This is a genomic window from Rhodococcus sp. WB9, assembly GCF_007558985.1.
Lineage (GTDB): Bacteria > Actinomycetota > Actinomycetes > Mycobacteriales > Mycobacteriaceae > Rhodococcus_F > Rhodococcus_F opacus.
Window position 1 is genome coordinate 3,867,375 of sequence record NZ_CP041769.1, and the last position, 115,343, is coordinate 3,982,717.

Sequence of the window (115,343 nt, forward strand, 5' to 3'; positions counted from 1 at the left end):
GAGGTCGACCACAACGACGGGTGGCTGCTCGGAGCCGACGGTTCCGAGTCCGCGCTCGAGCACGGATCGAAGGCGTTGATGGCGAGCCGGGTGCTCGACGCCGTCGACCAGCTGTTCCGGACGCTCTGACGGAACATCCGGCAGAGTTTCGGTGATTCGAAAGGTGTCACTCCCGCCGGGGTGGCGCTAGGGTCGTTCGCGGTATTACGCAGCTAAGCTGTTTTCAAGTGCTGTTCAGGACAACTGTCGAGAGGGAATTCTGTGAGCCAGTCCGGTAGTCGGCTATTCACCAGTGAGTCTGTGACCGAGGGGCACCCGGACAAGATTTGTGATGCGATCAGCGACTCCATCCTCGACGCGCTCCTCACCGACGACCCGCGCGCCCGCGTCGCCGTCGAGACACTCGTGACCACCGGACAGGTCCACGTCGCCGGCGAGGTCACGACCACCGCCTACGCCGACATCCCCAAGATCGTGCGCGACACCGTGCTCGAGATCGGGTACGACTCCTCGGCCAAGGGCTTCGACGGCAACTCCTGCGGCGTCAACGTCGCGATCGGCGCACAGTCCCCGGAGATCGCCCAGGGCGTCGACCACTCGCACGAGGTCCGCACCGGCGAACTGAGCGACGACGAAATCGACCGTCAGGGCGCAGGCGACCAGGGGCTGATGTTCGGGTTCGCCACCACCGACACCCCGGAACTGATGCCGCTGCCGATCGCGCTGGCGCACCGCCTGTCGCGTCGTCTCACCGAGGTCCGCAAGTCCGGTGTCCTGCCGTACCTGCGCCCGGACGGCAAGACCCAGGTCACCATCGAATACGACGGCGACAAGGCTGTTCGCCTCGACACCGTGGTCATCTCGACGCAGCACGCCGCGGACATCGACCTCGACAACCTGCTGACCCCGGATCTGCGGGAAAAGGTTCTCGGATCGGTTCTCGCCGAAATCGACATGCCGGAACTCGACGTCTCGGACATCCGCCTGCTCGTCAACCCGACGGGCAAGTTCGTGCTCGGCGGCCCGATGGGTGACGCCGGCCTGACCGGTCGCAAGATCATCGTCGACACCTACGGCGGCATGGCCCGCCACGGCGGCGGCGCGTTCTCCGGCAAGGACCCCTCGAAGGTCGACCGGTCGGCGGCCTACGCCATGCGCTGGGTGGCCAAGAACGCGGTCGCGGCAGGCCTCGCGGACCGGATCGAGGTCCAGGTGGCGTACGCGATCGGCAAGGCGGCGCCGGTGGGTCTGTTCGTCGAGACGTTCGGTACCGAGAAGACGGATCCGGCGCGGATCCAGCAGGCCATCACCGAAACGTTCGACCTGCGACCCGGCGCCATCATCCGCGATCTCGACCTGCTGCGTCCGATCTACGCGCAGACCGCGGCCTACGGTCACTTCGGTCGCACCGACATCGACCTCCCGTGGGAGAGCATCGACCGGGCGGAGAAGCTGCGGGCAGCCGCAGGCCTCTGATCGGTAGTCACGGCGCGGCGGGCGCCGCTGCGGTAGGGGCCGCGGAGTGAGCGCGGAAAAGGTTGCGGCAGAAGTAGATCCGGTTGCCCGGGTGCTGCCGCTGCTTCCGCTTGCCCACCTCGACCGCGAATTCGACTATCTCGTTCCGAAGGACCTCGACGAGCAGGCGCAGCCCGGGGTCCGGGTGCGCATCCGGTTCGCCGGACGTCTCGTCGACGGGTTCGTCGTCTCCCGGAACGCGACCAGCGACCATCAGGGCCGTTTCGGCTGGCTCGAACGGGTGATCTCGCCCGAGCGGGTCCTGACCGAGGAGATCACCCGGGTGGTCGACCTCGTCGCCGGCCGATACGCGGGGACCCGCGCGGACGTCCTGCGACTCGCGATCCCGCCGAGACACGCCCGCGCGGAGTCCGAGGCCGCGTCCGAACCCTCCGAGGTGCCGGACATCGCGATCGACACCGGCGCGTGGGACCGGTACGTCCACGGCGGCGCTTTCCTGACCGCACTGTCGGCGGAGCGTGCCCCGCGCGCGGTCTGGCAGGCACTCCCCGGCGAGGACTGGCCGGCGCGTCTCGCGGAACTGTCGGGGCTCGTGGCCGCCACCGGGGCGAGCACCGTCGTCGTCGTGCCCGATCAGCGCGATCTCGACCGCGTGGTCGCGGCGGTGGAGAAGCTGCTGGGCAAGGACGCGGTCGTCGGACTCGCCGCCGGTCTCGGTCCGGCCCTGCGCTACCGGCGCTGGCTGGCGGCGCTGCGCGGAACGGCAAAGGTCGTCGTCGGGACCCGGAGTTCGGTGTTCGCGCCGACGCCGCGCACCGGGCTGATCGTGGTCTGGGACGACGGGGACGACAACCATTCCGAGCCGCGCGCACCGTATCCGCACGCCCGCGAGGTGGCGCTGCTCCGCGCGTACGCCAGTGGCTGCGCGGTGGTACTGGCCGGACACGCGCGCACCGCGGAGGCGCAGGCGCTGGTCGACTCCGGGTGGGCGCACGACCTCGTGGCCTCCCGCGACTCGGTGCGGGCGGCCGCCCCGAAGATCACCGCACTCGCGGACAGCGACCACGCCCTGGCCCGCGATCCCGGCGCACGCGCCGCCCGGCTGCCCGCGATCGCGTTCGCGGCTGCCCGGGAGGCGCTCGGCGCCGGCCGCGGAGTGCTGGTCCAGGTGCCCCGGCGCGGCTACGTGCCCAGCCTCGCGTGCGGCAAGTGCCGGGCGCCCGCGCGATGCCGACGATGCAACGGACCTCTCGCGCTGCCGTCCGCGACCGGCCCGGACGGGGCGGGGACCCCCGCGTGCCGGTGGTGTGGCGTCGCCGACGCCGCACACCGCTGCCACGCGTGCGGAGCGAAGGCGCTGCGGGCCGTCGTGGTCGGTGCCGGACGGACCGCCGAGGAACTGGGTCGCGCGTTTCCCGGGGTCGCCGTCCGGATGTCGGGGGGCACGGACGTCGTCGACGAGGTGAAGGCGGGTCCCACCCTCGTGGTGTCGACGGTCGGGGCCGAACCGGTGATGCCGGGCGGCTACGGCGCGGCGTTGCTGCTCGACGGCTGGGCGCTGCTGGGCCGTCCCGACCTGCGCGCCGCCGAGGAGACGCTGCGGCGGTGGATGACGGCGTCGTCACTCGTACGCCCGTTCGCCGAGGGCGGTCAGGTGGTCGTGGTCGCCGATTCGGGGATTCCGACCGTGCAGGCGTTGGTTCGCTGGGATCCGGTCGGTCACGCCCGTGCGCAGTACGAGGAGCGGGCGGAGGTCGGATTTCCGCCCGCCATCCACCTCGCGGCGATCGACGGCAGCGCGAAGGCGATCGCCGACCTCCTGGAGCTCGCCGATCTGCCGGCGAATGCGGAATTGCTGGGCCCGGTCGAGTTGCCGGCGGGGGAGCGGCTGCCGTTCACCGGCGACGCGCCGGAGCCGGCGGACGTGGAGCGGATGCTGATCCGGGTGCCCCGTGGCGAGGGAAAGCCGCTGGCCAAAGCGCTGGGAGAGGCGCAGTCGGTGCGCAGCGCGCGTAAGGACTCGCAGCCTGCCCGGGTCCAGATCGACCCCATTCGGATCGGCTAGTTCCGCCCCCCGGGGGGACACAAACGGAATGGCAAGGAGGTAATCCACTCCCTGCCACTTTCACCATATAACGCACCGGGGGCCTTGCGGCAAGACCCCGGTCGTGCCGCAGAATCTCCCACCGAAGCCAGAACCTGCGGAAATCAGTTCGCGGCGTATGTGGGGGTCTTCATGATTGACGTGATCGTTGCCGGCGGCGGACCGACCGGCCTGATGCTGGCCTGCGAGTTGCGGCTGCACGGCGTGCAGGTGCTCGTGCTGGAGAAGGAGGCCGAGCCGACCAGGCATGTCCGGTCGCTGGGCCTGCACGTGCGCAGCGTCGAGGTGATGGACCAGCGCGGTCTGCTGGAGCGATTCCTCGCGCTCGGCAAGCAGTACCCCGTCGGCGGCTTCTTCGCCGGTATCAGCAAGCCGCGGCCCGACCGGCTGGACACCGCACATCCGTACATCCTCGGCATCCCGCAGCCCGTCACCGAGCGCCTGCTGAGCGAGCACGCCACCGAACTCGGCGTCGAGATCCGGCGTGGCTGCGAACTGGTCGGGCTGAGCCAGAACGAGGACGGGGTGACCGCCCTGCCGACCGACGGCACACAGCTGCGCGCGCGCTACCTCGTCGGCTGCGACGGCGGCCGCAGCACGGTGCGCAAGCTGCTGGGCGTCGGCTTCCCCGGCGAGCCCACCCGGGTCGAGTCGCTCCTGGGCGAGATGGAGGTGGCCGCGCCGCCGAAGACGCTGGCCGCCGTGGTGGCCGAGGTCCGCAAAACCCACAAGGGGTTCGGCGCCGGGCCCTCCGGGGACGGGGTGTACCGCGTCGTCGTGCCCGCCGAGGGGGTGGCCGAGGACCGGTCGGTCCCGCCGACCCTCGAGGAGTTCAAGCAACAGCTGCGGGTGTTCGCCGGCACCGACTTCGGCGTGCACTCACCGCGGTGGCTGTCCCGCTTCGGCGACGCCACCCGGCTGGCCGAGCGTTACCGGGTCGGCCGGGTGTTGCTGGCCGGCGACGCGGCCCACGTCCACCCACCGCTGGGCGGGCAGGGCCTCAACCTCGGCGTCCAGGACGCGTTCAATCTGGGCTGGAAACTGGCCGCCGAGGTCGACGGCTGGGCACCGGAGGGGCTGCTGGACAGCTACCACACCGAACGGCACCCGGTAGCCGCCGACGTGCTGAACAACACCCGCGTGCAGTCCGAGCTGCTGTCCACCGAGCCGGGTCCCCAGGCGGTGCGCCGGCTGCTGTCGGAACTGATGGACGTCGAGGAGGTGAACCGGTACCTGACCGAGAAAGTCACCGCGATCGGTGTCCGCTACGACTTCGGTGAGGGGCACGAACTGCTCGGCCGACGGCTGCGCGACATCGGGCTGAAGCGGGGGCGCCTCTACGAGCTGATGCATGGTGGCCGCGGATTGCTGCTCGACCAGACCGGCCGGCTTTCGGTGGCGGGCTGGGCAGACCGGGTCGACCACGTCGTCGACGTCAGCGAGGAACTGGACGTCCCCGCGGTGCTGCTGCGGCCGGACGGCTACGTGGCATGGGTCGGGGGAGACCAGCAGGATCTGGTCGGCCAACTGCCCAGGTGGTTCGGCGCGGCCGCCGGCTGAGCGCGAACGCCTCCGGCCACAGCGCCCTTTCGGGTACGGGGCCGACTTGACGACCGTCACAGGAGGGGGCCTTGTCGAGTGCTAATCGACGATATATCGTTGATGCATCAGCGATACAGAAGGAGGCTGATGATGGAAGACTTCCATTTCGAACACAGGGGTCCCCGACGGGCCCGATTCACACGCGAACGGACGGGACGGCCCGAGGGCCCCCACCGTCACGGACACCGGCGAGGCCGCTTCGGCCCCGAGGGCGATCCCGGCCTCGGTCCGGGAATTCACTTCGGGCGCGGACGCGGACGGGGTGGCAGGGGACGGCGCGGCGATGTCCGCTCCGCGATCCTGCTGCTGCTCACCGAGGAGCCGATGCACGGCTACGAGCTGATTCAGCAGATCGTCGAACGCAGCGACGGGGTGTGGAAGCCCAGTCCCGGTTCGATCTACCCCGCGCTGTCACAGCTCGAGGACGAGGGTCTGGTGCTCATCGAAAAGGTGGCGGGCCGCAAGACCGCACGCCTGACGGACGAGGGCAAGGCCTTCGTCGAAGCGAACAAGACCGAACTCGGCACCCCGTGGGACGACGTGCGGGAGAGTGTCGGCCGGCCCGCCGAGGACCTGCGGGGTCTGATCGGGTTGCTGATGGGTGCCGCGGGTCAGGTCGCCGCGGTCGGTGACGACGACCAGGTCCGGCGTGCCGGCGAGATCCTCACCGACGCGCGGCGCGCGATGTATCGCCTTCTCGCCGAAGACGATCAGAGCGAAGCCGGCAAGGATGACACCGACTCGTAGGGCGCCACGGCTCACCGCGGGCCCGCCGACTCGACGCGACAGCGCGTGCACATTCTGGGAAGGTTCACAGAAATGTCACGGCGAAGTCGGGAGAGATCATGAGGTTTCGGGGTGCCGGTGCGGTCGTCACGTGTGTCGTCCTGCTGATGTCCGGCGCAGTGTCCACCGCCCACGCGGACGACGCCTCACCGCCCCAGCCCGTCGTGCCCACCATGGCCGGGCTTCCTCAGAACGGCCGTAGTGCCGCCGCCGCGTATGCGCACGAGCACCCGGACAGCGCACCCGCGGGATCGAACGACTTCTCCTGCACACCCTCCCCGGACCACCCGGAGCCGGTGGTGCTCGCGCACGGCACCGACGCCAGCGCCTACGCGGACTGGGCCGCCCTGTCGCCCATGCTCGCCGCGGACGGCTACTGCGTGTTCGCGCTCAACTACGGCGGAGCGCCGGGTGCCGATTCCTACGGCACCGAGGACATCGTCGCGAGCGCGGAGGAGTTCGGCCGGTTCGTCGACCGGGTCCGCGACGCGACCGGCGCCGACAAGGTCGACACCGTCGGATACTCGCAGGGTGCCAACGTCACGCGGTACTACGTCAACAAGCTCGGCGGCGCCCCGTTCGTCGACGACTGGGTCGGACTGGCGTCGCCCAGCTACGGGGGAGTGATGTACGGCCTCGTTCCGATCGTGCAGGCACTTCCCGGCGGACCTGACTTCGCCCGCACGGTGACGTCGGTGGCCGTCAGCCAGCAGATGCAGGGCTCGCCGTTCATGAATGCCCTCAACGCGGGCGGTGACACCGTGCCCGGCGTCGCGTACACGACCATCGGGTCCCGGTACGACGAAATGATCCAGCCGTACACGAACATGGCGCTCCGCGGCGCCGGGGCCGACAACATCCTGATTCAGGATCGATGCCCCCAGGATGGCACCGGACATTTCCAGGCGCCCTACGATCCGTTCGCGCTCGACCTCGTCCGTGCGGCGCTCGACCCGGACGCGACTCCGCTGGCTCACTGCGAGTTCGTCCCGGTCGGCGCGGGTATTCCGCAGGTAATTCTCGACAGCAACAGGTAGACCCACAACGAAGCGGGGAGCCGTGCGCTGCACGGCTCCCCGCTTCTGTGTGTGTGCTACTCCGCCAGTGTCGCGACGGCCTGCGCCCAGAGGAAGTACTTGTTGGTGCCGAGGTTCTTCACGGTCTTGATGTCGAGTGCGGCCGCGAGGTGTTCGGCGTCGGAATCGCTCACGCCCTGCAGGGCGGCGACGACAGTTCGCCGAGTGTTACGGCCCGGGTCCGACTCCCTAGACTGGTCGGCACATCGTCGATCAAAGGGGAGCTTTCTTCGTGAGTATCGTTTCGGCCCGCGCAGCGGTCCACCGTCCGTTGTGTGGGTCGCCGACGTGCGCATAGTCTTCGCCGGAACCCCCGAGCCCGCCGTTCCCTCGCTCGAACGCTTGATCCGTTCGCCGCGCCACGACGTCGTGGCGGTGATCACCCGCCCGGACGCAGTCGCAGGCCGCGGACGGAAGGTGGTCCGTTCACCGATCGGTGAACTCGCCGACTCGAACGGTATCGAGGTGCTGACTCCCGAGCGGCCCTCGGAACCGGAATTCCTCGCACGTCTCGCCGACCTCGCCCCCGACTGCGCGCCCGTCGTCGCCTACGGGGCGCTGCTGCCGCAAAAGGTCCTCGACATCCCGGCGCACGGCTGGGTGAACCTGCATTTCTCGCTGTTGCCTGCGTGGCGCGGGGCCGCTCCGGTGCAGGCCGCGATCGGTGCGGGTGACGACATGACCGGTGCGAGCGCCTTCCGGCTCGAGGCGGGGATGGACACCGGGCCGGTCTACGGGGTGGTCACCGAGAGGATCCGCGACACCGACACCGCCGGGGACCTCCTGGGGCGCCTCGCCGACAGCGGTGCGGTCCTCCTGGAGTCGGTTCTCGACGGGATCGAGGACGGCGCGATCAGCGCGGTCCCGCAGTCGGCCGACGGGGTGTCGCACGCGCCCAAGGTGACCGTCGAGGCGGCCCGGATCCGTTGGGACAGAACAGCTGCCGTGGTGGACCGGCACGTCCGGTCGGTGACCCCCGCGCCCGGCGCCTGGACCACGATCGGCGATCTGCGCGTCAAGGTCGGCCCCGTCACTCCGACGGAGGAGCGACTGGAGCCGGGGGAGATCTCCGTGACCAGATCCGGATTCCTGATCGGCACGTCCACGGTGGCGGTGCGGCTCGACCGCATCCAGCCGCAGGGCAAGAAACAGATGGCCGCCCTGGACTGGGCGCGAGGCGCACGACTCGACGCGGAGGTACGGGCACAGTGAGCGAATCGAGAAGGCCCGCACGTCGCGGCCAGTCCGGCTCGGGGGCCCGCAACAACCGTCCCCGCCAGGCGCGCCGCCCCGACGCATCGCAGTCCGGTCTCGATCAGCCGCGGCTGGCCGCGAGGGACGTGCTGCGTGCCGTCCGGGAGCGCGACGCCTACGCCAACCTGGTGTTGCCCGGACTGCTGCGTGAGCGGCGCCTGGACGGACGTGACGCCGCCCTCGCCACGGAACTGGCGTACGGCGCCGCCCGCGCCCGTGGGCTCCTCGACGCCGTGATCGCCGACTGCGCCGGCAGGCCGATCGCCGAGATCGACGGACCGCTCCTCGACGTCCTCCAGCTGGGCGCCTACCAGCTACTCCGTACCCGCGTCGCCCCGCACGCCGCCGTCGCCACCTCCGTCGATCTCGTGCGCGCGGAGGCCGGTCCAGGGAAGGCGGGCTTCGTCAACGCCGTGCTACGCCGGGTGTCGGAGCGGTCCGAGACGGAATGGGTGGAGCGCCTCGCCCCGGCCGATCCGGTGGGGCGGCTGGCGTTCGCGCACGCGCATCCCGCGTGGATCGCCCAGGTGTTCGCCGACGCGCTCGGTGCCGACGCCGGGGAACTCGAGGATGTCCTCGTGGCCGACGACGCCCGGCCGGCGGTGCATCTCGTCGCCCGCCCCGGGGAGATCTCGTCGGAGGAACTCGCGCTCGCCACCGGCGGCGAGGTGGGGCGGTACTCGCCGTACGCGGTCTATCTGGACGGCGGCGACCCGGGGCTGCTCGACGCCGTCCGCGAGGGGCTCGCCGGAGTACAGGACGAGGGCAGTCAGCTCGTCGCCCGGGCGCTGTCGCTGGCGCCGCTGGACGGCCCGGACGCGGGCCGGTGGCTCGACCTCTGCGCGGGCCCGGGCGGCAAGGCTGCCCTGCTCGGCGCCCTCGCCGGAATCGAGGGCGGACGCCTCGACGCCGTGGAGCCGGTGGCGCACCGTGCGGACCTGATCCGCAAGACGACGAAGGAACTGCCGGTCGACGTGCACGTCGCCGACGGGCGGGATCCCGGGTTGGAGGGCGGGTACGACCGGATCCTGGTCGACGCGCCGTGCACCGGACTGGGTGCGCTGCGCCGACGTCCGGAGGCCCGGTGGCGCCGCCAGCCGTCGGATGTGGCGGGTCTGGCGAAGCTGCAGCGGGAACTCCTGGCGTCGGCCGCTCGGCTGGTTCGTCCGGGTGGCGTGATCCTCTACGCGACGTGTTCGCCACATCTGTCCGAGACGGTGGCCGTGGTCGCGGACGCGGTGCGCCGCTACGGGCTCACGGCGCTGGACACGCGTGAACTCGTACCCGGTGTGCCGGAGCTGGGTGACGGCCCGGGCGTCCAGCTCTGGCCGCACCGGCACGGCACGGACGCGATGTTCATGGCCGCGTTGCGCAAGCCGTAGGGCGGTCGCTCCCCGCTACCTGGACATCTGCCCGACTTTCGGTAGAACCTGTTTCATTTTTGTGTGAAACGTGTTCTAATTCTTCTCGCGACAGAGACGTACGTCACGAAGCGAGTGGAGGACTTCAGATGAATCGGGTAGCGGGGAAGGTCGTTCTGATCACGGGAGCGGCGCGGGGTCAGGGTCGTAGTCATGCAGTGCATCTCGCCGACGAGGGCGCCGACATCATCGCCTTCGACCTCTGCGAGGACATCGCATCGAACGAGTACCCGCTGGCGACCGAGGCCGACCTCGAGGAGACGGGACGGCTCGTCGAGAAGGCGGGGCGCCGGGTCGTCACCGCCAAGGTGGACGTGCGTGACCGCGCGGCACTGCAACGCGAACTCGACGCCGCGGTCGCGACGCTGGGACGGCTTGACGTCGTGGTCGCCAATGCGGGGATCGCGCCCCTCGGGCACGACGTGCCCGTCGAGGGATTCGTCGATGCGTTCGACGTCGACTTCGTCGGAGTGATCAACACGATTCACTCGGCCCTCCCGCACCTGGACGCCGGTGCGTCGATCATCGCGACGGGATCGGTGGCCGGGCTGGTCCCGCAGACGGGCCTGAACGGTCAACAGGCCCTGCAGGGGCCGGGCGGTGACGGCTACGGTCTCGCCAAGAAGATGCTGTGGACGTACACCAACTCGCTCGCGCTCACCCTGGGCCCGAAGTCAATCCGCGTCAACGCGATCCACCCCACGAACTGCAACACGGACATGCTGCAGAGCCCTCCGATGTTCCGCACGTTCCGCCCCGACCTCGAGAACCCGACCGCCGAGGACGCGAAGGTCACGTTCCCGTTCATGCAGGCGATGCCCACCCCGTGGGTCGAGCCCGAGGACATCTCGCACGCGGTGGTGTTCCTCTCGTCCGACGAGTCCCGGTTCGTCACCGGTCAGCAGCTCCGCGTCGATGCGGGGGCGGGCCTCAAGCTCGGCGTCTGACGCCGATCCGATGAGGGTCCGGGCCGGTGTGCGGGCGCCGCCCGGGCCCTCGCCTTTCTCGTCAGGTCTGGTCGAACCGCTTGCGCAGCTTCGCCGGTGCCTTGATCCGCCAGGCGTCCTGCAGCAGCTCGGTCAGCTGCGTGACGTCGACATTCTCGAGGTCGACGAGGATCGAACCGTGACCGTCGTAGTGCCGAGTGGTGTAGAACGGCGCGCCCTGGGCCAGCAGCGCCGCCTTCGCGTCGAGGTCGCACATCACCACCAGGCCCCCGTCCGACTCGGCCCGCAACCGGGCGAGCAACGTGCCCGCCACCTTCAGCGCCGGAGTGCGATATGACGTGCTCTCCTGTACCTCCGGCAGGGACGCACCGATCGCCACGACGTCCGTCCAGGTCGGCATGAGCCCAGTATGGACCGCGGGCCCCGGCCCCGGCACGCGTACGACTAAACTGCGGCGCGTGGCAACCCCGATGATCGCACCGTCCATTCTGTCTGCCGATTTCGCGCGTCTCGCCGAGGAGGCGGATGCCGTCGCCGGGGCCGACTGGCTGCACGTCGACGTGATGGACGCACATTTCGTGCCGAATCTGACGCTCGGCCTTCCCGTCGTGCAGAGCCTGCTCGCGGCGACGGACATCCCGCTCGACTGCCATCTCATGATCGACGACCCCCGTCGCTGGGCGCCGCCCTACGCGGAGGCGGGCGCGCACAACGTCACGTTCCACGCCGAGGCGACCGACGACCCCCGGTCCGTGGCCCGGGACATCCGCGCCGCCGGCGCCAAGGCCGGTCTCAGCGTCAAGCCCGGCACGCCGATCGAGCCGTACCTCGAGATCCTGAAGGATTTCGACACGCTTCTCGTCATGAGCGTCGAGCCCGGCTTCGGCGGTCAGTCGTTCATCCCCGAGGTGCTGTCGAAGGCGAAGGCCGTCCGCCGGCTCGTCGACTCGGGTGAGCTGAGGCTGGTCGTGGAGATCGACGGCGGCATCAACGCCGACACCGTCGAGGCCGCTGCCGAGGCGGGCGTCGACTGCTTCGTCGCCGGGTCCGCCGTCTACGGCACGAGCGATCCCGCGGAGGCCGTCCGCGCCCTGCGCGCCAGCGCCGCCAAGGCGTCACCGCACCTGAGTCTGTCGCGGTAACGGCGCTCCGGCACATCGTGAACTCCCACGTGCGGCATGAGAATTCGGCTGCGGATCTCGACGCCGCGATGCAGATCGCCATCGGTGCCGCGGAGTCGGCGCGCGGATTCACCAGCCCCAATCCGGCGGTCGGCGCGGTGGTCCTCGACTCCGCGGGGCGCATCGCCGGTGTCGGGATGACGCAGCCTCCCGGCGGTCCGCACGCGGAGGTCGTCGCACTGCGGGAGGCGGGTGACGCCGCCCGCGGCGGCACCGCCGTCGTCACGCTGGAACCGTGCAACCACCACGGCCGGACCGGGCCGTGTTCGCAAGCGCTCCTCGATGCCGGTGTGGTCGCGGTGCACTATGCGGTGGGCGATCCGAACCCCGAGGCCGCGGGCGGCGCGGAAACTCTCGTCTCGGCGGGGGTCGAGGTCACGTCCGGGCTGCGAGCCCAGGACGTCGAACGCGGGCCGCTCCGGGCCTGGCTGCACCGGCAGCGCACCGGACGGCCACACGTCACCTGGAAGTACGCGGCCACCCTGGACGGGCGCAGCGCCGCCGCCGACGGCACCAGCCAGTGGATCACCGGACCCGAGGCCAGGGAACACGTCCACGCCGACCGGGCGAAACTCGACGCGATCGTGGTCGGCACCGGGACGGTGCTGGCCGACGACCCCCGGCTGACCGCCCGGATGCCCGACGGATCGCTCGCCGCTCACCAGCCGGTGCGCGTCGTCGTCGGACTCGGCGACATCCCGGCGGACGCCCGGGTCCTCGATGACTCCGCGCCCACCCTGCTGCTGCGCACGCGCGACGTGGACGAAGTCCTCGCCGCACTCGCGGAGTACACCGATGTGCTGCTCGAGGGCGGGCCCCGGCTGGCCGGCGCGTTTCTCGCCGCGGGCCGCGTCGACCGCATCCAGGCGTACCTCGCCCCGCTGGTCCTCGGCGCCGGCACGCCCGCGGTCGCGGAGGCGGGTGTGCACACGATCGACGGCGCGCTGCGGTTCCGTCACGAGTCGGTCGAAACAATCGGCCCCGATTTGTTGTTGAGTCTGGTTCCAGCAGTGTCCGAAAACCCTGACAGCCCCCAAACGTAGGAGAAGCCACAGTGTTCACCGGGATCGTCGAAGAGTTGGGTGAGGTCGTCGCCAAGGAGGAACTGGCCGACGCCGCACGGTTCACCGTGCGTGGTCCGGTCGTGACTTCCGACGCGTCACACGGTGATTCGATCGCGGTGAACGGGGTGTGCCTGACCGTCGTCGAGGTGCTGGCCGACGGCTCCTTCACCGCCGACGTCATGCAGGAGACGTTGAACCGATCGAGCTTGCAGAAGATCGACGTGGGCAGCCGCGTCAACCTCGAGCGGGCCGCAGCCCTGAACAGCCGCCTCGGCGGCCACCTCGTCCAGGGCCACGTGGACGGCACCGGGCACATCATCAGCCGCAGCCCGTCCGAGAACTGGGAGGTCGTCCGCATCGCGCTGCCCGACGCCATCTCCCGGTACGTCGTGGAGAAGGGCTCGATCACGGTCGACGGTGTGTCGCTGACGGTCTCGGCGCTCGGCGGCGAACGCGGCGAGGAATACTTCGAGATCTCGCTCATCCCGACCACGCTGCAACTGACCACCCTCGGGGCGGCGTCCGTCGGGACGCCCGTCAACCTCGAGGTCGACGTGATCGCGAAGTATGTGGAGCGGCTGCAAGCGGCCGGTCGCTGAGTCGTACTGTTGAGGAGCATCCACGGATGCATCCGTTTGTATTCGAAGATGCCTAAGTCAAGACTTTGGAGACCGAGCACGTGACCAGGTTCGACAGTATCGAGCGCGCCGTTGCGGACATCGCCGCAGGCAAGGCAGTCGTCGTCGTCGACGACGAAGACCGCGAGAACGAGGGAGACCTCATCTTCGCCGCGGAGAAAGCCACCCCCGAGTTGGTTGCCTTCATGGTTCGATACACGTCCGGCTATCTCTGTGTGCCGCTCGACGGCGCCGACTGCGACCGCCTCGGCCTGCCCCCGATGTACGCCACCAACCAGGACAAGCACGGCACCGCGTACACCGTGACCGTCGACGCCCGGGAGGGCATCGGCACCGGCATCTCGGCGTCCGACCGCGCCGCCACCATGCGGTTGCTGGCCGACCCGTCCAGCGGCGCCCAGGACTTCACCCGGCCCGGCCACGTCGTGCCGCTGCGCGCCAAGGAGGGCGGCGTGCTGCGCCGTCCCGGTCACACCGAGGCGGCCGTCGACCTGGCCCGGATGGCGGACCTGCGGCCGGCGGGTGTGATCTGCGAGATCGTCAGCCAGAAGGACGAGGGCCACATGGCCCAGACCGACGAGCTGCGGGTCTTCGCCGATGACCACAACCTCGCGCTGATCTCGATCGCCGACCTGATCGCGTGGCGCCGCAAGCACGAGAAGCACGTGGAGCGGGTCGCGTCCGCGCGGATCCCGACCCGGCACGGCGAGTTCACGGCCGTCGGCTACCGGAGCATCTACGACGACGTCGAGCACGTCGCCCTGGTTCGCGGCGACCTGCCCGGCCCGGACGGCGACGGCAGCGACGTGCTCGTGCGCGTGCACTCCGAATGCCTCACCGGCGACGTGTTCGGTTCGCTGCGCTGCGACTGCGGGCCCCAGCTCGACGCCGCCCTGGACATGGTCGCGCAGGAGGGTCGCGGGGTGGTCCTGTACATGCGCGGACACGAGGGCCGGGGCATCGGCCTCATGCACAAGCTGCAGGCCTACCAGCTGCAGGATGCGGGTTCGGACACCGTCGACGCGAACCTCGAGCTCGGCCTGCCCGCCGACGCCCGCGACTACGGCATCGGTGCGCAGATCCTGGTGGATCTGGGTATTTCCTCGATGCGGCTGCTGACCAACAACCCGGCCAAGCGGGTCGGGCTCGACGGCTACGGACTGCAGATCACCGAGCGGGTGTCGATGCCGCTGCGGGCGAACGCCGAGAACCTGACGTACCTGCGCACGAAGCGCGACCGCATGGGCCACGACCTGATCGGGCTCGACGACTTCGAAGCGGGAGAAATGCTGTGAGTGGTGAGGGACTGCCGGAGCTGCAACTCGGTGAGGCTGGCGACCTCCGGCTCGCCATCGTCGCCGGCAGCTGGCACGCCGAGATCTCCGAGGCGCTGATCGCCGGCGCGCAGCGGGTGGCGGCCGAGGCGAACGTGAAGAACGTCACACTGGTCCGGGTCGCCGGTGCCATCGAGCTTCCGGTGGTGGCGCAGGCCCTGGCCCGCACGCACGACGCCGTCGTCGCGCTCGGTGTCGTGATCCGCGGCGGGACCCCGCACTTCGAATACGTCTGCGACGCCGTGACGGCCGGTCTGACCCGGGTCTCGCTGGACGAGAGCACCCCGGTCGGGAACGGTGTGCTCACCACGGACACCGAGCAGCAGGCCGTCGACCGCAGTGGCCTGCCCGGCTCCGTCGAGGACAAGGGCGGTCAAGCCTGCGCGGCCGCGCTCGACACCGCTGTCACCTTGGTGCGACTGCGCCGCGCCGAGGAGTCCTTCGTATGATCCGGATCCATCCATGACCACTCCCGAATCCGAGTGGACACTCGTCGCGACGCCGCGCAAGTCGCGTCGGTACGCGATCGGTGTGGCGATCCTTCTGGTCGTCGTGCATGTGACGTTCGCAATCCTGCTGCGCGGCGATTCGACGGGCGTGTACTTCCGGCTCGCCGACCAGCTGGCGTTCGCGGGCATCGGCTGCCTCCTCGCGGCAGCGGTCCTGCTGCTGACCCGGCCCAGGTTGCGGGTCGGGCCGCGCGGCATCGCCGTCCGCAACGTCCTCGGGGAGCGCATCGTCGACTGGGATCTGTACGAGGGGTTGTCCTTCCCGGACGGCGCGGCGTGGGCCCGGATCGAGCTGCCCGACGACGAATACCTGGCCGTGATGGCCATCCAATCCAACGATCGCGAATACGCCGTGGACGCTGTCGACCGCTTCCGCGCACTCGCGTCGGAGTACGCACCGTCCTGAACCCGGGGTCGCCCCTCCGCCACGTCGCGGATGCGGGGTTGGTCGGTGGCGCCGACTAACGTGGAGGGGTGCCCGATCCTTCGACATATCGCCCCGCGACCGGAACGATTCCGGTCGACCCGGGGGTGTACAAGTTCCGCGATCCGCACGGCCGGGTCATCTATGTCGGGAAGGCGAAGAGTCTTCGATCACGGCTGAATTCCTATTTCGCCGACGTCTCGACGCTGCACCCGCGCACCCGCCAGATGGTGACCACGGCCGGCAGCGTCGAGTGGACCGTCGTGAGCACCGAGGTCGAGGCCCTCCAGCTCGAGTACAACTGGATCAAGGAATTCGATCCCCGGTTCAACGTCCGCTACCGCGACGACAAGACGTACCCGGTTCTCGCGGTCACCCTGAACGAGGAATACCCCCGGCTGTTCGTCTACCGCGGTCCCCGGCGCAAGGGTGTCCGCTACTTCGGGCCCTACTCGCACGCGTGGGCCATCCGCGAAACCCTCGACCTGCTGCTGCGGGTGTTCCCTGCCCGCACCTGCTCGGCCGGGGTGTTCAAGCGTCACAACCAGATCGGCCGGCCCTGCCTGCTCGGCTACATCGACAAGTGCTCCGCGCCGTGCGTCGGACGCGTGTCCGCGGCCGAACACCGCAAGATCGTCGAGGACTTCTGCGACTTCCTGTCGGGACGCACCGACAAGCTGGTCCGGCAACTCGAGGCCCGGATGCAGGAGGCGTCGGAAGAACTCGACTTCGAAACGGCGGCGCGGTTGCGCGACGACGTGGGCGCGTTGCGGCGCGCGCTCGAGAAGCAGGCCGTCGTGCTCGGGGACGGCACCGACGCCGACGTCGCCGCGTTCGCGACCGACGAGCTCGAGGCCGCGGTGCAGGTGTTCCACGTCCGCGGTGGCCGCGTGCGCGGTCAGCGCGGTTGGGTGGTCGAGAAGGCGGGTGACGTCATCGACTGGGCCAGCGTCGATTCCGAGGCGGGATCGGACCTGCCGCTGCTCGTCGAGCAGTTCCTCACCCAGTTCTACGGTGAGCAGGCGGCGCTGTCGGGCGCGACCGACCAGGAGGCCGGCACCAGCGGCGTGCCGCGGGAGGTCCTGGTGCCCGTGCTGCCGCCCGACGCCGAGCAGGTGCAGGAGTGGCTCAGCGGTCTCCGCGGATCCGCGGTCCGCCTCCGCGTGCCGCAGCGCGGCGACAAGAAGGCTCTCGCCGAGACCGTGCAGCGCAACGCGATGGAGGCACTGCAACAGCACAAGCTGCGCCGCGCCGGCGACTTCACGTCGCGGTCGGCGGCCCTGCAGGGCATCCAGGAGGCCCTCGACCTGGATTCGGCGCCCCTGCGCATCGAATGCGTCGACATCAGCCACGTGCAGGGCACCGACGTGGTGGCCTCCCTGGTCGTCTTCGAGGACGGCCTGCCCCGCAAGTCCGACTACCGGCACTACGCGATCAAGGAGGCCGCGGGTGACGGTCGCTCCGACGACGTCGCCAGCATCGCGGAGGTCACCCGGCGGCGGTTCCTCCGGCACAACCGCGACGTCGGGGTGCTGCGCGCCGAAGCGGCCGGGGCGGACGCCGACCAGGTGTCGGACGGGGACGGCGGCGACCTCGCCCCGGAGGCGGCGATCGATCCGCAGACCGGCAGGCCGCGGCGGTTCGCGTACCCACCGAACCTGTTCGTCGTGGACGGCGGAGCCCCGCAGGTGGCCGCGGCGTCGGCGGTGCTCGACGAACTGGGCATCACCGACGTCGCCGTGATCGGGCTGGCCAAGCGGCTCGAGGAGGTGTGGGTGCCGGGGGAGGAGGACCCGGTCATCCTCCCGCGCACGAGCGAGTCGCTGTACCTGCTGCAGCGGGTGCGCGACGAGGCACACCGTTTCGCGATCACGTTCCACCGCAGCAAGCGGTCCCGCCGGATGACGGCGTCCGCGCTCGACTCGGTCCGCGGGCTCGGCGAGACCCGGCGCAAGGCCCTGGTGACGCATTTCGGATCCGTCGCCCGCCTCAAGCAGGCCTCCGTCGAGGAGATCACCGCGGTCCCCGGCATCGGAACGGCCACGGCGAAAGCGGTACTCACCGCTCTCGGGGCGGAGGAACCGTCTGCGGACGTCGCGGGAGTGGGGGATGATGAACCAGATCGGAACGGGCAGGGCACGACAGAACAGAACGGCGCGGACGTTCCCCGCGAACCGGTAGCACAGCACGGCCCGGCAGCACAGAGCGCATCGCAACGGACAGGTGTCGAGTGAACGAGCAGCACGCGCAGAGCGACCGTCCACCCACGGTCCGGCCGATGGACTTCCTTCTCGTCACCGGGCTCTCCGGGGCGGGTCTGCAGACGGCGGCGAAGGTCCTCGAGGACCTCGGGTGGTACGTCGCGGACAACCTTCCTCCGGAATTGATTTCCCGGATGGTGGATCTGAGCCTGGAATCCGATTCGCGGCTCGAGCGGCTCGCCGTCGTCATCGACGTGCGCAGCCGGTTGTTCACCGGCGACCTCGGCTGGGTCCTGACCGAACTGGAGAGCAAACCCGTGCACACGCGGGTGCTGTACCTCGACGCGTCGGACGAGGTCCTGGTGCGCCGTTTCGAGCAGGTGCGCCGCAGTCACCCGCTGTCGGGGGGAGGCGCCGAGGGCACCCTGTCGGAGGGCATCGCCGCCGAGCGCGATCAGCTCGCGAAGGTGAAGGCCGCCGCGGACCTGGTGATCGACACGTCGTCCCTCGCCGCCCACCAGTTGCGGCAGAAGATCGAGGACGCGTTCGGCGACGCCGAGGACCGGACCATGCAAGTAACAGTCCAGTCGTTCGGTTTCAAGTACGGTCTTCCGATGGACGCCGATCTCGTCTGCGACGTCCGCTTCCTGCCCAACCCGCACTGGATTCCCGAGTTGCGTCCGCACACCGGGCAGAGTGCGGACGTGCGGGACTATGTGTTGTCGCAGGACGGTGCCGAGGACTATCTCGCCACATATCACCACCTGCTGGATCTGACGATCGCGGGATATCGTCGGGAGGGGAAGCGCTACATGACCATCGCGGTGGGATGCACCGGAGGGAAACACCGAAGTGTCGCGATGTCGGAGGCCTTGGCCAGCCGCCTCGGACAGGACTCCGGGCTGAACGTGCGTGTCGTCCATCGTGATCTGGGGCGCGAATGAGGCCGGTGCACCAGCCGCCTGCGATCGTCGCGCTCGGCGGGGGCCACGGGCTGTTCGCCACCCTCAGCGCCGCGCGCCGGCTCAGCCGTGACGTCACGGCCGTCGTCACCGTCGCGGACGACGGCGGATCCTCGGGACGGCTGCGCGCCGAACTCGGCGTCATCCCGCCGGGGGATCTGCGGATGGCGCTCGCCGCACTCGCCGCGGACGACCCCGAGGTGCAGGACTGGACGGACACCATCCAGCACCGATTCGGCGGAATCGGCGCCCTCGCCGGCCACTCGGTGGGCAATCTCATCCTGGCCGGCCTCACCGAAGTGCTCGGCGACCCCGTCGCCGCGCTGGACGAACTCGCGCGGCTGCTGCGGATCAACGGGCGCGTGCTGCCGATGTCGCCGATCGCCCTGGACATCGAAGCCGACGTGCAGGGCCTCGAGGCGGACCCGCGGGTCAGCCGCTGCATCCGCGGTCAGGTCGCGGTCGCGACCACGCCCGGCAAGGTGCGCCGCGTGCGGCTGCTGCCGGCGAATCCGCCCGCATGCCCGGACGCGGTCCGGGCTATCGACGTCGCCGACATGGTCGTCCTCGGCCCGGGGTCGTGGTTCTCCAGCGTCATCCCGCACGTCCTCGTGCCGGAACTCCTTGACACGCTGATCTCCACCGCCGCGCGGAAGGTGCTGGTGCTCAACCTGGCTCCGGAGCCGGGCGAGACGGCAGGATTCTCCACCGAGCGTCATCTGCACGTACTGTCCCAACACGCACCCGAACTCACCGTCGACTTCGTCGTGGTCGATTCGGGTTCGGTGCCACCGGGGCGCGAGCGCGAGCACCTCGCCCGCGCCGCCGGACAGTTCCAGGCACGCGTCGTGTACGCCGACGTGTCGGAGCACGGCACCCACACGCACCATGCAGGAAAACTTGCGTCCGTTCTCGAACAGCTCTGGAGCGACCCCGATGCGGGGTCTCGGGGGAGCGAAGTGGCCGGGACACCAGAGGAAAGGGAGAGCGCTTCGTGGCAATGACAGCAGAGGTCAAAGACGAACTCAGTCGTCTCGTCGTCACTCATGTGAGTTGCCGGAAGGCCGAGGTCTCGTCGCTGCTGCGGTTCGCCGGGGGATTGCACATCGTCGGTGGCCGGGTCGTGGTCGAGGCAGAAGTGGATCTGGGGTCCACGGCCCGCCGGTTGCGCCGCGAGATCTTCGACCTGTTCACGTACAGCGCCGACGTCCACGTTCTCAGCGCGGGCGGGCTGCGCAAGTCGTCCCGCTACATCGTGCGGGTCGCGAAGGAGGGCGAGGCACTCGCCCGCCAGACCGGTCTCCTGGACCTGCGGGGGCGCCCGGTGCGCGGGCTTCCCGCGCAGGTCGTCGGTGGCAGCGTTGCCGACGCGGAAGCCGCGTGGCGCGGCGCGTTCCTGGCGCACGGTTCGCTGACCGAGCCGGGTCGGTCGTCGGCGCTCGAGGTCAGCTGCCCCGGCCCGGAGGCGGCGCTCGCGCTCGTCGGGGCGGCACGCCGGCTGGGCATCTCGGCGAAGGCCCGCGAGGTCCGTGGCACCGACCGGGTGGTGATCCGCGACGGCGAGGCCATCGGCGCACTGCTCACCCGGATGGGCGCCCAGGACACCCGCCTCGTGTGGGAGGAACGTCGCATGCGCCGGGAGGTCCGTGCCACCGCCAACCGGCTCGCCAACTTCGACGACGCCAACCTGCGCCGGTCCGCGCGGGCGGCCGTCGCGGCCGCTGCCCGCGTCGAGCGGGCCCTCGACATCCTGGGTGACGAGGTTCCCGACCATCTGGCGGCGGCCGGTCACCTCCGGGTGGAGCACCGGCAGGCGTCCCTCGAGGAACTCGGCCAGCTCGCCGATCCGCCGATGACGAAGGACGCCGTCGCCGGCCGCATCCGGCGGTTGCTGTCGATGGCGGACCGCAAGGCCAAGGAAACCGGCATCCCCGACACCGAGTCGGCCGTCACCGCAGACCTTCTCGACGATGCCTGACCGTCGTCGGCGGTCCCTCGCACCACCCCCACTCCCGGACGAACGGGACGCTCGTTGCGTCAGATCGCACGAGCGTCCCGTTCGTTCGGGTCGGGGCGGCCCGGAAACGGGTGCCGGAGGTGACTGCGCGCGCGCGTGCCCCGCGCACTAGGGTTAGAGCCACATCGACCGATGAACCCTCGCGCCGACCACCCGTCGGTGGTGTCGTAGCGGCGCGGGAGCAGAGCTGCACAACCAGAATCATGCGCAAAGGAGCAGATTGTGACTGTCCGGGTAGGCGTAAACGGTTTCGGCCGTATCGGACGTAACTTCTTCAGGGCGGTGGACGCGCAGAAGGCGCTCGGAACCACCGACATCGAGATTGTGGCGGTCAACGACCTCACGGACAACGCTACGCTGGCGCATCTCCTGAAGTACGACTCCATCCTGGGTCGTCTCCCGCACGACGTCTCGCTCGAGGGTGAAGACACCATCGTCGTCGGAAACCAGAAGATCAAGGCCCTCGCCATCAAGGAAGGGCCCGCGGCGCTTCCGTGGGGCGACCTGGGCGTCGACGTCGTCGTCGAGTCCACCGGCATCTTCACCGACGCAGCCAAGGCGAAGGGCCACCTCGAGGCCGGCGCCAAGAAGGTCATCATCTCCGCCCCGGCCAAGGGCGAGGACATCACCATCGTGATGGGTGTCAACGACGACAAGTACGACGGCAGCCAGAACATCATCTCCAACGCCTCGTGCACCACCAACTGCCTCGGCCCCATCGCCAAGGTGCTCGACGACGAGTTCGGTATCGTCAAGGGCCTCATGACCACGGTCCACGCCTACACCCAGGACCAGAACCTGCAGGACGGCCCGCACAGCGACCTGCGTCGCGCCCGCGCCGCCGCACTGAACGTGGTCCCCACGGGCACCGGTGCCGCCAAGGCCATCGGCCTGGTCCTCCCGCAGCTGCTCGGCAAGCTGGACGGCTACGCGCTGCGCGTCCCGATCCCCACGGGCTCGGTCACCGACCTCACCGCGAACCTGAAGAAGTCGGCCAGCGTCGAGGACATCAACGCCGCGATGAAGGCTGCCGCCGAGGGACCGCTCAAGGGCATCCTGAAGTACACGGACGCTCCGATCGTGTCGTCCGATATCGTCACCGACCCGCACAGCTCGATCTTCGACTCCGGCCTCACCAAGGTCATCGACGATCAGGCCAAGATCGTGTCCTGGTACGACAACGAGTGGGGTTACTCCAACCGTCTGGCCGACCTCATCGGTCTCGTCGCCAAGTCTCTCTGAGCGAAGGTCCGGTAACAGTGGCAGTTCAGACTCTCGACGACCTGCTGAACGCTGGGGTCGAGGGGCGCGCCGTGCTGGTGCGCTCCGACCTCAACGTTCCGCTCGACGGTGACCGGATCACCGATCCCGGGCGCATCATCGCTTCCGCGCCGACGCTGAAGGCGTTGGCGGAGGCGGGCGCCAAGGTCATCGTCACCGCACATCTGGGTCGCCCCAAGGGTGAGCCCGACCCGCAGTACTCCCTCGCACCGGTCGCGGTGAAGCTCGCCGAGGCGCTGGGACGCAACGTCCAGCTCGCCGGCGACGTCGTCGGGCAGGACGCTCTGGCACGTGCCGAGGGGCTCACGGACGGCGACGTTCTCCTGCTGGAGAACATCCGCTTCGATCCGCGGGAGACCAGCAAGGACGAGGCCGAGCGGACGAAGCTCGCCAAGGCCCTGGTCGAGCTCGTCGGCGACGACGGCGCGTTCGTGTCCGACGGGTTCGGTGTCGTGCACCGCGCGCAGGCGTCGGTGTACGAGGTGGCCAAGCTGCTCCCGCATTACGCGGGCAGGCTCGTCGAAGCCGAGATCAAGGTGCTCGGCAAGCTCACCGAGGAGCCCGAGCGGCCGTACGCGGTCGTGCTGGGTGGGTCCAAGGTGTCGGACAAGCTCGCGGTGATCGAGGCGCTGGCCCCCAAGGTCGACACCCTCGTCATCGGTGGCGGCATGTACTACACGTTCCTGGCGGCGCAGGGCGTGTCGGTCGGCAACTCGCTGTGCGAGGAGTCGATGATCGACACGTGCAAGGCGCTGCTCGAGCAGTACGCCGACGTGATCCACATTCCGCAGGACGTGGTCATCGCCGATTCGTTCTCGGCCGACGCCGAGTCGAAGATCGTTTCCGTGCTCGAGATCCCGGACGGCTGGATGGGTCTCGACATCGGACCGCAGTCGGTTCGCCGGTTCGCGGCGATCCTGACCAGCGCGAAGACCGTGTTCTGGAACGGCCCGATGGGTGTGTTCGAGTTCGCGAAGTTCGCCGCGGGCACCAAGGGTGTCGCCGAGGCGATCATCGAGGCCACCGGGAAGGGCGCGTACAGCGTCGTCGGTGGCGGTGACTCCGCCGCGGCGGTGCGCCAGCTCGGTCTGCCCGAGGACGGGTTCTCGCACATCTCCACCGGTGGCGGCGCCTCCCTCGAGTACCTCGAGGGCAAGGAACTCCCCGGCATCGCAGTTCTGGAGGCCTGAGGCATGGCACGGAAGCCGCTGATCGCCGGCAACTGGAAGATGAATCTGAACCATCTCGAGGCCATCGCGCTGGTTCAGAAGATCGCCTTCTCGCTCCCGGCGAAGTACTTCGACAAGGTCGACGTGACGGTGATCCCGCCGTTCACCGACATCCGCAGCGTGCAGACCCTCGTCGAGGGCGACAAGCTCCTGCTCACCTACGGTGCGCAGGACGTGTCGGCCCACGATTCGGGTGCGTACACCGGCGAGATCAGCGGCTCCATGCTGGCCAAGCTGGGCTGCACGTTCGTCGTCGTCGGGCACTCGGAGCGCCGGACCCTGCACTGCGAGGACAACGACACCGTGCTGGCCAAGACCAAGGCCGCGCTGAAGAACGGGATCACCCCGATCGTCTGCATCGGTGAGGGTCTCGACGTCCGTGAGGCCGGCGAGCACGTGTCCTACAACGTCGAGCAGTTGCGGGGCTCGCTCGCCGGACTGTCCGCCGAGGACGTCGCCAAGGTCGTCATCGCGTACGAGCCGGTGTGGGCCATCGGAACCGGCCGCGTGGCCAGTGCCGCGGATGCGCAGGAAGTGTGCGCCGCGATCCGCGCCACGCTCGGTGAGCTCGCCTCGCCGGACGTCGCGTCCAGTGTCCGCGTTCTGTACGGCGGCAGCGTCAACGCCAAGAACGTCGGCGAGATCGTCGGTCAGACGGATGTGGACGGCGCCCTGGTAGGCGGCGCCTCGCTGAAGGCCGACGAGTTCGCCACGCTGTCGGCGATCGCCGCGGGCGGACCTCTGCCGTAAGGCGCCTTCGGCGCCCGTGCGCCTTTCCGGTAGCTGTAGGTACCGGAAAGGCGCACGGGCGCGGAGCGCCTGTAGGGTGTACGAGGTCGTTGTTGTTCCTACTGGATGGGTGGACGTAGACAGACATGGAACTGTTCCTGGATATCTTGCTGGTGGTCACCAGCTTGCTGCTGATTCTGCTGGTGCTGCTGCACCGCGGTAAGGGCGGCGGTCTGTCCAGCCTGTTCGGCGGCGGTGTCCAGTCGAGCCTGTCCGGTTCCACCGTGGTCGAGAAAAACCTCGACCGGCTCACCGTCTTCACCGGCCTGATCTGGTTGATCGCCATCATCGGCATCGGCCTGGAGATCAAGTTCGGCTGATCTGCTTCACCATGCAGACGGGCCGTCACCGGTCGATACTGGATGCATGATCGAAACCCCACGTGAGGCCACTGAACCACTCCGCGAAGACATTCGGCTTCTGGGCGGCATCCTCGGTCAGATAGTGCGGGAACAGGCCGGGGACGGCGTCTTCGACCTCGTCGAGAAGGCCAGGGTCGAATCGTTCCGGGTTCGTCGTTCCGAGATCGACCGCGCGGATCTGGCGGACATGTTCACCCAGGTCTCCACGAGCGACACCATTCCCGTCATCCGGGCCTTCAGCCACTTCGCCCTGCTGGCCAATCTTGCCGAGGACATCCACCGCGAACGCCGGCGTGCCGTCCACGTCGCCGCCGGTGAACCCGCCCCCGACAGCACCCTGACTGCCACGTTCGCCAAACTCGACGCCGCGCACCTCGACAGCGCCGTCGTCGCGGACGCGTTGCGCGGGGCGCTCGTGTCGCCGGTCATCACCGCCCATCCCACCGAGACCCGCCGCCGGACGGTGTTCGAAACCCAGTCCCGGATCACGGAACTGATGCGCTACCGCGAGCGCACCGCCCTGACCGAGACCGAGACGGCCGACGTCGACGTCCGGCTGCGGCGGCAGATCCTCACCCTCTGGCAGACCGCACTGATCCGGTTGTCGCGGTTGCGGATCCAGGACGAGATCGAGGTCGGGCTGCGGTACTACGACGCGGCACTGTTCGAGGTCGTCCCGAAGATCAACGCCGAACTGCGCACTGCCCTGCGGTCGCGGTGGCCGGACGCGGATCTGGGCGGGGAACCGATTCTGCGTCCCGGGTCGTGGATCGGCGGAGACCGCGACGGCAACCCCTACGTCACCGACGAGGTGGTCCGGCAGGCCACCACCCGTGCCGCGGCCACCGCCCTCGAGCATCACCTCGGCGAACTCGAGACGCTCGAGCGCGAACTGTCGATGTCGGCTCGCCTCGTCACCGTCACCCCCGGGCTCGACCTCCTGGCCGCGGCGTCGCAGGACGATTCCCCATTCCGCGCCGACGAACCCTACCGGCGCGCGGTGCGGGGCATCCGGGGGCGTCTCACGGCCACCGCGCACCGCATTCTCGGTGAGGCACCCGATCACGGGCTCGACCTCGGCCTCGCACCGTACGACACCCCGCGGCAGATGCTCGACGAACTCGACATCGTCGACGACTCCCTGCGGCGTGGTGGCGACGGCACCATCGCCGACGATGGGCTGGCGAGCCTGCGGGATTCGGTGGCGGTGTTCGGTTTCCACCTCTCCGGTCTCGACATGCGGCAGAACTCGGACGTGCACGAGACCGTCGTCGCCGAGCTGCTGGCGTGGGCGGGCGTGCACGCCGACTACCCGTCGCTGTCCGAGGACGAGCGGGTGGAGCTGCTGTCGGCGGAGCTGTCGACCCGGCGCCCACTGACCACCGCGAACGCGAAGTTCAGCGAGCTGACCGCGAAGGAGCTCGCCATTCTCCAGGCCGGCGCCGACGCGGTCCGGACACTCGGTGCGGGTGCCGTGCCCAATTACATCATCAGCATGTGCACCTCCGTCAGTGACATGCTCGAGGCCGCGGTGCTGCTGAAGGAGGTGGGCTTGCTCGACCCCGGATCAGGGGAGGCCCCGTCCTGTCCGGTGGGCATCGTGCCGCTGTTCGAGACGATCGAGGACCTGCAGCAGGGTGCCGCCACCCTCGAAGCCACCCTGGAGGTGCCGATCTACCGGGCGCTGGTGACCTCGCGCGGCGACTCCCAGGAAGTGATGCTCGGGTACTCCGACTCCAACAAGGACGGCGGCTACCTGGCGGCCAACTGGGCGCTGTACCGCGCCGAGCTGGATCTGGTGGACGCCGCACGCAAGACGGGAATCCGGTTGCGGCTCTTCCACGGTCGCGGCGGCACCGTGGGTCGCGGCGGCGGCCCCAGCTACGAGGCGATCCTGGCGCAACCGCCCGGCGCGGTGGCCGGCTCGCTGCGGATCACCGAACAGGGCGAGGTGATCGCCGCCAAGTACGCGGAACCCCGCCTCGCGCAACGCAATCTCGAAACGCTACTCGCCGCGACCCTCGAAGCCACCCTGCTCGACGTCGAGGGACTTGGCGACGACGCCGAACCGGCGTACCGCATCCTCGACGAGCTCGCTGCGCTGGCCCGCCGCGCCTACGGCGAATTGGTACACGAGACACCCGGATTCGTGGAGTACTTCGAGATGTCGACTCCGGTCGCGGAGATCGGGGCCCTCAACATCGGCAGCCGGCCCGCCTCACGGAAGCAGACCACGTCCATCTCCGACCTTCGGGCCATCCCGTGGGTGTTGTCGTGGAGTCAGTCCCGGGTCATGCTGCCCGGGTGGTACGGCACGGGTGCGGCGTTCGAGGAATGGACGCAGGGCGACCCCGAGAGGGTGGCCACGCTGTCCCGCCTGTACGCGAAGTGGCCGTTCTTCCGGACCGTGCTGTCCAACCTGGCCATGGTGATGTCGAAGTCCGACATGGGCCTCGCCGCCCGCTACGCGGAACTGGTTCCCGACGAGGAACTCCGCCGACGGGTGTTCGGCAAGATCGCCGAGGAACACGAGCGGACCATCCGGATGTACAAGGCGATCACCGGGAACGACACCCTGTTTGCCGACAACCCCGGCCTGGAGAGGTCGGTGCACAACCGGTTCCCGTACCTCGAGCCCCTCAACCACCTGCAGGTGGAACTGCTGCGCCGCTACCGGGCCGGGGACGACAGTGATCAGACGCGCCGCGGCATCCAGCTCACGATGAACGGGCTCGCGACCGCGCTGCGCAACAGCGGATAGCCGGACGGGTTCCCGCCCCCCGCGAGAAGTGCGTGAACTTTCTTGCGAGGCGCGGGAACCGAACCGTCCGTCGCTGCGTCAAAACGGGAAAGAGCACGAACGTTTCCGAGACGAATTGGGGCGACGGATGAGACGCTGCGCGGGCAACCCGGACTATTGGCGCGGGGGAATCGGACGGCGGGGTACGAGCACGGCGGGTCCGCGTCGAGCCGGTCGGATCGTCACCGAATGCCGGGTCACCCGGTCACCGGTCGAGCAGGACCCTCGGTCGCCCGCCGGGTTACCGGCGGACGACGAGGACCCCGTCGGATGAGAGCGTCAGTTCGGCAGCCGGGACGCGGCCGACGTGTCGAGCAGCCACCGGGTGGCCGACAGTCCGCGCGCCCCGGACGCCGGGATCTCGACGGGGGGAGCGCCCGCGATCGCGGCGGCCACGGCCTCGGCCTTCGCGTCACCCGACACGACGAGCCACACCTCGTCGGCGTGCCGGACGGCGGGCAGGGTCAGCGTGACCCGCACCGGCGGCGGCTTGGGGGAGTCCGTCACCGCGACGACGAACCGGTGCTCCTCGCGGACCGCGTCGGTGTCGGGGAACAGCGAATTGACGTGTCCCTCACCACCCATGCCGAGCAGGTGGACGTCGAACACCGGAACCTGCTTGCCGCCGGCATGCGCCCCGAGCACCTGCGCGTACGCGACGGCAGCCGCCTCCGGGTCGTTCTCGTAGATGCCGTCCGCGACGGGCATGGTGTGCACCCGGTCGGGGTCGACGTCGACGTGGTCGAGCAGCGCGGCCCGCGCCTGCACGTCGTTGCGTTCCGGGTCGCCGGCCGGCAGGAACCGCTCGTCACCCCAGAAGATGTCGATCGCACGCCAGTCGATGTCGCCCGGGTTCTGCCGGACCTTCTCGAGCAGGCCGATCCCGGTGCCGCCGCCGGTGAGGACCACCGCCGCCGTGCCGCGGTCTTTCTGGGCGGCGACGACGGTGTCGACGAACAGCTCCGCGGCCTTCGTCACCAGCGTGTCGGTGTCGGGGTGGACTTCTATGTGGATGTCACTCATACGTCACCTTCGTCAGCCCGGCGAGTGCGGTCTCGTAGACCTCGTCGGGGTCGAGTCTGCGTAGTTCTTCGGCCAGGCATTCGCTCGTTTCCCGCCTGCGGAGCGCGACCCGCGCATCAGGCTTGCCGGTGCGCGACAGCGTCGCCGTGGTGCCGGTCTGGGGGCGGCTGATGGTCAACGCACCACCGTCGGCGAAGTTGATCTCCACGAACAACGGGCCGACCCGCCGCGTGACGGGGACGTCGACGCGGCTCGCCAACCACCCCGCGATCATGTCGACGGCCGGCTCGTCCACCAGACCGGACACCACCGCCGACGTGATCGGCGAATGCGGCGGCTGGTCGACGGCCGAGGTCAGCAGCGCACGCCAGTAGGTGATGCGACTCCAGGCCAGATCCGAGTCACCGGACGAGTACGACGTGAGGCGGCTCTTGATTTCCGCCGCCGGATCCGCGCGATCGGTCGCGTCGGTGATCCGCCGGATCGCCAGCTTGCCCACCGGATCCTCGGCGGGGACCTCCGGGGCGGTCTCCGGCCACCACACGACGACGGGAGTGTCGGGAAGGAGGAACGGCACGACCACGCTGCTCTCGTGGTCGGCGAGTTCGCCGAACAGGCGGAGCACGACGACCTCCGACGCGCCGGCGTCGCCGCCCACGCGGATCTGCGCGTCCAGGCGGGGTTCCGCGTCACGGGACCCCCAGGCGACGACGATGACGCGGCACGGATGCTCCCGGCTCGCCTCGTTGGCGGCGTCGATGATGTCCTCCGAGTACTCACTGTCCCGGGTGCATACCACCAGTGTGAGCACTCGTCCCAGGGTCACCGCGCCGCCGGTCTTGCGCAGCTCCACCAGCTTCTTGTTGACCTGCCCGGTGGTGGTCGCGGGAATGTCGGTGATCATCTACGGCCTTCTCCATTCGCGACCGGTGCGGTGCATCATTTCGTCTGCCGACGGCGGGCCCCACGTGCCGGCCTCGTACGGTTCCGGCCTGCCGTCCGCAGCCCAGTGCGCGAGCACGGGGTCGAGGATCTCCCAGGACAGTTCCACTTCGGCGTTGACGGGGAACAGCGAGGGCTCACCGAGGAGCACGTCGAGGATGAGGCGCTCATACGCCTCGGGCGACGACTCCGTGAACGCCTGACCGTAGCTGAAGTCCATGTTGACGTCGCGGACTTCCATGCTCGATCCCGGGACCTTGGACCCGAACCGCATGGTCACACCCTCGTCCGGCTGCACCCGGATGACGAGGGCGTTCTGCCCCAGTTCCTCGGTCATCGTCTGATCGAACGGCAGGTGCGGTGCGCGCTTGAAGATCACGGCGATCTCGGTGACCCGACGGCCGAGTCTCTTTCCGGTGCGAAGGTAGAATGGCACCCCCGCCCAGCGGCGGGTGTCGACCTCGAGGGTGATGGCCGCGAACGTCTCCGTGGTGGAGTCCTTCGAGAACCCTTCCTCCTCCAGCAGGCCGACCACCCGGGTGCCGCCCTGCCAGCCGCCCGCGTACTGGCCGCGCGCGGTGGTCTCCTCGAGTGGCTGGGCGAGCCTGGTGGCGGAGAGCACCTTGATCTTCTCCGCCTGCAACTCGGACGGTTCGAAGCTGATCGGCTCCTCCATCGCGGTGAACGCGAGGAGTTGGAGCAGGTGGTTCTGGATGACGTCGCGCGCCGCCCCGATCCCGTCGTAATACCCGGCACGCCCACCGAGACCGATGTCCTCGGCCATGGTGATCTGGACGTGATCCACGTAGTGGGCGTTCCAGATCGGATCGAACAACTGGTTGGCGAAGCGCAACGCCAGGATGTTCTGAACCGTCTCCTTGCCGAGGTAGTGGTCGATCCGGAAGACGGTGTCCTCCGGGAAGACCTCGTTCACGACCGCGTTGAGCTCACGTGCGCTCCCGAGGTCGTGACCGAACGGCTTCTCGATGACCACCCGACGCCACTGTTGGTCGTTCGACTGCGCGAGACCGGCCTCGGACAGCTGCTTCAGGACCACCGGGAACGCGTCCGGCGGAATCGCGAGATAGAACCCGTGATTTCCGCCGGTCCCGCGTTCACGATCGAGCGTCCCGAGAGCGTTGGCGAGTTCCTGGAAGGCCGCCGGGTCGTCGAAGCTGCCCTTGACGAAACGCAGGCCCTCCGACAGTCGCTCCCAGACATCCTCCCGGAACGGTGTGCGGGAATGGTCGCGCACGGCATCGTGGACGATCTTGCCGAAGTCCTCGTCCGACCAATCCCTGCGGGCGAACCCGACGAGAGCGAACCCGGGCGGCAGAAGACCACGATTGGCCAGATCGTAGATGGCGGGCATCAACTTGCGTCGGGCCAGGTCGCCGGTGACACCGAAGATCACCAGCGCACACGGCCCGGCGATGCGTGGTAGGCGCTTGTCCCTACTGTCGCGGAGTGGATTGACCCATTCGTCTGACGCTGCGGGCTCGCTCACGTATCAGCTCTTCTGCCCTGCTGCGCGCAGCTGCTCCGCGGTGGCCTCCAGGAGCTCGTTCCAGGACACCTCGAACTTGTCGACGCCCTCGTCCTCGAGGACCTTGAACACGTCGGGCAGGTCGATGCCGACGGCGGTGAGCTGGTCGAACACCTCCTGCGACGCAACCGCGGTGCCGGACACCGTGTCGCCGTGGATGTCGCCGTGATCGGCGACGGCGTCGAGGGTCTTCTCGGGCATCGTGTTCACCGTGTTGGGTGCGACCAGTTCGGTGACGTACAGGGTGTCGGGGTAGTCGGGGTTCTTGACTCCCGTCGACGCCCAGAGCGCGCGCTGCGGGCGGGCACCGTCGGACAGCAGACCCTGGAACCGCGGCTGCACCTCGAAGACCTGCTGGTACGCCGCGTAGGCGAGGCGGGCGTTGGCGAGCGCCGCCTTGCCGCGCAGCCCGAGCGCCTCGGGGGTGCCGATCTTGTCGAGCCGCTTGTCGATCTCCGTGTCGACGCGGGAGACGAAGAACGAGGCCACCGAGTGGATGCGGGACAGGTCGTGACCGGCTGCCTTCGCGGCCTCGAGGCCGTCCAGGTAGGCGCCCATGACGAGTTCGTAGCGTTCCACGGAGAAGATCAGCGTGACGTTGACGCTGATGCCCTCACCGAGCACCTTGGCGATGGCCGGGATACCGGCCTCGGTGGCCGGGATCTTGATGAACAGGTTCGGGCGGTCGACGATCTTCCACAGTTCGACGGCCTGCGCGACGGTCTTGTCGGCGTCGTGCGCGAGGCGCGGGTCGACCTCGATGGACACCCGGCCGTCGACGCCGTGGCTCACCTCGAACTGCGGGGCGAGGACGTCGCACGCGGCGCGCACGTCGTCGGTGGTCACCGTGCGGATGGTGGCCTCGACGTCGGCACCGCGCTCGGCGAGCTCCCGGACCTGTGCGTCGTAGACGTGGCCCTTGCTGAGTGCGGCCTGAAAGATCGACGGGTTGGTGGTGACACCGACGACGGACTTGGTCGCGATGAGCTGGGCGAGGTTGCCGGACTCGATGCGGTCACGGGAGAGGTCGTCGAGCCACACCGACACGCCTGCTTCGGAGAGCTTCTGGAGGTTGGGGTTCTGAGTCATGGCGTTCTATCCCTTCACGCGTGCGAGTGAGCGCTGTGCGGCGGCGGTGACGGCTTCGGCGGTGAAGCCGAACTCGCGGAACAGGGTCTTGTAGTCGGCGGAGGCGCCGAAGTGCTCGATGGAGACGATTTCGCCTGCGTCGCCGACGAAGCGGTGCCAGGGCATGGCGATGCCGGCTTCGACGGAGACCCGCGCCTTGACCGTCGGGGGGAGGACGCCGTCGCGGTAGGCCTGGTCCTGGGCGTCGAACCATTCGACGCAGGGCATGGACACGACCCGGGTGGGGATGCCGTCGGCCTCGAGGGTTTCGCGGGCGGCGACGGCGAGCTGCAGCTCGGATCCGGTGCCGATGAGCACGACCTCCGGTGCGCCGGTGGAGGCGTCGGCGAGGATGTAGCCGCCGCGGGAGACGCCCTCGTAGCTGGTGCCCTCGAGGACGGGTAGGTCCTGGCGGGTCAGGGCGAGGCCGGCGGGAGCGCGGGTGGCGTCGTCGGCGCCCTTCTCGAGGACGGCGCGCCAGGCGTGGGCGGTCTCGTTGGCGTCGCCGGGTCGCACGACGTACAGGCCGGGGATCGCGCGCAGCGCGGCGAGGTGCTCGATCGGCTGGTGGGTGGGCCCGTCCTCGCCGAGTCCGATGGAGTCGTGCGTCCACACGTAGGTGACCGGGGTCTTCATGATCGCGGCGAGCCGCACGGCGGGACGCATGTAGTCGCTGAAGACGAGGAAGGTGCCGCCGTAGGGGCGGGTCGGTCCGTGCAGCGCGATGCCGTTGAGGATCGAGCCCATGGCGTGTTCGCGGACCCCGAAGTGCAGGGTGCGGCCGTAGGGCTGGGCGGTCCACATCCGGGTGGAGATGGTTTCGGGGCCGAAGGAGTCGGCGCCCGTGATGGTGGTGTTGTTGCTCTCGGCGAGGTCGGCGGAGCCGCCCCACAGTTCGGGGAGCACCGGTCCGACGGCGTTCAGGACGGCGGCGGACGCCTTGCGGGTGGCGATGCCCTTGGGATCGGGCTCCCAGGTGGGGAGCACGTCGGCCCAGCCGGCGGGAAGGTCGCGGCCGATCAGACGGTCGAGGAGCTTCTTGCCCTCGGGGGCGCGCTGCGTCCACTCGTCGTACCGGGCCTGCCAGTGCTTGTGTGCCTGGGCGCCGCGCTCGACGACCTTGCGGGTGTGGGCGATGACCTCGTCGGCGACCTCGAACGTCTTGTCCGGATCGAAGCCGAGCGCCTTCTTCACGGCCGCGACCTCGTCGGCACCGAGGGCGGCGCCGTGCGCCGCGCCGGTGTTCATCTTGGTCGGTGCGGGGTAGCCGATGATGGTGCGGAGCAGGATCAGCGACGGCTTGTCGGTGACCTCGCGGGCCTTGTTCAGGGCCTCTTCGATGGCGACGACGTTCTCGCCGCCCTCGACGATCTGCACGTGCCAGCCGTATGCCTCGTAGCGGGCGGCGGTGTCCTCGGACAGCGCGATGGCGGTGTCGTCCTCGATGGAGATCTTGTTGTCGTCGTAGATCAGGGTGAGGTTGCCGAGCTGCTGGACGCCGGCGATGGAGGAGGCCTCGGAGGTGACGCCTTCCTCGATGTCGCCGTCGGAGGCGATGACGTAGATGTGGTGGTCGAACGGGCTGTCGCCGAGGGCGGGCTCGGGGTCGAAGAGGCCGCGTTCGCGGCGGGCGGCCATGGCCATGCCCACGGCGGAGGCGAGGCCCTGACCGAGGGGCCCGGTGGTGATCTCGACACCGCGGGTGTGGCCGTGTTCGGGGTGGCCGGGGGTCTTCGAGCCCCAGGTGCGCAGCGCCTGCAGGTCGTCGAGTTCGAGACCGTAGCCGGCGAGGTACAGCTGGATGTAGAGGGTGAGGCTGGAGTGTCCGCAGGACAGCACGAACCGGTCGCGGCCGATCCAGTCGGCGTCGGTGGGGTCGTGGCGCATGACGCGCTGGAAGAGGGTGTAGGCGAGGGGGGCCAGGCTCATGGCCGTGCCGGGGTGGCCGTTACCGACCTTCTGCACCGCGTCCGCGGCGAGCACCCGGATGGTGTCGACGGCCTTGGTGTCCAGTTCGGTCCAGTCGGCGGGGTGAACCGGTTGCGTGAGGACGTGGATGTCGTCTGTGATCGACACGGGCAGAAGTCTCCTGACATGGGTGAACGTGGAGCCTGAGGATGCGTGGGCCTCTTGTGCGACTCCAGCCTAGTGTGCGGTCGTATCCGGGTCGATTCGGTTCGCGCATTACGGCGGTCTACCATCGTTTGTAGTAGACGGCCGGCCGTCGCGAAGGACTTCGGGAGCAGGCGCCGGCATTCGGATGTGGAATTACGCGTGGTGCGAGGAGAGAACGTGCGGACAGGGCATCAGCCGAGCGGACACGGCTTCGGCAGCCCCAGCCCCGCCCCCCGCGCGACCGACACCGGTACGGTGCTGGGTCGCGTCACGGGCAAGGTCCTGGCCTACATCGCATTGACCAAGCCGCGGGTGATCGAGCTGCTGCTGGTCGCCACCATCCCGGCAATGCTGCTGGCGGATCGCGGCAACGTCGACATCGCGCTGATCCTCAGCACGCTGTTCGGCGGATGGATGGGTGCGGCGAGCGCGAACTCGCTCAACTGCGTCGTCGACGCCGACATCGACAAGGTCATGAAGCGCACCGCTCGCAGGCCGCTGGCCCGCGACGCGGTGCCGACGTCGCACGCGTTCGTGTTCGGGATGACTCTTGGTGTCGCATCGTTCCTGTGGCTGTGGTGGCGGGCGAATTTGCTCGCCGGCTGCCTGGTCGTCCTGACCATCGCGTTCTACGTGCTCGTGTACACGATGGTGCTCAAGCGCCGGACCTGGCAGAACGTGGTCTGGGGCGGCGCCGCGGGCTGCATGCCCGTCATGGTCGGCTGGTCGGCGGTCACCGGGTCGCTGAGCTGGCAGCCCATCGTGCTGTTCCTGGTCATCTTCTTCTGGACGCCGCCGCACACGTGGGCCCTCGCCATGCGCTACAAGGAGGACTACAAGGCGGCCGGTGTCCCGATGCTGCCGGTGATCGCCACCGAGGAGCACGTCACCAAGCAGATCCTGCTGTACAGCTGGGCGATGGTGATCACGTCCCTCGTGCTCGTCCCCGCCGCGGGTGTCGTGTACGCCGTCGTGACGCTCGTCGCCGGTGCCTGGTTCCTGCTGATGGCCCATCAGCTGTACCGCAGCGTCCGCGGCGGAGCGGCCGTGAAACCGCTCCGCCTGTTCCTGCAGTCCAACAACTATCTGGCCATCGTCTTCGTCGGTCTCGCCGTCGACTCCGTGCTGGGACTGCAGACCGTCGGCAGCCTGCTGAGCTGATCCTCCGCGTCAGGGCCGGAGTCGACGCTCCGCGTCAGGGCCGGAGTCGACGCTCCGCGTCAGGGCACCAGCACGATCGATCCCGTCGTGGCACGCGCCTCCAGGTCGCGGTGCGCGTCCTCGGCCCGCTCGAGTGGGTACTCCGCGCCAACCCGGACCGTCAGCGAACCGTCGGCCAGGGCGGAGAACACGTCGCCCGCCCGCCACGTCAATTCCTCACGGTTGCGGATGTGGTGCGCGAGTGTGGGCCGGGTGAGGAACAGCGAACCGGCCGGGTTCAGCCGTTGCGGATCGAACGGCGGCACCGGGCCGCTCGCCGCGCCGAACAGCGCGACCGTCCCCCGGATCCGCACCGACGCGAGACTGGCCTCGAACGTGGACGCGCCGACACCGTCGTAGGCGGCTGCGACGCCCTCGCCGTCGGTCAGTTCTCGCACCCGGGCGGCGATGTCGTCGTCGTATCGCAGCACCTCGTGTGCGCCGGCGTCGCGGGACAATTGTTCCTTGGCGTCGGAGGACACGGTGGTGATCACCCGCGCGCCCAGCGTGGTCGCCATCTGGGTCAGCAGCAGGCCGACTCCGCCCGCTCCGGCGTGGACGAGGACGGTGTCGCCGGACTGGATCGGGTAGGTCGAGTGGGCCAGGTAGTGGGCCGTCATTCCCTGCAGCAGAGCGGAAGCGGCCTGCGGGGCGGGCACGGAGTCGGGGACGGCGATCGCGGCCGCCGCGGGGACGACCACCTTCTCGGCGTAACTGCCGGGGGCGGAGCACCAGGCCACCCGGTCGCCGGGAGCGATATCGGTCACGTCGCCGCCGACGGCCTCCACGACTCCGGAGCCCTCGTCTCCGGGGATGTAGGGCAGCGGCCGCGGATACAGCCCCGTCCGGAAGTAGGTGTCGATGAAGTTGATGCCGATCGCCTCGGTGCGAACCAGAAGATCCGTCGCTCCGATCCGGGGTTCGGGAACCTCCGCCGGTTCGAGGACGTCGGGACCACCGAGACGGGAAACCTGTATAGCGCGCATGGATTCAGTTCTACACGGCGAGTGCCGTCGTTCCGAGCCTGGCGGACACGACGCCACTACCGCCCAGTATTCTCGGGGTCATGAGTACCGACACCCACGCGGATCAGGCGCCCGCGAGCCCGGCGCCCTCGCTGCCGTCCCACACGGTCGACGCGATCAAGAAGTTCGTGGCCGAGCACGGCGGTTCCGCCAGTGCCGTCATCCAGCCGATCGGACTCGCCGGCGTCCGCATCACGCTGGTCGGAGCCGACGGCATCCTCGGTGACCAGGTGGTCGAGGATCTCGCCACCGCAAACGCCGTCGTCGCATCCTTCGACGACGTCACCGTCTCGGAATGGGACCGCGCGATCACCAGCATCGTCACGCCCCGCAAGGGTCACTTCCAGAAGATGGCCGGCTGGGTCGCGCGGCAGACACGTTTCCCGAAGGCGCGCAACGAGCGCTAGACGCTCGCGGTGTCCGGCTGCGTGACGTACTCGCGGGTGCGTCCCGCAGCCCACACCGCCGCGGTGGCCGCGGTGCACAGCCCGGCCCCCGCGACGTGGAATGCCACCAGGGCCGCGGGAACGTCCGTGAAGAACTGGACGAGTCCGATCAGGGCCTGCGCCACCACCAGCGCGAGCAGAACCTGCACGCGGATCTTCACCGCGCGGGTGGCGCCTACGGCGTAGAGGCCGAAGCACAGGCCGACCAGCAACGCCAGGTAGCCCACGAGCAGCTGGGCGTGCAGGTGCACGAGCGTGACGATCTCCACCTCGAGGCGGGGAACCACGCGGTCGAGACTCTTGTCTCCCGCGTGCGGTCCGGCGCCCGTGACCAGCGTTCCGGCGGCGAGCACCCCCGCCAGCGCGACACCCGACAGCGCGGTGAGCCACCGCAGCGGGGCGGGGATCACGTCGATTGCCGGTGCGTCGTCGGGTTCGCAGATCTTCGCGTACATCACGGTCGCCAGCCACACCATCGCCATGGACGCGAGCAGGTGTACCGCGACCGTCCACCACAGCAGTCCGGTGAGCACCGTGACACCGCCGATGACGGCCTGCACGACGGTGCCGAGGGGCATCATCCACGCGTAGACGAGGACCTCTTTACGGCGGCGGGCGCGGGTGACCGCGAGGACGATCAGGGCCGCGGCCACGACGACGACGAACGTGAGCAACCGGTTGCCGAATTCGACGGCCTGGTGGATGACGGCGACCTCGCCGTGCCCGACCGGCACGAAGCTGCCGGGGAAGCACTGCGGCCAGGTGGGGCAGCCGAGGCCGGACGCGGTCACCCGCACGACGGCTCCGGTGACGGCGATTCCGCCCTGCGTGAGGATCACCGCGAATGCGATGACACGCTGCACGGTCAGCGACGGAAGGGGGAGACGGTCTACCAGGCTCAGAAACCCGCGATACAGCACGACGTCGATGGTAGAGGGCCGTCAACTACAGCGTGTCGTTGGGCTGGTGGCGGCACGCTCGACTCCGTGCTAGTCGCCGCGAATCCGCAGGACGCCGGTCACCGTACCTTGCCAGAAGTCGCCGGTGGCGGTGACGAGTCCGGACATCTGGAGGGTGTCGTTGACCGCGGTGCCGGGGAGTGGGCTGGTGTGCTCGACCGAGCCGTCCGCCGGATCGATCACCGCGAACGAGAAGCCGTCGAGGGGTGTCGTGACGTCGAATCCTTGACGGATCACGGTGTACAGTAGCCCGTCACCGGTCGAGAGGTGGGGCACCGCCGCGCTGCGAACGTCGTTGCTCCACACCTGGTGGCAGCCGATCGGGTCGATGTCGACACGGGTCATGCCGCCGGTAAAGGGGGCGTTCGTCGGAACCGCCGGTCCCGCGCCGTCCGGGACGGCGGGATACGGGTAGCCGTACGTCCCGGCGACGTACACCGAATTGGCGATGCCGATCGGCGAGTTCTCGCTGCCGCCCGGGTTGCCGAGCACGGGGAGGGTGCAGATCTCGTCACCGGAATCGGCGCGGAAGACCCGAAGACTCACCTGCGGGTCGGCGTTGTCGACGATCGCGACGAAATCGCTGCCGGTCGACGGCCCGAAGTAGGTGGGGGTGGAGCCGGTGCCGCGGCTGAGTTGCCCCGGCTTGCGGTCCGGACCGCGGTCGTAGTCCCGCCGCCAGTCCACACGCACCGCGCCGTCGCGGAGCGTGAACTGGTACAGGGCGTGCGTCGTCGCGACCGCGGTGCCGGAGGGCGAGGTGGAGATGCTGTTCTGGACCTGTTCGCCCGCGGCCAGCGGCAGGCTGTGCGCGATGCCGGCGCGATCCACGGCCCCGACGACGCCGCCGCCCGTCGCGAACCAGACGTTGCCCTGCCAGTCCGGCGTCAGCCCCGTCACGTTGTCGCCCGGCGGAACACTGGCGGACAGGTCGACGCGCGAGTCGACGGTGATCCGCCAGCGGCCGTCGGGGTCCCGCGAATGCCCGAGGCGCAGTAGCTGACGGTTGCCGTCCACCGCGACCAGTCTGTTGTCGTTGTCGAGGAACGCGTACACGCCGCCGAGGAGGCTGCCCTTCGCCAGTGCGAACGTGGCGAGCGAGGCGCCGAACGGGGCCGCGGGGGCGGCGGGGTCGATCAGGTGCACCGTCGGGACCTGGCCGGCCACGGACGTGCACAAGGCGACGACGAGCCGGTCGGTACCCTGCAGGAGGGTCGGGCACGCCGACACCAACGGGTACGCGGACAGGGTGAGCGGGCCGGTGCCGGGACCGGGCAGCGGAGTGACGTCGGTGGACCCGGCGTCGCCGTGCATCGTGGACGTGCCTGCGGGTCCGAGGAACGGGTTCGGCGCGGCGGGTGGTCCCCACTGCGGTGCGGCGCCCGCGGGCAGGGTGCCGCAGCCGAGGACGGCGAGCAGGACTGCCAGAACGGTGCCGACGGTGTGGGCGCGGCGGGCTGCGGGTCGACGGCTCACGTGAATCGGAACGTCCGGGACGCCAGGGCTCCCGCGGCCGCACCCCAGACGACGAGGACCACGACGCTGAGCAGGTCCACCGATCCCGACAGTGCGGCGTCGAGCGCGTGCGCGAGCGCACCGGACGGAATCAGCCGGGCCCCGGTGTGCAGGAGCCAGGGCAGGTCGCCGGTGGCGAACACCACGCTGCCGACGCCGACCATGACGAACCACAGGATGTTGGCCAGCGCGAGGACGATGTCGGCGCGGAGGGTGCCGCCGAGCAGCAGTCCCATCGCCGCGAACGTCACGGTACCCAGGGCGATGATCACGGCGCCGAGGACGAGTCCCCACGCACTCGGACGCCAGCCGAGCGCCAGTCCGATGGAACCGAGGAGCACCGATTGCAGGGCGACGACGATGACCACCGCGGCGCTCTTTCCGGCGATGATTCCCCACGTCGGCAGGGGAGTGGCGCCGAGCCGCTTGAGGGCCCCGTACCGGCGGTCGAAACCGACCGCGATGGCCTGGCCGGTGAACGCGGTGGACATCACCGCCACCATCATGACGGCGGGCACAACCTTGTCGACTCGCGACGTTCCGAGATCGCCGATGGGCAGCAGGCACAGGCCGATCAGCAGCGTGATCGGGATGAACATGGTCAACAGCAGCTGTTCGCCGTTGCGCAGGAGCAGTTTGAGTTCGAGCGCGGTCTGCGCCCGCAACATGACCGCCGCGCCGCTCGGGCGGGGATCGGGTGCGAACGTGCCCGGGGCGAACCGATTCTCCGTCAGACGGTCACTGGTGCTCATCGTCATCCCCTCAGTTCCCGGCCGGTGAGTTCGAGGAACACGTCCTCGAGGCTGCGCTGGTCGACGCGGATGTCGCTGATCAGGGCGTCCAGATCGGCGCACCACGACGCGACCGACGCCACCACCTTCGGATCGATCGGCCCTTCGACGAGATAGGTGCCCGGTCCGGATTCGGCCACCCGGAAACCGTCGGGGAGGGCTCTCGCGAGGGGTGCGGTGTCCAGACCGGCGGGCGCGCTGAGCCGCAACTGGCCTTCGGCGCCGCGGCTGGTGACCTCCGCTGGCGTACCCGCGGCGACGATCGACCCGTGGTCGATGATGACGAGTCGGTCCGCGAGTTCCTCGGCCTCGTCCATCAGGTGCGTCGTCAGCAGCACACTGACGCCGTCGCGGCGCAGGGCGTCGATCAGTTCCCACACCAGCAGGCGGGCCTGGGCGTCGAGTCCGGCGGTGGGTTCGTCGAGGAAGACCAGTTCCGGCCGGCCGACCAGCGCGCAGGCCAGGGACAGGCGCTGCTGTTGCCCGCCCGACAGCCTGCGGTAGGGGGTGCGACGGGAATCCTCGAGTCCGAGGCTGCGCAGCAACCAGTCGGGGTCGAGGGGGTCGGCCGAATAGGCCGCGACGAGGTCGAGCATCTCACCGGCGCGGGAACCGGGGTAGGCGCCGCCGCCCTGCAGCATCACGCCGATCCGGGCCCGGACGGCGCCGGCATCCGCGACGGGGTCGAGTCCGAGGACGCGGACGGTGCCGCTGTCCGGGCGGACGAAGCCCTCGCACATTTCGACGGTGGTGGTCTTACCCGCACCGTTGGGGCCGAGCAACGCGACCACCTGTGCCGGTTCGACGGTGAGATCGAGTCCGTCGACGGCCCTCACACCGTCGAAGGTCTTCACCACGCCTTCCAGGCGTACAGCAGGTTGCGCCGATCCGGGCGTTCGCGAGGTCACGGGGAATCAGCGTAAGCCTTGGCCTGGTGTGACCCGGCCGGTGCCCCGGCTTTCCGCGTCGGCGTCGTCCCGGGGCGGATCCTGGAGGTCCGGCACGGTCGGCTGCTGCTCCGAACCGACCCGCCAGGGCAGCTGGTTGCGGGTGATCACGATCAGCGTTCCGGCCGTGAAGATGGTGGCGATGGCGGCCTGCACGATGACGAAGGGCTGGTACTCGCCGCCGTTCGGCATCAGGATGACGCTGACGATGGACGAGAAGACGATGGCGGGGACGCGGAAGGCGGGTGCTGTGGCCCACGCCGCGAGCGGCAGGACCGCCCACAGCAGATACCAGGGCTGCACCACGGGGAAGAGGAGGACGACCGCGCCGAGGGACAGCCCCAGCGCGCCGACCGCGTGGATGCGGCCGACGAGCGTGGCGACGAGCATCCGCAGTGTGATGAACGCCGCAGCGACGGCCGCGATCGGCCGGGTCAGGCTCAGCACCGCCGTCGTGTGGTCGCCGAGGCCCAGGAGAACCCCGGCCAGTCCGGTGCCCAGTCCGAGGAGCGTGGGGATGGACATCCAGCTGCGGACCGCGTTCGCGGTGCCGAGGGTGTGTACCCAGCCGATGCCGAGTCCGCTGGACGTACTGATGACGAGGGTGACCGCCAGGGCCACCCCGCCGAGCAGGGCGGCCGCCGTGAGCACGGCCTTCGGGGTTCCGCCCCACCTCCGGGCCAGCGCCATTCCGACGAACCCCAGTGCGAGGAGGGAGGGGATCTTGATCGTCGACGACAGGGCGATGAGCGCCGCCCCCGACAGCAACAGGAGCAGGGACTGCCCGCGGATCGGCTCCGACCGTTCGACGGCCCGCAGCGCCAGCTCGATCCCGGCCAGCATGAGGCCGAGCATGAGCGCCTCGTTGTGAATCCCCGCGACCAGGTGGAACAGCAGCAGGGGGTTGGCGGCGCCCAGCCAGAGGGCGCTGACCTCGGCGACGCCGCAGCGTCGCGCCAGCCGGGGGAGCGCCCACACGATCATGGCCACACCGGCGAGGGCCAGCAGCCGGTGCAGGAAGATCCCCGCGACGATGTTCTCGCCGGTCAGCCAGCTGATTCCGCGCCCCATCCAGAGGAACAGCGGACCGTACGGTGCCGGCGTGTCGCGCCAGATCGTCGGCACGGTCCGGGTCAGGACGTGATCGACGCCGAGCGCACCCGCGGGACCGATGGCGTAGGGATCGAGCCCGCGGGCCGCGATCTCGCTCTGCGCGAGGTATGAGTACACGTCCTTGCTGAACATCGGCGGCGCGACCGACAGCGGGATGATCCACAGCAGCAGGGTGCGGTCGAGCTGGGAGCGGTTGAGGCGACGCACCGCCCCCGACTGCAGACTGCCGATCGCGAACCGTCCGAGGAGGAGCCACGCGAGCACGATCATGACGGTGCCGGTCATGGTCAGCGTCAACGCCACACTGGGGATCCGGGCGGGCAGACCGATGACGCGAAGACCCTGGACAGGGTTCTGCAGTACCGGCTGGGCGCCTGCGCCCAGCGCACCCACCGCCATCAGGACGGCTCCGGTCGCACCGAACCGGCGGATCCCGCGGAGCTGCGCGGTCTCCTGCTCGTTCAGGCCCGCGGTTTCCGGCTCGTCGCCGTGCAGCGCGGCCGCCACCGAGGGTCGCGGGGAGCGGCCGTCGATGCCCAGCGCCCGCCGGGCGAGCTCGGCCGGATGTCGAAGGGCGGCGCGAGCCGTGAAGGTCGGCTCCGCGCGGGTCGGCTCCGGGTTCTCGGGGGTCTGCGGCACACAGGCAGCGTAGCGGTGCGCCGAACACAGCCGGTTCGGCCAGTATTCCCGGGCCCGAGCCGCACATAATCACAGGTGTAAGGCAGGGCACCCTTAGTAGACCTGCGATCCGAATTCCGTCACACTGGTGTTGTGAAAACGGAAACGACACCACGTGCAACGAAGGAAAGCGCAGTTCACGCGCCTTCCTCGGCGGCGCCTGTCGAAACCGCGTCACCCGTCGCCGTCGGCCACGAAGGCCACACCCGAGCTGCCGTCGTGAAGCTCCTCCTCGAGGAGGGGCCGATCACCGCGTCGGAAATCGGAACCCGCCTCGGTCTGAGTGCCGCCGGTGTCCGTCGTCACCTCGACGCGCTCCTGGACTCCGGCGAGGCGCGCGAGGCGTCCTCCGTCGCCGTGCGTCACCGCGGACGGGGACGACCCGCCAAATACTTCCAGATCACCGCCAAGGGCCGCGGCCGGCTCGGCCACGCGTACGACGACCTCGCCGGCGCGGCGATGCGTCAACTGCGGGAGGTCGGGGGAGACGCCGCGATCACCGATTTCGCTCGTCGCCGAGTCCAGGCGATCGTCGGAAACGTGACCCCGGCAGCCGATCACAGCGCCGAGGGCCTCGAAACCACCGCCGACGCCATCGCCGACGCGTTCACCACCGCAGGATTCGCGGCATCGACGCGCCCGGTCGGCAACGGCGTCCAGATCTGCCAGCACCACTGCCCGGTCTCGCACGTGGCCGAGGAGTTCCCGGAACTGTGCGAAGCCGAGCAGGAAGCGTTTGCCCAACTTCTCGGCACCCACGTCCAGCGGCTCGCGACCATCGCGAACGGTGACTGCGCATGCACCACTCACGTTCCACTCGTCCCGCCGTCCGGTCCCGAATAACAACGCTTTCCCGATAGACCCCTTAGTCAGCAACCTGTTTTCCACCGGCGACCAGCCCTCGCCGGTCTCGTAACAAGACTCCGGAAGGAGCTCGCATGACCGTCACATCAGACCAGGTGACATCCACTGCGTCGGCCAACGCCGAGCCGCTCACGCAGGAAGAGACCATCGCGTCACTCGGGCATTACGGGTACGGCTGGTCCGATTCCGACGAGGCCGGTGCCAGTGCACAGCGCGGTCTGTCCGAAGACGTCGTGCGCGACATCTCGGCGAAGAAGAGCGAGCCGGACTGGATGCTCGACATCCGGCTGCGCGCGCTGAAGACCTTCGACAAGAAGCCGATGCCGAACTGGGGTTCGAACCTCGAGGGCATCGACTTCGACAACATCAAGTACTTCGTGCGCTCGAGCGAGAAGCAGGCCGAGAGCTGGGAAGACCTGCCCGAGGACATCAAGAACACGTACGACAAGCTGGGCATCCCCGAGGCCGAGAAGCAGCGCCTCGTCGCCGGTGTCGCGGCTCAGTACGAGTCCGAGGTGGTGTACCACTCGATCCGTGAGGACCTCGAGGCGCAGGGCGTCATCTTCCTCGACACCGACACCGGCCTGAAGCAGCATCCCGAGCTGTTCCGGGAGTACTTCGGCACGGTCATCCCGGCCGGGGACAACAAGTTCTCCGCGCTGAACACCGCGGTGTGGTCGGGTGGCTCCTTCATCTACGTCCCGCCGGGCGTGCACGTCGACATCCCGCTGCAGGCCTACTTCCGCATCAACACGGAGAACATGGGCCAGTTCGAGCGGACTTTGATCATCGTCGACGAGGGCGCCTCGGTGCACTACGTCGAGGGCTGCACGGCGCCGATCTACAAGTCGGACTCCCTGCACTCCGCGGTCGTCGAGATCATCGTGAAGAAGGGCGGCCACTGCCGCTACACGACGATCCAGAACTGGTCGAACAACGTCTACAACCTGGTCACCAAGCGCACCAAGGTCGAAGCCGGCGGATCCATGGAGTGGATCGACGGCAACATCGGGTCCAAGGTCACCATGAAGTACCCGGCCGTCTGGATGATGGGCGAGCACGCTCGCGGCGAGGTCCTCTCCGTGGCATTCGCCGGTGAGGGACAGCACCAGGACACCGGTGCCAAGATGCTGCACCTCGCGCCGCACACGTCGTCGACCATCATCAGCAAGTCGGTGGCCCGTGGCGGTGGACGCGCGTCGTACCGCGGACTCGTCCAGGTCAACAAGGGTGCCCACGGTTCCAAGTCGACGGTCAAGTGCGACGCGCTGCTGGTCGATCAGATCAGCCGCTCGGACACCTACCCGTACGTCGACATCCGCGAGGACGACGTGACCATGGGCCACGAGGCCACCGTCTCGAAGGTGAGCGACGACCAGCTGTTCTACCTGATGAGCCGCGGGCTCACCGAAGACGAGGCCATGGCCACGGTCGTGCGCGGCTTCGTCGAGCCGATCGCCAAGGAACTCCCGATGGAGTACGCCCTGGAACTGAACCGCCTGATCGAACTGCAGATGGAAGGGGCGGTGGGTTAGTGACCACGCCAGAAACTGGTGTCCAGAATCTCGGAGTCACGGGAGCCGTCGCAGGCGAGAATCCGCGGATAGCGCGGACCGCCACCGGTTCGCCGATCAAGAACAAGGGTGAGGTCTTCACCTCGTTCGACGTCAACGCGTTCGAGATCCCGGGTGGTCGCGACGAGGTCTGGCGGTTTACCCCGCTGCGCCGACTCCGTGGACTGCACGACGGAACGGCCGTCGCGAACGGCACGGTCACCGTCGACGTCGCCGGTCCGGACTCCGTCCAGGTCGAGACCGTCGGGCGTGACGACGACCGGCTGGGCAAGGCCGGCGTGCCCGCCGACCGAGTGGCCGCACAGGCCTACTCGGGTTTCGAGACGGCCACCGTCGTGACCGTCGGCCGTGAGGTCGAGGTCGCCGAGACGATCAACATCACGGTCACCGGCCCGGGCGAGGACAAGGTCGCCTTCGGGCACCTGCAGATCCGGCTCGAAGCCTTCGCCAAGGCGACCGTCGTCATCGACCAGCGCGGCAGCGGCACATTCGCCGAGAACGTCGAATTCGTTCTCGGCGACAGCGCGCACCTCACCGTGGTCGCCGTCCAGGACTGGGCGGACGACACCGTGCACGTGGCGTCGCATCACGCGCGGCTGGGCCGCGATGCGGTGCTGCGGCACAACGCGGTCAGCCTCGGCGGCGACCTCGTCCGCCTGTCCGCGACCGTCAAGTACGACGGTCCCGGCGGTGACGCCGAACTGCTGGGCCTGTACTTCGCCGACGCCGGACAGCACTTCGAGCAGCGACTGCTGGTGGATCACTCGCAGCCGCACTGCAAGTCCAACGTGGTCTACAAGGGCGCCCTGCAGGGTGATCCGAATTCGGGAAAGCCCGACGCCCACACCGTGTGGATCGGCGACGTGCTGATTCGCGCCGCGGCCGAAGGCACCGACACGTTCGAGCTGAACCGCAACCTCGTCCTCACGGACGGTGCACGGGCGGACTCGGTTCCGAACCTGGAGATCGAGACCGGTGAGATCGTGGGTGCCGGCCATGCCAGTGCCACGGGTCGATTCGACGACGAGCAGTTGTTCTACCTGCGCGCCCGCGGAATCCCCGAGGACGCGGCACGGCGACTCGTCGTGCGCGGGTTCTTCCACGAGATCATCAACAAGATCGCCGTCGCCGAGATTCGCGAGCGCCTCGAGGCGGCTGTCGAGGCCGAACTCGCCGCAGTCGGCGTGTGACCCGCGCCGCCGGACCACTACTTCCCATTTCTTCGAAGGATCACAATGTCTACCCCTGACGCTTCCACCCCCGAAACCTCGGTCCTGGAAATCAAGGACCTGCACGTCGACGTCGCGAACACCGACGAGAACGCCGAACCGATCAACATCCTCAAGGGTGTGAACCTGACGGTTCGTTCCGGCGAGACCCACGCGATCATGGGACCCAACGGGTCCGGCAAGTCGACGCTGTCGTACGCCATCGCGGGTCACCCCAAGTACCAGATCACCTCGGGATCCATCACCCTCAACGGTGAGGACGTCCTCGAGATGAGCGTCGACGAGCGTGCCCGCGCGGGACTGTTCCTGGCGATGCAGTACCCCGTCGAGGTTCCCGGCGTCTCCATGTCCAACTTCCTGCGCACCGCGGCCACCGCAGTCCGTGGCGAGGCCCCGAAGCTTCGCCACTGGGTGAAGGAAGTCAAGGAAGCGCTGACCGAGCTGGACATCGACCCCTCCTTCGGCGAGCGCAGTGTCAACGAAGGTTTCTCCGGCGGTGAGAAGAAGCGCCACGAGATCCTGCAGCTCGGTCTCCTGAAGCCGAAGATCGCGATCCTCGACGAGACCGACTCCGGTCTCGACGTCGACGCCCTGCGCGTCGTCTCCGAGGGCGTGAACAAGTACAAGGAACGCGAGCACGGCGGAATCCTGCTGATCACGCACTACACGCGCATCCTCCGGTACATCAAGCCGGAATACGTCCACGTGTTCGTCGGCGGTCGTGTGGTCGAGTCGGGCGGACCGGAACTGGCCGACGAACTCGAGGCGAACGGCTACGAGCGCTTCACCCAGGCTGCAGCAACGCAAGGAGCATAAACGCAGATGACCACCTCGGTGCGCGTATTCGACGTCACCCGGATCCGGGAGGACTTCCCGATCCTGGCGCGTACGGTCCGCGACGGAAAACCGCTGGTGTACCTCGATTCGGGCGCGACGTCGCAGCGCCCGAACCAGGTGCTCGACGCCGAGAGGGAGTTCCTCACCACCTGCAACGCGGCCGTGCACCGAGGCGCTCACCAGCTTGCCGAAGAGGCCACGGACGCGTACGAGAACGCGCGTGCGACGATCGCCGCGTTCGTCGGTGCCGACAGCGACGAACTCGTGTTCACCAAGAACGCGACCGAGTCCCTGAACCTCGTCACCCACGTCCTCGGCGACGATCGCTTCGAGCGGCACCTCGGCCCCGGTGACGAGATCGTCATCACCGAACTCGAGCATCACGCCAATCTCGTGCCGTGGCAGGAACTCGCGCGCAGCACGGGTGCCACGTTGCGCTGGTATGGCGTCACCGACGAGGGCCGGATCGACCTCGATTCGCTCGAGCTGACCGACGCCGTGAAGGTCGTGGCGTTCACCCACCAGTCCAACGTGACCGGAGCGGTGGCACCCGTCGAGGAGTTGGTGCGTCGCGCCCGCGCGGTCGGCGCGCTGGTGGTACTCGACGCATGCCAGTCCGTGCCGCATATGCCGGTGGACTTCCACGCGCTCGGTGTGGACTACGCGGCCTTCTCGGGGCACAAGATGCTCGGCCCGTCCGGCGTGGGTGTCCTGTACGGGCGCCGCGAACTGCTGAACGCGATGCCTCCGTTCATCACGGGTGGATCGATGATCGAGACCGTCACGATGGAACGCACCACCTACGCGCCGCCGCCGCAGCGGTTCGAGGCGGGCGTTCCGATGACATCGCAGGTGGTCGGGCTCGGTGCCGCGGTCCGGTATCTCGAGGAGATCGGGATGGACGCGGTGGCGGCGCACGAGCACACCCTGGTCGAGGCCGCACTGACAGCGCTCGGTGCCATCGACGGCGTGCGCATCATCGGACCCACGACCGCCGAGGACCGCGGCGGTGCCGTGTCGTTCGTGGTCGACGGAATCCACGCCCACGATCTCGGTCAGATCCTCGACGACGAGGGGGTCGCCATCCGCGTCGGCCACCACTGCGCCTGGCCCCTGCACCGTCGTTTCGGTGTCGCGGCCACGGCGAGGGCGTCGTTCGCGCTGTACAACACGGTCGACGAGGTCGACGCTCTCGCGGCAGCGGTGCGGCGTGCACAGGAGTTCTTCGGGGAGGTTCCTGCATGAGAATGGAACAGATGTACCAGGAAGTGATCCTGGACCACTACAAGCATCCTCACGGCCGCGGCCTGCGCGAACCGTTCGGCGCCGAAGTCCACCACGTCAATCCCACGTGCGGTGACGAAGTGACGCTGCGCGTGCAGCTCGCCGACGACGGCACCGTGGTGGATGTGTCGTACGACGGCCAGGGCTGCTCCATCAGCCAGGCGTCGACGTCGGTGCTCACCGATCAGGTGGTGGGGATGCCGGTCGAGAAGGCACTGCAGACGGTTGCCGCATTCAACGAGATGGTCAGCAGCCGCGGTACCGTCGAGGGGGACGAGGACGTCCTCGGGGACGGCATCGCCTTCGTCGGCGTCTCGAAATACCCGGCCCGCGTGAAATGCGCGTTGCTGGGATGGATGGCATTCAAGGACGCGGTTGTTCAGATAGTGGACGACCGGATCGTGGACGTACGGGATTCGGCCGTTCCGACAGCAGACGGCGAACCAGCTCGAATCGGAGGACAGGCATCATGAGCGAGACGCAGACGCCGGAGGCGGACGCCACGGCCGTACCGGAGCAGGCGCCGGCCGACCAGGGCGGCGAGACCGCTACTGCATCGTCGGGTGCGATTACCGACCCGAAACGCCTCGAGGAACTCGAGGAGGCGATGCGTGACGTCGTCGACCCAGAACTCGGCATCAACGTCGTCGACCTCGGTCTCGTGTACGGGATCACCGAGGAGGAGGACGTCGTGACCCTCGATATGACGCTCACCTCGGCGGCCTGCCCGCTGACCGATGTCATCGAGGACCAGTCGCGGGGTGCGCTCGTGCGCAGCGGTCTGTGCAACGAACTGAAGATCAACTGGGTGTGGCTCCCGCCGTGGGGCCCCGACAAGATCACCGAGGACGGCCGCGAGCAGTTGCGCGCGCTCGGTTTCACGGTCTGACCACCCACCACTGGTGATACGGAGGGGCTCGGCGAGAATCTTCTCGCCGAGCCCTCTCGCTTGTGCCGATCTCGGGCCGGGAGTCGTTGCGGACCATCCGGTGTCGGCGACGGTACCGAACGCGATGACAAGCGACGCCGTGGCCTATTCGGAGCGGTGCATCGCCCCTACACTGCTGTGATGGCGGCGAAACCGCGGCACGCGCGGGTCGAAGATGTCCACGAACTGGCCCTGGGGATGCCTCACGCCAAGGTCGTGTACGGGCCCCGCGGTAACCCCATCTACCAGGTGGGCGGAAAATCGTTCGTGTTCTTCCGAACCCCGCGGCCCGACGCCGTCGACCCTCGTATCGGAGAGCGGTACACAGACGTGATCGTGTTCTGGGTGCCGTCCGAGTCCGACAAGCGAGCAATGGTTCAGGACGCGGCGTCGCCGTTCTTCACCACCCCGCATTTCGATGGACACCCTTCGATACTGTTGCGGGCGAGCATGGTTGGTGATATCACGCTGCAGGAATTGATCGAGGTGGTCCAGGACGCGTGGCTCGCCCGCGTCTCGCCCACTTGGGCCGCCGCTTGGCTCGACGGACAGCGTCGCACCTAGCACCTAGCACCTAGCACCTAGCACCTGGCCGCGGGGTCGGCGCGGACGACAGCGTGCTCCCGATCGGTCAGGTCGTCACAGTCGCGGCGGCCGACGACCACGTCTGCGATGGCGCGTGAGAAAACGCTGGGGGAGGCCTCCAGCTGTGAAGTCGGCGGGCGCAGCGACTCGCCCTCGTACAACCACGGCTGGGGTCGATGACCTCACCATCCGAGTTCGTGCAGCCGGGCGTCGTCTATACCGAAGTGATGACCGACCTCGTGGACGACGGTCCGGCGCACCTGCTCCACAACCTCGGCGTCGCTGCGGCAGATGGCGCAGATTGCGAGGCGGTAGATCGTGATCCTATCGGGCAAGACACCGGCGTACCGCGTCGTGCGGTTGGTCAGTGGGACTCCTTGGTACAGACCTAGCAGACCCGCCGGACCGGCGTCGTGTTGGACGGTGACGGCTACGTTGACCATCACTCGACCCAGCCCCGCCGGCAAACTGTCGAGAGCCCGGATGACCATGTCCTCGAACCGCTCGCGTTCGACGTCGATCATGAACCTATTGTCCGGCACACCGGCCTGCTCGGCGCCGCACAACTGTCGGCGACCTCCTGTCGCGAGCCGACACCGCGGGTTCGTGCGGCCTTGTCCACCCCGTACCGCTTGTCGGTGACGAAGGAAAACACCTGCACGTCCATGTCGTCATCGTGCCCCTGCGGCGGAGGTACCGTGGTTCGCGGGGGTCCGCGCGATGAAAGTGACGCCTTCATGCGTTCCGGTGGTAAGGCGGACGTGGGAAATCTCCCCCACGAACTGACGAGTTTCACTGACGAGTTTCGTCGGTCGGCGCCGTGAGGTCGCTGAGGTTCGCCGACTGCTTTCCGTGTCGCGACTCGTGACATTGACCGGTATCGGGGGCGTGGGAAAGACCTGAGGTTGCCCCTCGGGAGTGGACACCGGATTTCATGCGGCGACTGACAGCGTAGACGACGCGATGAGCCGTTGTTCGAACTCCACTGGGGTGAGGTATCCGAGGGCGGAGTGACGGCGACGTCGATTGAAGTACGAGAGCCACTCGAACAACTCCAGCCGTGCCTGCGACTTCGACGTCCAACTCCGTCCGTGCAGCCACTCCCTCTTGAGTCCTTGGAAGAACGACTCGGCGAGAGCATTATCGTAACTCGAGCCGACCCGTCCTCGACTTTGCTGAATCCCATGACGGCGGCATACATCGACGAAAGCTGCTGCGGTGTACTGTGATCCGCGGTCGCTGTGGAAGATAACGCCACCGACGTCACCACCGCGGGTGCGCACCGCCATCTCGATCGCGTCCGTGACGAGATCGGTGCGCATGTGGTCAGCGATCGACCAGCCCACCACCCGGCGTGAGAAGATGTCGATCACCGTGGCCAAGAACAACCACGAGGATCCCACCGGGATGTAGGTTATGTCCCCACACCACTTGGTATCGACAGCCGTAGCGGTGAAGTCTCGCATCACCAGATCCGGCACCGACGGAGCCGACTTGTCCGCGATGGTCGTGCGCTTGCTGCGGCGCAGGTGCCTGCCCACCACGTGGTGGATTCGCATCAGCCGGGTCACCCGTTTGCGGTTGATCTTGCGTCCGCGGGAGCGGAGTTCGGCGTGAACCCGCGGGGCGCCGTAGGCGCTCCGGTGCTCGGTATGGATTGCGCGGATCTCGGCGACTGTCGCGGCTTCCTCGGCCTGGCGCTCGACACGGGCCGGCTCCGTGATCAGGTGCTTGTAGTAGGCGGAACGGGAGGTCCCGAGCACCCGGCACAGCCGCTGCACGCCGAACTCGGCGCGATGGTCGGAGATGAAGTCCCAGCGGCGGGTCTTCACTTCACCTCCTTTGCGAAATACGCGGCTGCCCGGCGCAGAATCTCGCGTTCGAGCTGCCATTCCTTTTCCGCACCGCGCAGCCGCGCATTCTCCGCGCGCAGCCGCGCGAGCTCGTCCGCCTCGGTCCCGTCGGCGCCGGTACTGCGGTCCTGCGAGCGCGCGTTACGGGCGGTGTCCTTGCGGACCCACGTCCGTAGCGTTTCGCCACTGACGCCCACATCCGCGGCCACCGCCGCGTACGTGCGTTTGCCGTCGGCCGCGCGACACAACGCGACCGCGTCTTTCCGGAATTCCTCCGTGTACAGAGACTGGCGTCCCACCTCGACATCCCGCCTGGCTCTCCTAGAACCATTGTCCGGGGTGTCCACTCAAAGGGTGCAGCCTCAACCAGGCTCGCGTTGCGGGTCGCTGCCGACTCCAGTCGTGCCTTCGACGACGGTGTGTGGTCGGTCGGGTTGGGCGAACTGCACGATCCAGACGCGGTCGTCGACGCCGTGTCGTCGGCATTGACACTGCGCGAGGGCCAGGACGCGGTGGCGACGAGGAAAGCTCCGACGGTGACGCCGAGGATGGGCGTGCGGTACTGGCGGCGATCCGGTCGGACCCGGGCAACGTCAGCCTGAACACGATGCTCACCGAGATCGCCAAGCTGGAAGCGGTCCGTGCGGTCGGGGTACCGGGTGATGTGTTCGCCGATATCGGCCCGAAGATCGTGACTGGCTGGCGTGGGCGCGCGTCGGTCGAGTCACCGAGCCACCTGCGCGATCATCCACTCGAAACGCAGTTGACCCTGCTGGCGGCGTTGCTGGTCTGCCGGTGCCGGGAGATCACCGACACCCTGGTCGAGTTGCTGAATTCCACGGTGCACCGGATCAATGCCCGCGCGGAGGTGCGGGTCACCAATGAGCTGATCAAGGAGTTCAAGCGGGTCACCGGCAAGGAGAACTTGCTGTTCAAGGTGGCGGAGGCGACCGTCGACGCGGGCGACAAGTTGGTGCGCGACACGGTGTTCCCGGTCGCGCCGCAGGGGGTGTTGCGGGATCTGGTGGCTGAGTTCAAATCCTCGGGGCCGCCGTATCAGCGAACGGTGAAGGCCACGTTGCGCTCCTCGTACACCAACTACTACCGAGCCGGGCTGATCAAACTGCTGTCGGTGCTGGAGTTCCGCAGCAACAACACCACGCACCGGCCGGTGCTGGATGCGCTCGAGCTGATCGGCCGGTACGCGGGTACGAGCTTGCGCTACTATCCGGCCGCCGAGGAGGTGCCGGTGCATCGGGGTGTGTCCGGGGACTGGGCGGAGTTAGTGCATCACAATGACCAGCACGGCACCCGGCGAGTGGTTCGGATGGTGTACGAGATCGCTACGTTCCAGGCGTTGCGGGATCAGTTGCGGTGCAAGGAAATCTGGGTCGTCGGTGCGGAGAAGTGGCGCAACCCGGCCGAGGATCTGCTGGTCGACTTCGAGGAACGCCGCATCGAGCACTACGAGAAGCTGGGCAAACCCCTGGACCCGACCGAATTCATCACCGGGCTGCAGGAGGAAATGCGCGCCGAGCTCGAGGCCCTGCACGCCGCCTTGCCGCACTGTCCCTGGTTGGAGATCAAGGAGCGTAAGCGGGGTGCGATCAAGCTGGCACCGTTGCCGCCCGTCGCCGAACCACGCAACCTGCGGAAACTGAAAGCTCGAGTTGCGACCAGGTGGGGCGTGGTGCCGCTGATCAACATGCTGAGAGGCGGTGCTGCGGACCGGGTGCCTGCGGTCGGTGACCACGGTCGCCGACCGTGGCAATCTGGCTGAAGATGTTCTGGCCGAACGGCTTCTGCTGTCGATCTATGCCTACGGAACGAACACCGGGATCAAGTCGGTGGCCGGCGGCACCGACCGCCACAGCGAGGACGACATCCGCTACACCCGCCGCCGCTACCTGAACGCCGAGGCGGCGCGGCGGATCGCGATCGAGATCGCCAACGCCACCTTCGCCGCCCGCAAACCCTTGATATGGGGCGAGTCGTCGACCGCCGTCGCAGGCGACTCAACGCATTTCGGCGCCTATGACCAGAACATCTTCACCGAGCACCACTCCCGCTACGGCCGCCGCGGCGTGCTCATCTACTGGAGTGTCGAGAAGAACGGATCGGTGGTCATCCACTCCCAACTGCTCAACTGCTCGGCCTCCGAAGTTCATGCCATGGTCGAGGGCGCGATGCACCACGGCACCGACATGGAGGTGGAATCCTCCTACGTCGACACCCACGGCCAGTCCGAAATCGGATTCGGCGTGACCAAACTCCTTGGATTCGACCTGCTTCCGCGGATCAAGCGCATCAACAAGTGCAAGCTCTACCGGCCCGCCCCGGGGAAACCGATCTGTGGCCAGGGCTGAAACCGGCCATGACCCGACCCATCCGGTGGGAGCTGTTCGCCCAGCAATACGACCAGATGATGAAGTACGCCACCGCGATCCGCACCCACACCGCCTCCACCGAGGCGATCCTGCGCCGGTTCATGAAGGCCAACGCCGCCAACCCCACATACCAGGCGATGATCGAACTCGGCCGCGTCCAGAAATCCATCTTCTTGTGCCGCTACCTGCGCAGTCGTGAGCTTCAACGGGAGATCAACAGCGGCCTGAACGTGGGCGAGTCCTGGAATGGCGCGAACTCGGTCATCTACTACGGCAAGAGCGCCGAGATCGCGTCCAACCGCCGCGACGAGCAGGAAATGTCGGTGCTATGCCTGCGGATCTGCCAGGCCGCGCTCGTCTACGTCAACGTCTTGATGATTCAGGACATCCCCACCACCCCGAATGGGACGGTGTGCTCACCGCCGAGGATGAACGCGGCCTGACCCCACTGTTCTGGTCGCACGTGCTCCCCTACGGCGAGGTCAAGTTGAACATGAGCAGTCGGCTCGCCCTCAGCGGCTGATCAGCCCAGTCGGCAGTCCCATCGCCCCGCGCGTGCGTGGGGCGATGGCGTCAGGAGGTCAGCTGGAAGCGGACGAGGCGGGTTCTTGCGGCCGCGTCCCGGAGCTCTTGTTCTGTGGGCTGCCGGTCGCCAGGGAGTCCGAGCATCAGGCCTTTGGCTGCCTTGGGGCCCTTGCGGTTGGCGAACTCTTTCAGGACTGCGACGATCTCGGCGGGCTCTTCGATGACGGCCGGGACGGCTTTGTGGTTCCGGCCGCGGATGCGTAGCACGACGGTGGGTTCGTCGCGCAGGTTGATGACCCAGGCGAGGTGGTTCGACAGGGCGAGCACGGTTCCGGAATCCCAGTCGAAGTAGCCGATGGGGATGGTGAACCGGCGTCCGCTCTTGCGGCCGGTGTAGGTGAGCAGCATGAGTCGACTGCTGAGCGGCTTGTGGAACGGGGATGCCAGCAATGGGCGAATTACCTTGTTGGCGATCCGGAAGATCCACGGCGGTGGCGGACCGAGCTGGTTCACGGTGGCGGGCTGACTGGGATTGGTCATCGTGCTGTCCTGTCTGTCGTTTTCGGTAGTGTCACAGGGAGTAGGGGCCGAACCGGCCCCAGGTCACGACGGCGGCCAGGACCAGCAGCACCGCTTTTAGGCCGATGGCGCTGCACTCGCCGCAGCGGGCGCACCACCGGCCTCGCCGTCATTCTCACCCCGCTGGCAGCCGGCGGGTCGGCACTGGTGATAGTCCTGGCCGCCGGGATCGGCCCGAGCGCGCCGGCGAGTTCAGCAATACCGATGAACCGCACGGTGGCCGGAGCGAGATCCTTCACGTATGGCAGGCTTCCGGCGAGCTTCGGGATGGGCAGGGTCGACTTCATCACGTCCGCCACGGCGAACAAGGCCGCCAGCACGCTTTGCAGCACCCACATCACGGCATTCATCTGGGTCTTCCCTCCGGACGGTGGCACACCATCGGTAGTAAGAGCTGAGGGGATCTCTGAATCGGGTGGGTCACTGCGGCTTCCCGGCCTGGGGCTCGGGATACACCTGCTCGACGCGGTCACGTGTGGTGTACATGTCCCAGTAGTGGTCGGCGAGGTCGTCGGGATCGACGAGCGGTCCGGCGGTCTCGGGCATGGTCGCCGCGGCGATTTCGCCCATCTCGCTGCGGGCAATGAAGGCGGCGATGTGAGGGTTCCGGCGTAGGCGCCGATGTCGGCGAGTTCGCCGTTGAGGGAGTACAGCCAGTTCCGGGCGGCCGCCATCAGGGGGCCGACACCGCTCAGGTAGGGGCGTGGCTCGACCGCGGTGTGGCCGGTGGTCATCAAGAACGCGCCGTCGCCGCGTTCGGTCCATTCGCCGAGCACCGCGCGGATGACCTCGACCGGGGTGAGCAGCAGCAGGGGGCTGTCCTTGCGCAGGGTGGCCGCGTCCATCTGGGTCGCTGGGCTGAATGCCTGCTCGCCGCTGATCGGCCCGTACTCGATCACGTCGATGCGACCGAACCGCTGCCGGATGGCCTCGATCACGGCGGGCACCTGGTCGGGCTCAGAGAGGTCGGCGGTGAACCCGGCCACATCGACGCCTTCGCCGGAAAGCTGTTCGACGAGCGCGTCGAGGCGGTCCTTGCGCCGCGCGACGAGTGCGATACGGAAGCCCTCGCGGGCGAATCGCCGGGCGACGGAAGCGCCCAGGCCGACGCCGGCCCCGAAGATGGCGATTACTTTGGACATAGCTGTTTCCTCGCTTTCGCCTGCCCAGACAGGCATTTGCCGGCTTGTGATCAGTGGTTGGCGGGTAGGGCGCAGCAGTCGGGCCCACACACGGCACCTTCCGCCGGGCCCTCCACGCTGGCCGGATGGGACTCGTCCCATGCCCGGCGCAGAGTGTCGAGCAGGCTGTCGCTCTTGTGCGCACCTGCCACACCGAACTTGCCGTCGACAAGGATGAAAGGGGCACCCGCGGCACCCAACCGCTGAGCCCGTGCGACCTCGTCCTGGACCTGCTGCCGATGGCGGCGCTCGGTCAAGGCGCGCCGGGTCTCGGCTCGGTCCAGTCCGAGTTCCTCGCCCAGGTCGAGCAAATCGTCCAGGCCGAAGACCGGCCGTGCCTGACCGAAGTAGGCCCGGAAAATCGCATCCCAGGCCGCGCGGTTGTAGCCCACGGTCGTGGCGTGCGCGAGGAACTCGTGCGCCAGATCGGTGTTGCCGACCCGGTTGTCCAGCACCCGATACGGGCTCAGCCCCTCGGCCTCTGCCAGCGCCTCGATCCGGCGCGTCGACACCTCCGCCTGCGCGCCGCTGACACCGTGCTGCCGCAACAGCGCCTCACGGACACCGATCGTGCGATCGGCGGGGAAGGCGCTGCTCAGTGGGAACGAGCGATGTAGGACCTCGATCTCTGTGCCGTGCTCGAGTTGGAACTGCTGTACGGCCCGGTCCAGGCGGTGACTACCCAGCCCGCACCACGGACAGGTCACCTCGGCCCAAATCTCCACGCGCATGCCACACCTTCAATTCATATTATTTGTTCGTAACGCCATAATGGACCAGTATTGGAGGCGGTACAAAAGGCACAGCGGTGTGCGTGACGGAGAGGAATGTGCGTCATGGAGCTCACGAACGATTCGGGCGGGGCGGCGGCAGTGGGGCCGTGCGCGAGCATCCCCGCCGAGCACATGGATTTCATCCGCCAGGTACTCGACCGCGTCGGCGACAAGTGGAGCCTGCTGGTGATCGCCGTGCTGGACACCGGCTCCCTTCGCTACACCGACCTGCTACGCCAGGTTCCCGGCATTTCCCAGCGCATGCTCACCCTCACCCTGCGCCAACTCCAGCAGGACGGATTGATCAGCCGCACCGCCTACGCTGAGGTCCCCCCGCGCGTGGAGTACGCGCTCACCTCACTCGGCCAAGGTCTCCACGAAATCGTCTCTTCCCTAATCGGCTGGGCCGCCGAACATCACGACGAGATCCGCGCCCATCACGCACGCACCGCCATCGCGCCCTGAGCCGTTCCACTTCCTTGGAACCGGAACGATGCTCGTCGAGCTCATCCGCGAGGAAGCGACCAGCACGAACAACTCTCGAACTCGTTCCGCGAATAGCGTTCCTCAATGCCCGTACGGCGACGACTTCCGGCACATTTCGAGAATGGCGACCATACAGCGGCACCCCGCCAATGGGCTCGAACTCGGCTACGCGCGAGTCTCGACCACCAAACAGAGCCTGGAACGCCAACTCGACGCCTAGGCCGCCGCCGGACTACCCGATGAACGGATCTACATCGACAAGAAGACCGGCGTGACCGTCGACCGGCCCGGCCTCACCGCGCTGCTGACGTATACCCGCTCCGGCGACACGATCGTGGTCTACACACTCGACCGGCTCGGCCGGAACCTGCGCGAGGTGCTGAACCTCGTTCACGAGCTCGGCGAGAAAGGAATCGGCGTGCGGTCGCTGGCCGACCCACTGCGGATCAACACCGCCGACGAAGGCATCGGCCGCACTCCATTTCTGCTCCTAGCACTGTTCGCCGAAATGGAGCGAACCTTCACCGCAGAACGCGCCGCCCACGCCCGCACCGTCGCCGAAGCCAAAGGCCGACAAGTCGGCCGCCCGAACGCCTGGCCCGACGACAAGATCGACTACGCCCGGCTGCTACGTGAACAAGGAAGCAGCCTCGGCGAGATCGCGACCAAGACCGGCATCCCCAAGACGTCCCTGCACCGCTACCTCGGCACCTCCGGGACATGATCGTCGGCTACCAGGCTTCATGTACCTGGTAACACGATTCTTACCGGCACTCCTATGGACAGAATCAAGGCGTTTCGTGTGCTTGGTGTGCTGTCCGGGCTGCACGGAGACCCGGAGGCGTCGGCACTCTACGGGGTTCCGGTAGTATCCGCCGAAGAAACAACGGATATGGCGTAGTTGCTGGTCAGCGGCGGCGTTCGGCTCCCGGGCCCAGGATCGAGGTCAGCTCGCGCATCGCCTGCGGGGACGGTTTGAAGTCGGCCTTGCGGTGCCGGGATTTCGCCATGAGTTCGAGCAGGCTCGCGCCGGATTCGCCGAGGTGGGTCAGCCCCGAGTGCCGAAGTTCGTGCAGGTCCCAGCCGGTTCCACGTCCGTCGGGGGCGGTGGCGGCGTCGAGCAGGTCGCGGGCCTGGTCATACGACAGCCGGGCCAGGCCGGTGTCGGGGCACAGGTCCCGCTCGCCCAGGTACTTGCCGGGCCCGGGTCGGCGGTGGGTGAGGAAGACCGGCCCGCGGGTGCGGTCGCGGATCAGCCGGGGCAGCAGCCGCGCGGTGCCCGCATCCCAGTACACGTTCTCGAGGACGTGCTCGTGGTGCGCGGCGCCCCGCCGGCGGGTCCGGGGTTTGGCGCCCTTGGACTTCACCGCCGCAGTGCGGCCCGCGAGGTCGAGGTCTTCGATGTTGAGCTGGAGCAGTTCCTCGGCGCGGGCGCAGGTCTCGTACAGCATCCGCCACAGCGTCTTCTCCCGCACGTGGATCTCGCGGCGGGCGATGAGCCGGTCGATCGCGGTGCGCGAGCGGACCCGGGTGTCGGAGTCCGGCGGGGTCGAGCGTCCGGCCGAGGCGGGGACCTTGGGTGCGGTCCAGCCCTGCTCGGCGCACCAGGAAAGCCATTTCGCGACCGCGGCGCGGCGCGCGTTCCAGGTATTGACCGCGGCGGAGCCCCACAGCGTTTCGAGCGCGGTGCCGACTTCGGCGTCGGTGACCGAGTCCAGGGCGCGGCTGGCGCCGACCAGCCCGCCGGGGCCTGGCCCGTCGAGCTGGTCGGCGGTCTTGACGATCGCGATGCCGTAGGCGCGGCGGGTGTTGGCCGATCCAACGGTGTCCAGGAACGCCTCGGCGGCCGAGCGCAGGGTGCGCGCCGGCAGGGCTGTGCATAGGCGGGTCACTTTCGCGGCCATCGACATCCACCTTCCGGCTTGCCCCAGATAACGGGACCGCTTCGTGTACGCGGCGGAGCGGGTCCGCCGCTGGTCGGTTCTCAAATACCCCGGATAACAGACCGTTATCTGGGGCATCGGCTTCTCTGTGCCGCTGGGTCAGCAGCCGCCCGATCCGGCCAGTGTATCGAGATAGGTGGTGATGGCGAGGATCGCGATAACCAGGACGAGCACAGCGTTCGATTTTCGATCGTCGGGGTCGGCGTTGTCCCGCCTTCTCCATGATGTCCCTTCTCTGGTCGGCACCGCCGTGCAAGCTGGGTGTGCCCGGCGTGCGGAAGAGGCCGCCACCGGGCGTTCCCGGGTGATCCTGCGCGGGGTCAGGCGAGGTTCTGGGTGTAGAAGCTGGTCAGCTTGTCGAAGGGGATGAGGTCGGTGCGGTCGTAGAGGTCGACGTGTCCGGCGCCGGGCACGATCACCAGTTCCTTGCGGTCACCGGCGAGGCGGTAGGCCTCTTCGCTGAACTCGCGGGAGTGGGCATTTTCGCCGGTGATGAACAGCATCGGGCGTGGGGAGATGGTCTCGATGTCGTTGAAGGGGTAGAAGTTCATGAACTTGGTGTTGCTGGACAGGGTGGGGTGGGTGGTGGTGTCGGCGGTGGCGCCTTCGGGGGTGACCGCGCCGCGCGCGGTGCGGTAGAAGTCGTAGAACTCGCGTTCGACCGGGGTCGATTCGGCGGTCAGTTCGTGGACGGTGCCGCCGGTGTATTCGGTCGGGCCACCGCGGAATTCGACGTCACGTTGCGCGGCGGCCTGGGCGATGATCTGCTGGCGCTGTTCGGCGGTGACGGAGTGGCCCAGTCCGTTGCGGTTGGCCGCGCCCATGTCGTACATGCTCACCGTCGCCACGGCTTTGATGCGGGGGTCGATCTTGGCGGCGGAGATGACGAAGCTGCCGCTGCCGCAGATTCCGAGCGCGCCGATACGTTCGGGGTCGACGGTGTCCTGGGTACGCAGGTAATCCACTCCGGCGGAGAAGGTTTCAGTGTAGATGTCGGGGGCGACGGCGTTGCGGGGGTTTCCGTCACTGCCGCCCCAGAACGCGGTGTCCAGGGCGAGGGTGACGAAGCCTTGCTCGGCCATCTTGGTGGCGTAGAGGTTGGCGGATTGTTCCTTGACCGCGCCCATGGGGTGTCCGACGACCATTGCGGCGGCGCGGGCGCCGGGGGCGAGGTTCTTGGGGACGAACAGGTTGGCGGTGACATCCATCTGGTACTGGTTCTTGAATGTGACCGGGGTCGTGGTGACCTGGTCGCTGGTGTAGAAGTTGTCGGCTCCGCGTGAGAGGTCGCCGGTGGCCAGGCCGGCGATCGGTGTCGCGGGCGCGGCCGAGGTGGTGGTGGAGTCGGCGCCGGAGCAGGCCGAGGCGGCCAGGACGGCGAGGGTGGCGACACCGGCTCCGGCGATACGGGTCCAGCGGCGAGACTGTCGCCGCACGATCGTGGTGGTCATGGTGGTAACTCCTGGTGCAGTGATGTGTTCGGTGGTGCTCAGACGGTGAGCAGGGTTTTGATCGCGCGGCGTTCGTCCATGGCCTGGTAGCCTTCGGCGGCTTGGTCGAGGGGCAGGGTGAGGTCGAAGACCTTGCCGGGGTCGATGCTTCGGTTCCAGATTTGGTCGATGAGGTCGGGCAGGAACCGGCGGACGGGCGCGGGGCCGCCGAGGAGGTGAACCTCGGCGAAGAACAGCTGGTCGGCGGGTAGGGTGACACCGGCGTGGGCGACCCCGACGTAGCCGACGTGCCCGCCGGGGCGGGTGGAGTTGATGGCTTGCATCATCGATTCCTGGGTTCCGACGGCCTCGATGACCCCGTGTGCGCCGAGTCCACCGGTCAGGTCCTTGATCGCGGCGACGCCTTCGTCGCCGCGGGTTTCGACGATGTCGGTGGCGCCGAATTCCCGCGCCAGGGCTTGGCGGTCACGGTGGCGCGACATCGCGACGATGCGTTCGGCACCGAGTTGTTTGGCGGCGAGCACACCCATGAGCCCGACCGCGCCGTCGCCGACGACCGCGATAGTTTTGCCGGGTGCGGCCGCGGCGGCGACGGCGGCGAACCAGCCGGTGCCGAGGACATCGGAGGCCGCGAGCAGCGAGGGGATCAGCTCTGGTTCGGGCATGGCCGGGGTAGCGACGAGGGTGCCGTCGGCGAAGGGGATGCGGGCGAGTTCGGACTGGGTGCCGATGGCACCGGCGACGAAAGACCCGTGCACGCAGCGCGATTGGAAACCGGAGCGGCAGACCTCGCAGGTGTTGTCGGAGATGCAGAACGAGCCGACCACGAAGTCACCGACCTTCAGGGTGCGCACCTGGGAGCCGATTTCTTCGACGACGCCGACGTATTCGTGACCCATGAGGGTGTGGTCGACCGGTTCGATGCCCCGGTAGGGCCACAGGTCCGAGCCGCAGATGCAGGTGGCGGTGAGCCGGATGACCGCGTCGGTGGGATCGATGATCTTCGGGTCCTGGCGGTCGACGACGCGCACGTCACCGGGGGCGTACATGACTACTCCACGCATGGGATGGTGTCCTTTCCGGAGGTTCGAGGGGGTCAGCGGGCGGTGTAGCCGCCGTCGACGGGCAGGGCGACGCCGATGACGTAGGAGGCGCCGGGGCTGCACAGCCACAGCACGGCGGCGGCCATTTCCTCGGCGGTGCCCAGGCGGCCGATGGGTTCGTCGGCGGCGGCCTGGTCTGGGTCGAGGTCACCGGAGTCGAACATGGCGGTGACCATCGGGGTTTCGATGGTGCCCGGGCAGATCGCGTTGATCCGGATACCGCGCGGGGCGTATTCCAGTGCCGCGGACCGGGTCAGGCCGATGACGCCGTGTTTGGCGCCGTGGTAGGCCGCGCGTCCGGGCAGCCCGACCAGCCCGCCGAGCGAGGAGCAGTTCACGATCACGCCGGAGCCCTGTTCGCGCATCTGGGCGAGTTCGTGTTTCATGCACGCCCACACCCCGCGCAGGTTGATGCCGGTGACCCGGTCGAACACCTCGGCCGGTTCGTCGGCGGCGTCCACGGTCGGGGACTGGATGCCCGCGTTGTTGTAGGCGAAGTCCAAGCGCCCGAACTTGCCGACGGTTGCGGCGACCGCGGCGGCGACCTGGTCTTCGTCGGCGACGTCGCAGCGCACTGTCAGCACCCGGTGCCCGGCCTCGCGCAGCGGCGCGGCCGCAGCCTCGAGTGCGTCGTTGTCGACGTCGGTGAGGGTGATCGCGGCTCCGGCCTCGGCGAAGGCGGTGGCGGTGGCCAGGCCCATTCCGGAGGCGGCGCCGGTGAGGAAGGCGACCTGTCCGGTGAAGTCGTAGGTGGGGTTCACGACGGGTGTAACTTCGTTCGGGTCAGGCGGCGGTGATGGAGAGGGTGTTCGCGTTCTCGGCGGTGAGTGCGTCGAGGCCGGACTCGATCTCGCCGATCATCACGATCCCGGGCGAGGGGATGCGGAAGCCGTCTTCGAGGTAGTAGACGGCCAGGTCGTGGCTGGGTGCCCAGTAGCCGAGTTGACCCGCGCGGTAATCGGATTGGCCTTGGCCGCTGGCGAGCGCCCTCGGCAGTGTCCCGGCCTTCTCCCTGCCGCCGAGATCGTGGATGGACAGCGTCAGCGGAAGCAGGGAGGCGAAGTCGCGGGCGGTGGCGTTGTCGTAGAGGCGTGCGGTGGCTTCGGCGGTGCCGTTCGTGAGCCGGATCTGCATGAAGGTGGCCCCCTGTTCCGGTGGCGTCGTGGGTCGCTCGGCGGTGGTCGGGGACGGTGCGGGCGGTGAGGCGGTGCAGGCTGTCACCATGGCTGCCGCTGTGATCGTGGTCAGCGCGATCAGGGTGGTGAGCGCTCCCATGCGTTGTCTCCTGTCGGTGCTGGTCGAGCTGGCCATGGCTCAGCTCACTCCGGTCAGGACGCGCTCGGGCTGGTGTCCGGGTCGCGTCGGCGTGTTGTCGTGTGGGTGGCGGGGTCGGTGGGTGGCCAGGACCGCGATCGGGATCAGGGCGGTGGCGGTGAGCGCGGCTCCCAACACGGCGGGACCGGTGAGGCCGAGGCTGGTGGACAGGGTGGTCGCGGCCAGCGCGGACCCTACGGCGGTGCCGAGATTAAATGCTGCGGTGGCCAGCGAGGACGCCAGCCGCGAACCGTGACCGGCGAAACGCATGGTCTGGGCGATCAGGACCGGGTTCGCACCCAAGCCCGAGGCGCCGAGCACGACCACGACGGCGACAACGATCGTCGAGTGGTCAGCGGTGGCGGCGAGCACGAGCAGCAGGATCGACGTGGCGGCGATGGCGGCGGTGATGGTGCCCAGCGGCCACCGGTCACCGAGACGGCCCCCGACAGCGGTCCCTGCCAGTGCGCCGAGCCCGAAGCCGACGAGTACCAGCGGAACCAGCACGGTGGGGATGGAGGCGAGGTCGGTCAGTAGCGGGCTGATGAAGCTGTAGGCGCCCAGGAATCCGGCCTGGGCCAGGGTGATCGCGGCCAGGATTGCCCACACCCGCCACAGCCGCACGGTGGCGACTTCGGCTCGGATCGAGACCGGCGCGTCGTCGTTGCCGAACGTCGTCGGAGTGAACCGCAACACGGCGACGATCGCGGGCACCGCCAGCATGGCCAGCATCCAGAACGGGCCGCGCCAGCTGGTGAACCCTCCGGCGAAGGTGCCCAACGGCACCCCGGCGACGACCGCAAGGCTCAACCCACCCGACATCACCGCCAGCGCCCGCGCGCTCGCACCCGGTCCCGCGACCGCCGCGGCGACCATGGCACCGGTCGCCCAGAACGTGCCCGTGGCCAGCGCGGTCACCACCCGCGTGACCGTGATGACAGTGAACGAGTCACTCACCGCCGCCACCACGTGCCCGGCCCCGAATACCGCCAGCGCGCCGATCAGGATGGCCCGCGCGGGCAGCCGCAACATGGCCAGCGCCATCACCGGCGGCCCGAGGATCATGCCGATCGCGAACGCGGTCACCAACAGTCCGGCGCGGGCGATGTCGACACCGAGATCGGCGGCCACGTCCGGCAGCAGTCCGGCGATCATGAACTCGGTCGTGCCCATCAGGAAGATCCCGGCGGCCAGTACGAATACCAGCACCGGCAACCGTGTGCTCGCGTCGGACCGGTCGATCTGTGGCGTGCTCATCTCACCTCGTCGGTGTCGAAGGATTATCGGAGCGGTCGGCTCCGTAACCCATGCAACGCCCCGAACAGCGGTTGTGGGAGGCGAGGATGACAGGGGTGCTGGCAGCACCCCTGTCACAGCACCTGGCAAACACGCAGGCAGACGGCTTAGCCTCGAAGGCATGGAGTCGAGCGACCGAGCCGCCGAGATCGGCCAATTCCTGGCCTCACGCCGCGCCAAGATCACCCCCGACCAGGTGGGCCTGCCGGTCTACGACGCCGCCAAACGCCGCGTCCCCGGCCTGCGCCGCCAAGAAGTCGCCACCCTGGCCGGACTGTCGGTCGACTACTACACCCAGATCGAACGCGGCAAGGTCAACACCGTGTCCGAATCGGTGATCGACGCCATCGCCCGCGCCCTCGAACTCGACGACGCCGAACGATCACACCTGTTCGACCTGCACCGCAACGCCCTTACCGGCCCACAGCGACGGCCACGCCGCACCACGAAAGCCGTCCGGCCCGCGGTGCAGAGCCTGCTCGATACCTACAGCGGGCCCGCGTTCGTTCGCAACGCCCGCCACGACCTCGTCGCCGCCAATCTGCTCGGCTACGCCTTCTACAGTCCGCTCTATCCCGATCCGCTCGCGCCGGATGTATCCAAGCCGGTGAACTTCGTGCGGTTCTGCTTCCTGGACCCGCGCGCCCACGACTTCTACCCCGATTGGGACCACATGGCCGACGGCGCGGTGAACCTGCTGCGCACCGACGCCGGACGCGACCCCTACGACCGGGGCATCTCCGACCTGGTCGGTGAACTATCCACCCGCAGCGAGGAATTCCGCACCCGCTGGGCCAAACACAATGTGCGCCTGCACTACACGGGAACCAAGAACTTCCACCATCCCGTCGTGGGCGACATCGGGATCGGTTACGAGACCATGCCACTGCCCGCCGATCCCGGCCTGGTGCTGACCTTCTACACGGTGCAACCTGCTACCCCCTCCGCCGACGCGATGGCCCTACTCGCCAGCTGGGCAGCAACCAACCTCGAATCCCCGGCCTCAACCACCGACCAGCTGGCACCTCCTCGGCAGGATTGAACAGAACAGGCTCAGCTGCCGCAATACGGACCGAATCCGTCGCTGCCAGACGGGGCGGAGGTCAGAACAATGTGTCGCGGACACGCAGGGGCCGATACCCGGTCGGACCCAACTGGGCGAGTTCGGCATCGATGTCGACCTCGATCGCGCCGAAGAAGTTGATGTTGGCGCTGTGGGCGGGGCTGATGTGGGCCAGGACCTCGTCGTCGATGCGCTGCCCGGACCGGCGCATCTGCTCGACGGCGAGCCCGTAGTACTCGGTGGTCCAGGCGATCACGGCGTTGGTGGCCAGGGTGAGGCACCAGGCTTGCTCGGTCTGGTCGGCGAGCTGGCGGGCCCGGATCATCCCCTCGTGGGCATAGAGCAGGTCGCGACGCAGGGCGTGCAGGGATTCGCCCTTGTTGAGCTGGCGGGAGATCTTGCGCCGGTAGTCGGGGTCGGAGAGGTATTTCGCGGCGTAGATCGTGCGCCGCAGCGCCCCGTACTCCTTCAGGGCTGCGGCCGGGGTGTTCTGGCGCCCGGACGCCGAGAGCTTGCCGACCAGCAGCGAGGCGGTGGCGTGTCCGAACTTCAACGATAAGGCCAGCCGGAGCAGGTCGTCCCAGTGCTCGGCGACCAGGTCGAGGTTGGCCTTGCGGGTCATCAGCGGGCCCGCGTGCGGGAACCGGGCCTCGGCGTCGCCGCGCGGGCCCGGCTGGTACAGGGTAATCCGCCCCAGGTCCCGGATCCGCGGCGAGAGCTGCATGCCCAGCAGGTCGAACAGCCCGAAGTTGACCAGAGTGACCCCGTGGGTGTCGGTGGCGTGCTCGGTGATCGGCAGATCAGTGGCATTGCCCAGGATCTCATCCAGCACGTAGTGGGCCTCGCGTTTGGTCGCCACGATCATCTTCGTGCCGTAGGTCGCGTGCTGATCGGTGACATGGGTATAGGTCGACAGCCCCTCGTTCGCGAAGTAGCGGCTCAACGGCCGCGCCGTGGTCGACTTCCCGCGCGTCGGGAACCGCTGCTCATCACTCGACGACAGCGTCCCGGCACCGAACACCGGCGTCAGCGGGAGCCGCTGGTGGTAGTCGATGATCGCGAGGTTGGCCGCGCGCAGCGTCTCCTCACGCACATACCATTCATCGGTCCAGGACAGAATGTCGTAGGAGATGCCGAGGCCTCGGCCATCCGCGTCAACCCCAGGTTCGTCGAGTGCGCCAGCAGCACCGCGATCAGGTTGCGTTTCAGCTCCGGTGTGCGGGCCTCCTTGCCGCTGGCGTGGGTGAAACAGTCCAGGTAGCCGGTGCGTTTGTCCAGCTCGATCAGCAACGACACGATCGGCGCGAACGGCAGCATCTCGGTCAGCACAGCCTCGAGTTCACCGACCGCGGTGTGCAGTTCCTCGACGACAGCGGCCGGGGCGACACCGGGATCGGCCGAGCGTCCGACCAGGCGGCAGAACTCGGTGCGCTGCGGTTCCCACTGCTCGCCGGTGAGCAGGTAGGCGGCCGGATCAGCGTAGCGGCGTGAGCCGGGCACGAACACGTCCCCGCTGCGCAACCCGTCACGCAGCCCGAGCAACACGCATAACTCCCAGTAGTGCCGGTAGGCGGTGGCGCTGCCGGACTTCCGGGCCTGGTCGAGGTAGCCGCGCCACTTCGTGGGTACGAACCCGGTCGGGGCCTCGTCGAACACCTTCCGGCGGCCGGTGGCGTTGAGCTCGCGCAGCATCGCGACCGCGATCAGCAGCTCACTCGCCGCAGTCCCGCCGGCGAACCCCACCGTGGCGAGCACCGCGGGGGTGAACTGGCGCAGATAGTTGTAGGAGGAATCCAGCGCGGCCAGATGTCCGTGATCACGCGGCAACCGGGGTTTGGCCTGCGCGATCGCGGCACGTAGCCGTTCCCACTCGATCTTCTCGCCGCGGATCAGCGCGCCGATCTCCTCATCGGCGACCGCCGGATCGGTGACAATCGCCAGCAGATCGTCGAGCAGGGCCTGGCGGTCTTCCCTGGATTTGCCGCGTTCGGCGAGTTCTTGCTGCATCCGACGTTCGGCGGCACCGAATTTCGCCGAGATCGCCTGATCGAACAACGCGACCACTTCATCGAGGACGTCGGTGCAAGACTGGGCCAGCACGGTGAGCAGGATCGGATACCGGCGCTGCGGGTCCCGGCGCTCGAGGGCCTGTGGGGTCAACCGGCGGCCCATTGTGGCCAGGAACCGGCGCCGCTCGGCGGGCAGCACCGACAAATCCAGGCGATCCGCGCCCAACCCGCGCAGGAACGCCAGCTTGTCGACCTCGGCACGGACCGCGGCCGCCGAGGCCTCCACTGGCCCGGTCGACAACCACCGCAACCGCGAAACCCCCAGCGAGGCATCGACGGCCAGCAGCGCGTCCAGCTCGGCGCACCGGGCCGGCGTGAACTCGTGGGCCAGCCGGTCGAAGGTCTCTCGCTGGGCCTGCTCACGGGCGTGAGCGATACGTTCGACCATGCTCACCGGACCCGGGCGGATCACCCGCGCCGAGATCAGATACTCAGACCCCAACCGGAACAGCGGGGTCGGGGAATCGTGCTCCATCGCCCGCGCGAGCAGGAACTCGTCGAGCTCCTTGAGCTCGAGGTGCCCGGCCGCACGCCAGGTACTGGGCGACCAGGCGCAGGTGATCGGGCGGGTCTGGGCGCGGCGCCCGTAGGAACGGATCTCGATGCCGTCGACCTTCAACTGCTCGGCCAACCGGGCTACCGCGACCGGCGGGGCGGTGACCACGCGATCAGGAACGAACCCCAGCCACGGCAGCGTGCACAACGCGATCGCGATGCCGAGCCGATCTCCGGGAACTCCCGCAGACGCGCCAACTCCTCATCCGCGAACACCCGCGTCGCCACGAAACCGACCTCCCACACCCACCAACAACATTGAGAGACAAGCCAACCAGCAACCGGCCATCACCGCAGACCGAACCGGCTTCACCGGCGATCAGCTGCGGCTACCCCATATCCGTTGGTTTTTCGGCGGTTACTACCGGAACCCCTCTATGTGGAACTTGGTGGCGCGCTGGCAGCGCAGCTCGGCGATCGGGTCGCCGAGGCGCTGATGGCCGATGCCGCCGGCCATCACGCACTGGTCGCCCAGGACTACGCGACGGCGTGTCGACACTTCGAATCCTCGCTCGCGGTGTTCCGCACGGACGGCAACCTGCTGTATCTGATCTCGTCCCTGCTCGGGCTCGCTCTGGCCAGTGGCGCGGACGGGAATCGGACGCGGAGCGAAGTGTGTTGGCAGGAGATCCTTGCGCTCACCGAGGCGCGCGGCGAGTCCGTCTATCGGGGATGGGTGCTGTGGGGTTTAGGGCTGGGGGCGTGGCAGCGGGGCGAGCATTCCGTGCGAAGGATCTGGTCACGCAGGGGCTGCACCGTGCTCGGTCAGTGGACGACCGCGTCAGCGCGGGGGTGTGTATGGCGGTTCTCTCGTGGGTCGCGGTGGATGGGGGAGTTCCCCGGCCGCAGCCAGGCTGATGGGTGCGATCGCGGCGCTCGCCCGTCCGGTGGGGAGTGCGAGCATCAACTACCCAGATGTAGGGGTTCTCCACGCCCAGTTCGAGCAACGCGCCCGCCGGGCGATGGGTGACCGCGCGTTCGCGACGGAGTTCCGCGACGGCCTCGGGACGCGATTCGAAGAAGCCGCAGCGTACGCACTCGACGAGATAGGGCGGCCAGACACCTCCGCAGAGCCCGGACCCACGACTCTTTCGCGGCGGGAGCAGCAGGTAGCCGAATTCGTCGCCGACGGCCTCACCAACAAGGCGATCGCTGGGAAACTCGTCATTTCGCAACGCACCGCCCAGGGCCACGTGGAGCACATCCTCTCCAAACTGGGATTCACCTCCCGTTCTCGGATCGCGGCATGGGTCGTCGAGCGGACCCAGGGGCAGTCCTGATCGCGCCTCATCGTCGATCAGGCGCGCTTGCGTTCCGAACTGGATGACTTCGCTGTGGCCTTCTTCGCCGCGGTCTTGGCCGGAGCCTTCTTCGCCGGCTTCTTCTTGGCGGGTGCGGCCTTCTTCCCGGCGGCGTCGACGCTGCGCTGCAGTGCGGCCACGAGATCCACCACTTCGGCGTCCTCGCCGCTCTTCTCGACCTCGGCGACGGGGATGACCTTCTTGCCGCCGGACTCGATCATCTCGTCGAGCAGTTCACGCAACTGCACCTGGTAGTCGTCGGTGAATTCGGTGGGGTCGAAGTCGTCGGCCATGCTGTCGACGAGGGTCTCGGCCATCGCGAGTTCCTTCGCCTTCGGCTTGTCGACGCCGTCGAGTGAGGAGAATTCCGCGGCGCGTACCTCGTCCGGCCACAGCAGCGTCTGGATCACCAGCACCCCGTCCCGGGAACGCATCGCGGCGAGTCGGGTGCGCTGCCGAAGAGTGAAGTGGACGAGGGCTGTGCGGTCACTGTTCTCGAGGGCTGTCGCGAGTAGGACATATGCCTTCGGAGAGCTCGAATCCGGTTCGAGGAAGTAACTCTTCTCGAACAGAATGGGGTCGATCTGTTCGGTCGGCACGAACTGCAGAACGGGAATCTCGTGTTTCTCGGCGGCGGGCAGTTTCCCGAAATCATCGTCCGTCAACACCACGCGCACGCCGTCGTCGGAGTCGTAGGCCTTGTCGATATCGGCGTATTGGACGACGTTGCCGCATTCGGAGCAGACGCGGTTGTATTTGATCCGGCCGCCGTCCTTGGCATGGACCTGGTGAAACCTGATGTCGTGATCCTCGGTTGCCGAATAGACCTTGACCGGCACATTCACGAGTCCGAACGCTATCGAGCCCTTCCATATCGACCGCATGCGTTCCATGATGGTCTCCTTTTCGCGTTCGCGCGACAGTTCATCGAACTTCCCGGCGAAGCGTCGAACGGAGAATCACATTGCGGATATCGCCGGAGGACGCTCGAAACATCCGCCCCATTGCGGACAGGGTTCCGCGCGGATTCGACCGCTCGGACAGGTACGCCGCCTGGAGTTGTGGCGGCAGATCGAAGAAATGCTCGAAGAATTCGGGGACGTGTTCGGAATCCAGATTGAGGAGGACGCGTAGGCCGACCGATCGCAGCGACGCGACGGTGCGTGCCTTCCACGGCCATAGTCGTGCGTTCGAACCGTCACGAAGATCGCGGGCCAGAACATCTGCGCACAGGAGCGACGCTGCGACGCTGTAGCCCGTCCCTGGGTGCATCAATCCGGCGCGGGCTCCGAAGCGCACCTGATCCGAGCTGTGGGCACGGCCGGCCTCGGGTGGTGGCTCGACGGCGAATCTGACCCTCTCGACGTCCGAATGGGACGGCACGGTGACGCCCCGCTGTCGGAGTCGGTCGTGGAGTCGGGTGGCGAGTTCCGAGATCGAGAGTGGGGGGCGACCGACCAGGCAGGTCTCTTCGAGCAGGAAACGGTCCTGCGCGAGCGGGACCCCGTAGAGGAACGACGGCGCGTCCGAGGGTGAGGTGCCGTTGTCGCGGCGCCAGTCCATGAACACCGCGGCCTCGCCGGCCAGCGCATGTGCGGCCGTGTCGGGGTCGACCACGACGCCGTATGCCGTCTGCTGGGCGAGGTCGGGGCTGTCGCCGGTGCCGCGAGCATCGACGACGACGTGCGCCTTCAGCGTCGAGCCGTCGTCCAGCTGGACGGAAGTGGGGGAGAGGTCTACGGCTCTACCTGCAAGAACGGTTCCGCATCCGCTGCCGAGTATTGATTGCAGTACTGATGTATTCAAAACACAATATGTGCGGTCGATGGTATGGCGACGGGTCGTCCAGGCTGTCGGGCGAGGAGTTCTCGTGACGACGGCCTCCCGAGGGAGCCAGTCGGGGAGTTCGTCTTCCCAGGCCGCATACGTCGCGGTCCACGATCTACGGGGGAGTGGGTCGACCGAGACGACTGTCGAACCGAGAGCCGTGGCCCGGTGGGCGAGGGCGCGGCCGGCAGGCCCGAGGCCGACGATCGCGACGTCCCAGATCGCTGGACGGGGAGAAACTGTCACGCCGTCAGCCTGTCACGGCGGCGGAACTATCGGCTGGAACGAAACTCGGTTCCCTACTCGGACGCGGACGGAATAACACAGTTTCCCGAACTTCGCGCGGTGCGTTCCGGCTATCTCGGGGTAGTGGAGGCTCCGCAATCACAGGTCGCGATCTCCATGAGCTCACCACGGCGATCCCAGACCGGAGGAGGTGAGGTCAGGGGAGCGTGCACCCGCAGGCCGGGTCGGGCGGCTGCGGGGGAGCGTGAGCGCTGAACGCGGCGCAGTGGCGCGGGTGGGGCGAGCACGAAGCGCCCTGCGATGTCGCGAAAGGATATCGGCTGAGCTCTCGAAGCCCGCCATGTTGCCGGCCAAGGTAATGAGTCGGGCCGTGACGGAACGCCAGAATTTCGAGAACTATCACCGTGGAGATTTTCGCATTTACCCCACGGGCTCGCCACAGTTGCGCATCTCACCACCACGCAACTCACCTTCCATCACGCATCTGCACAGGGGCCGGAGAGCTTCCTGCGGGTCGGATACGGCGGCGAACGTTAGCGGGATCACCGGCAGGCGTGTTCCGAGTCGCCGACGGTCGGGTAAAATTGCTGGTTCGTGTGTTCTTTGCGCAGTTTTTCTCATTCAACGCGAGCGTCATTTTCCTAGGAGTCTTGTTGATCACCGCTACCGACCTGGAAGTTCGAGCTGGAGTACGGACGTTGCTGTCCGCGCCCGGACCGGCTTTGCGGGTACAGCCCGGCGACCGCATCGGGCTGGTCGGCCGTAACGGTGCCGGCAAGACGACGACCCTCCGCATCCTCGCGGGGGAGGGGGAGGCGTACGCGGGTGCCGTGGTGCGCACCGGCGATCTCGGGTACCTCCCGCAGGACCCGAAGGAAGGCAACCTCGACGTCCTCGCGAAGGACCGAGTGTTGTCCGCGCGCGGACTCGACTCGCTGCTGCGGGACATGGAGAAGCAGCAGATCCTGATGTCGGAGGTCGTCGACGACGCCGAGCGTGACAAGGCCGTGCGCAAGTACGGCAATCTCGAGGACCGCTTCTCCGCACTCGGCGGGTACGAGGCCGAGAGCGAAGCGGCGCGCATCTGCAACAGCCTCGGGCTGGCCGACCGCATCCTCGGTCAGCAGCTGCACACCCTGTCGGGTGGTCAGCGTCGCCGTGTCGAACTGGCGCGCATCCTCTTCGCGGCGTCGGACGGTAGCGGCGGACGGTCGGACACGACCCTTCTGCTCGACGAGCCGACCAACCACCTCGACGCCGACTCGATCACCTGGCTGCGGGGATTCCTGCAGAACCACGAGGGTGGTCTGATCGTGATCAGCCACGACGTCGATCTGCTCAACGACGTCGTGAACCGGGTGTGGTTCCTGGACGCCGTGCGCGGCGAGGCCGACGTGTACAACATGAGCTGGAAGAAGTACCTCGACGCCCGCGCGACCGACGAGCAGCGTCGCCGCCGTGAGCGCGCCAATGCGGAGAAGAAGGCCGGCGCGCTGCGCGCGCAGGCCGCAAAGCTCGGCGCGAAGGCCACCAAGGCGGTGGCGGCACAGAACATGGCGAAGCGCGCCGACAAGCTGATGTCGGACCTGGACGCGGAACGCGTGTCCGACAAGGTGGCCCGGATCCGGTTCCCCGAGCCTGCCGCGTGCGGCAAGACTCCGCTGATGGCGGAGAACCTGACCAAGGTTTACGGTTCGCTCGAGATCTTCACCGGAGTGGATCTGGCGATCGACCGTGGGTCACGGGTCGTGGTTCTCGGTCTCAACGGTGCTGGTAAGACGACGCTGCTGCGCATTCTCGGCGGTGTCGAGACCCCGGACGCAGGCGGGCTCGTCCCCGGTCACGGGCTGAAGATCGGCTATTTCGCGCAGGAGCACGACACCCTCGACGACAACGCGTCGGTGTGGGAGAACATCCGTCACGCGGCGCCGGACACGGGGGAGCAGGAGCTGCGTTCGCTGCTCGGTGCGTTCATGTTCACCGGCCCGCAGCTCGAGCAGCCCGCAGGCACGTTGTCCGGTGGTGAGAAGACGCGCCTCGCGCTGGCGGGTCTCGTGTCGTCCGCGGCGAACGTCCTGCTGCTCGACGAGCCGACGAACAACCTCGATCCCGTCTCCCGCGAGCAGGTGCTCGATGCGCTCCGCAGCTACACCGGTGCCGTGGTGCTGGTGACGCACGACCCGGGCGCAGCCGAGGCCCTCGACCCGGAACGGGTCATTCTCCTGCCCGACGGCACGGAGGACCACTGGTCGCAGGACTACCTGGAACTGATCCAGCTCGCCTGAGCACTGCGCGTAGATATCGCCGTCACGGGGCTCTACCGTGGAAACCACCGTCGCTCGCCGACTGGAGGAGTTCATGGCTGACATCGGGGTCTTCGCCAAGAGCGCTCGGATCACGGGACCGTCGCGTGCCGATCTGCAGGCGGAGCTGAAGGAGCGCTACCAGGCCGGTGCGAGTATCCGTTCCCTTGCCCGGGAAATGGGGAGATCGTACGGATTCGTCCGCAACATCCTCGCGGAATCCGAGGTGGAGCTCCGCGGACGAGGCGGAGCTCACCGTCGCAAGACCTGACCGGTGTCGGTGGGACTGCGGTGTCAGTCGCGGCGTCGGACGGATTCCTCGACGAGGTCGAGGACGGCCGACAGGTTGTCGCCGGCGTGCCCGGAGGCGATGCGTGCGACGAGGCCGTCCAGAACCAGGTCCAGGTAGCCGATCAGCACGTCGGTCGGGACGTCGTCGCGGAGGCGGCCCGCGGACTTCTGCCGCGCGAGACGCGCCATGGTCGCCTCGGTGAGTTCCGCCGACCGTTGTGACCAGCTTCTGCGGAAGTCGGGATCGTTCCGCAGCCGTCGGGCGATTTCGAGCCGGGTTCCCAGCCAGTCGAACTGTTCGGGCTGGGCGAGCATGTCCCGCATCACCTGGACGAGGCCCTCGTGTGCGACCACGTCGGCCATCCTGGTCGCGTCCTCGTGGGCGAGCGCCAGGAACAAGCCGTCCTTGTCCTTGAAGTGATGGAAGATCGCCCCGCGTGACAGTCCGGTCACTTCTTCGAGCCGGCGGACGGTGGCGCCGTCGTAGCCGTATTCGGCAAAGCAACGGCGGGCGCCGCTGAGGATCTGACTGCGCCGTGCCGCGAGATGGTCTTCACTGACCTTGGGCAAAGTGCCTCCTTCGTCGGCCTGTGAGTGTTGTCGGCCCTCGACATGTGAGGGCCACCGAATGCACGAAGCGCGCACGACCACCTCGATCGGGACAGCGGCGAAGCTCCCCTGAAACTGGTCGTGCGCGCTTCGTGCCTGTCATGGCCGAAAACACTCACAGGTGCGTAGCGCCTGTGGGCCGAAAGCTCGCACAGGCGCGATAGCGCCTAGCCCTTGATCATGTTGCGGAGCACGTACTGCAGGATGCCGCCGTTGCGGTAGTAGTCGGCCTCGCCGGGCGTGTCGATACGCACGACCGCGTCGAAGACGACCTTCTCACCGTTCTCGCGGGTTGCCGTGACCTTGACGGTCTTCGGCGTGACACCCTCGTTGAGCTTCTCGACGCCTTCGATGTCGAAGACCTCGGTGCCGTCCAGCTTCAGCGACGCAGCGGACTCGCCGGCCGGGAACTGCAGCGGCACGACGCCCATGCCGATGAGGTTGGAGCGGTGGATGCGCTCGAACGACTCGGTGATGACGGCCTTGACGCCGAGGAGGCTGGTGCCCTTGGCGGCCCAGTCACGGGACGATCCGGAGCCGTACTCCTTGCCGCCCAGCACGACCAGCGGGATGCCGGCCTTCTGGTAGTTCTGCGACGCGTCGTAGATGAACGCCTGCGGTCCGCCGTCCTGGGTGAAGTCACGGGTGTAGCCACCGGAGACGTCGTCGAGGAGCTGGTTGCGCAGACGGATGTTCGCGAACGTGCCGCGGATCATCACCTCGTGGTTACCGCGACGCGAGCCGTAGGAGTTGTAGTCCTTGCGGTCGATGCCGTTCGCGTCCAGGTACTGCGACGCGGGCGTGCCGGCCTTGATGTTGCCGGCCGGGGAGATGTGGTCCGTGGTGACCGAGTCGCCGAGCAGCGCGAGGACGCGGGCGCCCTTGATGTCGCTGACCGGGGTCGGCTCCTTCGGCATGCCGTCGAAGTAGGGTGGCTTCCGCACGTAGGTGGAGTTGGCGTCCCACTCGAAGGTCTTGCCCTCCGGGGTGGGCAGTCCGCGCCAGCGCTCGTCGCCCTTGAAGACGTCGGCGTAGCCCTTGACGTACATCTCCTGGCTGATCGAGGAGTTGATGGTCTCCTGGATCTCCTGGGGAGAGGGCCAGATGTCCTTCAGGAACACGTCGTTGCCGTCGGCGTCCTTGCCGAGGGCGTCGTGCTCGAAGTCGAAGTCCATCGTGCCTGCGAGGGCGTACGCGATGACCAGCGGCGGGGAGGCCAAGTAGTTCATCTTCACGTCGGGGGAGATGCGTCCCTCGAAGTTGCGGTTACCCGACAGCACCGCGGTGGCGGTGAGGTCGTTGTCCTGGATGGCCTGCGAGATCTGCTCGTCCAGCGGGCCGGAGTTGCCGATGCAGGTGGCGCAGCCGTAGCCGACGAGGTAGAAGCCGAGCTTCTCCAGGTACGGCCAGAGGCCGGACTTGTTGTAGTAGTCGGTGACGACCTGCGAACCGGGTGCCATGGAGGTCTTGACCCACGGCTTGGCGGACAGGCCCTTCTCGACGGCGTTGCGGGCGAGCAGGGCGGCGCCGAGCATAACCGACGGGTTGGACGTGTTGGTGCAGGAGGTGATCGACGCGATCACGACGGCACCGTGGTCGAGGATGAACTCGCCCTTGTCCTCGGACAGAACCTTGACCGGCTTGGTCGGGCGGCCCTCGGATCCGTTGGCGGCCGACTGCACGTCGACTGCGCCGTCGTCGGCGAACGACAGGGCGGCGGGATCGCTCGCGGGGAACGACTCCTCGACGGCCTCGTCGAGCTGCGAGTGACCCGCGGGGTGGTGCTCCTCCACGTAGTTGTGGATGTCCTTGCGGAACGCGTTCTTCGAGTCCGACAACAGGATTCGGTCCTGCGGGCGCTTCGGGCCTGCGATGGACGGAACCACGTCACCGAGGTCGAGTTCGAGGTACTCGGAGTACTCGGGCTCGTGGTCGGCGTCGTGCCAGAGGCCCTGTTCCTTCGCGTACGCCTCGACGAGTGCGAGCTGCTCCTCGGAGCGGCCGGTCAGGCGGAGGTAGCTGACGGTCTCGGCGTCGATCGGGAAGATCGCGGCGGTGGAACCGAACTCGGGGCTCATGTTGCCGAGCGTCGCGCGGTTGGCCAGCGGAACCTCGGCGACACCCTTGCCGTAGAACTCGACGAACTTACCGACAACGCCGTGCTTGCGCAGCATGTCGGTGACGGTGAGGACCACGTCGGTGGCGGTGACGCCGGGCTTGATCTCACCGGTCAGCTTGAAACCGACGACGCGCGGGATCAGCATGGAGACGGGCTGGCCGAGCATGGCGGCCTCGGCCTCGATGCCGCCGACGCCCCAGCCCAGCACGCCCAGGCCGTTGACCATGGTGGTGTGCGAGTCGGTGCCGACGCAGGTGTCGGGGTACGCCTGGCCGTTACGGACCATGATCGTCCGGGCCAGGTGCTCGATGTTGACCTGGTGGACGATGCCGGTGCCCGGGGGGACGACCTTGAAGTCGTCGAACGCGCCCTGGCCCCAGCGGAGGAACTGGTAGCGCTCACCGTTGCGGGAGTACTCGATCTCGACGTTGCGCTCGAAGGCGTCGGCGCGGCCCGCGACGTCGATGATGACCGAGTGGTCGATGACCATTTCGGCGGGTGCGAGGGGGTTCACCTTGTTCGGGTCGCCGCCGAGTGCGGTCACCGCTTCACGCATGGTGGCGAGGTCCACGATGCAGGGGACGCCGGTGAAGTCCTGCATGATCACGCGGGCAGGCGTGAACTGGATCTCGACGTTCGGGTCGGCCGACGGATCCCAGCTCGCGATGGCGCGAATGTGGTCGGCTGTGATGTTCGCGCCGTCCTCGGTGCGAAGCAGGTTCTCGGCGAGAACCTTCAGTGCATAGGGCAATTTTTCGGTGCCGGGCACGGCCGAGAGGCGGAAGATCTCGTAGGAGTTCTCACCGACCTCGAGGGTGCCTTTGGCGCCGAACGAATCAATACTCGTGCTCACGTCAGCTCCACTCGTCTATGAGGGTCGCCGCCGACGGGGCTGTGTCGACGGCTGCAGGCACTGCGGGCACGACTGATCCGTGTGCGCTGTCGTGCTAGCGATGACGGAATCGGCCCATACCGCGGTACCTCCGATAGTCTAACAGTACGCTTGTCCTGTGAGAATTCGGGGGGAATCGAGCGTGTACCCCTCGGCGATTCTCCTCGATCCCGACGCGGGACGCGCGCGGACGGAACGGAACTTCGGGGACTCCTCACGTAGTGTTCACGCGAGGCTTTACGTTCCTACAGCAAACCCGGATGAGAGATGCCTGCCCCTATCGCCACCGCACTTCCTGCCAGTGTCATGCTCCCCGTCCATTCGGCCCTCCCGTTGTCGACGGACCTTCCGGAAGACATCGACGTCTCCGACGTGGTCGCGGACGTGTCCGACGACGGCGTGTCGGCGCCGTCCGACGAGGCGAGTGAACTCGCCGCCGTGGTCGACCGCGCGGCCGAGCACGGGATCAAGCTGAGCATCGTGGTGCTGGACGAGGATCCCGGCCGCGATTCGCAGCTGCGCGACCTCGCGACCGAGGTCGGGGCGGAAGAGGGTGGCACCGTTCTGGTGCTGAGTCCCAGCTGGGTCGGCACGTACAGCGATTCGATCAGCCGGGTCCTGCTCGAATCGGGTCAGGACCGCACCTACACCGGCGATGCGGTGGTCTCCGCGAATCACTTCGTCGACGAGGTGATCGAGCCGGGACCGCCGTGGGCCTTGTTCACGGCCGTCATCGTCGCGATCGTCGTGATCGCGTCGGCTGCCACGTTCTTCGCGAAATCGCGCCGGGCGTCCGTATCCCGTGACGCCACGGCAGAAAAGCGCGACAGCGCTTCGGGGGCCGGCACGTCGTACGAGCGGCCGAAGCCCTGACTCCTCCCGAATTCCCGGGATAACTCGGCGGCAATTTTACGATTTGCCCACGCGTGGCCGCTGCCTGCGTCGATGCGCGTAAATAGCGCCGACGATTCACAGTTCGACATTTCCGCTGGTCAAATTACTCATGTGTTATTTGTGACTAAAGTTTCCATAGAGTCCGGAAGTGTCGTACGGTGCATTTGGCGCTCTTGGGGAAGAAGTGTCGCAGGCTGGTGATTGACGTCCAAAGTGACGGCGATCCGGTGTATATCGGTGTCGCCGAAGCGCGGGAAGGTGTGGCTGCCGCAAATTTCTCCCCACGACGAGCACGGCGCGGTGTGCGTGATCGGTGCAGAACCGAGGGAGAGAGTTGTGAAGCGACAAGCACGAGCTGGAGTGGGGCACCGTAGCTTCTCCCGCGGGCGCACTCGCACGGCGCGACTCCTGATCGGATTGGGCATCGTCGGAGCCCTGATCACCAGCACGCCCGGCCTGGCCGCGGCGGTGCCACCCCCGCCGCCGAATCCGTCCGACAACGACATCGCGCAGGCCCAGACCCAGGTGTCGGCGGGCCTCGGGCAGGTCAGCGAATTGATCAACCAGGTCGCCTCCGCGGATCAGCAGCTCGCTCAGCTCGACAACGAGGTCGCCATCAAGCGCGAGGACGTGAACCGGGCCCTGGTCGATCTGCAGAACGCCCGCAGCGCCGCCGATCTGGCGGCCGGCGTGGTCGGGGCCTCACAGCAGGCGCTGCGCGACGCCGGCGCGCAGATCGAACTCGCGCAGAAGGACTTCGACAAGTACGCCCGGTCGAGCTACACGCAGGGCACCAACGTCTCGTCGATCTCGACCTACCTGGGCGCCCAGGGGCCCGGCGACGTCCTGGATCGGGCGCAGGTTCTGAAACTCCTGGCCACCAGCCAGAATGCAGTGCTCGAGGGTCTGCAGCGGGCACGGACCGCGCAGGCCAACAAGGATTCCGCGGCCCGCGAGGCGAAGCAGCAGGCGGACGTGGCCGCCGATCAGGCCGCGTCGAAGAAGTCGCTGGCGGAGCAGGCGATCGCGATCGCTCGGTCGGCGCTGCAGGACCAGGCGGCCAAGAAGGCGCAGATCGAGAGCAACCGCGCCGCCGCCCAGGCCCAGCTCGACGCCGCCCGCGGGAACGTCGCGGGGTTGCAGGGGCAGCGTGAGGCATACGCGACGTGGGAGGAGCAGAAACGCGCCGAGGACGCGCAGAAGGCTGCCATCGCCGCCGCGGCCCGGGAGGCCGCGACGCAGGCCGCGGCGCGGGTGGCCGCCAACGAGGCGGCTCGACAGCGCGCCGCGGAACTCGCCGCGGGGCAGCGCGCGCACACCACGATCGAGGAGGACTCGGAAGACGAGGACTCCGACTCCTCGGCCGACAGCGGGACGACCACGCCGAAGTCCACCCCCAAATCGAAGCCGTCAACCAGCGGTGAGGACCTGACCGGCAGCGAGGCCATCGAGACCGTCATCGATCGGGGACTGTCCCAGATTGGTGTGGAGTACGCGTGGGGCGGCGGCGACGAGAACGGCCCCACCCTCGGCATCCGCGACGGCGGTGTCGCCGACAGTTACGGCGACTTCAACAAGGTCGGTTTCGACTGCTCCGGTCTGATGATCTACGCGTTCGCCGGGATCGGCATCTCCCTGCCGCACTACACCGGGTATCAATACACCGCGGGCGAGCAGGTTCCCTCGGAGGAGATGCAGCGCGGCGACATGATCTTCTGGGGCCCGAACGCCAGCCAGCACGTCGCCCTGTATCTCGGAGACGACCAGATGCTCGAGGCCCCCGAGTCGGGGGATGTCGTCAAGATCTCCCCGGTGCGATGGGACGGCATGACCCCTTACGCTGTCCGTATGGTGTCGTGATCCATGATGTCGATGAAGTAGTTCGCAGTGCGGATCGTGCTTGGTTGCGGCGGGGGTTGCTTGCACCTGGAATAGTTGAGCAAGTACGTGAACGGGCGGAACGATCTAGGTGAAAGCGGTGGATTCTTGGTGACCTCACGTGATGATGCGGTATCGGAGGGTGCAGCCCGGAAGGAGTCGCCCGCGAAGGCCGCTCCCGAAGGTGTGAAGAACGGGGGTGCGGCCAACGGATCGGGTCCCCAGAACGTCACCGCGCCGAATGCACCCTCACAGAACACGGGCACGCAGAGCGCGACGGCGAAGACTGTCGCGCCCAGTCTCGCCGCCGACGTCCAGACGCTGGAACGCGCGATCTACGAGGTCAAGCGCGTGATCGTCGGGCAGGACCGGCTCGTGGAGCGGATCCTGGTCGGTCTGCTCGCGAAAGGGCACGTGCTGCTCGAGGGTGTGCCGGGTGTCGCGAAGACCCTGGCCGTCGAGACGTTCGCGAAGGTGGTCGGCGGATCCTTCTCGCGTGTCCAGTTCACCCCCGACCTGGTGCCCACCGACCTGATCGGTACGCGCATCTACCGGCAGGGGCGCGAGGAGTTCGACACCGAACTCGGTCCCGTCGTCGCGAACTTCGTGCTCGCCGACGAGATCAACCGCGCGCCGGCGAAGGTGCAGTCGGCGCTGCTCGAGGTGATGGCCGAGCGGCACGTCTCGATCGGCGGCAAGCGGTACCACATGCCCGATCCGTTCCTGGTGATGGCGACGCAGAACCCGATCGAGAACGAGGGTGTGTACCCGCTGCCGGAGGCGCAGCGCGACCGCTTCCTGTTCAAGATCCTCGTCGACTACCCGACGGTGGAGGAGGAGCGCGAGATCGTCTACCGGATGGGTGTCGATGCGCCGGAACCTCACCAGGTCCTCGATCCCGAGGAGCTCGTCCGCCTGCAGAAGGTCGCGAGCGGTGTCTTCGTGCACCATGCGCTCGTCGACTACGTGGTCCGGGTCATCGCGGCCACACGCACACCGGCCGAGTTCGGTCTCCCCGAGGTCGACGGCTGGATCGCGTACGGCGCGTCTCCGCGCGCGACGCTGGGCATCATCTCCTCGGCCCGGGCGCTGGCGTTGCTGCGCGGGCGTGACTACGTGGTGCCGCAGGACGTGCTCGAGGTGATCCCGGACGTGCTGCGTCACCGTCTCGTGCTGTCGTATGACGCTCTCGCCGACGAGGTCAGCCCGGACGACGTCATCTCCCGCGTGCTGCAGACCGTGGGTCTGCCGCAGATCGCCGCACAGCCGACGACGGTCCCGGCCGCTCCCGCCGGTCACCACGGACCGCCGGTCCCGTCCACGTCGGTGCCCGGACCGACGGCGATGAGCCAGCCACGGTGAGTGCGCGTACCGCCGGTGCGCAGAGCTCCGGCCCGCCGCCGTCGTTTCGTTCCGGCGAACTCCGTGATCCCAAACTGTCCGCGGCGCTGCGGACGCTGGAACTGACCGTCCGCCGCCGGCTCGACGGCGTGCTGCACGGCGACCACCTGGGCCTGATCCCGGGACCGGGCTCCGAACCGGGTGATGCGCGCGAGTACCAGCCGGGCGACGACGTGCGTCAGATGGACTGGTCGGTGACCGCCCGGACGACGCACCCGCACGTCCGGCAGTCGGTGGCCGACCGGGAACTCGAGACGTGGCTCGTCGTCGATCTGTCGTCGAGCCTCGACTTCGGTACCGCCGGCTGCGAGAAGCGGGATCTCGTGGTGGCCGCTGCCGCCGCCGTCACGCACCTGACCAGTGGCGGCGGGAACCGGATCGGGGCGATCGTCTCGACCGGCGCCCAGACCACCCGGATCCCGGCCCGCGGGGGTCGCATCCACGCGCAGGCGATGCTGCGTCAGATCGCGACCACCCCGCACGCCCCGGACGGGGTGCGGGGAGACCTGCAGGGTGCGGTGGAGTCGTTGCGCCGACCCCAGCGTCGCCGCGGTCTGGCCGTCGTCATCAGTGACTTCCTCGGACCGATCGACTGGGAGCGGTCGCTGCGGGCGATCTCGGGCCGCCACGACGTACTCGGTGTCGAGGTGCTCGACCCGCGAGATCTGGAATTACCCGACATAGGGGATGTAGTGCTGCACGATCCGGAGTCCGGACGGACCCGCGAGTTCACGACCACACCGCAACTGCGCGCCGACTTCGCGCGGGCAGCCGACGGGCACCGCCTGCAAGTGGAGCAGTCGTTGCGGCGTTGCGGCGCACCGCTGCTCAGTCTGCGGACCGACCGGGACTGGATCTCGGATGTCGTGCGGTTCGTGTCCGCACGGAAGCACAGTTACGGGACCGCGACGAACCAGAGGTCCCGCCGGTGAGCCTTTCCCAGTTCACCTCACCGTGGTGGCTGCTCTTCCTCCTGATCGTCGTGGCACTGGTCGCGGGATACGTGTGGGTGCAGCGTCAGCGGCAGAAGCACACCCTTCGGTTCACCAACTTCGCGCTCCTCGAGAAGGTCGCGCCGTCGAGGCCTGGCCGGGCCCGGCACATTCCGGCGCTGCTGATGGTGCTGGCGCTGGTGTTCTTCAGTGTGGCGCTGGCCGGGCCGACGGAGGACAAGCGGGTTCCACGGAACCGGGCGACCGTGATCCTCGTCATCGACGTGTCGTTGTCGATGAAGGCGACCGACGTGGAACCGACCCGGCTGGCCGCCGCGCAGGACGCCGCGAAGTCGTTCGCCGACGGGCTCACCCCCGGCATCAACCTCGGTCTCGTCGCGTTCGCCGGCACGGCCTCGGTGCTGGTGTCGCCGACCACCAACCGGGAGGCGTCGAAGGTCGCGATCGACAATCTGCAGCTGAGCGAGCGGACCGCCACCGGTGAGGCGATCTTCACGTCGCTGCAGTCGATCGACACGCTGGCCGCGGTGCTCGGCGGCAGTGATCAGGCGCCGCCCGCCCGCATCGTGCTGCTGTCGGACGGCAAGCAGACGGTGCCCGAGAACCCGGACGATCCGCGCGGCGGGTTCACCGCGGCCCGGCAGGCGAAGGACAAGGACGTCCCCATCTCGACGATCTCGTTCGGCACCAGCTACGGCAAGGTCGAGATCGAGGACGAACGCATCCCCGTGCCCGTCGACGATCCGTCACTGCGGGAGATCGCGGATCTCTCCGGGGGCAGCTTCTTCACGGCCTCGAGCCTGGAGGAACTGCGCGACGTCTACGACACCCTCGAGGAGCAGATCGGGTTCGAGACCACCCGCGGCGACGCCAGCCGCCCCTGGCTCGTGCTGGGGGTGCTGTCCGCCACGGCGGGGCTGATCCTCGCGCTGGTCCTGCGTCAACGGCTGCCGTGATCTGCGTTCCACCGCGGCCCCGCGCTTCCACTCCTGCACATCTGAACAGATAGGTTGATCCCCATGTCTACCCCACAAACTACTGACGCGTCAGTTGGGACGGTGTCCACTCCTCGGTCGGTGCTCGTCACCGGCGGCAACCGCGGGATCGGCCTCGCTGTCGCGCAGCGCCTCGCGGCGGACGGCCACAAAGTCGCGGTCACGCACCGCGGTTCGGGTGTGCCCGACGGCCTGTTCGGCGTCCAGTGCGACGTCACCGACACCGAGTCGGTCGACCGCGCCTTCAAGGAGGTCGAAGCGCACCAGGGTCCCGTCGAGGTTCTCGTCGCGAACGCCGGCATCACCGACGACACGCTGATCATGCGGATGACCGAGGAACAGTTCACCTCCGTCGTCGACGCCAACCTGACTGGCGCGTTCCGCGTCGCGAAGCGGGCGACACGGTCGATGCTGCGGGCGCGGTTCGGCCGGTTCGTGTTCCTCGGGTCGGTCGTCGGTCTGGCCGGTGGCCCCGGCCAGGTGAACTACGCGGCGTCGAAGGCCGGCGTGGTCGGTATCGCGCGGTCGCTGACCCGTGAACTCGGTTCCCGTTCGATCACCGCGAACGTGGTGGCCCCGGGATTCATCGACACCGACATGACCGCGGTACTCGACGAGAAGTACAAGGACATGATCACCGGCGCCGTCCCGCTGCAGCGGCAGGGCAAGCCCGAGGAGGTCGCCGCGGTGGTGAGCTTCCTGGCCTCCGACGATTCCGCCTACGTCTCCGGCGCGGTGATCCCCGTCGACGGCGGCCTCGGCATGGGCCACTAGCTCTCCCCACTCCACTTCCCGGACTTTTTCTTCACAGGAGGACACCTCATGGGCGGATTGCTCGAAGGTAAGACCATTCTCGTCACCGGCATCATCACGGACGCGTCCATCGCGTTCCACGTCGCCAAGGTCGCCCAGGAACAGGGCGCCAAGGTGATCATCACCGGCTTCGACCGTCTCCGGCTGATCGACCGCATCGCGCAGCGCCTGCCGCAGCCGGTGCCGCCCGCGCTCGAACTCGACGTGCAGAACCCGGAGCACCTCGCCAGCCTCGCCGACCGCATCCGGGAGATCGCACCCGAGGGCGTCGACGGCGTCGTGCACTCCATCGCGTTCGCGCCGCGGTCCTGCCTGGGCAGCCCGTTCTTCGACGCACCGTGGTCCGATGTGGGAGTGGCGTTCGAGGTCTCCGCCTACTCGTACGCGTCGCTGTCGAAGGCGCTGCTGCCGGTGCTGAACGACAACGCGTCGATCGTCGGCATGGACTTCGATCCCGCCCGCGCGGTGCCGTTCTACAACTGGATGGGTGTCGCCAAGGCGACCCTCGAGTCGGTAAACCGGTATGTCGCCAAGGAGGTCGGCGAACGCGGTATCCGCTCCAACCTCGTCGCGGCTGGCCCGATCAAGACCCTCGCCGCCAAGGCCATCGCCGGCACCGCCACCGACGACGCCAAGCAGATGAACGAACTCAACACGGCGTGGGACGAGCGGGCACCCATCGGCTGGAACGTCGACGACCCGGAGCCGGTCGCGAAGACCGTGTGCACCGTGCTGTCCGACTGGCTGCCCGGCACCACCGCGTCGATCATCTACGTCGACGGTGGCGCCCACGCGATGGCCGGCTAGGGCACCACCCGGGGAGTGCGCCCCGAACGGCACCACGGAAGATGGGGATCATGATCGCTGCGAATTCGACGGACGGTTCCGGTTCCCGGTTCGATGCCCTTCTCGTGTTGTCGTTCGGGGGTCCGGAGCAGCCCGCCGACGTGCGCCCGTTCCTGGAGAACGTGACCCGGGGCAGGGGGGTGCCGCCCGAACGTCTGGATGCGGTCGCCGAGCACTACCTCCATTTCGGGGGCGTGTCGCCGATCAACGCTCTGAATCGCGACATCATCTCCCGCGTCGAATCCGAATTGGTAAGCGCTGGAATCGATCTGCCCGTCTATTTCGGTAACCGGAACTGGCATCCGATGGTCGAGGACACCGTCGCCCGGATGGGTGAGGACGGGGTGCGGTCGGCCCTCGTGTTCCCGACGTCGGCGTGGGGCGGGTACTCGGGTTGCAGGCAGTACCACGAGGACGTCGCGCGGGCGCGGGCCGCAGCCGGGGAGGGGGCTCCGCACCTGCTGAAGCTGCGCCAGTACTACGACCACCCGCTGCTGATCGGGGCGTTCGCCGACGCCGTCCGAGAGGCCGCGGCACAGCTCCCCGCCGGGCGCCGGGCCGCCGCGCGGCTGGTGTTCACCGCGCATTCCGTGCCGGTGTCCGCGGACGTCAACGCGGGACCGCCCGCGGAGGGTGGTCGTCTCTACAGCCGGCAGGTGGCCGAGGCGGCCCGGCTCACCGCCCGCGCCGCCGGCTTCGACGACTTCGACCTGGTGTGGCAGTCCCGGTCCGGGCCACCCCAGGTGCCGTGGCTCGAACCGGACATCTGTGACCACCTGGACGCCCTCGCCGGCCGCGGTGTGGGCGCGGTGATCGTGTGCCCGGTGGGATTCGTGTCCGACCACCTGGAGGTGGTGTGGGATCTCGACACCGAGGCCCGGGACAAGGCGGCCGAACTCGGCATCGACTTCGTACGCGCGGCCACCCCCGGAACGGATCGGCGGTTCGCCGAACTCGTCGTCGCACTCGTGGTCGAGCAACTGGCCGGCACACCCGCCGCGCGGCTCGGTTCCGAGCCGCTGCTCGGTTCGACCCTGGACGGTCGGTCCTGCGCGGTCGACTGCTGCAAGGCCGTGGTCAGGCCGTCAGGCCGTCCCGCGCACACGCGTTGACGGCGGCGGTGCGCGCCGAGCGCACCGCCGAACGCAGGGGCCGCAGCAGATCCTCGAGCGTGGCCGCACCCGACGCGGACACGGTGCGCGCGGGGGCCATCTGCTCGGCGACCGTGAGGATCGCAGCCACCTGATCGGCCGAGTCCAGGATCCGCAGCGCCCGCGGGGCGATCGTCGCCGGATACCGGTGCCGTGCGGACTGCGCCAGCGCTTCGGCGATCAGCGCGCGCGGGTCGGCGCCGAAACCGGAATCGAGCATGTGCAGCGCCTCGAGCGCAGCTGCGGCGTCCCGCACCGCCTGCCGCATCGTGAACTCGGCCTCACCCAGTCCGGTGTGGTGGGCGTCGAGGGGAAGCCGCTCGATCGTCGACACCGTCCAGCGCAGCACGTCCGGACCCTCGACGTGCGGGACCAGCCCCGTTCCCGACCGGCCGGGCGGTCCGACGAGCACACCCTCGCCAGCGCTGATCGCGGCGGACGCGAACTCGGTGCCCGCGGGAAGCCCACGCACGTCGCCCGGCCCGGGCAGGACCAGCCGGATCTCGGTCTCGGGTTGCGACACGGAGCGGCGCATCGTCTGGAGCAGCGCCGTCACCCCGGCGTCCTGCGGGTGGGGCCACGGCAGCCCGGTGCGGCCGGCCGTCCCCTCGTCCTCGGCGCAGGCCAGATGCATCGGCGCCCACGCATGGAGGGCGTCGATGACGTCGTCGGGTGCACTGTTCCCGGCGAGCCAGGAACTGGCCCACACGGTGAGAGTGGCGCTGGGTGAACTCACGATAAACGAGCATATGTCGGCGTGGCGGCGTGTGCGTAACGGCGCCGCTGGCATAGCGTCAGCGCCCGTGAGCGGAGGCGACAGATACGGCGACATCTTTTCCGGACACCCACGCGCGAGGAAGCCCGTGACGCCGACGGTCCCGGCCGAGCGGGACCTGGTGGTCGAGGACGCGGGCACCGGTTTCTGCGGGGCGGTGGTGGGGTTCGAGCGCACCTACGACGGCGATTTCGTCCGCCTCGAGGACGGGGCGCGGCGCACCCGGTTGTTCGCGATGCGGGAGGCGGCGTTCCTCATCGACGGCAAACCGGTCACCCTGATCCGCCCGGCGGCCAAGCCCGCCGGACCGGTGACCACCCGATCGGCGTCGGGATCCACCAAGGTGGAGGGGCTGCGGGCCCGGACGGCGCTGGCGAGCCGGATCTGGGTGGAGGGCGTGCACGACGCCGCCCTCGTGGAACGGGTGTGGGGGCACGACCTGCGCGTCGAAGGTGTCGTCGTCGAGCACCTCGACGGTCTCGACAATCTCGGGGAACGGCTCGCCGAGTTCCGGCCCGGCCCCGGACGGCGCGTCGGTGTCCTCGTCGATCACCTCGTCACCGGATCGAAGGAGACGCAGCTGACCCAGGGGCTCGGGCCGAACGTGCTCGTGACCGGGCACCCGTTCATCGACGTGTGGGAGGCGGTCCGCCCGTCGGCGGTGGGCATCGAGGCGTGGCCGAAGATCCCGCGCGGTGAGGACTGGAAGACCGGGGTGTGCCGCGAATTGGGGTGGGGGACACCGCGCGACGGCTGGCGCCGGGTCTATTCGGCCGTCAACTCGTTCCGCGACCTCGAGGCACCACTGATCGGGGCGGTCGAACAGCTGGTCGACTTCGTCACCGTCGGTTCCGGAGATTCTGGTTAGATGGTGTTGTGGCTGCATTGATTTGGCTGGTAGCGGGGGTGCTGCTCGCCGCCGCGGAAGCGTTGACGGGGGACTTCTTCCTCCTCATGCTGGCGGGCGGTGCGCTGGCCACGGCCGGGGTTACCGCGATCACCGACTTCCCGGTCTGGGTCGACGCGGTCATCTTCGGCGTGCTGTCCCTCGCCCTGATCCTCGGGGTGCGGCCGGTGTTGTTGCGTAAGTTCGAGACCCCGCCACCGACCCCGACCGGGATCGAGGCGCTGACCGGCAAGCAGGCCCTGGTGCTCGAGGAGGTCGCCGAACACGCAGGGCAGATCAGGCTCGGCGGCGACGTCTGGACGGCCCGCCCGCTCGACAGCACGGAAGTGTATCCACCGGGGACGACCGTGACGGTAATGCAAATTGACGGCGCGACCGCCGTCGTATGGAGGGGACCGTAGATGGCAGCGCTCATCGTGTTGATCGTGCTCGTGTTGTTCGTCGCCCTGGTGGTGGCCAAATCGGTGGCGCTGGTGCCGCAAGCCGAGGCCGCGGTGATCGAGCGACTCGGCCGGTACGCGCGGACCGTGTCGGGCCAGCTGACGTTTCTGATCCCCTTCGCGGACCGTATCCGGGCGAAGGTGGATCTGCGTGAACGGGTGGTGTCGTTCCCGCCGCAGCCGGTGATCACCCAGGACAACCTGACGCTGAACATCGACACCGTCGTGTACTTCCAGGTCACCAACCCGCAGGCCGCGGTGTACGAAATCAGCAACTACATCGTCGGTGTCGAGCAGTTGACCACCACCACGCTGCGCAACGTCGTCGGCGGCATGACGCTGGAGGAGACGCTCACCTCGCGTGACTCCATCAACGGGCAGCTGCGCGGTGTGCTGGACGAGGCCACCGGCCGGTGGGGTCTGCGCGTCGCCCGGGTCGAACTCAAGAGCATCGATCCGCCGCCGTCGATTCAGGAGTCGATGGAGAAGCAGATGAAGGCGGACCGCGAGAAGCGGGCCACCATCCTCACCGCCGAGGGGCATCGGGAGTCGGCGATCAAGACGGCGGAGGGCGACAAGCAGTCCCGCATCCTCGCCGCGGAGGGCGCGAAGCAGGCGTCGATCCTCACCGCGGAGGGTGAGCGGCAGTCCCGCATCCTGCGGGCGCAGGGCGACCGCGCCGCGAAGTACCTGCAGGCGCAGGGCCAGGCGAAGGCGATCGAAAAGGTGTTCGCCGCAATCAAATCCGGCAAGCCCACCCCCGAACTCCTCGCCTACCAGTATCTGCAGACACTGCCGCAGATGGCGCAGGGCGACGCGAACAAGGTGTGGCTGGTGCCCAGCGACTTCGGTGACGCCCTCAAGGGGTTCGCGAAGACCCTCGGCGCGCAGGGGCAGGACGGGGTGTTCCGGTACGAGCCGTCCACCACGGAGGAGGATCTGCCCAAGCCCGAGGACGATTCGGAAGAGGTCGCCGACTGGTTCGAGACCAAGTCCGACCCGGCGATCGCGCAGGCCGTCCGGGCCGCGGAGGTCGAGGCCCGTCGTCCAGTCGACGGTCCGGGACCGCTCGCGACGTCCGGTGGCGCCGACGAGCATGCGCCGCGGGATCCGGGGGGAGCGCCCGGGCAGCTGCCGCCTCCCGTCACCCCGCCGACTCACTGACCGACTCCGACACGGCGTAGCGACGCAGTAACGGGCGGAGCACGCCGAAGAGGTGTTCGGGTGTGTGCTCGAGGTAGAAGTGATCGCCCGGCATGATGTGCACCTCGCGCAGCCGGGTGGTGTGCCGCTCCCAGGCGTGCAGATCCCGCTCGCCGACCAGCGGATCGGCGTCCGCGCCGAGCACATGCACCGGACAGGAAAGCGGTGGGTCGCCCGGATCGCGGTAGCCGGTGCAGAGGCGGAGATCGCCCCGCAGCGCGGGGAGGCAGCGGTCCCGCCACGCCGGCCGGGCCGGGAGGTCGGCGGGCAGACCGCCCGTGATGCGCAGCAACTCGATCAGTGGCGCGTCGTCCAGGTCGTCGACCGGTGGCAGCGGCGAGGGCAGGTGCGGCGCCGAGTACCCGGAGAGCAGCAGCGCCCGTGGGAGCGGCTGCCCGGCCGCGCGCCGGCGGCACGCGAGCCGGTACGCCACCAACGCACCCATGCTGTGCCCGAAGAAGACGTGCGGCTCCGTGAGGTGTTCGGCGAGTTCGGAGTCGAGTGCGGTGACGAGGGACTCGACGTCGGTGAACCCGGCCTCGCCGGCACGGCTCTCCCGTCCGGGCAGCTGCACGGGCCACACCGACACGTGCGGGCTCAGGGCGCGGTGCCAGTGGCGGTACGTCGAGGATCCGCCGCCGGCGTGGGGGAAGCAGAACAGCCGGAGGGGGCCGGGCACGGCGCTACGCCGCCGCGACGAGCGTGGCGAGTTCTTCGGCGAGAGCGGCCACCGTGGACCGGATCTGGTCCTCCGTGTGGCACGAGGTGACGAAGAAGCGCAACCGCGCGAGGTCTTCGGGCACGGCCGGGTAGAGGATCGGGTTCACGTTGATGCCGCGCCGGAGCAGGGCGTTGGACAGTGCGAGGGTGCGGAGTGAATCCCCGACGATGCACGGGATGACCGGGGTGTCCTCGGTGTCCCCGGTATCGATTCCGGCGTCCGTGGCGAGCTGCAGGAAGAGCCGGGAGTTGCGACGCAATCGGTCGAGCGCCTCGGGTTCGGCGCGCATCTGCCGGATCGCGGCCAGGGACGCCGCGGCATTCATCGGCGTCATCCCGACGCTGTAGACGAAACCGGGTGTCGTGTACTTCAGGTAGCGGATGAGCGCGGCGCTGCCCGCGACGTAACCGCCGCAGCCGGCCAGGGCCTTCGACATGGTGCCGGACCACAGTTCGACGTCGTCGCGGTCGACGGCGAAGTGCTCGCCGATGCCCCCGCCGGTGGCGCCGAGCACCCCGATGCTGTGCGCCTCGTCGATCATCATCAGTGCCTGATGCTTCTTCTTCACCGCGATCATCGCGGGCAGGTCGGGGATGTCGCCGTCCTGGCTGTAGACGCCCTCGATGAGGATGAGGACCCGCCGGTACTGCGATCGGATGGCGGTGAGAAGGGCGTCCAGCGCGGCGTGGTCGTTGTGCGGGAAGGGACGCCGGGTGGCGCCGGACAGTGCGCAGCCCTGCAGGATGCTGTCGTGCGCGAGGCTGTCGTGGATGAGCAGGTCACCCTCCCCGAGGAGATGACCGATGACCGTGACGTTGGTGGCGTGTCCGCTGACGAGGGCGATCGCGTCCTCGGTGCCGAGCAGGCCGGCCAGTTCGGCCTCGAGTTCGCGGTGTACCGGCTTCTCCCCGGACAGCACACGACTGGCCGAGCAGGAACTGCCGTAGCGGGCGACCGCGTCCTGCACCGCCGAGACGACGGCGGGGTGCCCGGACATGCCGAGGTAGTTGTAGCTCGAGAAGTTGACGACCTCGGCGCCTCCGATCGTCGACGTGTCCCGCGTGACGCCGTCGTTGACGAGGAAGTACGGGTTGGTGACCCCGAGCCCCTCGGCCGAGGTCAGCCGGGTGGCGAGCGCCTGAACCTCCGGGAACTCCGCGATGCGGAACTCGGGTGCCACGGTCTGTTCCGGTTCCGGGACGGTTGTCACCGTGGTGCGCGGCCCGGGTGCGTGGTGCGCGGTCACGTGCTCGATGACATCGCCGAGTGTGCGACTCTGTGAGAACCAGGTCGGTTCGACGACGAGACCGGGGAATGCGCGGCTCACCCCGGCGAACAGGTCGGTGATCATGATCGAGTCGAATCCAAGGTCGCCGACGATCGTCTGTGTCGCCTTCAGTGCGGCTGCGGGGAATCCGCTGACCCGGGCGACTTCCGTGCGCACCCTGGTCGCGACGTCGCCGACCGCTGTCGCGGGACCCGCTCCGACGTCCGGCGTCGCGGGGGCGGGGAGGGCTACCGCGGGTACGCCGTGGGCGGCGGCGGCGAGAACGGCGGCCTGTTCCCGGAAGAGCGCGATCAGCTGGTCCATGGTGGTGTCCTCGGCTTCTCGTGTGACGGTGGGCGGTGCGGTGTCGGCGGTCTGCGCCGCGGCGGCGGGTGCGTCGTCGGGTGTCCAGAACCGGGAGGTGGTCGCGAACCGGTACCCGCTGAGGCGTCGGCGTACTCGGGCCTCCGGCTCGTACAGCGCATCCCACGCGGGGCCCAGTCCGTCCCGGTACAGGGCGGCGAGGGTGTCGGGGAGTTCGGTGCCGGTGGCGGCCGGGCCGGGGCACGGCGTCAGGTGCCGCGCGGGCGACTCGGGATGGGCGCGGGCGGTCAGCGGCAACAGGATTCGTGCGGGGCCCACTTCGATCAGGTGGGTCGGATCGCAGGTGAGGGCGGCCGCGGCGGCGTCCGCGAACCGCACGGTCGCCGTGATGTGGTCGGTCCAGTAGGCCGCGTCCATCGGTTCGTCGACGTCGAGCAGCCGTCCGCGTGTGGTCGAGAAGATCGGGATTGCGGGCGGCCCATAGCTGCAGTCGGCGGCGACCTCCGCGAACGCGTCCTGCATCGGCACCATGGCGGGGGAGTGGAAGGCATGCGAGACGGTCAGCCGGCGGACGAGGAATCCGGTGGCGGTCAGTGCGGCGCCGAGGTGTTCGAGCGCGTCGGCCGCCCCCGACAGCACCAGGTCCCGCGGCCCGTTCACCGCCGCCAGCGCGGCCGCGGGTTCGCCGGCGAGCAGGTCGGCGACCTCGTCCGCGGTGGCCCGGACCGCGAGCATCGTGCCGCCCGCGGGCAGGTGCTGCATGAGCCGTCCCCGCGCGACGATCAGCCGGCACGCGTCGTCCAGGCCGAACACTCCGGCGTGCGCCGCGGCCGCGTACTCGCCGACACTGTGACCGATCAGCCACGCCGGTTCGACACCCAGCTCGCCGAGCGTCCGGGCCAGCGCGTATTCGACCGCGAACAGGGCGGGCTGCGCGAACTCGGTCCGATGGATCTCGTCACCGGCGTCGAACAGCATCTCCCGCACCGAGCGGCCCAGATGCGGTGTCATCCGCTCGTCCACGTCGGACAGTGCGCGCCGGTAGCCGCCGTGGTGCTCGTGCAGTGCGCGGGACATTCCCGGGTACTGCGCACCCTGACCGGTGAAGAACCAGCCGATGCTCACCGGTCGGGCCGCGCCGGACAGCGACGCGAGCAGGTCTTCGTCGTCCGCGACCGCGCGCAGCGCCGCGACGGCGTCGTCCCGGTCGTGCGCGGTGAGCGCGAGGCGGTGGCGTCCGGATGCCTTGACCGTGTTGGTGGTCCAGCAGACCCGGCCCAGGTCGACGCCGGGACGTGCGAGATCGTCGGCCAGGACGGCGGCGTTGCGGGCGAGGCCGTCCGGGTTGTTCGACGACAGGGTGAGCACGCCGCCGCCGGCGCTCGCCGCGGCGGGGTCGGGGGCGGGCGCGGAGGCCAGCAGCATGTGGGCGTTGGTGCCGCCGAGCCCGAAACTGCTGACGGCGCCGTGCACATCACCGCCGGGCAGCGTCATCGGCTCGGACAGGAGCCGGAGGCCGTTGTCCGCCAGCCGGAGTCGCGGGTTCGCGTCCTCCGCGTGGCGGCTGGGCGGTACCACCCGGTGGTGCAGGGACAGGGCTACCTTGATCAGACCGGCCACGCCGGCCGCCCCCTCCGTGTGGCCGAGATTGCCTTTGATCGATCCGATCGCGCACGGCTGTGTCCGGGTCACCCCGTGGACGTGACCGAGGGCCTTGCTCTCGATCATGTCGCCGAGCACCGTTCCGGTGCCGTGGGCCTCGACGAACGCGACCTGGGCCGGCGTGACACCCGCACGGCGGTAGGCCGTCTGGACGACCTGCTGCTGGGCCCACCGGTTGGGTGCGGTGATTCCGTTGCTGCGGCCGTCGTTGTTGACGGCGCTTCCCTTGATCACCGCGTAGACCGGCAGGCCCTCGGCCTGCGCGTCCTCGAGCCGGCGCAGCACGAGTACCGCGACACCCTCGCCGCGACCGATGCCGTCGGCCGTTCCGCTGAACGGTTTGCACCGGCCGTCCGGCGCGGACAGCCCGGCCTGGGTGTAGAAGACGTTCACCGTCGGGGTCAGGGTGAGGTTGACGCCCCCGGCGAGGGCCTGATCGCAGTCCCCGGACCGCAGTGCCGCGCAGGCCAGGTGCACGGCGACGAGGGACGACGAGCAGGCGGTGTCGATCGCCATGCTCGGGCCCTGCAGGTTCAGGTGGTAGGACACCCGGTTGGCGGTCATGAAATAGCCGTTGCCGCTGCCGAGTTGGGGGGTGATACGCGAGGCGTCACGCATCTGGAGATTCCACTCGTTGGCCATGACGCCGACGTACACGCCGGTGTTCGACCCTGCCTGCGCCCGCGGGTCCAGGCAGGCGTCCTCGAAGGCCCGCCACGCCGCCTGCAGCAGCAGCCGCTGTTGCGGGTCCATCGCCGCGGCCTCGCGGGGCGCGATGCCGAAGAATTCGTGGTCGAACGCGTCCGCGTCGGCGAGGAACCCGCCGCTGCGATTGTTCACCGAGCCGGGACCGCCGGCGGCGTCGTAGACGTCGTCCGCGTTCCACCGCCCGGCGGGGACGCCGGTGATTCCGTCGCCGCCGCCCATCAGCAGCGTCCACAACGCGTCGGCGTCGGGTGCCTGCGGAAAGCGGCAGTCGAGGCCGACGACGGCGACGTCGGTCATGAGGCCGTCCGGTACCGGGCTGCTTCGCCGACGACGAAGACGGCCATCTCGGCGATGGTCGGATAGTCGAACACCACGGTGGGGTCGAGTTCGAGGTTCCAGCGGTCCTCGATCTCGCCGCACAGGCTCACCGCGGACACCGATTCGATTCCCAGTTCGGCGAGGGGCAGGTGGGGGTCGATCTCGCGCACCGGTTGTTCGGTGTGGAAGGCCACCCGTCCGGCGAGCCAGTCGATGACTGGTGCGTGGTCGCGCGGGGTGCTCTGTTCGGGGATACGCATCGGGGTTCTCTCTGGTCGGTGATCGGGGGTCAGGCGGGCGCTGCGACGGCGGTGGCCCGGAGGCGTTGCACCGCCGGGTCGATCTCCTCGTGCAGCACCGCCTCGACGCGGGACTGCAGGAACGACGCGCGCATCGATCTGCGCTGGACCTTCCCGCTCGTGGTGCGATGCACTCCGTGCCGGTCGACGAGCACCACGCTCGGCGCGTGGACGTCGAAGTCGCGGGCGACGGTGAGCCGGATCCGGCGGGCGAGGCCGGGCAGCGTCAGGTCGTCGATCAGCGCGGTCTTGACCTCGTGGATCACCAGCAGCCGCTCGTGCTGCCCGGTATCCATCGACAACACCACCCCGGCGGCACCGGTGAGCGCCGGATGCAGCTCCCGCACGGCCTCCTCGACGTCCTGCGGGTAGAGGTTGCGGCCGTTGACGATCAGCAGGTCCTTCAGGCGGCCGGTGACGTAGAGGTGACCGTCGTCGTCGGTCACCCCGAGGTCGCCGGTGCGCAGGTACGGTCCGTTGCCGGCGAGGGTGGCGCGGAACTTCTCCTCGGTCTCGTCGGGCCGGTTCCAATAGCCGGCGGCGACGCTGCCACCGGAGATCCAGATCTCCCCGACCCGGCCGTGCGGCAGCTCCCGGCCGGTGTGCGGGTCGACGATGCGGATGTCGCACCCGAACGGCCGGCCGCTGCTGACCAGCCGGACACCACCGCCCCTCGGGGTGAGCTCGTGGCGCTCCAACGCGTCGGCGTCGACGTCGAGATACCTTGGGGCGCAGCCCACCTCGCTCGCGGTCGCGAGCAGGGTCACCTCGGCCATCCCGTACGCGGTCAGGAACGCGCCCGCCGGGAAGCCGAAGGGTGCGAGCCGGTCGGTCACGGCGTCGAGAGTGCGTGGCCGGATGGGTTCGGCCCCGTTCAGCGCGACCCGCACCGAGGAGAGATCCAGCCCGGCCAGTTGATCGTCGGAGATCCGGCGGGCGACGAGGTCGTACGCAAAGTTCGGGCCGAGGGTCATGTCGGCGCGGTACCGGTCGATCAGCTGCAGCCACCGCACCGGCCGCTTGAGGAAGGACATCGGCGACATGAACACGAGATTGCCGCCCACGTAGATCGGCAGCAGCAGCATCCCGATCAGACCCATGTCGTGGAAGTGCGGGAGCCAGCCGGCGCCGGTCACCGTGTCGTCGGCGCCGTTCGCGCGGGTCATGGCCGCGGCGTTGTGCAGCAGATTTCCGTGGGTCACCATCACCCCCTTCGGTTCGCTGGTGGAACCGGAGGTGTACTGGAGGAATGCCAGGGTGTCGCCGTCGAGGTCGGGGAGCCGCCAGTCGTCGGGATCGCCCGGTTCGGTGGTGTCGGTCGCGGCGACGGAGACCGTGCCGGCGAGCCCGGAGTCGCGGATCCAGGTGTCGAGCGGCTCGGCTACCGCGGCGGTGGTGAGGACGAGGCGCACATCGGCGTCGTCGAACATCGTGGCGACGCGCTGCATGCTGCGCACGTCGTGCGGGACCGGGGCGGGGACGGCGACCACCCCGGCATAGAGGCAACCGAGAAACGCGCGGAGGAAGTCGATTCCGTCGACGTACAGCAGCATCACCGGATGCTCGGCCTCGGGCCGGGTCGACAGCCACACCGCCAGCGCGCGTGCGTCCCGATCCAGGTCACGGTAGGTCACGTCCTCGGCGACGAGTTCGCGGCCGACCTCACGGTGGTAGATGTAGGACCGGTCGTCGCCGTACGTGGCGACCTGGGCGCGGACGTGTGACACGAAATCGGTAGGCACGAAATATTTCTCCCTCGATGCGGACGAGTACGACTCTCGTCCGCATCGGGCAGCGCTCCCACCACCCCCAGGGCTGGTTCTGTGCCCCCCGGGGGTGAATGTCCCGCACCGGTGGCGGGGACGGCTAGGTGATGAGGGCGCGTCCCGTTCCGCACACCGCGATCGCCCAGAGCACGCTGGTGAACGTGCCGATGATGAATTGTTCCGACGCGTGCGGTTCGCGCAGCTCGGGGTAGCGGGCCAGTCCCTTGACCGCCAGGACGACGGCGATCCCCTCCGGCCAGCCCGCGAGGATCGAGGCCGCGACGGCGGCACGCTCGAGGAGTCCGATGATCCGTCCGCCGCGCAGCGGCCCGGCGTCGGGCCGCTGGTCGGATCCGGCGTCGGGTTGGCGGCGCGCGATGCGGAACGCGGCGAGCACGAGGGGTGCCCCGCCGGTGGTGGCGGCCGCGACGCACAGGACGAGGGTCGCGGCGAGCGCGAAGCCCGTGACCGGGGTGGTGGCGGAGGCGGCGAGCGCGGCGACGGCCAGGGCGAGCGCGACCACGATCGGCGCCGCCCACTGCGACATCCAGCGGGGGCTGCGGGGCGCCGCGAGGGCCAGGGGTGCGGCGGCGGCGACGCCGAGCGCGATGAGTGCGAGGGTCGTCACGTGTCCGCCTTGCGTAGGAGTCGTTCGGCCAGTCGTCGTCCGGCGGTCTCGACGTGCCAGCCGGCGGTGGAGAGTCGTTGGGAGACCGCCTGTTTGCTGATGCCCAGCGCGCGGGCCGCCTCGATCTGGGTGGATCCGTGCCGCATCTGTTCGACGGCCTCGCGGCCCTCCTCGGTGCGGCGCGCGACGAGGACCGCGACGAGGGTGAGGGCGGTGTCGGCGTCGGCGGCGCTCTCGGGGTCGGAGCCTTCGACGGCCACCCGGCCGGGGGCGCTCTTGGCGCGGTCGACGGCGACCCGTGCGGATTCGAACGCGGGGCCGCGACCGGCCCGGGTCTCGGCGGGGAGGGGTTCTTCGACGGGTCCGGCGCCGATGCCGATGCTCCAGTGTTCGCGTCCGACGAGGTCGAGTGCGAGGTCGACGACGGTGGCCGGGTCCGCGACGACGGCCTGGACCTCGTCGCCGGCGGTCCGCTGAAACGGGCGGACGAGGTCACGGTTCGCGAATTCGGTGAGGAGTTGGGCGACGCGGTCGACGTCGCGGCGGCTTCCGCGCTGGTCGACCGTCAACACGAACATGGGTCAAGGTTAGAAACTGGATATTAATATGTCAAGACTCAAAGCTTGACTAGCTGGGTTCAAGGCTGCGCTATTGACTCGTCCTCGGCGGGGCAGTCGACGGCCACGTCCGGCATCGTGTCGCCGGAACCGTCCAGCGGCCGCCGGGAGTCCACCACCAGCCCGGCGATTCCGATGACGATGCACACCGCGGACAGCACGAGAAGTCCCGGCTTCGTCTCCCCGGTGAGGGCGTCGCCGAGAACGACGATGCCGACGGTCCCCGGCAGCACACCGACCACCGTGGCCAGCACGTACGGGACCAGCCGGATCGAGGACACCCCGGCGCAGTAGTTCACCACGGAGAACGGGACGAACGCGATCAGTCGCAGCGAACCGACGGCGAGCCAGCCGCGCCGGGCGATCCGCTCGTCCACCCGGCGGATCGTCGGATTGGAGATGCGCTGCCACACCACGTCCCGGCCGACGGCGCGCACCAGGTAGAGGGCGAGCACCGCACTCACCGTCGATGCCAGCACTGCGATCGCGATGCCCAGCCACGCACCGAACAGCAGACCGGCACTCAGCGTGAACACCGTGCGGGGGAACGGGAACACCGTCACCAGCGCGTGCACGGCGAAGAAGACGAGCGGGAAGGCCGGCCCGACCGACCGCGCCCATTCCCGCACCTGCAGCACGGACGGGTGCGGGGCCAGCAGCGCCACGACGACCAGCGCGACTGCCAGTACGGCGACGCCGATCACCCTGCGGTCCCCGAGGCGTCTCTTCACAGGGCATCAGGCTACCCGGGTGACCGGGGCGGGGCGCCGTGAGCGCCGGTCAGGACAGGCGTCGGCGCCCGGTCACGGTCGCCTCGACGCAGATCCGCCCGCCCGCGGTCCCGGCCACCCGGGCCACCGCCACCGAGCGGCCCGCCCTGACCACGTCCGCGGTGAACGTCGTGTCGCGGTCGAGGGGAATCGGACGGAAATAGTTGATCCGCACGGACGCCGTGTCCATATCCGCGCCGGTCCGGCTCAGGGCCGCGTTCGCCGCGAGGTCCATCGCGCACCCCTGGACGCCGCCGTGCATGAACCCGAGTTTGTTCGCGACCAGCGGGTTGGCCGGCACCACGACCCGCACGTCGGGTCCGTCCTCGATCCGCCCGCCGATCCAGTCGAGCGGCGCGACCCCCGGTTCCGGGAAGTCGGGGAGGGCCGACCCGTCCGCGCCCGGCGCCGGCAGGTCCACGAAGTTGCCCCACAGGGTGCCGGTGGCGATCAGGGTGCCCGCCGAGTCGTGGACGCGGGCGGTCGAGGTGCCGCCGTCCGCGGTGAGTGCGAGGAGCCGCCCCTCGGCCTGCAGCGTCGGTCCCTGCCACCGCCGGGGTGTCACGACGTCCACCGACAGCTCGGCCGAGACCAGGCCGTCGCGTGTTCCGCGCCGGTCCCAGACGGTGAATCCCAGGAGATCGTCGAGCAGCACGGCGAGGACGCCGCCGTAGGCGGTCCGGGCGGTATTCGGGGCGAGCGCGCCGATGTCCATGCTCATACGATTGAGGGGTTCGCCGCGGTCGTCGACGTCCCGGGTCGGCGCGCCGAGACCGAACAACCGCTGCGTGGCGGTGCGATCGGTGACCACCGGTTCCTGCGCAATGCTCATGACCTGAGGTTATGCATTGTGTGGTGATCCTCACGATAGGGGGCGCCGAACTGCGGCTAGCATCACAGTCACACAATGTATTGATCGATCGCTCATCAGGGAGAGGAAGCCGACACCGTGTCATTAGCTTCAGAAGCCGAGGAAGCTGCGCGGGCGTACGCCGACTGGCAGCACTCCGTGGCCGGAGTCCTCGCGAAGTCGCGTCGGATCGACGCCGCGGAACTCGGTCCGGAACCCCAGAAGCTCCTCGAGACCGTCACCTACGACGGTGTCACCGTCGCGCCGCTGTACAGCCCGCGCGACGAGCGTCCGGAGCAGCCCCTGCCCGGCACCTTCCCCTACGTGCGTGGCGCGGACGCCACCCGGGACGTGAACGCGGGCTGGCTGGTCAGCGCCCGCTTCGGCGAGGGCGCGGAGGCGGCGGACGTCAACCGCTCCGTCCTGGACGCCCTGGAGAACGGTGTCAGCGCGCTGTGGCTCGCCGTCGGAGGCGCCGACCTTCCGGTCCGGTCGCTGGAGACGGCGCTCGACGGGGTGCTCCTCGACCTGGCCCCGCTGACCCTCGACGCCGGAACGGACGCACCGCTCGCGGGGCGGGCACTGTTCGCGCTGCTCGACGCGCGTGCCGCGGCGGGTGACGGGGTCACCGACCGCACCGCAGTCCGCGTCGACCTCGGGACCGCCCTGCTCACGAGCGCGTTCTCCGGTGCCGCCGACGTCGAACTCGGCGATGCGGTGGCTCTCGCGGCCGAGTCCGCGGCGCGTTCGGAGAGCGTGCGGGCAATCACCGTGGACGGCACCGTGTTTCACAACGCCGGCGCGTCCGACGCCGAGGAACTCGGTGCGGCGATCGCGGCGGGCCTCGAATATCTGCGGGCCCTCACCGAGAGCGGCCTGACCATCGGGCAGGCGCTCGGGCAGCTCGGTTTCCGGTTCTCGGCCACCGACGACCAGTTCCAGACCATCGCCAAGTTCCGGGCGGCGCGGCTGGTGTGGGCGCGGATCGCCCAGGTGTGCGGCGCCTCCGACTTCGGCGGCGCCCCCCAGCACGCGGTCACCTCGGCCGCGATGATGGCGCAACGCGATCCATGGGTGAACATGCTCCGCACGACGCTGGCCGCGTTCGGTGCCGGTGTCGGCGGCGCGGACGCCGTCACGGTGCTGCCGTTCGACGCCGCACTGCCCGCCGGGGCGCTGGGTGTGTCGAAGACCTTCGCCGCCCGCATCGCCCGCAACACCCAGCTGCTGCTGCTCGAGGAGTCGCATCTCGGCCGGGTGCTCGACCCGGCGTCCGGTTCGTGGTACGTCGAGGACCTCACCCAGCAGGTGGCGGCCAAGGCGTGGGAGTTCTTCCAGCAGATCGAGGCGGCGGGCGGCTACGTCGCCGCGCTCGATGCCGGTCTGATCGGTGACCGGATCGCGTCCACCCGCGCCCAACGTGATTCGGACATCGCGCACCGCAAGACCACCGTCACCGGGGTCAACGAGTTCCCGAACCTCGCGGAAGCCCCGCTGCCCGCGGGCGCCGCCGAGACCGGGAGCGTCGCCCGGTACGCCGCGGCGTTCGAGGCGCTGCGGGACCGCTCCGACGCCTACCTGGCGGCGCACGGGGCGCGACCCGCCGTCTTCCTGGCCCCGCTCGGCCCCGTCGCCGAGCACAACGTGCGGACCACGTTCAGCACGAACCTGCTGGCGTCGGGCGGCATCGAGGCCCGCAATCCCGGTCCCCTCGCCATCGGTGACGGCAGCATCGCCTCCGCCGCGAAGGACTCCGGCGCCGGTATCGCGGTGATCTGCGGTACCGACAAGCGGTACGCCGCCGAAGCCACCGCCGCGGTGGAGGAACTGCGCGCGGCCGGTGTCGGCACCGTGCTGCTCGCCGGCCCGGAGAAGGTCGTCGCCGACGCGGACGGCTCCGCCCGGCCCGACGGATTCGTCACCGCCCGTATCGACGCAGTCTCGGTCCTGTCCGGCCTGCTCGACACCATCGAGAGCTCGAGTGACTCCTCGGGCGACACAGGGAGCAAGAAGTGACTACTCGCGAGGTCAAGCACGCGATCGGCAGCTTCGCCGACGTGCCACTGGAGGATCCGCAGTTTCCGCAGCCGCCCGCCCCGACCCCGGAGCAGACGGACGAGCTGATCGCATCCGCCGCGGCCGCCAACCACTACAGCCCCGAACAGGTGGTGTGGTCCACCCCCGAGGGCATCGACGTCAAACCCGTCTTCACCAAGGCCGACCGCGACGCCGCCGAGGCCGAGGGCTACCCGGTGGGCAGTTTCCCGGGCGCCGCACCGTTCGTGCGCGGACCGTACCCCACCATGTACGTGAACCAGCCGTGGACGATCCGCCAGTACGCGGGCTTCTCCACCGCCGCCGAATCCAACGCCTTCTACCGCCGCAACCTCGCGGCCGGGCAGAAGGGTCTGTCGGTGGCGTTCGACCTGGCGACGCACCGCGGCTACGACTCCGACCATCCGCGGGTGCAGGGTGACGTCGGCATGGCCGGGGTGGCGATCGACTCGATCCTGGACATGCGTCAGCTGTTCGACCACATCCCGCTCGACAGCGTCAGCGTCTCGATGACCATGAACGGTGCGGTGCTGCCGATCCTCGCGCTGTACGTCGTGGCCGCCGAGGAGCAGGGTGTCGCCCCGGAGCAGTTGGCCGGAACCATTCAGAACGACATTCTGAAGGAGTTCATGGTCCGCAACACCTACATCTATCCGCCGAAGCCGTCGATGCGGATCATCTCCGACATCTTCGCGTACACCAGCGCGAAGATGCCGAAGTTCAACTCGATCTCCATCTCCGGCTACCACATTCAGGAGGCCGGGGCCACCGCCGACCTGGAGCTGGCGTACACCCTCGCGGACGGTGTCGAGTACATCCGTGCCGGCCTCGACGCCGGCATGGAGATCGACAAGTTCGCGCCCCGGTTGTCGTTCTTCTGGGCGATCGGCATGAACTTCTTCATGGAGGTCGCGAAGCTGCGGGCGGGTCGCCTGCTGTGGAGTGAACTGGTCGCGAAGTTCGAACCGAAGTCCGCGAAATCGTTGTCGCTGCGCACCCACTCGCAGACGTCGGGCTGGTCGCTGACCGCGCAGGACGTCTACAACAACGTGGCTCGCACATGTGTCGAGGCGATGGCGGCGACGCAGGGGCACACCCAGTCGCTGCACACCAACGCGCTCGACGAGGCCCTCGCGCTGCCGACGGACTTCTCCGCCCGCATCGCCCGCAACACCCAGCTGCTGCTGCAGCAGGAGTCGGGGACCGTCCGTCCCATCGACCCCTGGGGCGGATCGCATTACGTCGAGTGGCTCACCCACCAGCTGGCGAACCGGGCCCGCGCACACATCGCCGAGGTCGAAGAGGCCGGCGGCATGGCGCAGGCGATCAGTGAGGGCATCCCGAAGCTGCGGATCGAGGAGGCCGCGGCCCGCACGCAGGCCCGCATCGACTCCGGCCGGCAGCCGCTCGTCGGCGTCAACAAGTACGTGCCGGACGAGGCCGACGAGATCGAGGTCCTCAAGGTCGAGAACTCGCGGGTCCGCAAGGAGCAGCTCGAGAAGCTGGACCGGCTGCGCGCCGACCGCGACTCGGACGCCGTCGAGGCGGCGCTCGCCGAACTGAGCCGCGCCGCGGCCACCACGGAGGCCGGGGCGAGCGAAGCGACGGGTCATGTCTCGATGGAGAACAACCTGCTGGCCCTGGCGATCGATGCGGCCCGCGCGAACGCCACGGTCGGCGAGATCTCCGAGGCGCTCGAGAAGGTGTACGGGCGTCACCAGGCCGAGATCCGGACCATCAGCGGTGTGTACCGGGACGAGGCCGGAAAGGTCGACAACATCAACAAGGCAACGGAACTCGTCGAGAAGTTCGCGGAGGAGGAGGGCCGGCGTCCCCGTGTCCTCATCGCCAAGATGGGGCAGGACGGCCACGACCGCGGCCAGAAGGTGATCGCCACCGCCTTCGCGGACATCGGATTCGACGTGGACGTGGGACCGCTGTTCCAGACCCCGGAGGAGGTCGCCAACCAGGCGGCCGACAACGACGTCCACGTGGTCGGTGTGTCGTCGTTGGCCGCAGGTCACCTCACGCTGGTGCCTGCGCTCCGGGAAGCCCTCGCCGCGGTGGGACGTCCCGACATCATGATCGTGGTCGGGGGCGTCATCCCGCCCGGCGACTTCGCCGAACTGTACGAGGCGGGTGCCGCCGCGATCTTCCCACCCGGGACGGTCATCGCGGACGCCGCCAGCGGCCTGCTCGAGAAGCTGGCCGCGCAGCTCGGCCACGACCTGACGGGCACCCCGGAATAACATGGGACGGCCTCCAGTCGACATCGATGCCCTCGCCCAGGCCGTGCGCGCCAATCAGCGCGCCGGCCTGGCGAAGGCCATCACCCTGGTCGAGTCCACCCGCACCGACCACCGGGAGGCGGCGCAGCGGCTGCTGCTCGAGCTGCTGCCGGAGTCGGGGAAGGCACACCGGGTCGGGATCACCGGTGTGCCCGGCGTCGGGAAGTCCACGTTCATCGACGCGCTCGGGATGCACCTGATCGGGCAGGGGCACCGGGTGGCGGTCCTGGCCGTCGACCCGTCGTCGACGCGCACGGGCGGGTCGATCCTCGGCGACAAGACGCGGATGGCGCGTCTGACCGTAGAGAAGGACGCCTACATCCGGCCGTCACCGACGTCGGGCACCCTCGGCGGTGTCGCGAAGGCGACCCGCGAGACGATCGTGCTGCTCGAGGCCGCCGGATTCGACGTGATCCTCGTCGAGACGGTGGGTGTCGGACAGTCCGAGGTGACGGTCGCGAACATGGTGGACTGCTTCTGCTTCCTCACCCTGGCCCGCACCGGCGACCAGTTGCAGGGCATCAAGAAGGGTGTCCTCGAACTCGCCGACCTCGTCGCCGTGAACAAGGCGGACGGCAAACACGAGCGGGAAGCGAAGGGCGCCGCCCGGGAACTCGCGGGTGCGCTGCGGCTGATCTACCCGCACGACGCCGTCTGGACGCCGCCGGTGATCACGATGAGCGGTCTCGAGGGTGTCGGTCTCGAGGACTTCTGGAACACCGTCTGCCGGCACCGTGAGGTGCTGACCGCGGCCGGGCAGTTCGAGGAGAATCGGCGCCGCCAGCAAGTGGACTGGACGTGGACGATGGTCAACGACCAGCTGCTGCGCCGGCTCGCGTCCAACAACCGGGTCAAGGCGATCCGCGGCGAGATCGAACAGCGGGTGCGGGACGGTTCCCTGACGGCGGCCCTGGCCGCCGCCGAGATCCTCGACGCGTTCGACGGCCCGGACGCGTCAGCCGACTGATTTCGCGAAGCGCCCGACCCGGTCGACGAGATCGTCGAAGAACGCGGCCGGGTCGGTGCTCACCGCGATGTCGACGTTGGGTTCCCGGTTCCAGTGACCCACCCAGTCGGCGACCGTGGCGCCCCGGGTCAGCCGGCCGTGCAGTTCGACGTCGACCGTAGCGGGTCGGGTGCGGGCGATCGCCGGGTTCAACGCCACCGCCGCCGCGAACGGGTCGTGCATGTGCGCCAGGAAACCCTGGTCGTGGGTGCGGTGAAAGTCCATGTAGAACCGGATGGCGTCGGACAGGTGCCGGATCACCGGGTTGGAGGCGGTCGAGCGCACCTGCGGTCCGTCGTCGGGGGAGATGATCTCGGCGGGTGCGCTTCCCGCCGCCTCCGCCAGCCGCCGGACGTGGTCCGGTGTCATCTCGATCGTCTCGGTGACGTCCAGTCCGCACAGGATCGGACGCCCGCCCTCCGGCAGCCCGGAGAACGCGTCGAACACCTCCTTGGCCGCCTCCGGATCTACCGACACGTTCCATTCACCGGTGGGGGTGGTGTTGCCGGGGTGGTTGAACGCCCCACCCATCACGACCAGTCGCCGCAGCAACCGGGGCAGTGCGGGTTCCTCGCGGATCGCGAGGGCCAGGTTCGTCAGCGGCCCGGTCACCAACCCGGTCAGCTCGCCGGGGTGGGTGCGGACCAGGTCGACCCACAGGGTGGTGGCGTCCCGCTCCGACAGCGACCGCCCGGACGGGGGGAGGACGGCGTACCCGATGCCCTGGGGTCCGTGCGTGTCCTCGGTGGTGCGCAGCGGGCAGTCCAGCGGCACCCGGGCGCCGAGCGCCACCTCGATGTCGGGTGCGCCGCACAGGGCGAGCCAGTTCAGGTTGTTCGCCGCGACCTGCTCGACGGGCACGTTCCCCGCGGTGCTGGCGATGCCGGCGATCTCCGCCTCGGGACTGGCCAGCAGGTACAGCAGCGCGAGGGAGTCGTCGATGCCGGTGTCGACGTCCACGATCAGCCGCTGCCTGCTCACGCCGTCACCACCGTCGGCCGGTGGTGCACGGGGAACGCGACCGACCGGGCGATGAAGCACCTCGCGCGCGCCCGGGCGTGCAGCGACTCGGCGCGCGCGGCCATCGCCGTATCCGCGACGGTCACCGTGGGATGCAGCACGACCTCGGTGAACTCGCCCGACCCGTCCGGGTGTTCGACCATCGTGCCCGTCGGGTCGTCCCGGTAGTCGACGACGACCACACCGGCCGCCGCGGCCAGGCCCAGATACCAGAGCATGTGGCACTGCGACAGCGACGCGATGAGCAGTTCCTCCGGATTCCAGCGGGTGGCGTCGCCGCGGAACGACGGGTCCGCGCTGCCCGGCAGATCGGGTTTCCCGGCCGCCGCGATCACGTGGTCGCGGTCGTAGGCGTCCGGGCCCGACGTTCCCGCGCCGCGGTTGCCGGTCCAGGTGACCGTCAGCGTGTAGTCGTGTGTGCTCACCCGACCATTCTTCACGGCTGCGCGATGAGTTTCGCCGGCGGGCACGGTCTGCCTACGTAGAGCACGACACGGCGACCGGAGGAGACGGACATGGCACGGGACACGGCACCGGACTGGGTCGCAGGGGAGCGGCGCGACCTGGCGTCGATGCTGGCGCGACTGACGCCGGAGCAATGGGACGCGCCGTCGCTGTGCGCGGGGTGGCGCAGCCGGGAGGTGATCGCGCACATCACCATGCCGTACCGCCTGTCGACGCCGCGGATCCTGCTGAAGATGGTGAAGGCGCGCGGCAACTTCAACCGGATGTCGGACGCGCAGGCCCGCGAGGACGCACGGACCCTGACCGCCGACGCGCTGCTGCACACCCTGGAGGAGAACGTCGCGCACCCGTGGAAGCCGCCGGGCGGCGGCTTCGAGGGGGCACTGTCCCACGACGTGATCCACGGTCTCGACGTGTCGGTGGCGCTCGGCCTGGGCAGGCGGGTCCCGGACGACCGCCTCGACCGGGTCCTCGGCGGCGTCGGCCCGAAGCACGTCAAGTACTTCGGCACCGACCTGGTGGGCGTGCAGCTGACGGCGGACGACCGCGCCTGGACCTACGGTGCGGGCGCGCCGCTGCGCGGTTCCGCCCAGGACCTGCTCCTCGTGCTGTGCGGACGCCGGTTGCCGCCGGGACATCTGACCGGGGAACCGAGCCCGCGGTTCACGGCGACGGTGTGACACCGGACCAGCCGGGGGTGTCGCCACCCCAGGGCCGGGCCGGGAACGGGTAGTCGTCGAATTCGGCCAGGGCGGGACGGGCGGTCACCAAGTCGCCGTGCGCGGTGAGGCACCGGGGCCCGGGCACCGCGGCCGGCGGCGGATCCTCGGATCGGCCGTCCGCGGCCAGCAGCCACGCGCCGGTGCGGGCGAGTGACACGTCGACGGAGCGGCCGCACCCGTCGACGTGCCCCGCGGCGAGGGCGTCGACGATGCCGGCGGCGAGCAGATAGCCGGTCGCGTGGTCGAGTGCCTGTGCGGGCAGCGCGCCAGGGGTGTCGTCGCCCTCGATCGTCGCGATCCCCGACGCCGCCTGGACAATGCTGTCGAAGCCGCGGCGGTGCGCCCAGGGGCCGGAGCCGCCCCACGCGCACACCCGTCCCCGCACCAGATGGTCGGGGGCATCGTCGAGTTGACCGTCCAGCGTGCCCGGCCGGTACCCGGTGACGACGACGTCCGCCTCGGCGAGCAGGCTGTCCCACACCAGTCGGCCGTCGGCGGACCGCAGATCGAGCAGCGCGCTCCGCTTGCCCTGCCCGGTGTCGAGGTGCTGCACGACGATCTCGGGGATCGCCGGCGGATCGATCCGCAGCACGTCGGCGCCGAGCAGCGCCAGCGTGCGGGTGGCGACGGGACCGGCGATCACCCGGGTCAGGTCGAGCACCTTCACCCCCGCCAACGGCCACCTGCCGGATTCCCGGCGGGAGCGTTGCCGTGTCCCGGGACGGGAGCTCGCGGCGTGCACGACGGTGGACACGAGGTCGCCGGACGCCGCGGCCGCACCCTGCGGGCTCGCCGCCCACTCCGCCGCGGTCCGCACGCGCACGGCGATGGCCTGCGCCGCGGCGGCACGGTCCTCGACGTCGGCGGCGGTCAGGTTCCCGACCCGGGCGGCCACCGTGTCGCGGCCGGCGTCCTCGGGGAGGTCGAGTGCCGCCAGCAGTCTCGCGCGGTGATGCGGGTAGTTGGCGTGGGTCCGCACCCAGCCGTCCGCGGCCGCGAAGAACCCCGACAGCTCCGCGAAACCGGACACCGGGGCGCCCGACACCCGCAGCAGCCGGTCGCTCGCGAACGAGGCGGCGATCCGCTCGGGATCGAGCCGCCACGGCCGGGGAGCGCGGCCCACCGCGCTGTCGAACCGGTCGACGGCACCGGTGAGCGCGGCCACCGAACCGGCCGCCAACGCGAGGACGGGGAGGCGGGCCGCCAGGTAGTCGCCGGGGTCGCCGTAGTCGATGCGGGTGGGGATCATCCGAAATCGACCCGGTCCAGCCAGAAGTCGAGCAATGCCGCGTCGCCGAGGATCTCGATGCCGGCGCTGCGGGGGTCGCGCCGCTTGTAGATCACCAGCAGGAGGTCGGTGAGGGGACCGCGGACGGCGACCGCGGACTTCTCGTGCGCCCGGCGCCAGTCGAGGGCGTCGCCGGTGAGGTCGACGACCCATTCCGCCGCCGCATCCGGTGCCGTGTCGGTGGCGTGGAAGTGGAGGGTGCGGCCGGGCCCGAGCAGCTCCCGCATACACGGGTGGAAGTCGAAATGCATCGGCAGCGAACCGAGCCACATCCACTCGTCGACGGCGTCGACCGCCATGTCCTCGTCGACAATGAACTCCGCCCCGAGGGCCAGGGTGGCATCGGACCGGTGGACGAGTGTCTCGTGCGTGAACCGGCGCGCGTAGAACGCCGCCGTGCCGTCGGGCACCGGTTCGGTGCGCACCGCGGCGTCGGGTCCGGCGTCCCGCAGGGTGTCCGCGAGGCGCGCGGCGCCGTCGACGAGCCAGGGGACGAGGACGGCCGGGTCCTCGTTCGCGTAGGGGGAGAGGTCGCGGAAGTGCCTGTCGGGCACCGGCTCCGCCGCCCGTGTGCGGACGGTCTCCTCCGCCCAGCGCTGACCGCCGCCGAGGTGCCGCACCAGCTGCCCGACGTTCCAGCCGGGGCACGAGGGCACCGGCACCGTCATGTCGGCGCCCTCGATGGTGGTGGCCAACAGTTCGGTCTGCGTGACGATCTCGGCACAGTAGCGGTCGTAGCCCGGGAGAGTCATGGGCTCACGGTAGCGAGCAACCGGCGGCACCGGTCACGCAGTGCGGCACGAAGCGGTGCGGCACGGGCGGCCAGCGCCGACTGCTCCCGGACGTACTCGGCGCGGCCGTGCGGGGTCTCGATCGGGATCGGGGTGTACCCGTAGGCGGTCAGGTCGTACGGGCTGGCCCGCATGTCGAGTTCCCGTGCGGCGAGCGCCAGCTCGAAGCAGTCGACGGTCAGGTCCGAGTCGATCATCGGCGCCAGCTTGTAGCAGTACTTGTACAAATCCATGGACGCGTGCAGGCACCCGGGCTGTTCCCGCCCGAGCTGGTCTTCGCGGGTCAACGGCTCACTGTTCCGCGGTTCGGCGGCGGGGGTGAAGAACCGAAACGCGTCGTAGTGGGTGCAGCGCAGGTGCAGCGACTCCACGACGGAGTCGGTGCCGCCCGGCCCGAGCCGCAGCGGGATGCTGTCGTGCCGAACCTCGTCCGATCGGTAGACCATCGCCCACTCGTGCAGGCCGAAGCAGGACAGGTGGGCGGGACGCCCGGCGGTCGCCTCCATCAGTCGTCTGGTGAAGGCGACCGTGTCCGAGCGGCGCTTCAGGAACTCCGGGTCGACGGTGACCCCGGCGTCGGTGCGGTGATACCCGCGGAGTTCGGCGTACTCGTCCCCGCCGGCGAGGACCGTTCCCCACCCGGGATTCCAGCGCAGCAGCTGATTCGGCCGGTAGCTGTAATAGGTGAAGAGGAAGTCGATCACCGGGTGGGTCTCGCCGCGTTCCCGGCGCTCCAGGTGCGGTTTGATCAGCGCGGACACCCTCGCCCGGTGCCGGTCGCGGCGAGGGATCCACTCCGACGCATCCAGAATGTCCATCCGATCAGCTCGTTCGCTGTCCCGGATTGACGCCGTTGACGCCGTTGACGCGGTGGGTGCCGTCGCGGACGGTGCCCACGTATTCCTCGACGAGATCCTCGAGGGCGACGATGCCGACGATCTGCCCGGACGGGTCCGCCGCCGCCCCCAGATGGGAGCTGGCGCGGCGCAGACTCGCCAGGGCCTCCGCGAGCGGGGTGGTGGTCGACATGCACGGCAGCGGACGGATGTCCGACCGCGGGATCACGGTGTCGGGTCCGGCCTCCTCGTCGAGGATGTCGTCGAGCACGTCCTTGAGGTGCAGGTACCCGACGAGTGAGCCGTCGTCGGCGCGTACCGGGTACCGGGAGTACCCGGTCTCGACGACGGCCTGCTCGATGGCGCCGAGCCGGGTTCCGCCCTCCGAGAGGGGGATGGTCCGGGCCTTGTCGAGCGGAATCATCACCTCGCTGACCGTGCGGTCGGTGGTCTCCAGCGCCTGGGTGAGCCGACGGTGTTCTTCCGCGTCGATCAGTCCCTCGGAACGGGATTCGCCGATCATCTCGGACAGTTCCACCGCCGACACGGTGACGTCGAGTTCGTCCTTCGGCTCCACCCGCAGCAACCGCAGCGTCAGGTTGGCGCACAGGTTGTAGAAGGAGATCAGCGGGCGGGCCAGCTTGATGAACAGCAGGTGCACCGGGACCAGCAGCATCGCCGTCCGCTCCGGGCCCGCGAGTGCGATGTTCTTCGGCACCATTTCACCCAGCAGGATGTGCAGCACCACGACCAGCGCCAGCGAGATCGTGAACGCCACCGGGTGCAACAGCCCGGCGGGTAGGCCGACCGCGTGGAGCGGGACCTCGAGGAGATGCGCGATCGCCGGTTCGGCGACCTTGCCGAGCAGGATCGAGCAGATGGTGATGCCGAGTTGCGCGGCCGCCAGCATCAGCGACAGGTTCTCGCCCGCCGTGATCACGGTGCGGGCACGTTTCTTGCCCTGCGACTCCAGGGCCTCGAGCCGGTCGCGGCGGGCCGAGATCAGCGCGAACTCGGCGCCGACGAAGAACGCGTTGCCCCCGAGCAGCACGAAGGTGAGCAGCACACCGAAGAGGTCACTCATCGTCGTCCTCCTCGCTGTCGGTGTGGGCGGTCTCGTCGGGCTTCGGGGTGAGCAGCACCCGGTCGATGCGCCGGCCGTCCATGTGGGTCACGGTGGCGACCCACCGGCCACCGGGATCGTGCGCGCCCTCGGGCAGTGGGAGTTCGACCTCGTCGCCCTCGTCGGGAATCCGCCCGAGTTCGGTGAGGACGAGTCCGCCGAGGGTTTCGTACTCACCGTCGGGTGCGGTGTAGCCGGTGGTGTCGGAGACCTCGTCGACGCGGAGCAGCCCGGAGCAGGACCAGCCGTCACCGACCCGCTGGACGTCGATCTCGGATTCGTCGTGCTCGTCGCGGACGTCGCCGACGATCTCCTCGATCAGATCCTCCATCGTGACCATCCCGGCGGTGCCGCCGTATTCGTCGACGACGAACGCGACCTGCATGCCGTCGGACCGGATCCGCTCCATCAGGGCGTCACCGTCCAGGCTGGAGGGCACCACCGGGACCTTCTGGGCGAGCGAGTTGAGGCGGGCGGTGCGGCGGCGATGGGCGGGCACCGCGAACGCGTGCTTGATGTGGACGACGCCGACGGCGTCGTCCAGGTCGCCGTCGACGACGGGGAAGCGGGAGAACCCGGTGCGGGAGGCGGCGTCGATCAGGTCGGCGACCGTGTCCGTGGTGGACAGGGTCTCGATCTTCACGCGCGGGGTCATCAGTTCCTCCGCGGTGCGTTCCCCGAACCGCAACGAGCGGTTCACCAGCAGCGCCGTGCCCTTGTCGATGGCGCCGCGCTGCGCGGACGTCCGCACGAGCGACCCGAGCTCCTGCGGGGACCGCGCCGACCGCAGTTCCTCGGCCGGTTCGATGCCGAGGCGGCGCACCAGCCAGTTCGCGGATCCGTTGAGCCCGTTGATGGCCCACTTGAAGATGAGCGAGAACGCGGCCTGCATGCCGGCCGTCGCACGTGCCGTGGGTAGCGGGTGGGCGATGGCGAGGTTCTTCGGTACGAGTTCGCCGAACACCATCGAGAACGAGGTGGCGAGGACGAGAGCGATCACCAACGACGTTGCCGCGGCGGCGGATTCGCTGAACCCGATCGCGGACAGCGCCGGGGTGATGAACCGGGCGAGGACCGGTTCGGACAGGTAACCGGTGATCAGCGTGGTGATGGTGATGCCGAGCTGCGCCCCGGACAACTGGAAGGACAGGGTGCGGTGGGCGTGCTGCACCTGCCGGGCCCGGCGGTCACCGTCGCGGGCGTGCGAGTCGACGGTGCTGCGTTCGAGGGCGGTGAGGGAGAACTCGGCCGCCACGAACAACGCGGTGCCCGCGGTCAGGGCGAGAAAGCCGAGCAGAGCGAGAATGCTGAGCGCGATGTCCATGTGTCATCGCCGCCGAGCTGAGGAACGGGGGTCGCCGGGTTTGTCACCCGGCTCGCTAGAGGAGCCCTCCGAACCGGCGGAATCGGAATCCGATTCCACGGCGCAGGAGGCGACGGCACTCCCGGAGACGGCGGGTGGGGCGCTTGCTTCGTGTGTGGGTGCCGCGGGCACCGGAGTCCTCTCGTTCGGCCTCGACGGCCCGGACGGGTCCGGCGCCGAGAACTGGTGTGGTTGAGCGACCCATGATACCGGTGGGTGTCCGGTTCCGTGGAACAGGACACCCACCGGCACATCAGGATGCGGTCGTCACCAGCCGGCCGGCAGTGGGCGGCCCTCGGCGAACCCGGCGGCGGACTGCACCCCGAGAACGGCCCGCTCGTGCAGTTCCGCCAGCGTCCGCGCGCCCGCGTACGTGCAGGTGCTGCGCACACCCGAGCAGATGTGGTCGATCAGGTCCTCGACGCCGGGACGTTCCGGGTCCAGCCGCATCCGGGAACTCGAAATACCCTCCTCGAACAGGCCTTTCCTGGCCCGGTCGAACGCGGTGTCCGTGGCGGTGCGCGCCGCGACCGCACGCTTGGAGGCCATGCCGAAGCTTTCCTTGTACGCGTTGCCGGACTGGTCCACCCGCAGGTCGCCGGGTGATTCGTAGGTGCCCGCGAACCACGACCCGATCATCACGTTCGACGCGCCCGCGGCGAGGGCGAGAGCGACGTCGCGGGGGTGACGGACACCTCCGTCGGCCCACACGTGCGCACCCATCGCGCGGGCCTGGGTGGCGCATTCCTCGACGGCGGAGAACTGCGGCCTGCCCACCCCGGTCATCATCCGGGTGGTGCACATCGCGCCCGGTCCGACACCGACCTTCACGATGTCGGCGCCCGCGTCGATCAGGTCCCGGGTGCCGGCGGCGGACACGACGTTGCCGGCGACGAGCGGGACACCGAGGTCGGCCTTCTTCAATGCACCGAGCACGTCGATCATCTTCTGCTGGTGGCCGTGCGCGGTGTCGACGACCAGCAGGTCGGCCCCCGCGTCCACCAGGGCGCGGGCCTTCGCGGCGACGTCGCCGTTGACGCCGACGGCCGCGGCGATCCGCAGCTTCCCGTTGCCGTCGACGGCGGGCTGGTAGATGCCGTCCCGGATGGCGCCGGTGCGGGTGAGGACCCCGGCGAGGGTGCCGTCGGGGTGGACGATCACGGCGAGGGAGTCGTGTTTGCCCTCGAGGAGTTCGAACACCTCCCGCGGTGACGCGGAGTCGGGGGCGGTGACGAAGTCGGTGAGCGCCACCGAGCGCAGTCGCGCGAACCGGTCGACGTCCGTGCAGGAGGCCTCGGTGACGACACCGACGGGGCGGTCGTTCTCGACGACGACCACGGCGCCGTGCGCCCGCTTCGGCAGCAGCGCCAGGGCGTCGGACACGGCGGCGTCGGGGCCGAGCGTGACCGGGGTGTCGGCGACCAGATGCCTGCTCTTGACGAACGACACGGTCTCCGCGACGGCAGGCGCCGGAAGGTCCTGGGGGAGAACCACCAGACCGCCGCGGCGGGCGACCGTTTCCGCCATGCGGCGTCCCGAGACCGCCGTCATGTTGGCGACGACGATCGGGATGGTGGTGCCCGACCCGTCCGAGGTGGCCAGGTCGACGTCGAATCGCGAGGTGACCTCGGTGCGGTTCGGCACCAGGAACACGTCGTCGTACGTCAGGTCATAGGGAGGGCGATGCCCGTCGAGGAACTGCACATGTCAGGACGATACCGGGGAAGTTGCGGTGGTGTCGGATGTCCGCTGGGCCTGCGACCTGGACAGGCCGACCGTGGCCACCAGCATCACCGCGACCGCGCAGCCGACCACCACGAGTCCGGGGCCCGACACCCGCAGCCTCTC

General features: G+C 68.9%; 105 protein-coding genes and 3 pseudogenes (2 of these 108 cut by a window edge). 60 read left to right on the top strand and 48 right to left on the bottom strand.

Annotated features, from left to right (window positions below):
- From coaBC to FND50_RS17910, 6 genes are all read left to right on the top strand, one after another.
- Positions 1 to 129: the end of a bifunctional phosphopantothenoylcysteine decarboxylase/phosphopantothenate--cysteine ligase CoaBC gene (gene coaBC / locus FND50_RS17885; RefSeq protein WP_144286550.1), read on the top strand. The gene continues 1,176 nt to the left of window position 1, outside the view; 129 of the gene's 1,305 nt are visible here — the last part of the coding sequence; the start codon falls outside the window, past its left edge; it ends in the stop codon at positions 127 to 129.
- 132 nt (positions 130 to 261) lie between these two features.
- Positions 262 to 1,476, top strand: coding sequence for a methionine adenosyltransferase (gene metK / locus FND50_RS17890; RefSeq protein WP_005241739.1), 1,215 nt, complete (start codon positions 262 to 264; stop codon positions 1,474 to 1,476).
- A 46-nt stretch (positions 1,477 to 1,522) separates the two neighbouring features.
- Entirely contained in the window at positions 1,523 to 3,541 is a 2,019-nt protein-coding gene (locus FND50_RS17895) for a primosomal protein N' (RefSeq protein ID WP_144286551.1), read from the top strand.
- A 171-nt stretch (positions 3,542 to 3,712) separates the two neighbouring features.
- Positions 3,713 to 5,140: a rifampin monooxygenase gene (rox, locus tag FND50_RS17900; protein ID WP_144286552.1), complete on the top strand. Its 1,428-nt coding sequence runs from the start codon at positions 3,713 to 3,715 to the stop codon at positions 5,138 to 5,140.
- Between the two features lie 132 nt (positions 5,141 to 5,272).
- Positions 5,273 to 5,929, top strand: a complete 657-nt coding sequence (locus FND50_RS17905) for a PadR family transcriptional regulator (RefSeq protein ID WP_144289097.1) — start codon at positions 5,273 to 5,275, stop codon at positions 5,927 to 5,929.
- A gap of 98 nt (positions 5,930 to 6,027) precedes the next feature.
- Positions 6,028 to 7,005 (top strand): triacylglycerol lipase, encoded by a 978-nt coding sequence (locus FND50_RS17910; RefSeq protein WP_144286553.1) that lies wholly within the window; start codon positions 6,028 to 6,030, stop codon positions 7,003 to 7,005.
- Between the two features lie 56 nt (positions 7,006 to 7,061).
- Here the strand turns inward: FND50_RS17910 and FND50_RS37795 are convergent, their stop codons facing one another.
- On the bottom strand, positions 7,062 to 7,301 hold the full coding sequence (locus FND50_RS37795; protein WP_371737098.1) for a hypothetical protein: 240 nt from the start codon (positions 7,299 to 7,301) through the stop codon (positions 7,062 to 7,064).
- Positions 7,302 to 7,332: 31 nt separating this feature from the next.
- On the opposite strand from FND50_RS37795, the gene fmt reads away from it, so the two are divergent.
- The 3 genes from fmt (at position 7,333) to FND50_RS17925 (ending at position 10,666) form a co-directional block, all read left to right on the top strand.
- Complete coding sequence (gene fmt, locus FND50_RS17915; protein ID WP_007295881.1) at positions 7,333 to 8,256, top strand: methionyl-tRNA formyltransferase; 924 nt, start codon at positions 7,333 to 7,335, stop codon at positions 8,254 to 8,256.
- Positions 8,253 to 9,680, top strand: coding sequence for an RsmB/NOP family class I SAM-dependent RNA methyltransferase (locus FND50_RS17920; protein WP_144286554.1), 1,428 nt, complete (start codon positions 8,253 to 8,255; stop codon positions 9,678 to 9,680). The genes fmt and FND50_RS17920 overlap by 4 nt, the downstream gene beginning before the upstream one ends.
- A gap of 128 nt (positions 9,681 to 9,808) precedes the next feature.
- Positions 9,809 to 10,666: a mycofactocin-coupled SDR family oxidoreductase gene (locus FND50_RS17925; protein ID WP_144286555.1), complete on the top strand. Its 858-nt coding sequence runs from the start codon at positions 9,809 to 9,811 to the stop codon at positions 10,664 to 10,666.
- Between the two features lie 61 nt (positions 10,667 to 10,727).
- On the opposite strand, the gene FND50_RS17930 is transcribed toward FND50_RS17925, so the two are convergent.
- Entirely contained in the window at positions 10,728 to 11,066 is a 339-nt protein-coding gene (locus tag FND50_RS17930; protein ID WP_144286556.1) for an MmcQ/YjbR family DNA-binding protein, read from the bottom strand.
- A gap of 58 nt (positions 11,067 to 11,124) precedes the next feature.
- Here FND50_RS17930 and rpe point away from each other — a divergent pair, with 58 nt between their 5' ends.
- From rpe to ppc, 15 genes are all read left to right on the top strand, one after another.
- A complete protein-coding gene (gene rpe / locus FND50_RS17935) occupies positions 11,125 to 11,808 on the top strand; it encodes a ribulose-phosphate 3-epimerase (protein ID WP_144286557.1) in 684 nt (227 codons plus the stop codon).
- Positions 11,809 to 11,837: 29 nt separating this feature from the next.
- On the top strand, positions 11,838 to 12,890 hold the full coding sequence (ribD, locus tag FND50_RS17940; RefSeq protein WP_144289098.1) for a bifunctional diaminohydroxyphosphoribosylaminopyrimidine deaminase/5-amino-6-(5-phosphoribosylamino)uracil reductase RibD: 1,053 nt from the start codon (positions 11,838 to 11,840) through the stop codon (positions 12,888 to 12,890).
- 11 nt (positions 12,891 to 12,901) lie between these two features.
- Complete coding sequence (locus FND50_RS17945) at positions 12,902 to 13,510, top strand: riboflavin synthase (RefSeq protein WP_005241761.1); 609 nt, start codon at positions 12,902 to 12,904, stop codon at positions 13,508 to 13,510.
- Between the two features lie 80 nt (positions 13,511 to 13,590).
- A complete protein-coding gene (locus tag FND50_RS17950; protein WP_009480441.1) occupies positions 13,591 to 14,844 on the top strand; it encodes a bifunctional 3,4-dihydroxy-2-butanone-4-phosphate synthase/GTP cyclohydrolase II in 1,254 nt (417 codons plus the stop codon).
- Positions 14,841 to 15,332, top strand: coding sequence for a 6,7-dimethyl-8-ribityllumazine synthase (gene ribH / locus FND50_RS17955; protein ID WP_144286558.1), 492 nt, complete (start codon positions 14,841 to 14,843; stop codon positions 15,330 to 15,332). The genes FND50_RS17950 and ribH overlap by 4 nt, the downstream gene beginning before the upstream one ends.
- A 13-nt stretch (positions 15,333 to 15,345) precedes the next feature.
- Positions 15,346 to 15,798, top strand: coding sequence for a PH domain-containing protein (locus FND50_RS17960; RefSeq protein ID WP_005241776.1), 453 nt, complete (start codon positions 15,346 to 15,348; stop codon positions 15,796 to 15,798).
- A gap of 68 nt (positions 15,799 to 15,866) precedes the next feature.
- Complete coding sequence (gene uvrC / locus FND50_RS17965; protein ID WP_144286559.1) at positions 15,867 to 18,050, top strand: excinuclease ABC subunit UvrC; 2,184 nt, start codon at positions 15,867 to 15,869, stop codon at positions 18,048 to 18,050.
- A gap of 44 nt (positions 18,051 to 18,094) precedes the next feature.
- Complete coding sequence (gene rapZ, locus FND50_RS17970) at positions 18,095 to 18,961, top strand: RNase adapter RapZ (RefSeq protein WP_186301331.1); 867 nt, start codon at positions 18,095 to 18,097, stop codon at positions 18,959 to 18,961.
- A complete protein-coding gene (gene yvcK / locus FND50_RS17975) occupies positions 18,958 to 19,983 on the top strand; it encodes a uridine diphosphate-N-acetylglucosamine-binding protein YvcK (RefSeq protein WP_144286561.1) in 1,026 nt (341 codons plus the stop codon). The genes rapZ and yvcK overlap by 4 nt, the downstream gene beginning before the upstream one ends.
- The gene (gene whiA / locus FND50_RS17980; protein WP_005262275.1) at positions 19,974 to 20,957 is read left to right on the top strand and encodes a DNA-binding protein WhiA; all 984 of its coding nucleotides are present in this window, start codon (positions 19,974 to 19,976) and stop codon (positions 20,955 to 20,957) included. Before yvcK ends, whiA begins: the two co-directional genes overlap by 10 nt.
- A 261-nt stretch (positions 20,958 to 21,218) precedes the next feature.
- Positions 21,219 to 22,238, top strand: coding sequence for a type I glyceraldehyde-3-phosphate dehydrogenase (gene gap, locus FND50_RS17985; protein ID WP_005241784.1), 1,020 nt, complete (start codon positions 21,219 to 21,221; stop codon positions 22,236 to 22,238).
- A gap of 17 nt (positions 22,239 to 22,255) precedes the next feature.
- Entirely contained in the window at positions 22,256 to 23,467 is a 1,212-nt protein-coding gene (locus FND50_RS17990) for a phosphoglycerate kinase (RefSeq protein WP_144286562.1), read from the top strand.
- Between the two features lie 3 nt (positions 23,468 to 23,470).
- On the top strand, positions 23,471 to 24,256 hold the full coding sequence (gene tpiA / locus FND50_RS17995) for a triose-phosphate isomerase (RefSeq protein WP_144286563.1): 786 nt from the start codon (positions 23,471 to 23,473) through the stop codon (positions 24,254 to 24,256).
- Between the two features lie 125 nt (positions 24,257 to 24,381).
- Entirely contained in the window at positions 24,382 to 24,615 is a 234-nt protein-coding gene (gene secG, locus FND50_RS18000; protein ID WP_005241788.1) for a preprotein translocase subunit SecG, read from the top strand.
- Positions 24,616 to 24,661: 46 nt separating this feature from the next.
- Positions 24,662 to 27,418, top strand: a complete 2,757-nt coding sequence (gene ppc / locus FND50_RS18005) for a phosphoenolpyruvate carboxylase (protein ID WP_144286564.1) — start codon at positions 24,662 to 24,664, stop codon at positions 27,416 to 27,418.
- Between the two features lie 318 nt (positions 27,419 to 27,736).
- On the opposite strand, the gene pgl is transcribed toward ppc, so the two are convergent.
- Genes pgl through tkt form a run of 5 tightly spaced genes read right to left on the bottom strand, consistent with a single transcriptional unit; the run spans position 27,737 to position 34,172 of the window.
- Positions 27,737 to 28,480: a 6-phosphogluconolactonase gene (gene pgl / locus FND50_RS18010; RefSeq protein ID WP_144286565.1), complete on the bottom strand. Its 744-nt coding sequence runs from the start codon at positions 28,478 to 28,480 to the stop codon at positions 27,737 to 27,739.
- Positions 28,473 to 29,384 carry a glucose-6-phosphate dehydrogenase assembly protein OpcA gene (gene opcA, locus FND50_RS18015; protein ID WP_016880333.1) on the bottom strand — a complete coding sequence of 304 codons (912 nt, stop codon included), beginning with the start codon at positions 29,382 to 29,384 and terminating at the stop codon, positions 28,473 to 28,475. The genes pgl and opcA overlap by 8 nt, the downstream gene beginning before the upstream one ends.
- Positions 29,385 to 30,929, bottom strand: a complete 1,545-nt coding sequence (gene zwf / locus FND50_RS18020) for a glucose-6-phosphate dehydrogenase (protein WP_144286566.1) — start codon at positions 30,927 to 30,929, stop codon at positions 29,385 to 29,387. It lies immediately after the preceding gene.
- 3 nt (positions 30,930 to 30,932) lie between these two features.
- Positions 30,933 to 32,057, bottom strand: coding sequence for a transaldolase (tal, locus tag FND50_RS18025; protein ID WP_144286567.1), 1,125 nt, complete (start codon positions 32,055 to 32,057; stop codon positions 30,933 to 30,935).
- A gap of 6 nt (positions 32,058 to 32,063) precedes the next feature.
- A complete protein-coding gene (gene tkt, locus FND50_RS18030; RefSeq protein ID WP_144286568.1) occupies positions 32,064 to 34,172 on the bottom strand; it encodes a transketolase in 2,109 nt (702 codons plus the stop codon).
- Positions 34,173 to 34,388: 216 nt separating this feature from the next.
- Between tkt and FND50_RS18035 the strand changes: the two genes are divergently transcribed.
- Positions 34,389 to 35,372 (top strand): heme o synthase, encoded by a 984-nt coding sequence (locus tag FND50_RS18035; RefSeq protein ID WP_005255013.1) that lies wholly within the window; start codon positions 34,389 to 34,391, stop codon positions 35,370 to 35,372.
- 59 nt (positions 35,373 to 35,431) lie between these two features.
- Here the strand turns inward: FND50_RS18035 and FND50_RS18040 are convergent, their stop codons facing one another.
- Entirely contained in the window at positions 35,432 to 36,397 is a 966-nt protein-coding gene (locus FND50_RS18040; protein ID WP_144286569.1) for a quinone oxidoreductase, read from the bottom strand.
- Between the two features lie 80 nt (positions 36,398 to 36,477).
- Here FND50_RS18040 and FND50_RS18045 point away from each other — a divergent pair, with 80 nt between their 5' ends.
- A complete protein-coding gene (locus FND50_RS18045) occupies positions 36,478 to 36,843 on the top strand; it encodes a hypothetical protein (RefSeq protein ID WP_025432536.1) in 366 nt (121 codons plus the stop codon).
- On the opposite strand, the gene FND50_RS18050 is transcribed toward FND50_RS18045, so the two are convergent.
- The 5 genes from FND50_RS18050 to mptB form a co-directional block, all read right to left on the bottom strand.
- Positions 36,840 to 37,802: a heme A synthase gene (locus FND50_RS18050; RefSeq protein ID WP_005241799.1), complete on the bottom strand. Its 963-nt coding sequence runs from the start codon at positions 37,800 to 37,802 to the stop codon at positions 36,840 to 36,842. The genes FND50_RS18045 and FND50_RS18050 overlap by 4 nt on opposite strands.
- A 69-nt stretch (positions 37,803 to 37,871) precedes the next feature.
- Positions 37,872 to 39,317 carry a hypothetical protein gene (locus FND50_RS18055; protein WP_144286570.1) on the bottom strand — a complete coding sequence of 482 codons (1,446 nt, stop codon included), beginning with the start codon at positions 39,315 to 39,317 and terminating at the stop codon, positions 37,872 to 37,874.
- Positions 39,314 to 40,114 (bottom strand): ABC transporter permease, encoded by an 801-nt coding sequence (locus FND50_RS18060; protein ID WP_007300659.1) that lies wholly within the window; start codon positions 40,112 to 40,114, stop codon positions 39,314 to 39,316. Before FND50_RS18060 ends, FND50_RS18055 begins: the two co-directional genes overlap by 4 nt.
- Positions 40,111 to 41,055, bottom strand: a complete 945-nt coding sequence (locus FND50_RS18065; RefSeq protein WP_144286571.1) for an ABC transporter ATP-binding protein — start codon at positions 41,053 to 41,055, stop codon at positions 40,111 to 40,113. Before FND50_RS18065 ends, FND50_RS18060 begins: the two co-directional genes overlap by 4 nt.
- Before the next feature lie 6 nt (positions 41,056 to 41,061).
- Positions 41,062 to 42,846: a polyprenol phosphomannose-dependent alpha 1,6 mannosyltransferase MptB gene (mptB, locus tag FND50_RS18070; RefSeq protein ID WP_144286572.1), complete on the bottom strand. Its 1,785-nt coding sequence runs from the start codon at positions 42,844 to 42,846 to the stop codon at positions 41,062 to 41,064.
- A gap of 132 nt (positions 42,847 to 42,978) precedes the next feature.
- On the opposite strand from mptB, the gene FND50_RS18075 reads away from it, so the two are divergent.
- The 8 genes from FND50_RS18075 to FND50_RS18110 all read left to right on the top strand — a co-directional run bounded on the left by FND50_RS18075 (position 42,979) and on the right by FND50_RS18110 (position 50,165).
- Positions 42,979 to 43,728: a helix-turn-helix transcriptional regulator gene (locus FND50_RS18075; RefSeq protein WP_397492069.1), complete on the top strand. Its 750-nt coding sequence runs from the start codon at positions 42,979 to 42,981 to the stop codon at positions 43,726 to 43,728.
- A 95-nt stretch (positions 43,729 to 43,823) separates the two neighbouring features.
- Positions 43,824 to 45,284 (top strand): Fe-S cluster assembly protein SufB, encoded by a 1,461-nt coding sequence (sufB, locus tag FND50_RS18080; RefSeq protein WP_005565756.1) that lies wholly within the window; start codon positions 43,824 to 43,826, stop codon positions 45,282 to 45,284.
- Positions 45,284 to 46,513, top strand: a complete 1,230-nt coding sequence (gene sufD / locus FND50_RS18085; RefSeq protein WP_144286574.1) for a Fe-S cluster assembly protein SufD — start codon at positions 45,284 to 45,286, stop codon at positions 46,511 to 46,513. The genes sufB and sufD overlap by 1 nt, the downstream gene beginning before the upstream one ends.
- A 45-nt stretch (positions 46,514 to 46,558) precedes the next feature.
- The gene (sufC, locus tag FND50_RS18090) at positions 46,559 to 47,368 is read left to right on the top strand and encodes a Fe-S cluster assembly ATPase SufC (protein ID WP_005255023.1); all 810 of its coding nucleotides are present in this window, start codon (positions 46,559 to 46,561) and stop codon (positions 47,366 to 47,368) included.
- A 6-nt stretch (positions 47,369 to 47,374) separates the two neighbouring features.
- A complete protein-coding gene (locus tag FND50_RS18095; protein ID WP_144286575.1) occupies positions 47,375 to 48,634 on the top strand; it encodes a cysteine desulfurase in 1,260 nt (419 codons plus the stop codon).
- Complete coding sequence (sufU, locus tag FND50_RS18100) at positions 48,631 to 49,146, top strand: Fe-S cluster assembly sulfur transfer protein SufU (protein ID WP_144286576.1); 516 nt, start codon at positions 48,631 to 48,633, stop codon at positions 49,144 to 49,146. The genes FND50_RS18095 and sufU overlap by 4 nt, the downstream gene beginning before the upstream one ends.
- Complete coding sequence (locus FND50_RS18105; protein WP_005255026.1) at positions 49,143 to 49,562, top strand: metal-sulfur cluster assembly factor; 420 nt, start codon at positions 49,143 to 49,145, stop codon at positions 49,560 to 49,562. Before sufU ends, FND50_RS18105 begins: the two co-directional genes overlap by 4 nt.
- Positions 49,563 to 49,742: 180 nt before the next feature.
- The gene (locus FND50_RS18110) at positions 49,743 to 50,165 is read left to right on the top strand and encodes an MmcQ/YjbR family DNA-binding protein (RefSeq protein ID WP_144286577.1); all 423 of its coding nucleotides are present in this window, start codon (positions 49,743 to 49,745) and stop codon (positions 50,163 to 50,165) included.
- Between the two features lie 203 nt (positions 50,166 to 50,368).
- Here the strand turns inward: FND50_RS18110 and FND50_RS18115 are convergent, their stop codons facing one another.
- Positions 50,369 to 50,710, bottom strand: a complete 342-nt coding sequence (locus FND50_RS18115) for a metallopeptidase family protein (RefSeq protein WP_144286578.1) — start codon at positions 50,708 to 50,710, stop codon at positions 50,369 to 50,371.
- Between the two features lie 213 nt (positions 50,711 to 50,923).
- On the opposite strand from FND50_RS18115, the pseudogene FND50_RS37800 reads away from it, so the two are divergent.
- Positions 50,924 to 51,086, top strand: a pseudogene (locus FND50_RS37800) (LuxR family transcriptional regulator); the annotation flags it as partial.
- A gap of 32 nt (positions 51,087 to 51,118) precedes the next feature.
- Here FND50_RS37800 and FND50_RS18120 read toward each other — a convergent pair.
- Positions 51,119 to 52,338, bottom strand: a protein-coding gene (locus FND50_RS18120) for an IS3 family transposase (RefSeq protein WP_144289099.1) whose coding sequence is annotated in 2 segments (ribosomal slippage) — positions 51,119 to 52,086 and positions 52,086 to 52,338 — 1,221 coding nt in all. Because the reading frame shifts where the segments join, the coding sequence is not laid out codon by codon here.
- Positions 52,339 to 52,392: 54 nt separating this feature from the next.
- On the opposite strand from FND50_RS18120, the pseudogene FND50_RS37805 reads away from it, so the two are divergent.
- The 4 genes and pseudogenes from FND50_RS37805 to FND50_RS18140 all read left to right on the top strand — a co-directional run.
- Positions 52,393 to 52,539, top strand: a pseudogene (locus FND50_RS37805) (LuxR family transcriptional regulator); the annotation flags it as partial.
- 107 nt (positions 52,540 to 52,646) lie between these two features.
- Positions 52,647 to 53,819, top strand: coding sequence for a hypothetical protein (locus FND50_RS18130; RefSeq protein WP_144286579.1), 1,173 nt, complete (start codon positions 52,647 to 52,649; stop codon positions 53,817 to 53,819).
- Positions 53,785 to 54,405 carry a Tn3 family transposase gene (locus FND50_RS18135; protein WP_186301077.1) on the top strand — a complete coding sequence of 207 codons (621 nt, stop codon included), beginning with the start codon at positions 53,785 to 53,787 and terminating at the stop codon, positions 54,403 to 54,405. Before FND50_RS18130 ends, FND50_RS18135 begins: the two co-directional genes overlap by 35 nt.
- A gap of 8 nt (positions 54,406 to 54,413) precedes the next feature.
- The gene (locus FND50_RS18140; protein WP_144286581.1) at positions 54,414 to 54,869 is read left to right on the top strand and encodes a Tn3 family transposase; all 456 of its coding nucleotides are present in this window, start codon (positions 54,414 to 54,416) and stop codon (positions 54,867 to 54,869) included.
- Positions 54,870 to 54,999: 130 nt separating this feature from the next.
- Here FND50_RS18140 and FND50_RS18145 read toward each other — a convergent pair whose 3' ends face one another.
- Genes FND50_RS18145 through FND50_RS18160 form a run of 3 tightly spaced genes read right to left on the bottom strand, consistent with a single transcriptional unit; the run spans position 55,000 to position 57,442 of the window.
- Positions 55,000 to 55,491: a nitroreductase/quinone reductase family protein gene (locus FND50_RS18145; protein WP_144286582.1), complete on the bottom strand. Its 492-nt coding sequence runs from the start codon at positions 55,489 to 55,491 to the stop codon at positions 55,000 to 55,002.
- On the bottom strand, positions 55,488 to 56,708 hold the full coding sequence (locus tag FND50_RS36810) for an SDR family NAD(P)-dependent oxidoreductase (protein ID WP_260850479.1): 1,221 nt from the start codon (positions 56,706 to 56,708) through the stop codon (positions 55,488 to 55,490). The genes FND50_RS18145 and FND50_RS36810 overlap by 4 nt, the downstream gene beginning before the upstream one ends.
- 14 nt (positions 56,709 to 56,722) lie before the next feature.
- On the bottom strand, positions 56,723 to 57,442 hold the full coding sequence (locus FND50_RS18160; protein WP_144286583.1) for a DsbA family protein: 720 nt from the start codon (positions 57,440 to 57,442) through the stop codon (positions 56,723 to 56,725).
- A 174-nt stretch (positions 57,443 to 57,616) separates the two neighbouring features.
- On the opposite strand from FND50_RS18160, the gene FND50_RS18165 reads away from it, so the two are divergent.
- Positions 57,617 to 57,949 (top strand): helix-turn-helix domain-containing protein, encoded by a 333-nt coding sequence (locus FND50_RS18165; RefSeq protein WP_260851041.1) that lies wholly within the window; start codon positions 57,617 to 57,619, stop codon positions 57,947 to 57,949.
- Between the two features lie 292 nt (positions 57,950 to 58,241).
- Positions 58,242 to 58,694, top strand: coding sequence for a recombinase family protein (locus FND50_RS18170; protein ID WP_222105575.1), 453 nt, complete (start codon positions 58,242 to 58,244; stop codon positions 58,692 to 58,694).
- A gap of 184 nt (positions 58,695 to 58,878) precedes the next feature.
- Here the strand turns inward: FND50_RS18170 and FND50_RS18175 are convergent, their stop codons facing one another.
- The 6 genes from FND50_RS18175 to FND50_RS18200 form a co-directional block, all read right to left on the bottom strand.
- The gene (locus FND50_RS18175; RefSeq protein ID WP_144286585.1) at positions 58,879 to 59,874 is read right to left on the bottom strand and encodes a site-specific integrase; all 996 of its coding nucleotides are present in this window, start codon (positions 59,872 to 59,874) and stop codon (positions 58,879 to 58,881) included.
- 359 nt (positions 59,875 to 60,233) lie between these two features.
- Positions 60,234 to 61,364, bottom strand: coding sequence for an alpha/beta hydrolase (locus FND50_RS18180; RefSeq protein ID WP_144286586.1), 1,131 nt, complete (start codon positions 61,362 to 61,364; stop codon positions 60,234 to 60,236).
- A 38-nt stretch (positions 61,365 to 61,402) separates the two neighbouring features.
- Positions 61,403 to 62,428 (bottom strand): zinc-dependent alcohol dehydrogenase family protein, encoded by a 1,026-nt coding sequence (locus tag FND50_RS18185; RefSeq protein WP_144286587.1) that lies wholly within the window; start codon positions 62,426 to 62,428, stop codon positions 61,403 to 61,405.
- A gap of 32 nt (positions 62,429 to 62,460) precedes the next feature.
- Positions 62,461 to 63,228, bottom strand: a complete 768-nt coding sequence (locus tag FND50_RS18190) for an SDR family oxidoreductase (RefSeq protein ID WP_144286588.1) — start codon at positions 63,226 to 63,228, stop codon at positions 62,461 to 62,463.
- A gap of 22 nt (positions 63,229 to 63,250) precedes the next feature.
- Positions 63,251 to 63,742: a cyclophilin-like fold protein gene (locus FND50_RS18195; protein ID WP_144286589.1), complete on the bottom strand. Its 492-nt coding sequence runs from the start codon at positions 63,740 to 63,742 to the stop codon at positions 63,251 to 63,253.
- Positions 63,743 to 63,781: 39 nt separating this feature from the next.
- A complete protein-coding gene (locus FND50_RS18200; protein ID WP_144286590.1) occupies positions 63,782 to 65,038 on the bottom strand; it encodes an MFS transporter in 1,257 nt (418 codons plus the stop codon).
- Between the two features lie 160 nt (positions 65,039 to 65,198).
- On the opposite strand from FND50_RS18200, the gene FND50_RS18205 reads away from it, so the two are divergent.
- Entirely contained in the window at positions 65,199 to 66,119 is a 921-nt protein-coding gene (locus tag FND50_RS18205) for a helix-turn-helix transcriptional regulator (protein WP_144286591.1), read from the top strand.
- Positions 66,120 to 66,180: 61 nt separating this feature from the next.
- Here FND50_RS18205 and FND50_RS18210 read toward each other — a convergent pair.
- Positions 66,181 to 68,992 (bottom strand): annotated as a pseudogene (locus FND50_RS18210) (Tn3 family transposase).
- A gap of 133 nt (positions 68,993 to 69,125) precedes the next feature.
- On the bottom strand, positions 69,126 to 69,263 hold the full coding sequence (locus FND50_RS36815) for a hypothetical protein (RefSeq protein ID WP_260850482.1): 138 nt from the start codon (positions 69,261 to 69,263) through the stop codon (positions 69,126 to 69,128).
- Between the two features lie 313 nt (positions 69,264 to 69,576).
- Here FND50_RS36815 and FND50_RS36820 point away from each other — a divergent pair, with 313 nt between their 5' ends.
- Positions 69,577 to 70,044 carry a LuxR family transcriptional regulator gene (locus tag FND50_RS36820; RefSeq protein ID WP_260850483.1) on the top strand — a complete coding sequence of 156 codons (468 nt, stop codon included), beginning with the start codon at positions 69,577 to 69,579 and terminating at the stop codon, positions 70,042 to 70,044.
- 17 nt (positions 70,045 to 70,061) lie between these two features.
- Here FND50_RS36820 and FND50_RS18220 read toward each other — a convergent pair whose 3' ends face one another.
- Together FND50_RS18220 and FND50_RS18225 are read right to left on the bottom strand one after the other, a co-directional pair.
- On the bottom strand, positions 70,062 to 70,958 hold the full coding sequence (locus FND50_RS18220; protein ID WP_005255030.1) for a Ku protein: 897 nt from the start codon (positions 70,956 to 70,958) through the stop codon (positions 70,062 to 70,064).
- Between the two features lie 31 nt (positions 70,959 to 70,989).
- A complete protein-coding gene (locus tag FND50_RS18225) occupies positions 70,990 to 72,138 on the bottom strand; it encodes a lycopene cyclase family protein (protein ID WP_144286592.1) in 1,149 nt (382 codons plus the stop codon).
- 653 nt (positions 72,139 to 72,791) lie between these two features.
- On the opposite strand from FND50_RS18225, the gene FND50_RS18230 reads away from it, so the two are divergent.
- Together FND50_RS18230 and FND50_RS18235 are read left to right on the top strand one after the other, a co-directional pair.
- Entirely contained in the window at positions 72,792 to 74,423 is a 1,632-nt protein-coding gene (locus tag FND50_RS18230; RefSeq protein ID WP_144286593.1) for an ABC-F family ATP-binding cassette domain-containing protein, read from the top strand.
- Between the two features lie 73 nt (positions 74,424 to 74,496).
- Positions 74,497 to 74,712 (top strand): helix-turn-helix domain-containing protein, encoded by a 216-nt coding sequence (locus tag FND50_RS18235; protein ID WP_005255033.1) that lies wholly within the window; start codon positions 74,497 to 74,499, stop codon positions 74,710 to 74,712.
- Positions 74,713 to 74,735: 23 nt separating this feature from the next.
- Here FND50_RS18235 and FND50_RS18240 read toward each other — a convergent pair whose 3' ends face one another.
- Together FND50_RS18240 and acnA are read right to left on the bottom strand one after the other, a co-directional pair.
- A complete protein-coding gene (locus tag FND50_RS18240) occupies positions 74,736 to 75,302 on the bottom strand; it encodes a TetR/AcrR family transcriptional regulator (RefSeq protein ID WP_005241827.1) in 567 nt (188 codons plus the stop codon).
- A gap of 206 nt (positions 75,303 to 75,508) precedes the next feature.
- Positions 75,509 to 78,313 (bottom strand): aconitate hydratase AcnA, encoded by a 2,805-nt coding sequence (gene acnA / locus FND50_RS18245; protein ID WP_144286594.1) that lies wholly within the window; start codon positions 78,311 to 78,313, stop codon positions 75,509 to 75,511.
- Positions 78,314 to 78,619: 306 nt separating this feature from the next.
- Here acnA and FND50_RS18250 point away from each other — a divergent pair, with 306 nt between their 5' ends.
- The 8 genes from FND50_RS18250 (at position 78,620) to FND50_RS18285 (ending at position 87,244) form a co-directional block, all read left to right on the top strand.
- Positions 78,620 to 79,225 (top strand): DUF6676 family protein, encoded by a 606-nt coding sequence (locus FND50_RS18250; RefSeq protein ID WP_144286595.1) that lies wholly within the window; start codon positions 78,620 to 78,622, stop codon positions 79,223 to 79,225.
- Positions 79,226 to 79,606: 381 nt separating this feature from the next.
- Entirely contained in the window at positions 79,607 to 81,106 is a 1,500-nt protein-coding gene (locus tag FND50_RS18255; RefSeq protein WP_186301333.1) for an NlpC/P60 family protein, read from the top strand.
- 204 nt (positions 81,107 to 81,310) lie between these two features.
- A complete protein-coding gene (locus FND50_RS18260; protein ID WP_005565743.1) occupies positions 81,311 to 82,486 on the top strand; it encodes a MoxR family ATPase in 1,176 nt (391 codons plus the stop codon).
- Positions 82,483 to 83,457, top strand: a complete 975-nt coding sequence (locus tag FND50_RS18265; protein WP_144286597.1) for a DUF58 domain-containing protein — start codon at positions 82,483 to 82,485, stop codon at positions 83,455 to 83,457. The genes FND50_RS18260 and FND50_RS18265 overlap by 4 nt, the downstream gene beginning before the upstream one ends.
- Positions 83,454 to 84,434 carry a VWA domain-containing protein gene (locus tag FND50_RS18270; protein WP_005255039.1) on the top strand — a complete coding sequence of 327 codons (981 nt, stop codon included), beginning with the start codon at positions 83,454 to 83,456 and terminating at the stop codon, positions 84,432 to 84,434. The genes FND50_RS18265 and FND50_RS18270 overlap by 4 nt, the downstream gene beginning before the upstream one ends.
- A gap of 63 nt (positions 84,435 to 84,497) precedes the next feature.
- Positions 84,498 to 85,247: a 3-oxoacyl-ACP reductase FabG1 gene (gene fabG1 / locus FND50_RS18275; RefSeq protein WP_050998704.1), complete on the top strand. Its 750-nt coding sequence runs from the start codon at positions 84,498 to 84,500 to the stop codon at positions 85,245 to 85,247.
- 48 nt (positions 85,248 to 85,295) lie between these two features.
- A complete protein-coding gene (gene inhA / locus FND50_RS18280; protein ID WP_005241845.1) occupies positions 85,296 to 86,093 on the top strand; it encodes an NADH-dependent enoyl-ACP reductase InhA in 798 nt (265 codons plus the stop codon).
- A gap of 41 nt (positions 86,094 to 86,134) precedes the next feature.
- Positions 86,135 to 87,244 (top strand): ferrochelatase, encoded by a 1,110-nt coding sequence (locus FND50_RS18285; protein WP_144286598.1) that lies wholly within the window; start codon positions 86,135 to 86,137, stop codon positions 87,242 to 87,244.
- Here the strand turns inward: FND50_RS18285 and FND50_RS18290 are convergent.
- The gene (locus FND50_RS18290; RefSeq protein WP_144286599.1) at positions 87,210 to 88,019 is read right to left on the bottom strand and encodes a hypothetical protein; all 810 of its coding nucleotides are present in this window, start codon (positions 88,017 to 88,019) and stop codon (positions 87,210 to 87,212) included. The two genes, FND50_RS18285 and FND50_RS18290, sit on opposite strands and share 35 nt — an antisense overlap.
- 67 nt (positions 88,020 to 88,086) lie before the next feature.
- Between FND50_RS18290 and FND50_RS18295 the strand changes: the two genes are divergently transcribed.
- Genes FND50_RS18295 through FND50_RS18305 form a run of 3 tightly spaced genes read left to right on the top strand, consistent with a single transcriptional unit; the run spans position 88,087 to position 90,569 of the window.
- Positions 88,087 to 88,926, top strand: coding sequence for a DUF3097 domain-containing protein (locus tag FND50_RS18295; protein WP_144286600.1), 840 nt, complete (start codon positions 88,087 to 88,089; stop codon positions 88,924 to 88,926).
- An 8-nt stretch (positions 88,927 to 88,934) separates the two neighbouring features.
- Positions 88,935 to 89,366: an NfeD family protein gene (locus tag FND50_RS18300; RefSeq protein WP_144286601.1), complete on the top strand. Its 432-nt coding sequence runs from the start codon at positions 88,935 to 88,937 to the stop codon at positions 89,364 to 89,366.
- Complete coding sequence (locus FND50_RS18305; protein WP_007300673.1) at positions 89,367 to 90,569, top strand: SPFH domain-containing protein; 1,203 nt, start codon at positions 89,367 to 89,369, stop codon at positions 90,567 to 90,569.
- Here the strand turns inward: FND50_RS18305 and FND50_RS18310 are convergent.
- The 8 genes from FND50_RS18310 to FND50_RS18345 all read right to left on the bottom strand — a co-directional run bounded on the left by FND50_RS18310 (position 90,550) and on the right by FND50_RS18345 (position 100,520).
- Positions 90,550 to 91,287: a thioesterase II family protein gene (locus FND50_RS18310; RefSeq protein ID WP_144286602.1), complete on the bottom strand. Its 738-nt coding sequence runs from the start codon at positions 91,285 to 91,287 to the stop codon at positions 90,550 to 90,552. The genes FND50_RS18305 and FND50_RS18310 overlap by 20 nt on opposite strands.
- Positions 91,288 to 91,291: 4 nt before the next feature.
- Positions 91,292 to 95,587, bottom strand: coding sequence for a type I polyketide synthase (locus FND50_RS18315; protein WP_144286603.1), 4,296 nt, complete (start codon positions 95,585 to 95,587; stop codon positions 91,292 to 91,294).
- Entirely contained in the window at positions 95,584 to 95,868 is a 285-nt protein-coding gene (locus FND50_RS18320) for an acyl carrier protein (RefSeq protein ID WP_005241880.1), read from the bottom strand. The genes FND50_RS18315 and FND50_RS18320 overlap by 4 nt, the downstream gene beginning before the upstream one ends.
- A 29-nt stretch (positions 95,869 to 95,897) precedes the next feature.
- A complete protein-coding gene (locus FND50_RS18325) occupies positions 95,898 to 97,649 on the bottom strand; it encodes a fatty acyl-AMP ligase (RefSeq protein WP_144286604.1) in 1,752 nt (583 codons plus the stop codon).
- Between the two features lie 124 nt (positions 97,650 to 97,773).
- Positions 97,774 to 98,301 (bottom strand): hypothetical protein, encoded by a 528-nt coding sequence (locus FND50_RS18330; RefSeq protein WP_144286605.1) that lies wholly within the window; start codon positions 98,299 to 98,301, stop codon positions 97,774 to 97,776.
- Positions 98,298 to 98,879 (bottom strand): hypothetical protein, encoded by a 582-nt coding sequence (locus FND50_RS18335; RefSeq protein WP_144286606.1) that lies wholly within the window; start codon positions 98,877 to 98,879, stop codon positions 98,298 to 98,300. The genes FND50_RS18330 and FND50_RS18335 overlap by 4 nt, the downstream gene beginning before the upstream one ends.
- Positions 98,880 to 98,938: 59 nt before the next feature.
- Positions 98,939 to 99,649: a TVP38/TMEM64 family protein gene (locus FND50_RS18340; RefSeq protein WP_260850485.1), complete on the bottom strand. Its 711-nt coding sequence runs from the start codon at positions 99,647 to 99,649 to the stop codon at positions 98,939 to 98,941.
- 49 nt (positions 99,650 to 99,698) lie between these two features.
- Positions 99,699 to 100,520 (bottom strand): PaaI family thioesterase, encoded by an 822-nt coding sequence (locus FND50_RS18345; RefSeq protein ID WP_144286607.1) that lies wholly within the window; start codon positions 100,518 to 100,520, stop codon positions 99,699 to 99,701.
- Positions 100,521 to 100,637: 117 nt separating this feature from the next.
- On the opposite strand from FND50_RS18345, the gene FND50_RS18350 reads away from it, so the two are divergent.
- Genes FND50_RS18350 through meaB form a run of 3 tightly spaced genes read left to right on the top strand, consistent with a single transcriptional unit; the run spans position 100,638 to position 105,848 of the window.
- Positions 100,638 to 102,554 carry a methylmalonyl-CoA mutase family protein gene (locus FND50_RS18350; protein WP_144286608.1) on the top strand — a complete coding sequence of 639 codons (1,917 nt, stop codon included), beginning with the start codon at positions 100,638 to 100,640 and terminating at the stop codon, positions 102,552 to 102,554.
- Positions 102,551 to 104,842 (top strand): methylmalonyl-CoA mutase, encoded by a 2,292-nt coding sequence (gene scpA / locus FND50_RS18355; RefSeq protein WP_144286609.1) that lies wholly within the window; start codon positions 102,551 to 102,553, stop codon positions 104,840 to 104,842. The genes FND50_RS18350 and scpA overlap by 4 nt, the downstream gene beginning before the upstream one ends.
- Before the next feature lies 1 nt (position 104,843).
- Positions 104,844 to 105,848: a methylmalonyl Co-A mutase-associated GTPase MeaB gene (meaB, locus tag FND50_RS18360; protein ID WP_144286610.1), complete on the top strand. Its 1,005-nt coding sequence runs from the start codon at positions 104,844 to 104,846 to the stop codon at positions 105,846 to 105,848.
- On the opposite strand, the gene FND50_RS18365 is transcribed toward meaB, so the two are convergent.
- Both FND50_RS18365 and FND50_RS18370 read right to left on the bottom strand, forming a co-directional pair.
- Positions 105,837 to 106,868, bottom strand: coding sequence for a nucleoside hydrolase (locus FND50_RS18365; protein WP_144286611.1), 1,032 nt, complete (start codon positions 106,866 to 106,868; stop codon positions 105,837 to 105,839). The two genes, meaB and FND50_RS18365, sit on opposite strands and share 12 nt — an antisense overlap.
- Positions 106,865 to 107,332: an OsmC family protein gene (locus tag FND50_RS18370; protein WP_144286612.1), complete on the bottom strand. Its 468-nt coding sequence runs from the start codon at positions 107,330 to 107,332 to the stop codon at positions 106,865 to 106,867. Before FND50_RS18370 ends, FND50_RS18365 begins: the two co-directional genes overlap by 4 nt.
- 90 nt (positions 107,333 to 107,422) lie before the next feature.
- Between FND50_RS18370 and FND50_RS18375 the strand changes: the two genes are divergently transcribed.
- Positions 107,423 to 108,052 carry a maleylpyruvate isomerase family mycothiol-dependent enzyme gene (locus FND50_RS18375; RefSeq protein ID WP_144286613.1) on the top strand — a complete coding sequence of 210 codons (630 nt, stop codon included), beginning with the start codon at positions 107,423 to 107,425 and terminating at the stop codon, positions 108,050 to 108,052.
- On the opposite strand, the gene FND50_RS18380 is transcribed toward FND50_RS18375, so the two are convergent.
- The 7 genes from FND50_RS18380 to FND50_RS18415 form a co-directional block, all read right to left on the bottom strand.
- Positions 108,036 to 109,343 carry a CoA transferase gene (locus FND50_RS18380; protein ID WP_144286614.1) on the bottom strand — a complete coding sequence of 436 codons (1,308 nt, stop codon included), beginning with the start codon at positions 109,341 to 109,343 and terminating at the stop codon, positions 108,036 to 108,038. The two genes, FND50_RS18375 and FND50_RS18380, sit on opposite strands and share 17 nt — an antisense overlap.
- Positions 109,340 to 110,134: a maleylpyruvate isomerase family mycothiol-dependent enzyme gene (locus tag FND50_RS18385; protein ID WP_144286615.1), complete on the bottom strand. Its 795-nt coding sequence runs from the start codon at positions 110,132 to 110,134 to the stop codon at positions 109,340 to 109,342. The genes FND50_RS18380 and FND50_RS18385 overlap by 4 nt, the downstream gene beginning before the upstream one ends.
- Entirely contained in the window at positions 110,131 to 110,991 is an 861-nt protein-coding gene (locus tag FND50_RS18390; protein ID WP_144286616.1) for a 3-methyladenine DNA glycosylase, read from the bottom strand. The genes FND50_RS18385 and FND50_RS18390 overlap by 4 nt, the downstream gene beginning before the upstream one ends.
- A 4-nt stretch (positions 110,992 to 110,995) precedes the next feature.
- Positions 110,996 to 112,093: a hemolysin family protein gene (locus FND50_RS18395; protein WP_144286617.1), complete on the bottom strand. Its 1,098-nt coding sequence runs from the start codon at positions 112,091 to 112,093 to the stop codon at positions 110,996 to 110,998.
- On the bottom strand, positions 112,086 to 113,456 hold the full coding sequence (locus FND50_RS18400) for a hemolysin family protein (protein ID WP_144286618.1): 1,371 nt from the start codon (positions 113,454 to 113,456) through the stop codon (positions 112,086 to 112,088). The genes FND50_RS18395 and FND50_RS18400 overlap by 8 nt, the downstream gene beginning before the upstream one ends.
- Positions 113,457 to 113,762: 306 nt before the next feature.
- On the bottom strand, positions 113,763 to 115,199 hold the full coding sequence (locus FND50_RS18410; RefSeq protein ID WP_065491028.1) for a GuaB1 family IMP dehydrogenase-related protein: 1,437 nt from the start codon (positions 115,197 to 115,199) through the stop codon (positions 113,763 to 113,765).
- A gap of 3 nt (positions 115,200 to 115,202) precedes the next feature.
- A protein-coding gene (locus tag FND50_RS18415; RefSeq protein WP_144286620.1) for a DMT family transporter crosses the window boundary here: on the bottom strand, positions 115,203 to 115,343 show its end. It continues 738 nt past the right edge of the window; only the last 141 of its 879 coding nucleotides appear in the window; its start codon lies beyond the right edge, outside the window — the gene reads right to left on this strand; it ends in the stop codon at positions 115,203 to 115,205.

Bases quoted from the DNA above. Each gene is read 5' to 3' on its own strand.
- FND50_RS18335 (WP_144286606.1), bottom strand. From the start codon at position 98,879: ATGTTCGTGTTGACGGTCGACCAGCGCGGAAGCCGCCGCGACGTCGAC.
- FND50_RS17960 (WP_005241776.1), top strand. From the start codon at position 15,346: ATGACCACTCCCGAATCCGAGTGGACACTCGTCGCGACGCCGCGCAAG.
- FND50_RS18175 (WP_144286585.1), bottom strand. From the start codon at position 59,874: ATGGCCGCGAAAGTGACCCGCCTATGCACAGCCCTGCCGGCGCGCACC.
- yvcK (WP_144286561.1), top strand. From the start codon at position 18,958: ATGAGGCCGGTGCACCAGCCGCCTGCGATCGTCGCGCTCGGCGGGGGC.
- opcA (WP_016880333.1), bottom strand. From the start codon at position 29,384: ATGATCACCGACATTCCCGCGACCACCACCGGGCAGGTCAACAAGAAG.
- FND50_RS18045 (WP_025432536.1), top strand. From the start codon at position 36,478: ATGAGTACCGACACCCACGCGGATCAGGCGCCCGCGAGCCCGGCGCCC.
- FND50_RS18320 (WP_005241880.1), bottom strand. From the start codon at position 95,868: ATGCGTATCCCCGAACAGAGCACCCCGCGCGACCACGCACCAGTCATC.
- sufB (WP_005565756.1), top strand. From the start codon at position 43,824: ATGACCGTCACATCAGACCAGGTGACATCCACTGCGTCGGCCAACGCC.
- FND50_RS18095 (WP_144286575.1), top strand. From the start codon at position 47,375: ATGACCACCTCGGTGCGCGTATTCGACGTCACCCGGATCCGGGAGGAC.
- FND50_RS18375 (WP_144286613.1), top strand. From the start codon at position 107,423: ATGGCACGGGACACGGCACCGGACTGGGTCGCAGGGGAGCGGCGCGAC.
- inhA (WP_005241845.1), top strand. From the start codon at position 85,296: ATGGGCGGATTGCTCGAAGGTAAGACCATTCTCGTCACCGGCATCATC.
- sufC (WP_005255023.1), top strand. From the start codon at position 46,559: ATGTCTACCCCTGACGCTTCCACCCCCGAAACCTCGGTCCTGGAAATC.
- FND50_RS18165 (WP_260851041.1), top strand. From the start codon at position 57,617: ATGGATTTCATCCGCCAGGTACTCGACCGCGTCGGCGACAAGTGGAGC.
- sufU (WP_144286576.1), top strand. From the start codon at position 48,631: ATGAGAATGGAACAGATGTACCAGGAAGTGATCCTGGACCACTACAAG.
- FND50_RS36810 (WP_260850479.1), bottom strand. From the start codon at position 56,708: ATGCCTGTCTGGGCAGGCGAAAGCGAGGAAACAGCTATGTCCAAAGTA.
- FND50_RS18115 (WP_144286578.1), bottom strand. From the start codon at position 50,710: ATGATCGACGTCGAACGCGAGCGGTTCGAGGACATGGTCATCCGGGCT.
- FND50_RS18185 (WP_144286587.1), bottom strand. From the start codon at position 62,428: ATGCGTGGAGTAGTCATGTACGCCCCCGGTGACGTGCGCGTCGTCGAC.
- FND50_RS17905 (WP_144289097.1), top strand. From the start codon at position 5,273: ATGGAAGACTTCCATTTCGAACACAGGGGTCCCCGACGGGCCCGATTC.
- FND50_RS18195 (WP_144286589.1), bottom strand. From the start codon at position 63,742: ATGGGAGCGCTCACCACCCTGATCGCGCTGACCACGATCACAGCGGCA.
- secG (WP_005241788.1), top strand. From the start codon at position 24,382: ATGGAACTGTTCCTGGATATCTTGCTGGTGGTCACCAGCTTGCTGCTG.
- FND50_RS17925 (WP_144286555.1), top strand. From the start codon at position 9,809: ATGAATCGGGTAGCGGGGAAGGTCGTTCTGATCACGGGAGCGGCGCGG.
- FND50_RS18040 (WP_144286569.1), bottom strand. From the start codon at position 36,397: ATGCGCGCTATACAGGTTTCCCGTCTCGGTGGTCCCGACGTCCTCGAA.
- FND50_RS18205 (WP_144286591.1), top strand. From the start codon at position 65,199: ATGGAGTCGAGCGACCGAGCCGCCGAGATCGGCCAATTCCTGGCCTCA.
- rapZ (WP_186301331.1), top strand. From the start codon at position 18,095: ATGGACTTCCTTCTCGTCACCGGGCTCTCCGGGGCGGGTCTGCAGACG.
- FND50_RS17910 (WP_144286553.1), top strand. From the start codon at position 6,028: ATGAGGTTTCGGGGTGCCGGTGCGGTCGTCACGTGTGTCGTCCTGCTG.
- FND50_RS17930 (WP_144286556.1), bottom strand. From the start codon at position 11,066: ATGCCGACCTGGACGGACGTCGTGGCGATCGGTGCGTCCCTGCCGGAG.
- FND50_RS18390 (WP_144286616.1), bottom strand. From the start codon at position 110,991: ATGGACATTCTGGATGCGTCGGAGTGGATCCCTCGCCGCGACCGGCAC.
- pgl (WP_144286565.1), bottom strand. From the start codon at position 28,480: ATGAGTGACATCCACATAGAAGTCCACCCCGACACCGACACGCTGGTG.
- FND50_RS18140 (WP_144286581.1), top strand. From the start codon at position 54,414: ATGACCCGACCCATCCGGTGGGAGCTGTTCGCCCAGCAATACGACCAG.
- tal (WP_144286567.1), bottom strand. From the start codon at position 32,057: ATGACTCAGAACCCCAACCTCCAGAAGCTCTCCGAAGCAGGCGTGTCG.
- FND50_RS18345 (WP_144286607.1), bottom strand. From the start codon at position 100,520: ATGAGCATTGCGCAGGAACCGGTGGTCACCGATCGCACCGCCACGCAG.
- FND50_RS18305 (WP_007300673.1), top strand. From the start codon at position 89,367: ATGGCAGCGCTCATCGTGTTGATCGTGCTCGTGTTGTTCGTCGCCCTG.
- FND50_RS18130 (WP_144286579.1), top strand. From the start codon at position 52,647: ATGCTCACCGAGATCGCCAAGCTGGAAGCGGTCCGTGCGGTCGGGGTA.
- FND50_RS18200 (WP_144286590.1), bottom strand. From the start codon at position 65,038: ATGAGCACGCCACAGATCGACCGGTCCGACGCGAGCACACGGTTGCCG.
- rox (WP_144286552.1), top strand. From the start codon at position 3,713: ATGATTGACGTGATCGTTGCCGGCGGCGGACCGACCGGCCTGATGCTG.
- FND50_RS18380 (WP_144286614.1), bottom strand. From the start codon at position 109,343: ATGATCCCCACCCGCATCGACTACGGCGACCCCGGCGACTACCTGGCG.
- FND50_RS18160 (WP_144286583.1), bottom strand. From the start codon at position 57,442: ATGCGCGTGGAGATTTGGGCCGAGGTGACCTGTCCGTGGTGCGGGCTG.
- tpiA (WP_144286563.1), top strand. From the start codon at position 23,471: ATGGCACGGAAGCCGCTGATCGCCGGCAACTGGAAGATGAATCTGAAC.
- FND50_RS18060 (WP_007300659.1), bottom strand. From the start codon at position 40,114: ATGACGATGAGCACCAGTGACCGTCTGACGGAGAATCGGTTCGCCCCG.
- meaB (WP_144286610.1), top strand. From the start codon at position 104,844: ATGGGACGGCCTCCAGTCGACATCGATGCCCTCGCCCAGGCCGTGCGC.
- FND50_RS18400 (WP_144286618.1), bottom strand. From the start codon at position 113,456: ATGGACATCGCGCTCAGCATTCTCGCTCTGCTCGGCTTTCTCGCCCTG.
- FND50_RS18395 (WP_144286617.1), bottom strand. From the start codon at position 112,093: ATGAGTGACCTCTTCGGTGTGCTGCTCACCTTCGTGCTGCTCGGGGGC.
- FND50_RS18285 (WP_144286598.1), top strand. From the start codon at position 86,135: ATGGGGATCATGATCGCTGCGAATTCGACGGACGGTTCCGGTTCCCGG.
- FND50_RS18105 (WP_005255026.1), top strand. From the start codon at position 49,143: ATGAGCGAGACGCAGACGCCGGAGGCGGACGCCACGGCCGTACCGGAG.
- FND50_RS18220 (WP_005255030.1), bottom strand. From the start codon at position 70,958: ATGGAACGCATGCGGTCGATATGGAAGGGCTCGATAGCGTTCGGACTC.
- FND50_RS18180 (WP_144286586.1), bottom strand. From the start codon at position 61,364: ATGACCACCACGATCGTGCGGCGACAGTCTCGCCGCTGGACCCGTATC.
- FND50_RS18385 (WP_144286615.1), bottom strand. From the start codon at position 110,134: ATGACTCTCCCGGGCTACGACCGCTACTGTGCCGAGATCGTCACGCAG.
- FND50_RS18315 (WP_144286603.1), bottom strand. From the start codon at position 95,587: ATGACCGACGTCGCCGTCGTCGGCCTCGACTGCCGCTTTCCGCAGGCA.
- fabG1 (WP_050998704.1), top strand. From the start codon at position 84,498: ATGTCTACCCCACAAACTACTGACGCGTCAGTTGGGACGGTGTCCACT.
- FND50_RS18235 (WP_005255033.1), top strand. From the start codon at position 74,497: ATGGCTGACATCGGGGTCTTCGCCAAGAGCGCTCGGATCACGGGACCG.
- ppc (WP_144286564.1), top strand. From the start codon at position 24,662: ATGATCGAAACCCCACGTGAGGCCACTGAACCACTCCGCGAAGACATT.
- FND50_RS18250 (WP_144286595.1), top strand. From the start codon at position 78,620: ATGCCTGCCCCTATCGCCACCGCACTTCCTGCCAGTGTCATGCTCCCC.
- FND50_RS18145 (WP_144286582.1), bottom strand. From the start codon at position 55,491: ATGACCAATCCCAGTCAGCCCGCCACCGTGAACCAGCTCGGTCCGCCA.
- FND50_RS18110 (WP_144286577.1), top strand. From the start codon at position 49,743: ATGGCGGCGAAACCGCGGCACGCGCGGGTCGAAGATGTCCACGAACTG.